104 protein-coding genes, 3 pseudogenes and 1 riboswitch (1 of these 108 only partly in view) are annotated in these 114667 nt (G+C 70.5%); of the genes and pseudogenes, 71 read left to right on the top strand and 36 right to left on the bottom strand.

The window, feature by feature from the left end; genetic code table 11:
- Positions 1-122: 122 nt before the first annotated feature.
- Positions 123-404 (bottom strand): Lrp/AsnC family transcriptional regulator, encoded by a 282-nt coding sequence (locus ACIBB8_RS01890; protein ID WP_398948423.1) that lies wholly within the window; start codon positions 402-404, stop codon positions 123-125.
- Complete coding sequence (locus ACIBB8_RS01895) at positions 401-1150, bottom strand: rhomboid family intramembrane serine protease (RefSeq protein WP_398948424.1); 750 nt, start codon at positions 1148-1150, stop codon at positions 401-403. The genes ACIBB8_RS01890 and ACIBB8_RS01895 overlap by 4 nt, the downstream gene beginning before the upstream one ends.
- A 163-nt stretch (positions 1151-1313) precedes the next feature.
- Here ACIBB8_RS01895 and ACIBB8_RS01900 point away from each other — a divergent pair, with 163 nt between their 5' ends.
- The 5 genes from ACIBB8_RS01900 (at position 1314) to ACIBB8_RS01920 (ending at position 6941) form a co-directional block, all read left to right on the top strand.
- Complete coding sequence (locus ACIBB8_RS01900) at positions 1314-1556, top strand: hypothetical protein (protein WP_266986548.1); 243 nt, start codon at positions 1314-1316, stop codon at positions 1554-1556.
- Between the two features lie 37 nt (positions 1557-1593).
- Positions 1594-2955, top strand: coding sequence for an NYN domain-containing protein (locus tag ACIBB8_RS01905; RefSeq protein WP_398948425.1), 1362 nt, complete (start codon positions 1594-1596; stop codon positions 2953-2955).
- Between the two features lie 285 nt (positions 2956-3240).
- Positions 3241-4269 (top strand): NlpC/P60 family protein, encoded by a 1029-nt coding sequence (locus ACIBB8_RS01910; RefSeq protein WP_398948426.1) that lies wholly within the window; start codon positions 3241-3243, stop codon positions 4267-4269.
- Positions 4270-4499: 230 nt separating this feature from the next.
- Positions 4500-5531, top strand: a complete 1032-nt coding sequence (locus tag ACIBB8_RS01915) for an NlpC/P60 family protein (protein ID WP_398948427.1) — start codon at positions 4500-4502, stop codon at positions 5529-5531.
- A 168-nt stretch (positions 5532-5699) separates the two neighbouring features.
- Positions 5700-6941 carry a hypothetical protein gene (locus tag ACIBB8_RS01920; protein WP_398948428.1) on the top strand — a complete coding sequence of 414 codons (1242 nt, stop codon included), beginning with the start codon at positions 5700-5702 and terminating at the stop codon, positions 6939-6941.
- Here ACIBB8_RS01920 and ACIBB8_RS01925 read toward each other — a convergent pair.
- Entirely contained in the window at positions 6898-8184 is a 1287-nt protein-coding gene (locus ACIBB8_RS01925; RefSeq protein ID WP_398948429.1) for a glycosyltransferase 87 family protein, read from the bottom strand. The genes ACIBB8_RS01920 and ACIBB8_RS01925 overlap by 44 nt on opposite strands.
- Positions 8185-8282: 98 nt before the next feature.
- Between ACIBB8_RS01925 and ACIBB8_RS01930 the strand changes: the two genes are divergently transcribed.
- A complete protein-coding gene (locus tag ACIBB8_RS01930) occupies positions 8283-9425 on the top strand; it encodes a glycosyltransferase family 4 protein (protein ID WP_398948430.1) in 1143 nt (380 codons plus the stop codon).
- Between the two features lie 68 nt (positions 9426-9493).
- On the opposite strand, the gene ACIBB8_RS01935 is transcribed toward ACIBB8_RS01930, so the two are convergent.
- Positions 9494-11290: an AMP-dependent synthetase/ligase gene (locus ACIBB8_RS01935; RefSeq protein ID WP_398948431.1), complete on the bottom strand. Its 1797-nt coding sequence runs from the start codon at positions 11288-11290 to the stop codon at positions 9494-9496.
- A 281-nt stretch (positions 11291-11571) separates the two neighbouring features.
- Between ACIBB8_RS01935 and ACIBB8_RS01940 the strand changes: the two genes are divergently transcribed.
- From ACIBB8_RS01940 to ACIBB8_RS01965, 6 genes are all read left to right on the top strand, one after another.
- Positions 11572-12378, top strand: a complete 807-nt coding sequence (locus tag ACIBB8_RS01940) for a metallophosphoesterase (RefSeq protein ID WP_398948432.1) — start codon at positions 11572-11574, stop codon at positions 12376-12378.
- Positions 12379-12483: 105 nt separating this feature from the next.
- Positions 12484-12933, top strand: a complete 450-nt coding sequence (locus ACIBB8_RS01945; RefSeq protein WP_398948433.1) for an SRPBCC family protein — start codon at positions 12484-12486, stop codon at positions 12931-12933.
- A gap of 4 nt (positions 12934-12937) precedes the next feature.
- The gene (locus tag ACIBB8_RS01950) at positions 12938-14275 is read left to right on the top strand and encodes an ArsA family ATPase (protein ID WP_398948434.1); all 1338 of its coding nucleotides are present in this window, start codon (positions 12938-12940) and stop codon (positions 14273-14275) included.
- A 106-nt stretch (positions 14276-14381) separates the two neighbouring features.
- Positions 14382-14840: a DUF5304 domain-containing protein gene (locus tag ACIBB8_RS01955; protein ID WP_398948435.1), complete on the top strand. Its 459-nt coding sequence runs from the start codon at positions 14382-14384 to the stop codon at positions 14838-14840.
- 75 nt (positions 14841-14915) lie between these two features.
- Complete coding sequence (locus ACIBB8_RS01960) at positions 14916-15857, top strand: ROK family glucokinase (protein WP_398948437.1); 942 nt, start codon at positions 14916-14918, stop codon at positions 15855-15857.
- A gap of 80 nt (positions 15858-15937) precedes the next feature.
- Complete coding sequence (locus ACIBB8_RS01965) at positions 15938-16723, top strand: endonuclease/exonuclease/phosphatase family protein (RefSeq protein WP_398948438.1); 786 nt, start codon at positions 15938-15940, stop codon at positions 16721-16723.
- 219 nt (positions 16724-16942) lie between these two features.
- On the opposite strand, the gene ACIBB8_RS01970 is transcribed toward ACIBB8_RS01965, so the two are convergent.
- The gene (locus ACIBB8_RS01970) at positions 16943-17596 is read right to left on the bottom strand and encodes a hypothetical protein (RefSeq protein WP_398948439.1); all 654 of its coding nucleotides are present in this window, start codon (positions 17594-17596) and stop codon (positions 16943-16945) included.
- Positions 17589-18368, bottom strand: a complete 780-nt coding sequence (locus tag ACIBB8_RS01975; protein ID WP_398948440.1) for an alpha/beta hydrolase — start codon at positions 18366-18368, stop codon at positions 17589-17591. Before ACIBB8_RS01975 ends, ACIBB8_RS01970 begins: the two co-directional genes overlap by 8 nt.
- A 393-nt stretch (positions 18369-18761) precedes the next feature.
- On the opposite strand from ACIBB8_RS01975, the gene ACIBB8_RS01980 reads away from it, so the two are divergent.
- The 5 genes and pseudogenes from ACIBB8_RS01980 to ACIBB8_RS02000 all read left to right on the top strand — a co-directional run bounded on the left by ACIBB8_RS01980 (position 18762) and on the right by ACIBB8_RS02000 (position 22961).
- Positions 18762-19505, top strand: coding sequence for a lysophospholipid acyltransferase family protein (locus tag ACIBB8_RS01980; protein WP_366135045.1), 744 nt, complete (start codon positions 18762-18764; stop codon positions 19503-19505).
- Positions 19506-19557: 52 nt separating this feature from the next.
- Complete coding sequence (macS, locus tag ACIBB8_RS01985; protein WP_398948441.1) at positions 19558-20790, top strand: MacS family sensor histidine kinase; 1233 nt, start codon at positions 19558-19560, stop codon at positions 20788-20790.
- Positions 20787-21485 carry a response regulator gene (locus tag ACIBB8_RS01990; protein ID WP_398948442.1) on the top strand — a complete coding sequence of 233 codons (699 nt, stop codon included), beginning with the start codon at positions 20787-20789 and terminating at the stop codon, positions 21483-21485. Before macS ends, ACIBB8_RS01990 begins: the two co-directional genes overlap by 4 nt.
- A gap of 171 nt (positions 21486-21656) precedes the next feature.
- Positions 21657-21866, top strand: a pseudogene (locus tag ACIBB8_RS01995) (6-phosphofructokinase); the annotation flags it as partial.
- A 90-nt stretch (positions 21867-21956) separates the two neighbouring features.
- Positions 21957-22961 carry a 2-hydroxyacid dehydrogenase gene (locus tag ACIBB8_RS02000; protein ID WP_398948443.1) on the top strand — a complete coding sequence of 335 codons (1005 nt, stop codon included), beginning with the start codon at positions 21957-21959 and terminating at the stop codon, positions 22959-22961.
- A 243-nt stretch (positions 22962-23204) separates the two neighbouring features.
- Here ACIBB8_RS02000 and ACIBB8_RS02005 read toward each other — a convergent pair whose 3' ends face one another.
- Together ACIBB8_RS02005 and ACIBB8_RS02010 are read right to left on the bottom strand one after the other, a co-directional pair.
- A complete protein-coding gene (locus ACIBB8_RS02005; protein WP_398948444.1) occupies positions 23205-25091 on the bottom strand; it encodes an anthranilate synthase family protein in 1887 nt (628 codons plus the stop codon).
- Between the two features lie 94 nt (positions 25092-25185).
- Positions 25186-25242: a trp operon leader peptide gene (locus tag ACIBB8_RS02010; protein ID WP_107063558.1), complete on the bottom strand. Its 57-nt coding sequence runs from the start codon at positions 25240-25242 to the stop codon at positions 25186-25188.
- A 102-nt stretch (positions 25243-25344) separates the two neighbouring features.
- Between ACIBB8_RS02010 and ACIBB8_RS02015 the strand changes: the two genes are divergently transcribed.
- Positions 25345-26691, top strand: a complete 1347-nt coding sequence (locus ACIBB8_RS02015; protein WP_398948445.1) for a class II 3-deoxy-7-phosphoheptulonate synthase — start codon at positions 25345-25347, stop codon at positions 26689-26691.
- 169 nt (positions 26692-26860) lie between these two features.
- A complete protein-coding gene (locus ACIBB8_RS02020; protein ID WP_398948715.1) occupies positions 26861-27193 on the top strand; it encodes a bacterioferritin-associated ferredoxin in 333 nt (110 codons plus the stop codon).
- A gap of 47 nt (positions 27194-27240) precedes the next feature.
- On the opposite strand, the gene bfr is transcribed toward ACIBB8_RS02020, so the two are convergent.
- Positions 27241-27720 carry a bacterioferritin gene (bfr, locus tag ACIBB8_RS02025; RefSeq protein ID WP_266986592.1) on the bottom strand — a complete coding sequence of 160 codons (480 nt, stop codon included), beginning with the start codon at positions 27718-27720 and terminating at the stop codon, positions 27241-27243.
- Positions 27721-27874: 154 nt separating this feature from the next.
- On the opposite strand from bfr, the gene ACIBB8_RS02030 reads away from it, so the two are divergent.
- The gene (locus tag ACIBB8_RS02030; RefSeq protein ID WP_398948446.1) at positions 27875-28507 is read left to right on the top strand and encodes a sulfite oxidase-like oxidoreductase; all 633 of its coding nucleotides are present in this window, start codon (positions 27875-27877) and stop codon (positions 28505-28507) included.
- Between the two features lie 28 nt (positions 28508-28535).
- Here ACIBB8_RS02030 and ACIBB8_RS02035 read toward each other — a convergent pair whose 3' ends face one another.
- The 6 genes from ACIBB8_RS02035 to thiO all read right to left on the bottom strand — a co-directional run bounded on the left by ACIBB8_RS02035 (position 28536) and on the right by thiO (position 34301).
- Positions 28536-29096 carry a DUF4396 domain-containing protein gene (locus ACIBB8_RS02035; protein WP_398948447.1) on the bottom strand — a complete coding sequence of 187 codons (561 nt, stop codon included), beginning with the start codon at positions 29094-29096 and terminating at the stop codon, positions 28536-28538.
- A gap of 85 nt (positions 29097-29181) precedes the next feature.
- Positions 29182-30039, bottom strand: a complete 858-nt coding sequence (locus ACIBB8_RS02040; protein WP_398948448.1) for a deoxyribonuclease IV — start codon at positions 30037-30039, stop codon at positions 29182-29184.
- A 6-nt stretch (positions 30040-30045) separates the two neighbouring features.
- Positions 30046-31956, bottom strand: coding sequence for a Stk1 family PASTA domain-containing Ser/Thr kinase (gene pknB / locus ACIBB8_RS02045; protein WP_398948449.1), 1911 nt, complete (start codon positions 31954-31956; stop codon positions 30046-30048).
- A 124-nt stretch (positions 31957-32080) separates the two neighbouring features.
- On the bottom strand, positions 32081-32875 hold the full coding sequence (locus ACIBB8_RS02050; protein ID WP_398948451.1) for a thiazole synthase: 795 nt from the start codon (positions 32873-32875) through the stop codon (positions 32081-32083).
- A 2-nt stretch (positions 32876-32877) separates the two neighbouring features.
- Positions 32878-33096 (bottom strand): sulfur carrier protein ThiS, encoded by a 219-nt coding sequence (thiS, locus tag ACIBB8_RS02055; RefSeq protein ID WP_398948452.1) that lies wholly within the window; start codon positions 33094-33096, stop codon positions 32878-32880.
- Positions 33093-34301, bottom strand: a complete 1209-nt coding sequence (gene thiO, locus ACIBB8_RS02060; RefSeq protein WP_398948453.1) for a glycine oxidase ThiO — start codon at positions 34299-34301, stop codon at positions 33093-33095. Before thiO ends, thiS begins: the two co-directional genes overlap by 4 nt.
- Positions 34299-34411, bottom strand: a riboswitch (TPP riboswitch). It overlaps the preceding gene by 3 nt.
- A 112-nt stretch (positions 34412-34523) precedes the next feature.
- Between thiO and ACIBB8_RS02065 the strand changes: the two genes are divergently transcribed.
- The 7 genes from ACIBB8_RS02065 to ACIBB8_RS02095 all read left to right on the top strand — a co-directional run bounded on the left by ACIBB8_RS02065 (position 34524) and on the right by ACIBB8_RS02095 (position 41455).
- Positions 34524-34865 carry a hypothetical protein gene (locus ACIBB8_RS02065; RefSeq protein WP_398948454.1) on the top strand — a complete coding sequence of 114 codons (342 nt, stop codon included), beginning with the start codon at positions 34524-34526 and terminating at the stop codon, positions 34863-34865.
- A 28-nt stretch (positions 34866-34893) separates the two neighbouring features.
- Positions 34894-36147, top strand: a complete 1254-nt coding sequence (locus ACIBB8_RS02070; RefSeq protein ID WP_398948455.1) for an NAD(P)/FAD-dependent oxidoreductase — start codon at positions 34894-34896, stop codon at positions 36145-36147.
- Between the two features lie 318 nt (positions 36148-36465).
- The gene (locus tag ACIBB8_RS02075) at positions 36466-38214 is read left to right on the top strand and encodes a peptide-N4-asparagine amidase (protein ID WP_398948456.1); all 1749 of its coding nucleotides are present in this window, start codon (positions 36466-36468) and stop codon (positions 38212-38214) included.
- 42 nt (positions 38215-38256) lie between these two features.
- Positions 38257-38622 carry an Rv2175c family DNA-binding protein gene (locus ACIBB8_RS02080; protein WP_398948457.1) on the top strand — a complete coding sequence of 122 codons (366 nt, stop codon included), beginning with the start codon at positions 38257-38259 and terminating at the stop codon, positions 38620-38622.
- A 127-nt stretch (positions 38623-38749) separates the two neighbouring features.
- Positions 38750-39403, top strand: coding sequence for a thiamine phosphate synthase (gene thiE, locus ACIBB8_RS02085; RefSeq protein ID WP_398948459.1), 654 nt, complete (start codon positions 38750-38752; stop codon positions 39401-39403).
- Positions 39404-39566: 163 nt separating this feature from the next.
- Positions 39567-40484 carry a methylenetetrahydrofolate reductase [NAD(P)H] gene (metF, locus tag ACIBB8_RS02090; protein WP_398948460.1) on the top strand — a complete coding sequence of 306 codons (918 nt, stop codon included), beginning with the start codon at positions 39567-39569 and terminating at the stop codon, positions 40482-40484.
- A 50-nt stretch (positions 40485-40534) separates the two neighbouring features.
- Positions 40535-41455 carry a hypothetical protein gene (locus ACIBB8_RS02095; protein ID WP_398948462.1) on the top strand — a complete coding sequence of 307 codons (921 nt, stop codon included), beginning with the start codon at positions 40535-40537 and terminating at the stop codon, positions 41453-41455.
- 108 nt (positions 41456-41563) lie between these two features.
- Here the strand turns inward: ACIBB8_RS02095 and ACIBB8_RS02100 are convergent, their stop codons facing one another.
- The 5 genes from ACIBB8_RS02100 to ACIBB8_RS02120 all read right to left on the bottom strand — a co-directional run bounded on the left by ACIBB8_RS02100 (position 41564) and on the right by ACIBB8_RS02120 (position 47745).
- Positions 41564-43084 (bottom strand): phytoene desaturase family protein, encoded by a 1521-nt coding sequence (locus tag ACIBB8_RS02100; protein ID WP_398948463.1) that lies wholly within the window; start codon positions 43082-43084, stop codon positions 41564-41566.
- A gap of 31 nt (positions 43085-43115) precedes the next feature.
- Positions 43116-43745, bottom strand: coding sequence for a DUF4126 domain-containing protein (locus ACIBB8_RS02105; RefSeq protein ID WP_398948464.1), 630 nt, complete (start codon positions 43743-43745; stop codon positions 43116-43118).
- A 499-nt stretch (positions 43746-44244) separates the two neighbouring features.
- Positions 44245-44856, bottom strand: a complete 612-nt coding sequence (locus tag ACIBB8_RS02110; protein ID WP_398948465.1) for a TetR/AcrR family transcriptional regulator — start codon at positions 44854-44856, stop codon at positions 44245-44247.
- Positions 44857-44885: 29 nt separating this feature from the next.
- A complete protein-coding gene (locus tag ACIBB8_RS02115; RefSeq protein WP_398948466.1) occupies positions 44886-46973 on the bottom strand; it encodes a YhgE/Pip family protein in 2088 nt (695 codons plus the stop codon).
- Complete coding sequence (locus ACIBB8_RS02120) at positions 46945-47745, bottom strand: ATP-binding cassette domain-containing protein (protein ID WP_398948467.1); 801 nt, start codon at positions 47743-47745, stop codon at positions 46945-46947. The genes ACIBB8_RS02115 and ACIBB8_RS02120 overlap by 29 nt, the downstream gene beginning before the upstream one ends.
- Positions 47746-47910: 165 nt before the next feature.
- On the opposite strand from ACIBB8_RS02120, the gene ACIBB8_RS02125 reads away from it, so the two are divergent.
- The 3 genes from ACIBB8_RS02125 to ACIBB8_RS02135 all read left to right on the top strand — a co-directional run bounded on the left by ACIBB8_RS02125 (position 47911) and on the right by ACIBB8_RS02135 (position 50042).
- A complete protein-coding gene (locus ACIBB8_RS02125) occupies positions 47911-48465 on the top strand; it encodes an SAV_6107 family HEPN domain-containing protein (RefSeq protein WP_398948468.1) in 555 nt (184 codons plus the stop codon).
- Positions 48466-48567: 102 nt separating this feature from the next.
- Positions 48568-49326, top strand: coding sequence for a methyltransferase (locus tag ACIBB8_RS02130; RefSeq protein WP_366692380.1), 759 nt, complete (start codon positions 48568-48570; stop codon positions 49324-49326).
- Positions 49327-49649: 323 nt separating this feature from the next.
- Positions 49650-50042 carry a DUF3040 domain-containing protein gene (locus ACIBB8_RS02135; protein WP_398948469.1) on the top strand — a complete coding sequence of 131 codons (393 nt, stop codon included), beginning with the start codon at positions 49650-49652 and terminating at the stop codon, positions 50040-50042.
- A gap of 430 nt (positions 50043-50472) precedes the next feature.
- Here the strand turns inward: ACIBB8_RS02135 and ACIBB8_RS02140 are convergent, their stop codons facing one another.
- The 4 genes from ACIBB8_RS02140 to ACIBB8_RS02155 form a co-directional block, all read right to left on the bottom strand.
- Complete coding sequence (locus ACIBB8_RS02140; RefSeq protein WP_398948470.1) at positions 50473-52884, bottom strand: DUF3488 and DUF4129 domain-containing transglutaminase family protein; 2412 nt, start codon at positions 52882-52884, stop codon at positions 50473-50475.
- Positions 52885-52894: 10 nt separating this feature from the next.
- A complete protein-coding gene (locus ACIBB8_RS02145) occupies positions 52895-54271 on the bottom strand; it encodes a DUF58 domain-containing protein (protein ID WP_398948471.1) in 1377 nt (458 codons plus the stop codon).
- Positions 54271-55323: an AAA family ATPase gene (locus ACIBB8_RS02150; protein ID WP_398948472.1), complete on the bottom strand. Its 1053-nt coding sequence runs from the start codon at positions 55321-55323 to the stop codon at positions 54271-54273. Before ACIBB8_RS02150 ends, ACIBB8_RS02145 begins: the two co-directional genes overlap by 1 nt.
- A 240-nt stretch (positions 55324-55563) precedes the next feature.
- On the bottom strand, positions 55564-56127 hold the full coding sequence (locus ACIBB8_RS02155) for a beta-class carbonic anhydrase (protein ID WP_398948473.1): 564 nt from the start codon (positions 56125-56127) through the stop codon (positions 55564-55566).
- Positions 56128-56509: 382 nt separating this feature from the next.
- Between ACIBB8_RS02155 and rsmH the strand changes: the two genes are divergently transcribed.
- From rsmH to ACIBB8_RS02235, 16 genes are all read left to right on the top strand, one after another.
- Positions 56510-57475 carry a 16S rRNA (cytosine(1402)-N(4))-methyltransferase RsmH gene (gene rsmH / locus ACIBB8_RS02160; protein WP_398948474.1) on the top strand — a complete coding sequence of 322 codons (966 nt, stop codon included), beginning with the start codon at positions 56510-56512 and terminating at the stop codon, positions 57473-57475.
- A 49-nt stretch (positions 57476-57524) separates the two neighbouring features.
- The gene (locus ACIBB8_RS02165) at positions 57525-58115 is read left to right on the top strand and encodes a septum formation initiator family protein (protein WP_398948475.1); all 591 of its coding nucleotides are present in this window, start codon (positions 57525-57527) and stop codon (positions 58113-58115) included.
- A gap of 4 nt (positions 58116-58119) precedes the next feature.
- Complete coding sequence (locus ACIBB8_RS02170; RefSeq protein ID WP_398948476.1) at positions 58120-60120, top strand: peptidoglycan D,D-transpeptidase FtsI family protein; 2001 nt, start codon at positions 58120-58122, stop codon at positions 60118-60120.
- A gap of 18 nt (positions 60121-60138) precedes the next feature.
- Complete coding sequence (locus tag ACIBB8_RS02175; protein ID WP_398948477.1) at positions 60139-61866, top strand: UDP-N-acetylmuramoyl-L-alanyl-D-glutamate--2,6-diaminopimelate ligase; 1728 nt, start codon at positions 60139-60141, stop codon at positions 61864-61866.
- A 4-nt stretch (positions 61867-61870) separates the two neighbouring features.
- Positions 61871-63277 carry a UDP-N-acetylmuramoyl-tripeptide--D-alanyl-D-alanine ligase gene (gene murF, locus ACIBB8_RS02180; RefSeq protein ID WP_398948478.1) on the top strand — a complete coding sequence of 469 codons (1407 nt, stop codon included), beginning with the start codon at positions 61871-61873 and terminating at the stop codon, positions 63275-63277.
- A complete protein-coding gene (gene mraY, locus ACIBB8_RS02185; protein ID WP_366690736.1) occupies positions 63274-64344 on the top strand; it encodes a phospho-N-acetylmuramoyl-pentapeptide-transferase in 1071 nt (356 codons plus the stop codon). The genes murF and mraY overlap by 4 nt, the downstream gene beginning before the upstream one ends.
- Entirely contained in the window at positions 64341-65759 is a 1419-nt protein-coding gene (murD, locus tag ACIBB8_RS02190; RefSeq protein ID WP_398948479.1) for a UDP-N-acetylmuramoyl-L-alanine--D-glutamate ligase, read from the top strand. Before mraY ends, murD begins: the two co-directional genes overlap by 4 nt.
- A gap of 113 nt (positions 65760-65872) precedes the next feature.
- Positions 65873-67294 carry a putative lipid II flippase FtsW gene (gene ftsW, locus ACIBB8_RS02195; protein WP_398948480.1) on the top strand — a complete coding sequence of 474 codons (1422 nt, stop codon included), beginning with the start codon at positions 65873-65875 and terminating at the stop codon, positions 67292-67294.
- Between the two features lie 6 nt (positions 67295-67300).
- Positions 67301-68395, top strand: a complete 1095-nt coding sequence (gene murG, locus ACIBB8_RS02200; RefSeq protein WP_366690739.1) for an undecaprenyldiphospho-muramoylpentapeptide beta-N-acetylglucosaminyltransferase — start codon at positions 67301-67303, stop codon at positions 68393-68395.
- A gap of 50 nt (positions 68396-68445) precedes the next feature.
- Positions 68446-69234: a cell division protein FtsQ/DivIB gene (locus tag ACIBB8_RS02205; RefSeq protein WP_398948481.1), complete on the top strand. Its 789-nt coding sequence runs from the start codon at positions 68446-68448 to the stop codon at positions 69232-69234.
- A 275-nt stretch (positions 69235-69509) separates the two neighbouring features.
- Positions 69510-70724, top strand: coding sequence for a cell division protein FtsZ (gene ftsZ, locus ACIBB8_RS02210; RefSeq protein ID WP_398948483.1), 1215 nt, complete (start codon positions 69510-69512; stop codon positions 70722-70724).
- On the top strand, positions 70721-71470 hold the full coding sequence (gene pgeF, locus ACIBB8_RS02215) for a peptidoglycan editing factor PgeF (RefSeq protein ID WP_398948485.1): 750 nt from the start codon (positions 70721-70723) through the stop codon (positions 71468-71470). Before ftsZ ends, pgeF begins: the two co-directional genes overlap by 4 nt.
- Positions 71471-71476: 6 nt before the next feature.
- Positions 71477-72196 (top strand): YggS family pyridoxal phosphate-dependent enzyme, encoded by a 720-nt coding sequence (locus tag ACIBB8_RS02220; protein ID WP_398948486.1) that lies wholly within the window; start codon positions 71477-71479, stop codon positions 72194-72196.
- Positions 72197-72321: 125 nt separating this feature from the next.
- Positions 72322-72939, top strand: coding sequence for a cell division protein SepF (locus ACIBB8_RS02225; RefSeq protein ID WP_030972886.1), 618 nt, complete (start codon positions 72322-72324; stop codon positions 72937-72939).
- A gap of 70 nt (positions 72940-73009) precedes the next feature.
- The gene (locus ACIBB8_RS02230; protein ID WP_037697102.1) at positions 73010-73294 is read left to right on the top strand and encodes a YggT family protein; all 285 of its coding nucleotides are present in this window, start codon (positions 73010-73012) and stop codon (positions 73292-73294) included.
- Positions 73295-73343: 49 nt separating this feature from the next.
- Positions 73344-74486: a DivIVA domain-containing protein gene (locus ACIBB8_RS02235; protein WP_398948489.1), complete on the top strand. Its 1143-nt coding sequence runs from the start codon at positions 73344-73346 to the stop codon at positions 74484-74486.
- Between the two features lie 288 nt (positions 74487-74774).
- Here ACIBB8_RS02235 and ileS read toward each other — a convergent pair whose 3' ends face one another.
- Complete coding sequence (gene ileS / locus ACIBB8_RS02240) at positions 74775-77933, bottom strand: isoleucine--tRNA ligase (RefSeq protein ID WP_398948492.1); 3159 nt, start codon at positions 77931-77933, stop codon at positions 74775-74777.
- A gap of 537 nt (positions 77934-78470) precedes the next feature.
- Between ileS and ACIBB8_RS02245 the strand changes: the two genes are divergently transcribed.
- From ACIBB8_RS02245 to ACIBB8_RS02270, 6 genes are all read left to right on the top strand, one after another.
- A complete protein-coding gene (locus ACIBB8_RS02245; RefSeq protein ID WP_398948493.1) occupies positions 78471-79331 on the top strand; it encodes a TraR/DksA C4-type zinc finger protein in 861 nt (286 codons plus the stop codon).
- Positions 79332-79389: 58 nt separating this feature from the next.
- On the top strand, positions 79390-80010 hold the full coding sequence (lspA, locus tag ACIBB8_RS02250; protein ID WP_398948495.1) for a signal peptidase II: 621 nt from the start codon (positions 79390-79392) through the stop codon (positions 80008-80010).
- Between the two features lie 23 nt (positions 80011-80033).
- A complete protein-coding gene (locus tag ACIBB8_RS02255; RefSeq protein WP_398948496.1) occupies positions 80034-80975 on the top strand; it encodes an RluA family pseudouridine synthase in 942 nt (313 codons plus the stop codon).
- Positions 80975-81451 carry a GNAT family N-acetyltransferase gene (locus ACIBB8_RS02260; RefSeq protein ID WP_398948717.1) on the top strand — a complete coding sequence of 159 codons (477 nt, stop codon included), beginning with the start codon at positions 80975-80977 and terminating at the stop codon, positions 81449-81451. Before ACIBB8_RS02255 ends, ACIBB8_RS02260 begins: the two co-directional genes overlap by 1 nt.
- A 391-nt stretch (positions 81452-81842) precedes the next feature.
- A complete protein-coding gene (locus tag ACIBB8_RS02265) occupies positions 81843-83429 on the top strand; it encodes a Na+/H+ antiporter (RefSeq protein ID WP_398948497.1) in 1587 nt (528 codons plus the stop codon).
- A 202-nt stretch (positions 83430-83631) separates the two neighbouring features.
- Positions 83632-84210 carry a dienelactone hydrolase family protein gene (locus tag ACIBB8_RS02270; RefSeq protein WP_398948498.1) on the top strand — a complete coding sequence of 193 codons (579 nt, stop codon included), beginning with the start codon at positions 83632-83634 and terminating at the stop codon, positions 84208-84210.
- Positions 84211-84268: 58 nt separating this feature from the next.
- On the opposite strand, the gene ACIBB8_RS02275 is transcribed toward ACIBB8_RS02270, so the two are convergent.
- From ACIBB8_RS02275 to ACIBB8_RS02295, 5 genes and pseudogenes are all read right to left on the bottom strand, one after another.
- The gene (locus tag ACIBB8_RS02275; RefSeq protein ID WP_398948500.1) at positions 84269-85252 is read right to left on the bottom strand and encodes a zinc metalloprotease; all 984 of its coding nucleotides are present in this window, start codon (positions 85250-85252) and stop codon (positions 84269-84271) included.
- Positions 85253-85538: 286 nt separating this feature from the next.
- Positions 85539-87232 (bottom strand): annotated as a pseudogene (locus ACIBB8_RS02280) (alkaline phosphatase D family protein).
- Positions 87233-87317: 85 nt separating this feature from the next.
- Positions 87318-88133, bottom strand: coding sequence for a DsbA family protein (locus ACIBB8_RS02285; RefSeq protein WP_398948501.1), 816 nt, complete (start codon positions 88131-88133; stop codon positions 87318-87320).
- A 45-nt stretch (positions 88134-88178) separates the two neighbouring features.
- A complete protein-coding gene (locus tag ACIBB8_RS02290; RefSeq protein WP_398948502.1) occupies positions 88179-88910 on the bottom strand; it encodes a hypothetical protein in 732 nt (243 codons plus the stop codon).
- 133 nt (positions 88911-89043) lie between these two features.
- On the bottom strand, positions 89044-90369 hold the full coding sequence (locus tag ACIBB8_RS02295) for a DUF2252 domain-containing protein (RefSeq protein WP_398948503.1): 1326 nt from the start codon (positions 90367-90369) through the stop codon (positions 89044-89046).
- Positions 90370-90581: 212 nt separating this feature from the next.
- Between ACIBB8_RS02295 and dnaE the strand changes: the two genes are divergently transcribed.
- Positions 90582-94118, top strand: coding sequence for a DNA polymerase III subunit alpha (gene dnaE, locus ACIBB8_RS02300; protein ID WP_398948505.1), 3537 nt, complete (start codon positions 90582-90584; stop codon positions 94116-94118).
- Positions 94119-94207: 89 nt separating this feature from the next.
- On the opposite strand, the gene ACIBB8_RS02305 is transcribed toward dnaE, so the two are convergent.
- Complete coding sequence (locus tag ACIBB8_RS02305; protein WP_398948507.1) at positions 94208-94387, bottom strand: hypothetical protein; 180 nt, start codon at positions 94385-94387, stop codon at positions 94208-94210.
- A gap of 223 nt (positions 94388-94610) precedes the next feature.
- Here ACIBB8_RS02305 and ACIBB8_RS02310 point away from each other — a divergent pair, with 223 nt between their 5' ends.
- The 4 genes from ACIBB8_RS02310 to ACIBB8_RS02325 all read left to right on the top strand — a co-directional run bounded on the left by ACIBB8_RS02310 (position 94611) and on the right by ACIBB8_RS02325 (position 98603).
- Complete coding sequence (locus tag ACIBB8_RS02310) at positions 94611-95864, top strand: NYN domain-containing protein (protein ID WP_398948508.1); 1254 nt, start codon at positions 94611-94613, stop codon at positions 95862-95864.
- A 94-nt stretch (positions 95865-95958) separates the two neighbouring features.
- Positions 95959-96933, top strand: a complete 975-nt coding sequence (locus tag ACIBB8_RS02315; RefSeq protein WP_398948718.1) for an ABC transporter ATP-binding protein — start codon at positions 95959-95961, stop codon at positions 96931-96933.
- 19 nt (positions 96934-96952) lie between these two features.
- Complete coding sequence (locus ACIBB8_RS02320) at positions 96953-97846, top strand: ABC transporter permease (protein ID WP_398948510.1); 894 nt, start codon at positions 96953-96955, stop codon at positions 97844-97846.
- A 34-nt stretch (positions 97847-97880) separates the two neighbouring features.
- The gene (locus tag ACIBB8_RS02325) at positions 97881-98603 is read left to right on the top strand and encodes an ABC transporter permease (RefSeq protein ID WP_398948511.1); all 723 of its coding nucleotides are present in this window, start codon (positions 97881-97883) and stop codon (positions 98601-98603) included.
- Between the two features lie 214 nt (positions 98604-98817).
- Here the strand turns inward: ACIBB8_RS02325 and ybaK are convergent, their stop codons facing one another.
- The 4 genes from ybaK to ACIBB8_RS02345 form a co-directional block, all read right to left on the bottom strand.
- Complete coding sequence (gene ybaK / locus ACIBB8_RS02330; RefSeq protein WP_398948512.1) at positions 98818-99327, bottom strand: Cys-tRNA(Pro) deacylase; 510 nt, start codon at positions 99325-99327, stop codon at positions 98818-98820.
- 17 nt (positions 99328-99344) lie between these two features.
- Positions 99345-100094, bottom strand: coding sequence for an LON peptidase substrate-binding domain-containing protein (locus ACIBB8_RS02335; RefSeq protein ID WP_398948513.1), 750 nt, complete (start codon positions 100092-100094; stop codon positions 99345-99347).
- A gap of 5 nt (positions 100095-100099) precedes the next feature.
- The gene (locus tag ACIBB8_RS02340; protein ID WP_398948514.1) at positions 100100-101137 is read right to left on the bottom strand and encodes a hypothetical protein; all 1038 of its coding nucleotides are present in this window, start codon (positions 101135-101137) and stop codon (positions 100100-100102) included.
- 231 nt (positions 101138-101368) lie between these two features.
- Complete coding sequence (locus ACIBB8_RS02345; protein WP_398948515.1) at positions 101369-102970, bottom strand: oxidoreductase; 1602 nt, start codon at positions 102968-102970, stop codon at positions 101369-101371.
- A gap of 169 nt (positions 102971-103139) precedes the next feature.
- Between ACIBB8_RS02345 and hisD the strand changes: the two are divergent.
- The 10 genes and pseudogenes from hisD to ACIBB8_RS02395 form a co-directional block, all read left to right on the top strand.
- Positions 103140-104438 (top strand): annotated as a pseudogene (gene hisD, locus ACIBB8_RS02350) (histidinol dehydrogenase); the annotation flags it as partial.
- Between the two features lie 155 nt (positions 104439-104593).
- Positions 104594-105715, top strand: coding sequence for a histidinol-phosphate transaminase (locus ACIBB8_RS02355; protein ID WP_398948517.1), 1122 nt, complete (start codon positions 104594-104596; stop codon positions 105713-105715).
- The gene (hisB, locus tag ACIBB8_RS02360) at positions 105712-106308 is read left to right on the top strand and encodes an imidazoleglycerol-phosphate dehydratase HisB (RefSeq protein WP_277325685.1); all 597 of its coding nucleotides are present in this window, start codon (positions 105712-105714) and stop codon (positions 106306-106308) included. Before ACIBB8_RS02355 ends, hisB begins: the two co-directional genes overlap by 4 nt.
- A complete protein-coding gene (locus tag ACIBB8_RS02365; protein WP_358857998.1) occupies positions 106305-106472 on the top strand; it encodes a hypothetical protein in 168 nt (55 codons plus the stop codon). Before hisB ends, ACIBB8_RS02365 begins: the two co-directional genes overlap by 4 nt.
- An 11-nt stretch (positions 106473-106483) precedes the next feature.
- Positions 106484-107125, top strand: a complete 642-nt coding sequence (gene hisH / locus ACIBB8_RS02370; protein WP_366137612.1) for an imidazole glycerol phosphate synthase subunit HisH — start codon at positions 106484-106486, stop codon at positions 107123-107125.
- Positions 107125-107853: a bifunctional 1-(5-phosphoribosyl)-5-((5-phosphoribosylamino)methylideneamino)imidazole-4-carboxamide isomerase/phosphoribosylanthranilate isomerase PriA gene (gene priA / locus ACIBB8_RS02375; RefSeq protein WP_366690767.1), complete on the top strand. Its 729-nt coding sequence runs from the start codon at positions 107125-107127 to the stop codon at positions 107851-107853. Before hisH ends, priA begins: the two co-directional genes overlap by 1 nt.
- Positions 107850-108248 carry a RidA family protein gene (locus tag ACIBB8_RS02380; RefSeq protein WP_398948520.1) on the top strand — a complete coding sequence of 133 codons (399 nt, stop codon included), beginning with the start codon at positions 107850-107852 and terminating at the stop codon, positions 108246-108248. The genes priA and ACIBB8_RS02380 overlap by 4 nt, the downstream gene beginning before the upstream one ends.
- Positions 108245-109000: an imidazole glycerol phosphate synthase subunit HisF gene (gene hisF / locus ACIBB8_RS02385; RefSeq protein WP_366690769.1), complete on the top strand. Its 756-nt coding sequence runs from the start codon at positions 108245-108247 to the stop codon at positions 108998-109000. The genes ACIBB8_RS02380 and hisF overlap by 4 nt, the downstream gene beginning before the upstream one ends.
- Positions 109001-109169: 169 nt before the next feature.
- Positions 109170-109757, top strand: coding sequence for an ArsR/SmtB family transcription factor (locus ACIBB8_RS02390; protein WP_398948522.1), 588 nt, complete (start codon positions 109170-109172; stop codon positions 109755-109757).
- Positions 109758-109783: 26 nt separating this feature from the next.
- Positions 109784-111028, top strand: a complete 1245-nt coding sequence (locus tag ACIBB8_RS02395) for an MFS transporter (RefSeq protein WP_398948524.1) — start codon at positions 109784-109786, stop codon at positions 111026-111028.
- A gap of 16 nt (positions 111029-111044) precedes the next feature.
- Here ACIBB8_RS02395 and ACIBB8_RS02400 read toward each other — a convergent pair whose 3' ends face one another.
- Entirely contained in the window at positions 111045-111677 is a 633-nt protein-coding gene (locus ACIBB8_RS02400; RefSeq protein ID WP_398948526.1) for a TIGR03085 family metal-binding protein, read from the bottom strand.
- 99 nt (positions 111678-111776) lie between these two features.
- Here ACIBB8_RS02400 and hisI point away from each other — a divergent pair, with 99 nt between their 5' ends.
- The 4 genes from hisI to ACIBB8_RS02420 all read left to right on the top strand — a co-directional run.
- On the top strand, positions 111777-112145 hold the full coding sequence (hisI, locus tag ACIBB8_RS02405; protein ID WP_398948719.1) for a phosphoribosyl-AMP cyclohydrolase: 369 nt from the start codon (positions 111777-111779) through the stop codon (positions 112143-112145).
- An 11-nt stretch (positions 112146-112156) separates the two neighbouring features.
- Positions 112157-113644, top strand: a complete 1488-nt coding sequence (locus ACIBB8_RS02410; RefSeq protein WP_398948528.1) for an anthranilate synthase component I — start codon at positions 112157-112159, stop codon at positions 113642-113644.
- Positions 113645-113658: 14 nt separating this feature from the next.
- Positions 113659-114312, top strand: a complete 654-nt coding sequence (locus tag ACIBB8_RS02415; RefSeq protein WP_398948529.1) for a TIGR02234 family membrane protein — start codon at positions 113659-113661, stop codon at positions 114310-114312.
- Positions 114313-114656: 344 nt separating this feature from the next.
- A protein-coding gene (locus ACIBB8_RS02420; protein WP_398948531.1) for an HGxxPAAW family protein crosses the window boundary here: on the top strand, positions 114657-114667 show its start. The gene runs 241 nt beyond the window's last position; only the first 11 of its 252 coding nucleotides appear in the window; the start codon lies at positions 114657-114659; the stop codon falls past the right edge of the window.

Raw genomic sequence — 114667 nt, forward strand, 5'->3', positions numbered from 1 at the left:
TTACCCCCCCGCGCCCGCCGGGTGGCCCCCGCCCGGGGGCCCCGCCAACACCCCCCGCCCCCCACCCCCGCGGGCGGGGCCGGCCCCCCCGGCCCCGCCCCCGCCCGAAGTGCGACGCGAACCTACGCGTCGAGACCGATGGCGAAGGCCGCCTCCAGGTCGTGCTGCGAGTACGTACGGAACGCGACATGGGTGTCGGTGCCCTCGACGCCCGGGATCTTGCTGATCCGGCCGGGGATGACGTCCGCGAGGTCGTCGTGCCTGGACACCCGGACCATGGCGATCAGGTCGTACGTACCGGTGACCGAGAAGACCTCGCTGACATTGTCCAGCGCGGCGATGGCCTCGGCGATCTCCGGAATCCGGTCCACGCTGGTTTTGATGAGCACGATCGCGGTGATCACGGCTGGCTTTCTCCCTCGGTGGCCGCGGCTGGAGCCTTCACTCTAGCCCCACCGCGGTAGCGTCCCCAGGCGTAGAGGAAGCCGCAGACGAAGCCGACCACATGGGCGAGATACGCCACCCCGGGACCGCTGCCCGCGCCCTGCGCCGCCATCCACTGCAGCGCGAACCAGAAGATCAGCACGATCCAGGCGGGAAAGCGCAGCGGAAGGAAGAGCAGGAACGGGAAGAGGCTGGTCACCCGCGCCCTGGGGAACAGGTAGAGGAACGCCCCGAGCACCGCGGAGATCGCTCCTGATGCGCCGACGAGGGTCTGGTCGGAGTTCGCGTGCGCCGCCGCGTACGCCAGCAGTGCGAGATAGCCGCAGCCGAGGTAGAAGAAGACGAATTCGGCACGGCCCATCCGCTCCTCGGCCATCGCCCCGAACACGTACAGGAAGAGCATGTTGCCGAGCAGATGAAGCCAGCTGCCGTGCACGAACAGTGCGGTCAGCGGGGTGAGCAGGGCCTGCGCGGAGCCCGCCCACAGCTCGCTCGGGATCACCCCCCAGCGTTCGAAGTACCCGGCCTGGGCGGCGAGCAGGGTGTCGGCGGTGCCGTAGGTGGAGTTGAAGCCGGAAAGCGGGCTGATCAGGAAGACGGCGCAGCACAGGGCGATGAGCGCATACGTCACCTGCGCACCGGCCGCCGTGGCGGCGCGCAGGAGCCTGCCGGTCACTCCGTCTCTCGCGGCCCGCCGATCGATCATGCACAGAGCATGACGCAAGGTGACGGAACGGGGCAGACCGCCTCGCCGTGTCTAGGGGTATGTGCAAGGCCGTAGGGTTACAGGAGGAGATCCGCAGTTCGACGGCGCACCGCGAGATCCCGTGCGGGAAGCAGCACGACGCTCGACGAAAGAGGACGCAACGATGACGACGGTTCCCCAGCCGACCGACGGGACCCGCTGGCGCTGCACGCTCTGCGGAAATCTCACCCGCTTCGACGTGACCCGCACCTCCAAGGTCGTCGAATACGTCCATCTCGACCTGGCCGGTGAGTCGACCGTCGAGGAACGCGAGGTGGTCAGTGAGACCATCGAGTCGGTCCGCTGCCGCTGGTGCAACGCGGTGGACCAGATCGAACTAGTCGACAGGCCGGGTGCCGACTCCTGACGGGGCCGTGCGGACAGACATTTTGGGGTGACGGATCGTGGAGCAGCCCGATAGCGGCGCCGAGCCGGCCGATGGAGCCGGCGACGCCGTCGAGGCGCTCGACCGCCCGCTGCCCGAAGGTGTACGGCGACGGGTCGTCGCGCTGGTCTCCGACGCGTTCGGCGGCCTGACCGTCACCGAACTCCCGGCCCAGCTCAGGCAGTACGCCCGCTTCACCCCGACCCGGCGCGCCAAGTTCGCCGGGAACGCGATGGCGGCCGCCCTGGAGAGCGACACCCTGTTCCGCCAGCGCATCGGCGAACGGCTCCGGGAATCCCAGCCGGAGCTGGCCGCTGCCGTGGAGGCCGGGTCGCCGCCGGCCGCTGCCGATCCCGTCGATGTGGCCGCGGCAGCCTATGTGCTGCGCCCGGTCGGCTGGGTGAAACTGGTCGCCGCAGCCGGCGAGGAGGTCCACCGCGCCGACGCCGAGCGGGCCGACGAGGAGAGCCGGCGCGAGCTGGAACGGCTGCGCGAGGAGCTCGCCCAGGCCCGGGCCCAGACGAAGAGCGAGACCGAACGGCTCCGCGCCGAACTCGACGCGGCACGCAAGGAAGCCGATTCGCTGCAGCGCAAACTGCGGTCCGCCCTCAACGAGGTCAAGCGCGGCGAGGCCGCGGTGCGCCGGGGCAAGGCCGAGGCCGACGCGCTGCGGGCCGAGGCGGCCGCCCGGATCTCCGCCGCCGAGAGCGAGACCCGGCGGCTGCGGGCCCGGCTCGGTGAGGCGGAGGCGTCCGTCGAGGCGAGCCGCAGGGCCTCCAGGGAGGGGCGTTCGGTCGAGGACATGCGGCTGCGGCTGCTCCTCGACACGGTGCTCGACGCGGCCCGGGGGCTGCGCCGCGAACTGGCCCTGCCGCCCTCCTCGATCCGCCCCGCGGACGGTGTCGACGCGGTCGAGCCCGGCGCGATGACGCCCAAGGACATTGCCGCCAGGGCTCTTTCGGAGACCGATCCGGCCCTGCTCGACCAGTTGCTCGCGCTGCCGCAGGCGCATCTGATCGTGGACGGCTACAACGTCACCAAGACCGGCTATCCGCAGCTCCCGCTGGAGAAGCAGCGGCTGCGGCTGCTGGGCGGTCTCGCGGTGCTCGCCGCGCAGTCCGGCGCCGAGATGACCTGTGTCTTCGACGGGGCCGAACTGGCCGCTCCGGTGCTGCTCGCACCTCCGCGCGGGGTGCGTGTGCTGTTCAGCAAGCCGGGCGTGACCGCCGACGAACTCATTCGCCAGCTCGCCCGCGCCGAACCGCCGGGCAGGCCCGTCGTGGTGGTCTCCACCGACCGTGAAGTGGCGGACGGCGTGGCGAAGGCCGGGGCCAGGCCCGTTGCGTCCGTCTTGCTCCTGAAGCGGCTTTCGCGCGTCTGACGCGCCTTGTGGCCACTTGTCGGAAATCAGGGAACGTACCGTCAGGTCGCCGCTACACCCTGTGTGATGAGAGTAAAGAAGTACCTGTTGAGGCGAGATTTTTCTTGCGAGGATTTGAACTGATCACAAGATGGTCACTAGGGTCGGGCTTCGAACCTTCGCACGGTTGATCACCCATCCGGGGTGGCGGCGAAGGAACCGCCGAGTCCGTGACGTGCACGGAGCCGGGGATTCATTCCCCCCACAGCCCGGTAGGCGGCTCTGAGGAAGAAGGAGCTCGCCTTCGTGGCGTCCCACCGTCGTCCCAAGCAGCCGAGCCGCGCCCGTGTGACCGTGCTCACCGCGACCGCCGCCGCGGCCGTGGCCCTGACCTCCCAGGCCGCCCACGCCGACCCCAAGCCGACCAAGAGTGAGGTCAAGGCGAAGGTCGACAAGCTCTACCACGAGGCGGAGAAGGCCTCCGAGAAGTACAACGGGGCCCAGGAGCAGCAGAAGAAGCTCGAAAAGCAGGTCGGGGCACTGCAGGACAAGGTGGCCCGCGGTCAGGAGGAGCTCAACAGGCTCCGCAGCGGCCTCGGTTCGCTCGCCGCCGCGCAGTACCGCTCCGGTGGCATCGACCCGTCCGTGCAGCTCTTCCTCGCCTCGGACCCGGACACCTTTCTCGACGAGGCCTCGGCCCTGGATCAGTTGACGGCCAAGCAGGCCGACTCGCTGGAGAAGATCCAGGAGAAGCAGCGGGCCCTCGCGCAGCAGCGCAAGGAGGCCCAGGACAAGCTGGGCGACATCGCGGACGTCCGCAAGACGCTCGGTGAGAACAAGAAGAAGTTCCAGGGCAAGCTCGCCGAGGCGCAGCGCCTGCTCAACACCCTGACCGCCGCCGAGCGCGAGAAGATGGCCCAGGCCGACCAGCGCGCCAGCCGCGCCGCCAGCGACCGGGTCAACCTGGGCAACGAGGTTCCCGCTTCCGCCCGCGGCGCCGCCGCCCTGAATGCCGCCGCCAGCCAGATCGGCAAGCCGTACTTCCGCGGCGGCACCGGCCCCAACTCCTACGACTGCTCGGGCCTGACCCAGTGGGCCTACGCCCAGGCCGGTGTCCACATCAGCCGCGTCACGTACACCCAGATCAACGACGGCGTGCAGATAGGCCGCAGCGCCCTCAAGCCGGGCGACCTCGTCTTCTTCAACAGCACGTCGCACGTGGCTCTGTATGCGGGCAACAACACCGTTGTGCACGCCCCGTACCCGGGCGCGGTGGTTCGTTACGAGTCGATGAACACCATCGGCAGCTTCCAGTTCGGCGTGCGCGTCGGCTGACGACGCCCGAACGGGCGAATTACCGCGCCCCGCACAGACGGCCCGCCCCGCCGGAGACCACAGGTCACCGGCGGGGCGCCGTCGTATCTGACCTGCACCCATCCGCCACGGCCGTTCGTGCACTCCGTAGTCGTCCGACTACTGTCTGTCTGCTGTGCGGCTCCCGTCCGTCGGTCCGCCCGTCCCGGGTGGCAGGGGGCCGCGTACAGCGGAAGGGAGTGCGGCGTCCTGTGGTGTCCCATCGCCGTTCCACACAGCCCGGCGTCAACCGGAGCGTCCGGGTCACAGTCCTGTCCGCGGCCGCGGCGACCGCCGCCGCCACGCTCGGGGCGGCAGCCGCGCACGCCGACCCGAAGGGCACGTCCCGGACCGCCGGGGCCGAGATCGACCGGCTGTACCGCGAGGCCGAGCGCGCCACCGAGCAGTACAACAAGGCGGTGGAGGACGCCGACCGGCTGCGGGGCGAGCTGAACCGGGCCCAGGAACGGGCGGCCCTCGGTCAGGAACGGATCAACCGGATGCGCATGGCGATCGGTTCGGCCGCCGCCGCGCAGTACCGCTCCGGTGGCATCGACCCCTCGCTCGCCCTGCTGCTCTCCGCCGATCCGGACAGCTACCTCGACCGGGCAGCCACCCTGGACCGGCTGAACGCCCGTCAGACCACCGCCCTGCACGAACTCCAGCACGCCCGACGCGGCCTCGCGCAGGTTCGTGCGGAGGCCGCCCGCTCGCTCGCCTGCCTGGAGCGCGACAAGGCAGCCGCCGCCCGCCACAAACGGACCGTCGAGGGCAAGCTCCGGCAGGCCCGGCAGCTGCTGGCCTCGCTGCCCGCCGCGGACCGGGCGGCCTTCGATCACGCCTCGCGCTCCGGCCGCGATACCTCGTTCTCCGCCCTGGCCGGTCTGCCTGCCGGCTCGTCCCGGGCGGCGGCCGCCGTCATGGCCGTCCGCCGGGCCGTCGGACTCCCGTACATCTGGGGAGCCAACGGACCCGCCGGATTCGACTGCTCCGGGCTGATGCAGTGGGCGTACGCCCAGGCCGGTGTCAGCCTGCCGCGCACCTCGCAGACGCAGCGGTACGCCGGCCACATGGTGCCGCTCTCCGAGGCCCGCCCCGGCGATCTGGTCGCCTACCGCTCGGACGCCAGCCATATCGGGATGTACGTGGGCAACGGGCAGGTGATCCACGCCCCGCACCCGGGTGCTCCGGTCCGCTACGACCCGGTCGGCATGATGCCGGTCTCCTCGGTGACCCGCGTCTGAGAGCCTGTCGGGTGACCTTCGATCGGAAAACGGACGCGCTCTGGTGCGTGCGATTCCAAGGCGCTGGAAGGTCCTAGGGCCTTTCGGCAACGCGGGAAGCGTGCGTGCCAGGGCGTGGCCGCCCGATCAGAGGTCACCCGACAGGCTCTGACCCGTACCCTCGGTCGGGTGGCTGATCAGGGGCGCACCGCAGGGCGGGGACATGACGGGCGGCGGCGCGCGGCGGGCGCGGCGGTCGCCGGACTGCTGTTCGCGTCCGCCTGCACGGCTCCCGCCACCCCCGACCCCACCGTCCGGGCCATCAGTGCCACCCTGGACCGCCGCGCCGCCGCCGTCCTGGACCACGACCCGGACGGCTTCCTCGCCACACTCGCCCCCGGGGCCACCGGACTGCGGACGGCCCAGCGCCGCGAGCTGGCCCATCTTGCCGACGTGCCGCTGAGCTCATGGGCGTACAAGGTGACGGACGTGCGCAGGCGCGGAGCCGGCCGGGCCACCGCCGACGTCGAGTTGCGCTACCGGATCGCTGGTTACGACAGTGCTCCGGTCACCTCGGACCGGGTGCTTGACCTGGAGCGGGACCCGGCGGACGGCCGCTGGTACATCACTGCGGACCGGGCCGGCCGGGACGGCGGCCCGCAGCTGTGGCAGCAGGGCGACGTCCAGGTCGTACGGGGCAGGCGAAGTCTCGTCCTCGGTGTGGGGCGGACAACGGCGGAGCTCCGCGCGATCGCGGGTACCGCGGACCGTGCGGTGCCCGCCGTCTCCGCCGCCTGGCCGGAGCGCTGGGCCGGCCGCGTGGTGGTCCTCGTACCGGAGACGGTCGACGACATGGCCGGGCTGCTGGGGTCACCGGCGGCGAACTACCGGGGCATAGCGGCCGTCACCACCGGGGAGACCGGCGGCCGGGCGCCTGCGGACCGGGTGATCGTCAACCCTCAGGCGTACGCGACGCTCGGCACGTTCGGTCAGCGGATCGTCCTCACCCACGAGACCGCCCATGTCGCCACCCGCGCCCGCACCTCCGCGTCCACCCCGACCTGGCTCTCCGAGGGCTTCGCCGACTGGGCGGCCTACCGTGCCGAGCACCGGACCGCCGAGCAGGCCGCACCCGAACTGGCCGACGCGGTCCGGCGCGGTGAGCTGCCCGCCGAACTGCCCGCCGACGAGGAGTTCGGGTTCGCGGGAGACTCCGGGCGCCTCGCGAGGGCGTACGAGGGCGGCTGGCTGGCGTGCGCACTCGTCGCCGACCACTGGGGCGAGCAGAAACTCTTCGCCTTCTACCGGGCCGTCGGGGGGCACTCAGGGCGGGACGGAGCGGTGGAGCAGGCGATGCAGGACGTGCTCGGCACGACGCCGCAGGAGTTCACGGCGCGCTGGCGGGAGTATCTGCGGTCCCGTCTCGGCTGACCCGCCCCGCCGGAGCGGACGACCGGACCGGCAGCCCGCGCCGGTCCCGGCGGACCGGCGCGGGCACCGTCTCCTTCCACAGCCGCCGGGACGCGACCAGGGCCGCTGCGACCAGCAGACCGTTGCGTACGAACATCAGCGTCACGCCCTGCGCGTCGCTGGTCACCACGTGGATGAACCCGAGCGGGAACTCCAGCTGGGTGACGCCCGTCGCGACCAGCACCAGAACGGCCGGAAGTCCCATCAGGCTGGACCGGAAGACCACACAGACCGCCGCGAGACCGACCAGCCACAGCATGTACTGGGGGCTGATCACCCGGCTCGTGGTCGTGAACAGCAGCACCGCCGTGAACGCCGCGTCGGCCGGTGTGCTCACCCCGAAGTCACGGGCCAGCAGCCGCCACACCACCAGCCAGCCGAACGCGGCGATGCTCAGCCCCAGCGCCAGCGTGCTCACCAGCGGCACATGCGGGCCCAGGAACTCCAGCGACCCGTAGTTCAGCTCCACCCGGCCCTGCCAGCCGAACTGCCGCGCCACATGGAAGACCAGCGCCCCCAGCGACTCGACCTCGGTGCCGCGGTCGCGCTGGAACCCGAGAAAGGCCAGCGCTCCCGGCAACGCGGCGGTGCACACCAGCAGCAGCCCGGCCGCCGTCACCGCCGCCGCCGTCCAGGAGCGGCGGGTCGACTCCCCGCGCGCGGTCCCGGCCAGCAGCAGCACCGGCCACACCTTCAGCAGCGCGCCGAAGGCGGCCAGCGCCCCCAGCACCCGCGGATGCCGTACCCCCGCCAGCAGCGCCGCCACCGCGACCGCCGTCACCATCACGTCGTACCGCGCGTACGCGGTCGTGCCGAGCAGGGGCACCCCCGCCACCCACACCCAGCCGCCTGCGGTCCGCCTGCCGGTACCGCGGCCCGCGTACAGCAGCAGGCCGAGCACCAGCGCGTCGCAGAGGCAGGCGAGGACGAAGAAGGCAGAGGCGTAGTCCAGGAACGGCAGCAGGGCGGGGGAGAGGATGGCGAGCGCCGCAGCGGGCGGGTACTGCCAGGTGACATCGTCCAGCGGATACGTGCCGCTCTTCAGCACCTCGGACCAGCCGTGGTAGATCACCGAGACGTCGCTCGTCACGTCAGGGCCCGGCAACGTGACGACTTTGAAGACGCAGAGCAGCAACGCGGCCCTGGTGAGCGTCCACACCGCGACGGGTGCGAGAAATCTGCCGGTGCCGCCTGCTGCTGTCATGCCCGCGCCCATCCCCTTCGCCAGTGGCTCCGAGCCATGATGCACGGCCTGACGGGGGGCGAGCCATCAAGCCGGGCTGTTCGGTACTGTCGGCGGCGATGGACAAGACCCTGATCGTGACCAACGACTTTCCGCCCCGACCTGGCGGTATCCAGGCATTCCTGCACAATATGGCACTCCGCCTGGACCCCGGCCGGCTCGTCGTCTACGCCTCCACCTGGAAGCGGAGTCCCGAGGGTGTCGCGGCCACCGCCGCCTTCGACGCCGAGCAGCCGTTCACCGTCGTCCGTGACCCTACGACGATGCTGCTGCCGACCCCGCGGGTGACCCGGCGCGCGGTCCAGCTGCTGCGCGAACACGACTGCGCCTCCGTCTGGTTCGGGGCCGCGGCCCCCCTCGGGCTGATGGCACCGGCACTGCGGAGGGCGGGTGCCCGGCGACTGGTCGCCACCACCCACGGGCACGAGGCCGGCTGGGCCCAGCTTCCCGCGTCCCGCCAACTGCTGCGCCGGATAGGCGAGGGCACGGACACGATCACGTACCTCGGCGAGTACACCCGCTCCCGGATCGCCGGCGCGCTCACTCCCGAGGCCGCCGGCCGCATGGTCCAACTGCCGCCCGGCGTCGACGAGAAGACCTTCCGCCCGGACTCGGGCGGGGACCGCATCCGGGCCCGGCTCGGACTCTCGGACCGGCCCGTCGTCGTCTGTGTGTCGCGGCTGGTGCCCCGCAAGGGCCAGGACACCCTGATCCTCGCGATGCCCGCGATTCTGGCACGGGAGCCGGACGCCGTCCTGCTGATCGTCGGGGGCGGACCGTACGCCAAGGAGCTGGAGAAGCTGGCCGCGGAGACCGGCGTCACCGACTCGGTGCGGTTCACCGGGCCGGTGCCCTGGGAGGAGCTGCCCGCCCACTTCGGCGCGGGCGACGTCTTCGCGATGCCGTGCCGCACCCGTCGCGGCGGCCTCGACGTCGAGGGGCTCGGCATCGTCTACCTGGAGGCGTCCGCCACCGGACTGCCGGTGGTGGCGGGCGACTCGGGCGGCGCCCCCGACGCCGTTCTCGACGGCGAGACCGGCTGGGTGGTGCGGGGCGGCTCCGTCGAGGAGACCGCCGACCGCGTCGCCACCCTGCTCGGCGACCCCGAACTGTGCCGGCGGATGGGGGAGCGGGGCCGGGCCTGGGTCGAGGAGAAGTGGCGCTGGGACCTGCTTGCGGAGCATCTCAAGGCGCTGCTCTGACGACACGGGGGAGGGGCCCGCACGACCTGTCGCGCGAGCCCCTCCCCCGTACACCTGCATCCGCGGGGTCAGCCGTGGTAGATCGACTCCACCTCGTCCGCGAAGTCCTTCGCCACCACGTTCCGCTTCAGCTTCAGCGAGGGCGTGATGTGGCCGGCCTCCTCGGTGAACTGCGAGGCCAGGATGCGGAACTTGCGTACCGACTCCGCCTTGGACACCGCCGCGTTGCCGTCGTCCACCGCCCGCTGCACCTCGGCCAGCAGCTCCGGGTCCTCGCGCAGCGACGCCACCGTCGAGCCGGCCGGCTTGCCGTGCTCCTCGGCCCAGCGGCCCAGGAACTCCTCGTCCAGGGTGATCAGCGCACCGACGAACGGCCGCCCGTCGCCGACCACCATGCACTCCGCGACCAGGGCGTGCCCGCGGATCCGGTCCTCGATCACTGCGGGAGCGACGTTCTTGCCGCCCGCCGTGACAATGATCTCCTTCTTGCGGCCGGTGATCGTCAGATAGCCGTCCTCGTCGAGGGTGCCGATGTCGCCTGTGTGGAACCAGCCGTCGGCCAGCGCGTCGGCCGTCGCCGCCTCGTTGTTCCAGTAGCTCGCGAACAGATGCTCGCCGTGCAGCAGCACCTCGCCGTCGTCGGCGATCCGGACGACCGAGCCGGGCAGCGGCTGGCCGACCGTACCGATCTTCTGCCGGTCCCACGGGTTGAACGCGGTGGCCGCGCACGTCTCCGTGAGGCCGTAGCCCTCCAGCACCGTGAAGCCGATGCCGCGGTAGAAGTGCCCGAGCCGCTCGCCCAGCGGCGCACCGCCCGAGATCGCGTACTCGCCGCGGCCGCCGAGCACGGCGCGCAGCTTGCTGTACACCAGCCGGTCGAAGATCTTGTGCTTGAACTTCAGGCCCATGGACGGGCCCTGAGGGGTGCCGAGCGCGCGGCTGTAGGCGATCGCCGTGTTCGCGGCCCTGTCGAAGATCTTGCCCTTGCCGTCGGCCTGCGCCTTGGCACGCGCCGAGTTGTAGACCTTCTCGAAGACCCGCGGCACACCGAGGATGAGCGTCGGCCGGAACGCGGCCAGCTCATCGGTGAGGTTCCTGATGTCCGGTACGCAGCCGAGCCGGATCGGGGCCATCACCGCGGCCACCTCGACCAGCCGGCCGAAGACATGGGCCGCGGGCAGGAAGAGCAGTACGGAGCACTCGCCGGTACGGAAGAGGGGCTTCAGCCGCTCCACCACGTTGCCGCACTCGGCGAAGAAGCTGCGGTGCGTGAGCACACAGCCCTTGGGGCGGCCGGTGGTGCCCGAGGTGTAGACAATGGTGGCCGGGTCGTCGGCCTTGGCGCTCGCCGTCCGCAGGTCCAGGGTCTCGTCCGAGACGTCCTCGCCGATCGCGGACAGCTGCCGGACCGCGTCGTCCTCGATCTGCCAGATGCCCTTCAGGGAAGGCAGATCCGCCTGGACCGAGACCACGGAGGCCCGGTGTGCCTCGGACTCCACGATGCACAGGGCGGCACCGGAGTCACTGAGGATCCACTGGATCTGTTCGGGCGAGCTGGTCTCGTACACCGGGACGGTGACCGCGCCCGCGCTCCAGATCGCGAAGTCGAGCAGTACCCACTCGTAGCGGGTGCGGGAGAGCAGGGCCACCCGGTCGCCCGCTTCGACGCCCGCGGCAATCAGGCCCTTGGCGGCAGCCCTGACCTCGGCCAGGAACTGGGTGGCGGTGACATCGGTCCACACGCCTGCCACCTTGCGGCTCATCACCGCCGCGTCAGGATGCTGCGCGGCATTGCGGCGGATGAGATCCGTCAGGTTGCCGTCCGAGGGGACCTCGTACAGGGCCGGAAGGCTGAACTCGCGCAAGACTGCTGCTCCTCATCGGGCTCCGGTGCCACGGCTCTGTGCGACGCACCGGCTGCGGTCCAAGACTGGCAGGGTGCTCAGTGAGGTGAGCACGACTGGACTGCCCGGACGTTACCCACCAGTACTCGATTCCGGATAGGGGGTTCCGGCCAGATGTCTTATGCGTCACACATATCGGTGATCCTCGCGCGCACAGTAGTGCACCCGGGTGACAAGCATGAAGTATTCGCAGGTCCGGCGGGCTCTACCCAGGCTGTCGGCGGCGCCCTAGGGTGATCGTCATGCCAGCCGGAGCGAACAGCCGCGAGGGTGCAACCGCACGCCGTACCCGGATCCATGTGGTCAGCGACGTGCACGGGAACACCGAAGCCCTGGCCCGGGCCGGGGACGGCGCCGACGCCCTCGTCTGCCTGGGCGACCTGGTGCTCTTCCTCGACTACGCCGACCACTCGCGCGGCATCTTTCCCGAACTCTTCGGCGTGGAGAACGCCGACCGGATCGTCGAGCTGCGCACCGCCCGCCGCTACGAGGAGGCCCGTGACTTCGGCCGCCGTCTCTGGGCGGGCCTGGACCGCGATGCCGCTATCGTCGGTGCGGTGCGCCATCAGTACGCCGAAATGTTCGCGGCCTTCCCCACACCGACGTATGCCACGTACGGCAATGTCGATATCCCTGATCTCTGGCCCGAATACGCCCGCCCCGGCACCACCGTCCTGGACGGCGAACGCGTCGAGATCGGCGGACGCGTCTTCGGCTTCGTCGGCGGCGGGCTCCGAACCCCGATGCGCACCCCTTACGAGATCAGCGACGAGGAGTACGCTGCCAAGATCGAGGCGGTCGGCGAGGTGGACGTCCTGTGCACGCACATTCCGCCCGACGTACCGGAGCTGACCTACGACACGGTGGCGCGCCGGTTCGAGCGCGGCAGCAGGGCGCTCCTCGACGCGATCCGCCGGACCCGCCCCCGGTACGCCGTCTTCGGCCACGTCCACCAGCCGCTGGTCCGCCGGATGCGGATCGGCGCCACCGAATGCGTCAACGTCGGTCACTTCGCCTCGACCGGCCGGCCCTGGGCCCTGGAGTGGTGACCACACGGCCCTGACCCTGGGACGACGCGCTCCCCGCACGCGATAGCCTTCTGGCGGCAGGCCTCTGCCGACCGACCGGTACACCGCACTGGAGGAGCCACAGCGATGGCTGAACACACCAGCTCGACCATCACGATCGAGGCGGCACCGGCCGACGTCATGGGCGTCATCGCCGACTTCGACCGGTACCCGGAGTGGACCGGTGAGGTCAAGGAGGCCGAGGTCCTCGCCAAGGACGAGCAGGGCCGCGCCGAGAAGGTCCGGCTGGTCCTCGACGCCGGTGCGATCAAGGACGACCACACGCTCGCCTACACCTGGACCGCAGACCACGAGGTCAGCTGGACCCTGGTCAAGTCCCAGATGCTGCGCGCCATCGACGGCTCCTACGCCCTGGCCCCTCTCGGCGACGGCAGCCGCACCGAGGTCACCTACCGGCTGACCGTCGACGTCAAGATCCCGATGCTCGGCATGATCAAGCGCAAGGCGGAGAAGGTCATCATCGACCGCGCACTGGCCGGTCTGAAGAAGCGCGTCGAGTCACTCCCGCGAGGCTGACCGCATGCGTACGGTCCTCGTCACCGGCCCCGGCGGCGCCGGCCGTACCACTGTTGCGGCGGCGACCGCACTGGCCGCGGCCCGCCGAGGCCGCCGCACCCTGCTGCTCTCCGCCGACGCCATACCCGGTTTCCCCACCGGCACGGAACCCACCGAGGTCACCGAAGGACTCCGGTTCGCCCGCATCGACTCCGGCGAACACTTCCGTACCGAACTTCTCGCCCTCCAGGACCAGGCGTCCTCCGTACTCGGCCTGCTCGGCGGGAACCGGCTCGACGGCGAGGAGCTGACCGAACTCCCGGGCAGCACCCAGCTCGCCCTGCTGCACACCCTGCGCCGGGCCGCCCGGGGCGACTGGTCGCGCGACGGCTACGACACCCTCGTCGTCGACCTGCCCCCGCTGCGCGAAGCCCTCGCCGTACTCGCCCTGCCCGAACAGCTGCGCCGCTATCTGCGTCGCCTGCTGCCTCCGGAGCGCCAGGCCGCCCGCGCCCTGCGCCCGATGCTCGCCCAGCTCGCCGGAGTCCCGATGCCCGCCCAGTGGCTGTACGAGACCGCCGCCCGCCGGGACGCCGAGCTCGCCTCCGTCCAGACCCTGGTCGAGGACCGTGGCACCACGGTCCGCCTCGTCGCCGAACCGGGACCCGCCGCCGAGGACGCCCTGCACACCGCCCGAACCGGACTCGCCCTGCACGGGCTGCGCGTCGACACGCTCACCGTCAACCGGGTGCTGCCCAGGCATTCCTCCGACCCCTGGTTCGCCGATCTCGCCGCCCAACAGGAAAAATGCATCGGCCACTGGTACGAGGAGTGGGTGCCGGCCGCGTCCCTGTGCGAGGTGCCCCATCTCGGCCGGGACCCGCAGGGGCTCGACGACCTCACCCTCCTCGACACCTCGTCGAGCTGCACCACCTTCGAGGCGGCGGGCACCGGCGGCGGGCTCTTCGAGGGGGACGGGCTCGCCGTGGAGCTGGACGACCGGCCGGGCGGACGCGCCCAGGACCCCTGGTGGGTCGAGGACCCGAACGCCCCCGACAGCCACGACGAGCTGCGGGAACCGCTCCGTGGCCGACCGGACGCGACCGTCCCGCCGCGGCCGGCCGCCGGTGAGGACGGCGACGGGGTTCTGGTCTGGTGCCTGCCGCTGCCGGGAGCCGTCAAGGAGGACCTGCAGCTGGTCCGGCGCGGCGACGAACTGCTCCTGACCGTCGGCCCGTTCCACCGGATCGTGCCGCTGGAGTCCGGACTGCGCCGCTGCACCGTCTCCGGCGCCGCGCTGACGGACGGTGTGCTGCGGGTCCGGTTCACGCCGGATCCCGCACTGTGGCCGCGTACCTCCTGAACGGCGTACCACCGTTCGGGTAACGTCGGTAGTACGCGTCCCGTATACGGCGGTGGACCACACCTCCGCACGCGCGACGTCCGCAACCACGTCGCAGGAGTCCGCCATGAGCGAAGCCACCGATCGTCCCGCCGACGACGACGCGTGGGCCAAGGCCTGCGCCGAGGACCTGGAAGCCGAGAAGGCCCGCCGCCGCGCCGAGTACGGCCCGCCGACCGGTTCCGCGGCCGAGGAGCTCCGCAAGTTGATCGACGCCGTGGCCGACAAGGTCGCCTCCCTCCAGTCACCGCTGTTCGGCGTCGCCGCCCAGGGGGCCGTACAGCAGGTGATCAAGCAGGCGAAGGCCGCCGTCGAGCCCGTCATCGAACGCAATCCGGACGTCTTCGGCCACATCGCCGCGGCCGGCAGCGAACTCCTCGCCGCCTACCGCTCCGCCGTCGAAGGCCAGGAACGCCGCTGGACCCAGGGCGCCGCCGACCCCGGCGGCGCCTCCAAGAAGGCCGGCGACCCCACCGACCCGCGCGACGACGACAGCGGGCCGGGCGAACACATCGACCTGGACTGACCGGCACCGATAGGGCGGGAAGCGGGGCTCGGGTACGGTTGGCCATAGCGGGGCTCGACCGAAACTGAGGGATTTATGGGACTCACCATCGGCGTCGATATCGGCGGCACGAAGATCGCGGCTGGAGTGGTCGACGAAGAGGGCCGGATCCTCTCGATGTTCAAGGTGCCGACCCCCCCGACGGCTGAAGGCATCGTGGACGCGATCGCGGCGGCGGTGTCCGGCGCCAGCGAGGGACACGAGGTCGAGGCGGTCGGCATCGGCGCTGCCGGATACGTCGACGACAAGCGTGCCACTGTGCTGTTCGCGCCGAACATCAACTGGCGGCACGAGCCACTGAAGGACAAGGTCGAGCAGCGCGTCGGCCTCCCCGTCGTCGTCGAGAACGACGCCAACGCGGCGGCCTGGGGCGAATACCGCTTCGGTGCAGGCCAGGGCCACGACGACGTCATCTGCATCACGCTCGGCACCGGCCTCGGCGGTGGCATCATCATCGGCAACAAACTGCGCCGCGGACGCTTCGGTGTGGCCGCCGAATTCGGCCACATCCGGGTCGTCCCGGACGGGCTGCTCTGCGGCTGCGGCAGTCAGGGCTGTTGGGAGCAGTACGCATCCGGGCGCGCGCTCGTCCGGTACGCGAAGCAGCGTGCCAACGCCACCCCGGAGAACGCCGCGCTCCTTCTCGCCCTGGGCGACGGCACGGTGGACGGTATCGAGGGCAAGCACATCAGCGCGGCCGCCCGGCAGGGCGACCCGGTGGCGATCGACTCGTTCCGCGAGCTGGCCCGCTGGGCCGGCGCCGGACTCGCCGACCTCGCCTCGCTCTTCGACCCGTCCGCGTTCATCGTCGGCGGCGGCGTCTCGGACGAGGGCGATCTCGTCCTCGACCCGATCCGCAAGTCGTTCCGGCGCTGGCTGATCGGCGGCGAATGGCGGCCGCACGCCCAGGTGCTCGCGGCCCAACTGGGTGGCAAGGCAGGCCTGGTGGGCGCTGCCGACCTGGCCCGCCAGGGCTGAGCCCACCACGTCACGGACAACACCGGACGCCCGTCGCGCCCTCACCGGGAGCGGCGGGCGTCCGTCGTATGGTGAGCCGTATGGCTATGACAGAGCTGCCCGACTCCCGTACCGAGCCGGACGGTTCGGCCGTCATCAGAGTGCTCAGCTACAACATCCGGTCGATGCGCGACGACCGTGAGGCGCTGGCCCGCGTCATCCGCGCCTGCGCACCCGATCTGGTCTTCATCCAGGAGGCCCCGCGCTTTTTCCGCTGGCGCAAGCGCGCCGCCTGGCTCGCCGCCCACACCGACCTGGTGGTCCTCTCCGGCGGCGCCACCGCCGCCGGGCCGCTGCTCCTGTGCTCGCTGCGCGCCACCGTGGAGCGCACGGAGGACCTGCTGCTGCCGCGCACCCCCGGACTGCACCGGAGAGGCTTCGCCACGGCGGTGGTACGGATCGCGGGCACCCGGATCGGCCTGCTGAGCTGCCATCTGAGCCTGCGTCACGAGGAGCGCGTGGTCCAGGCGGACCTACTGCTCGACCGGCTGGACGCCATGGCGGTCGAGCACGTCATCGTGGCCGGCGACCTCAACGACGCACCGGAGGGGAAAGCCTTCCAGCTGCTGGCCGGGCGGCTCCAGGACGGCCGGTCCGTCCGGCCGTGGGGTGGCGAGCTCACCTTCCCGGCCCACGATCCGCGCCTGCGCATCGACGCGGTCTTTGCGAGCAGAGGCATCGAAGTCCTCGGCTGCGGAGTCCCGTCGGGCCTGCCCGGCGTCACGGAACAGGACCTGCGCGCGGCCACCGACCATCTGCCGGTACTGGCCGCGCTCAGGGTGCCCGCTCTGTCCTCGCCCACGACCGGACACCCTCGGCCGGCCTGATCCGGGGGAGCCGGCTCAGAGCCTGTCGGGTGACCTTCGACCGGAGTGCGGACGCGGCGTGGTGCGTGCGATCGCAAGGCGCCGGAAGGTTCTCGGACGGGTCTCCCCTGCTCGAACGAAGCTGAGAGCTCGGGGAAGGAGCTACCAGGGCATTTCGGCAACGCCGGAAGCGTGCGTGCCACGCCGTGGCCACCCGATCAGAGGTCGCCCGACAGGCTCTCAGACCACCGCGCCGCGCCCGGGGTCGTCGTCATCCTCGTCGTCGTGCTGCATCCGCGCGACCAGGGTGACGAAGCCGCCCAGGAAACCGCCTATGCAGACCGTGGTGAGCCACCAGGTCATCTCCCACTGCAACAGCACGGCGAGCAGCATCAGCACCGGTCCGCCGACGACCGCGAGCCAGGCGAACTTCGCCGTGACATCGGCCTCCGGCAGCGGAGGCGGCTCCGGCGGGACGAAGTGTCCCTCGTCGCTGTCGTCCGCATCGTCGCTGTCCGTCGGCTCCGCCACCTCGTAGTCGCGGGGACCGCGGACACCGGGGGCGAAGAGGACCGAGCTGCCGAGCGGCTTCTCCGGCGGCTTCTTCTTGTTGGTGCCCTTGTCCGGCTCCAGTATGTTGCGATCGCCGTCCTCCAGGAGCGCGAGGTCCTCGATCGACTTGAACGGCTTGGCGCCCGGCGGGTCCGGCGGCTCCTCGCCGTAGCCCGCGACGATCGCCTCCCAGGCGGCGTCCTCGTCGAGCGCGTCACCCTGGCTCGGACCCCCGGGTGCGTGTGGCGCAGCCGCGCCGTCCTCGGGCACGTCCGTTCCCTCGGCGGGGCGCGGTTCGCGCTCCCCCTCGCTGCCCGCGCGCTCCGCGTCGTGCTCAGCCACCTGACGTGCTCCCCTTCTTCCCGACGCTCGGAGCGAGGCGGCCGATGAACGAGTAGCTCTCGTCGAAGATCCGCTCCGCATCGTGGTCCAACGTCGCCACGTGGTAGCTCTGTTCCAGCAGGATCTCCTCGACATCCGTGGACGACACCCGGCTGAGGATCCGGGCCGAGTCCGCCGGCGGCACCACATGGTCCCGCGGGCTGTGCAGCAGCAGGAGCGGCTGGGTGACCTGCGGCAACTCCGCGTCGACCAGCCGGAAGAAATTCCGCAGGGAGTGAGCCGCGTGCAGCGGCACCCGGTCGTAGCCGATCTCGGTGGAGCCTTCCCGGGCGATGTCGTTCGCCACGCCCTTCGTGGACGGCAGCAGATGCCGGACGACCGGCAGTGCGTACGCCGCCAGGCCATGCACCTTGTTGCCCGGATTGACGAGTACCAGACCGCTGATCGCGTCCCCGTGCTTCGCCGCCAGCCGCAACGACAGCGCACCGCCCATGGACAGCCCGAAGACGAAGACCTGACGGCATCGCTCCGACAGGGCCCGCAGCTCCCGGTCCACCTCCGCGTACCAGTCCTGCCAGCCCGTGACCTGCATGTCCTCCCAGCGGGTGCCGTGCCCGGGCAGCAGCGGCAGCGCGACCGTGAGTCCCCGCTCCGCGAGATATTCGGCCCAGGGGCGCAGCGACTGAGGCGAACCGGTGAATCCGTGACAGAGGAGGACGCCGACCTCTCCGCCCTCGTGGCGGAACGGCTCGGCTCCAGGAAGGACCGGCACCGGGGTCTCCTGTTCGTGAGGCTCGAAAGGGAGCGAAAGGGAAAGGGGGAGTGCAAGAAGGATTACGGCCTGGTGCACGATAGCGAGCGGGCTCCCGGCGTCATGCGACTCCGCCTCCGGCGTTGTCGTCGGTCGACGACTCCCCCATAGCCCTCAGGCATGGGGGACCCCCTTCGCGTCGCCTCCCTCCTCCGCCTTGGATTCGAAGCCGCATGACGCCGCTCGCTGATCCACTCTCTGTCGTGCACCAGGCCGTTACCTCACCGTACGCGACGGGACTGACACCGACCAGGGCCGTCACCGGTCACAGCCGTGCTTCGGCCCGTGCCGGGCAGGAACGGTGGCAGCACCACGGGTTAAGGTCAGTGCGACAGCACACAGGAGGCACCCGAGTTGATCTACGGCGCAATGAAGTTCTCCATCGGCGGGTCATTGAAGCTCGCCTTCAGGCCGTGGGTGGAGGGCCTGGAGAACATCCCCGCTCAGGGGCCGGCGATACTCGCGAGCAACCACCTCTCGTTCTCCGACTCCTTCTTCCTGCCGGCCGTACTGGACCGCAAGGTCACCTTCATCGCGAAATCCGAGTACTTCACCGCGCCCGGCGTGAAGGGCAAGCTGACCGCTGCCTTCTTCAAGGGCGTCGGCCAGCTCCCGGTGGACCGGTCCGGTGCCCGCGGTGCCGGTGAGGCGGCGATCAAGGCCGGCATAGAGGTCATCGAGAGCGGCGGGCTCTTCGGCATCTACCCGGAGGGCACCCGGTCGCCCGACGGCCGCCTGTACCGCGGCAAGCCCGGCGGTCTCGCCCGGGTGGCGCTTGCCACCGGAGCACCCGTCATCCCCGTGGCGATGATCGACACGGAGAAGATCCAGCCGCCCGGTCAGGTGATCCCCAAGCTGATGCGCCCGGGCATCAGGATCGGGAAGCCGCTCGACTTCAGCCGCTACCACGGCATGGAGGGCGACCGCTTCATTCTCCGCTCGGTCACCGACGAGGTGATGTACGAGATCATGAAGCTCTCGGGGCAGGAGTACGTCGACATCTACGCGACCGCAGCCAAGCGCCAGATCGCGGACGAGGCGAAGCGCCGCGCGGAGGAAGAGAAGCACGCGGGCAGAAAGTCCGGCACGGAAGGGTGACGGAACAGCCGGCGCGTCACCGCGTCGGCGTCCGTCCGGGGGGTGGGGGGACATGGCCAAGCGCGAGCGGGTCGTACGGATGTCGGTCGAACAGCCGCTGTGGCGCGCGCTGACCGCGTACCGGCTTCTGACAATGGTCTACGCGATCCTGCTGGCCACTTTCGGCCGGGACAAGTACGAGCGGCCCTGGGTGGCCATCGCCTTCCTGGCCGTCATGGCGGTCTGGACGCTCGCCACCCTCCCGAAGGTCGCGAACGCCACGAGCTGCACCAAGCGGTTCCTCGGCGCCGACCTCGCCCTGGCTCTGGTCGGCATCCTCCTCACCCCGCTCGCCGACTTCGACGCCCAGCACCTCGACGGTCCGACCCTGCCGTCCATCTGGACCGCGGGCTCCGTCCTGGCGTTCGCGATCAAGGGCGGCTGGCGGTGGGCGGCGCTGGCCTCCACCTTCGTCGCCATCGTCAACATCATCGAGCGCGGCGAACCCAGCCGGGACACCTTCCACAACGTGCTGCTGGTCTGGGTCGCCTCCATCGCCGTCGGGTACGTCATCGAGGTCGCCCGCGCCAGTGAGCGCACTCTCGCCCGCGCGCTGGAGATCGAGGCGGCGACCCGGGAGCGGGAGCGCCTGGCCCGTGACATCCACGACAGCGTGCTCCAGGTCCTCGCCATGGTGCAGCGGCGCGGCACGGCACTGGGTGGCGAGGCCGCCGAGCTGGGCCGGATGGCAGGGGAGCAGGAAGTCGCCCTGCGCACCCTCGTCTCCAGCGGTCTGGTGCCCGCCATCCGGGTCTCGGAGGACACTTCCGAGGGCGCGGTGGTCCGTACGGTCGAGGTCGACGACCGGGAGGACGGCCCGTCCGGTTCGGCCGACTGCGATCTGCGCGCCCTGCTGGCCCCGCGCGTCGGCTCCCGGGTCAGCTTCGCGGAGCCCGGTGCTCCGGTTCTGCTCGCCCCGGCGGCGGCGAAGGAACTCGCGGCGGCTGTCAGTGCCGCCCTGGACAATGTCAGGGTGCACGCCGGCCAGGACGCCCAGGCGTGGATCCTCGTCGAGGACTGGCCGGACGAGGTGATCGTCACGGTCCGGGACGACGGCCCCGGCATCCCCGAGGGGCGGCTGGCCCAGGCCGAGGGGGAAGGCCGGCTGGGGGTCGCCCTGTCGATCCGGGGGCGGCTGCGCGACCTGGGTGGCACAGCAGAGTTGATTTCTGTCCCCGGCCAGGGCACCGAGGTCGAGTTGAAGGTTCCGAAGGTTTCACGGGGGAAGGCAGGATCCGGCCGATGAGCACGGAGAACACCGCAGGCGCCGAGAGCGCGCAGCGGACCATCAGGGTGATGGTCGTCGACGACCATCCGATGTGGCGCGATGCCGTCGCCCGTGACCTCGCCGAGTCCGGCTTCGACGTGGTGGCGACCGCGGGTGACGGACCGCAGGCCGTGCGCCGGGCAAGGGCCGCCACCCCCGACGTCCTGGTCCTCGACCTGAACCTGCCGGGGATGCCCGGCGTCCAGGTCTGCAAGGAACTCGTCGGCTCTCGCCCAGGCCTGCGGGTCCTGGTGCTCTCGGCGAGCGGTGAGCACGCCGACGTACTGGAGGCGGTGAAGTCCGGCGCCACCGGCTATCTGCTCAAGTCGGCCAGTACGCAGGAGCTGACCGAGGCCGTGCGGAGCACCGCCGTCGGCGACCCGGTCTTCACCCCGGGGCTTGCCGGACTGGTGCTCGGCGAGTACCGCAGGCTGGCATCCGAGCCCGTGCCCGTCGCGTCGGACGAGCCGAAGGCACCGCAGCTGACAGACCGGGAGACCGAGGTGCTGCGGCTGGTCGCCAAGGGGCTCTCGTACAAACAGATCGCCGAGCGGCTGGTCATCTCGCATCGCACCGTCCAGAACCACGTCCAGAACACCCTGGGCAAGCTCCAGTTGCACAACCGGGTGGAGCTCGTGCGGTATGCGATCGAGCGCGGCCTCGACGACGCCTGAACTCGGCGGCGTTCGAGCCCGACGGTGCCTGCGGTGAACGACGTCTGTGATCAACTGCGCCTTGCTGCGGGGATATTGACCCTCCGGCCCATCCCGAAGTGGCCTGGATCACTATGGGCGTGGTCACCGGCGAGCTCACTTCGGCGACGGGATGCTTCCACGCGGGCCGGAGTGCTGACCGGGGACGGCGACTGCCCCGGACTCGACGCGGTCCTCCGCGCCATCGTCCGCAAGGGCGTGCAGGAGTACGGCTACGACTTCATCGGCTTCCGGGACGGTCGGCGCGGCCCGCTGGAGCGCGAGACCAATGGGGGTGCCGATCGCCGATGCGACCGCCCGGCTCAAGACGGTCGATCCGGTGCTCTACGCGGAGGTCGGCGTCTTCCTCGGCTGAGTGCGAGCGGCGCACCAGGGACAGGGGCCGTATATTCGCGGCTATCCGGCCCGTGACTCTGTCTTTCTGGAGAAATCGTGGAAATCCTGGCATTCGGTGTGCAGTCCGACGAGAAGCCGCTGATCGAGAAGGCCTTCGCCGGACAGCACGAGGTCCGCTGCCTGGACGTATTCCTCAACAAGGACACCGCCCCCATCGCGGCGGGCTACGAGATCATCTCCACCAGCGTCAACGCCGACCTGGGCAGTGGCGTTCTGCAGACGCTCGCCGCGGGCGGCACGCAGATGATCGCCCAGCGCTCCACGGGCTTCAACAACATCGACCTCGACGTCGCCGAACGTCTCGCCCTGCGGGTCGCCCGCGTCTCGTACTACTCGCCGTACTCGGTCGCCGAATTCGCCTGGACGCTCGCCATGGCGGTCAACCGCCGCATCATCCGCGCCACGAGACGCACCCGCGACTTCGACTTCCGGCTCGACGGTCTCCTCGGCCGGGACATGCGCGGCCGCACGGTCGGCGTGATCGGCACGGGCAAGATCGGCGAGGCCTTCACCCGTATCGCCCATGGCTTCGGGATGAAGCTGCTCGGCTGGGACGTGGTCGAGAACCCCGCCTGCACCGAACTCGGCATGACCTACGTCGAGAAGGAACAGCTCCTCGCCGAGTCCGACCTGATCAGTCTCCATGTCCCGCTGGTGCCCGCGACCCACCACATCATCGGCAGGGACGCCCTGGCCGCGATGAAGGACGACGCCATCCTGATCAACTCCAGCCGTGGCGGACTGGTGGACACCTCGGCCCTGGTCACCGCATTGCGGGCGGGCCGCTTCACGGGCGTCGGACTCGATGTGTACGAGGCGGAGGCCGGGCTCTTCTTCCTCGACAAGTCCCTGGAGGTCGTCGACGACGACACCCTGGCCCGGCTCGTCACCTTCCCGAACGTCATCGTCACCTCGCACCAGGCGTACTACACGGAGGACGCCGTGACGCAGATCATCGACGCCACCGTGCAAAACGTCGCCGACTACCTGGCCCGCCGCCGCAGCGACAACGTCCTCGTCCCCAGGCTTCCTCAGGACTAGGAGGGCACTGAAGATCTTGGCCGGGCTCCCGACGCCTTGCACGCACATCTGCGGCGTTGCCAAAACGGCCTGATAGCTCCGCTATGAGGCCGCTTCGGCGCCTTGCAGCTGCACGCACCAGACGCCGCTCGCTGATCCGGCCAAGATCTTCAGCACCCTCCTGGGAGGGTGCAGACATTGCCGGTCACGGCGCTGGAGCCCCGGACTCCCCGGCGGATTCCGGAGCCCCGTCCGCGTCCGCGGTCAGCCGGGCACGGGCAGCCCTGCCAGCAGCTCGGTGACGATCGACGCGCCGCGCAGCGTCAGCACGGACTCCGGGTGGAACTGCACCGACGCGAACCCGCCCCCGCGCAGCGCGTGCAGTTCCCCGGTGGCCGCGTCCCGGCTCACCTCGATGGAGTGCGCGGCCAGCTCGGCGACCGTCTCGTCATCGCAGCGTGCGGTGAAGCTGTTGTAGAAACCGACCGTCTCCGGGCGCCCGAACAGCTCGATCCGGGTCTGCGCGCCCTGGTACGGCACAGTCTTGCGGACGATCTCCAGACCCAGCTCCGCCGCGATCAGTTCATGCCCCAGGCACACCCCCAGCAGCCCGTGCCGGTGCTCCCGGACCAGCTCCGCGGCGAACTCGCGCAGCAGCCGCATCTTCGGATCGCCGGTGTCCGCCGGATCCCCGGGGCCGGGGCCCAGCACGACCGGGCCCGTGTGCGCCCGTACGGTCTCCCGCAGCCCCGGCTCGTCGTAGCGGTGCACCGACACCTCAAGACCCGAGGCGCGCAGCAGATGCGCCAGCATCGCGGTGAAGGTGTCCTCCCCGTCGATCACCAGCGCATGGCCGGAGAACTCCTGCGTGCGCTCCTGCATCCGCAGCCAGAACGTTGCGAGCCCGTCCCGCCGGGCGTCCAGGGCGGCTCGCACCCGAGGGTCGCCGGCCAGTCGCGGACGCGTCTCCTCCGTCCGAGGCCGTCCCGGCCGCACGCCCAGTGCGGTCAGTACCCCCGCCGCCTTCGCGTGGGTCTCGGCGACCTCGCTGTCCGGATCGGAGTGGCGTACGAGCGTCGCCCCGACCGGCACCCGCAGCCGTCCGTCGGCCGCGATGTCGGCGGTTCGGATCAGGATCGGCGAGTCCAGGGTCTGTGCCCCGCCCGGCTCCTGCCGCAGCAGGGCCAGCGCGCCCGCGTAGTAGCCGCGGCCGCCGGGCTCGTACCGCTCGATGACCCGGCACGCGTTCTGCACGGGCGAGCCGGTGACGGTCGCGGCGAACATGGTCTCCTTCAGCACCTCCCGCACATCCAGCGAGGAGCGCCCGCGCAGCTCGTACTCGGTGTGCGCGAGATGCGTCATCTCCTTGAGCCGCGGCCCGATCACCACGCCGCCCATGTCGCCGACGGTGCACATCATCTTCAGTTCCTCGTCGACCACCATGGAGAGCTCCTCGGTCTCCTTGCGGTCGCCGAGGAAGGTCAGCAGGCTCTCGGCGGTCGGCCCTTCGGCGGGGTAGCGGTACGTTCCGCTGATCGGGTTCATCACGACCGTCCCGCCGGACATCCGCACATGCACCTCCGGGCTGGCGCCGACCAGCGTCCGCTCCCCGGTGTCCACGACGAACGTCCAGTACGCACCCCGCTCACCGGCCAGCAGCCGACGGAACAGGGCCAGCGCGTCGGACCGCCCGAACCCCGGGATGTCGCCCTGGAAGGTCCGCCGGATGACGAAGTTCGCGCCCTCGCCCTTCCCGATCTCGTCCTCGATGACCCGTCGGACGACGTCGGCGTACTCCTCGTCGGGGACGTCGAAGGCGCCGCCCTCGACCCGTACGTCATGATGGGGCAGCGCGGCGAGCACCTCGTCCAGCGGAAGCTCGTACGTTTCGTCCGCGACCAGCACGGACAGCGGCGTCCCGTCGTCGCGCACGTCGAATCCGCGCTCGGCGATCTGCCGGAACGGCACCAGGGCGAGCGAGGGCTGCGGTCCGACCGGGAGACCGGCGAGCCGGCCGGCCTCCCGGACCCGGCCGATCAGCACCTCGACGATGTCGTGGTCGTGACCAGGAGTCCGCCTGCGCAGCAGCGCGAACGGCGGGCAGTCGTCCCGGACCAGCCGGGCGAGGACGGGTGCGGTGCGATGAGGCATGGGGTGGTGTTCCTTCCGGATGGAGGAACGGCCCCGAAACGCAGAGAAGGCCGCCCCTCGGGCGGCCTTCGCGTGGTCTGTCGCGCGCGATGAATCAGTGGGCCGCCGGATGAGCGGTCCACCACCAGTTCTGGTGCGTCTGCGCGAACATGTCCGAACCCTATCGGACGCCCGGTTCCTCCGGGCGCGCGTCTCAACTGTTGAGCGTGCGGATGGATGCCCCCCTCGACCCCGTAATGTTGTGGTTGTGACCGTGAACGCCAATACCTCCGTCGCCGGTGGCAACACCTGGCGAGACCTTCCCGCGGCGCAGCAGCCCGAGTACCCCGATGCCGAGGCTCTGCGCGATGTACTCGCGGACCTCGCGTCGTATCCGCCGCTCGTCTTCGCGGGCGAGTGCGACCAGCTGCGCGCCCGCTTGGGAGCCGTCGCCAAGGGCGAGGCGTTCCTGCTGCAGGGCGGCGACTGCGCCGAGGCCTTCGACGCCGTGTCGGCCGACCACATCCGGGCCAAGCTGAAGACGCTGCTCCAGATGAGCGCCGTCCTTACCTACGCGGCCTCCGTGCCCGTCGTCAAGGTGGGCCGGATCGCAGGCCAGTACTCCAAGCCGCGCTCCAAGTCGACCGAGACCCGCGACGGCGTGACCCTGCCGACCTACCGCGGTGACTCCGTCAACGGCTTCGCCTTCACCGAGAAGGCCCGCGTCCCGGACCCGGACCGGCTGAAGCAGATGTACCACGCGTCCGCTTCCACGCTGAACCTGGTCCGCGCCTTCACCACCGGCGGTTACGCCGACCTGCGCCAGGTCCACGCCTGGAACCAGGACTTCGTGAAGTCGTCCCCGTCCGGTCAGCGTTACGAGGCGCTGGCCCGCGAGATCGACAACGCGCTGAACTTCATGAAGGCGTGCGGCACGGACCCGGCCGAGTTCAAGGCGGTCGAGTTCTACTCCTCGCACGAGGGGCTGCTGCTGGACTACGAGTCGGCGCTGACCCGCGTCGACTCGCGCACCGGTGAGCTGTACGACACCTCCGGTCACATGGTCTGGATCGGTGAGCGCACCCGCCAGATGGACGGCGCGCACATCGAGTTCGCCTCGAAGATCCGTAACCCCATCGGCATCAAGCTCGGCCCGACGACCACCGTCGACGAGGCGCTCGGATACATCGACCGCCTCGACCCGGACCGCGAGCCCGGCCGGCTGACCTTCATCGTCCGGATGGGCGCCGACAAGGTCCGCGACAAGCTCCCCGCGCTGGTCGAGAAGGTCACCGCCTCCGGTGCGGTCGTCGCCTGGGTCACCGACCCGATGCACGGCAACACCTTCGAGGCGGCCTCCGGCCACAAGACCCGTCGCTTCGACGACGTCCTGGACGAGGTCAAGGGCTTCTTCGAGGTGCACAAGGGCCTCGGCACGCACCCGGGCGGTATCCACGTCGAGCTCACCGGTGACGACGTCACCGAGTGCGTCGGCGGCGGCCACGAGATCTTCGTGGACGACCTGCACCAGCGCTACGAGACCGCTTGCGACCCGCGGCTCAACCGCAGCCAGTCGCTGGACCTGGCGTTCCTGGTCGCCGAGATGTACCGGGACCAGTAGCCGTCACGGCAGGTAGCGCGCGTACGACTGTGGGGCACGGATCGATGTGATCCGTGCCCCACAGGGCATTCCGGGACTTTTACCGGTACTGGGCGCCGGGTAAGGTTAGGTAAGCCTCACCGTTCAGCGGGGTGGCATCCATGACCCATCCTGCCGGGAGGTGAACCGCATGTACGTCTGCTCGTGTTTCGGCATTACGGAGCAGCAGGTCAAGGAACATGCGGACGCCGGGGCGTGCACCCCCCGCCAGATAGCCAACGCCTGCAAGGCGGGCACCGACTGCGGTGGCTGTGTCCGCCGGATTCAGGCGATGCTCGGTCGCGGTGCGTGCGTGCGCCGGGAACTGCTGGGCGAGAAGCAGGCCCCCGGTGACGCCCCCGGGCAGACCCTCTCGACCGCACCGGGTGCGGCCCCCCGCATCGGTCCGGGCATCGCCCCCGGACGGATCCCGGGCATCGGTCCCGGTCCGGTCCCGGGCATCCGGCTCCCCGACGCGGCCTGAACCCGGCTCTCCCGGACCCGCCGTCCCGGGCAGGGCTGTTCCCTGGCTCAGCTGTCAGGCTGTTCGATCTGCTGCGCGATGTAGAGCGGCTCGCCGAGCTTCTCGATCAGTTCCAGCTGGGTGTCGAGGTAGTCGATGTGATGCTCCTCGTCCTCCAGGATCGATTCAAAGATATTTGCGGACGTGATGTCGCCCTTCCCGCGCATCAACTCGATACCGCGCTTGAGCCGGTCGATCGCCTCCACCTCGACCTGGCGGTCGGCCTGGAACATCTCGGTGACCGTCTGGCCCACGCGTACATGGAAGAGCCGTTGGTAGTTGGGGAGTCCATCGAGGAAGAGGATGCGGTCCGTCAGGGTCTCGGCGTGCTTCATCTCGTCGAACGACTCGGACCGGGTGTACTTCGCGAGCTTCGTCCAGCCGAAGTTGTCCTGCATCTTTGCGTGCAGGAAGTACTGATTGATGGCAGTCAATTCGGCGGTCAGCTGTTCGTTCAGGAACTCGAGGACCTCGGGGTCGCCCTGCATCGCAGAGGCTCCTTCCAACCGGTGAACTGGGCACGTTGGCCGCATCCTCGCACCGCACCCCCCAGTCGTCCAGTAAGTGCATGCTTAGTACGAGTTGCCCGAATAGTCGCGACCCTGGTCATGACCACCCCTGCCTGTCTGTCACCATGGAGGCATGGGTCAGCCGGAAAGCCGGGAATACCGCGAATCAGAGCAGTCCGAGCTTCCGCCGGGTCAGCGACTGCAGCGCGGTTGGCCGGTTACCCACTACGGGCCCGTTCCCAAGTTCAAGCCCGATCGCTGGGAGTTCCGGGTCTTCGGAGCCACCGTGGACGGCGAGAAGCACTGCTGGAACCACCAGGAGTTCTCGGCCCTGCCGTTCTCCTCGGTCGTCGCCGATCTGCACTGCGTGACGAAATTCAGCATGCTCGGGGCCGAATGGGGCGGGGTCCTCGCCCGTACGATTCTGGAACTCGCGCCACCCGCGCCCCAGGTCACGCATGTGATGGTCTGGGCGGAGTACGGATTCAGCTCGAACTTGCGGCTCGCCGACTTCACCTCGGACCGCACGCTTTTCGCCACCCACAAGGGCGGTGAGCTGCTCACCGCGGAGCATGGCTTCCCGCTGCGCCTCGTCGTGCCGCACTTGTACGCCTGGAAGGGGCCCAAGTGGGTCCGGGGCGTCGAGTACATGACGGCCGATCGCCGGGGCTTCTGGGAGGAGCGCGGCTACCACAACATCGGCGACCCGTGGCGCGAGCAGCGCTACTCCTACCAGGAAGAGCCCGGGGAAGGCCCCGAGCTCTGACCTGGCGGTCCCGGTGCGGGGGAGGTCGTCAGTGGTGGTACTGGTGTACCACCGCGTGGCCCTTGCCGCGGCCGATCATCCACTTGTTGACCGGTGTGGTGGCGACGAAGGCGACGGCCAGCGACAGTGCGAGCGTTCCCCAGAACAGCGCGTCGGCGAGCTGTGCGTCCATGGCGCCCGGCCACAGGACGATCACGCCGTTGTCGATCAGTTCCATCACCGCGATGGAGAGGGTGTCGGCGGCCAGGGCGACCCGGAATGCCGTACGGAAGTCGACGCCGGCCTTCAGGATCGAGCGCAGCGTCAGCGTGTAGCCGAAGAAGAATGCCAGGACGATCGCGAGGACCATCGTCCCCGTGTTGCCCCAGCCGAGCGCTGTGCCGATCACCATGCCGAGGATCTCACCGATGGCGCATCCGGTGAGGCAGTGCAGTGTGGCGCGCGCGGCCATGGCCCAGTCGACCGGGCCGGGGGAGTGCGCAGTGTGGCCGGCGTGAGCCGAGTGGTCGGCGTGGCTGCTGCCGTTGTGGCCCTGTCCGTGGTGCTCGTGGTGCTGCTGATGCTCTCCGTCGCGCGTGTCGTGCTGCATGGCGATCCCCCAATGCCGGTAGCGGTTCCTGTCGACAACAGGAACCATATACCCCCGAGGGGTATTCCGCCATTGAGTTTCGCGGTCAGCCGCGGTCGCGCAGCCCCTTCAGTCGCGCCACATCCGCCGCATGGCCTTCCTTGCCGCCCGGCGTCTCGATGATCAGTGGTACTCCAGCCGTCGCCGGATGGGCGAACAGCTCCCGGAACGGCTCCTCGCCGATGTGTCCGGCGCCGATGTTCTCGTGCCGGTCCTTGTTGGCTCCCACCACGTCCTTGGAGTCATTGGCGTGTATCAGCTTCAGCCGCCCCTCGCCGACCGTGTCCACCAGCAGGTCCAGGGTCTGCTTCATGCCCGCGGGGCCCGCCAGATCGTGCCCCGCCGCGTAGATGTGGCAGGTGTCGAGACAGATACCGAGCTTGGGGTGGGCGTCGAGAGCGTCGAAATACGGGCCGAAGTCCCAGGCCCGCGAGCAGAGCGAGAATCCCTGTCCGGCGGTCGACTCCAGCAGCAGATACGGGTCGTCGTCATGGGTCAGTTCGTCGAGGAGCGGCCTCATGTGCGTCCGTACCTGCGCCAGAGCCTCCGCGCGCGGCCGGCCGCCGGTCGCCGAGCCGGTGTGCACCACGACGCCCAGGGCGCCGATCTCACGGGCCCGGCGCAGGGAGTGGCGCAGCGAGTCCACGGACTTCTCCACGGTGGCCTCGGTGTGCGAGCCGAAATTGATCAGGTACGGGGCGTGGACATAGACCGGTATCGACTCGGCGGCACACTCGGCGCGGAACTGTTCGTCCTGTGCCGGGTTCCCAGCGGGCGTGGCCCAGCCGCGCGGATTGGCGACGAAGACCTGGACGGTCTCCGCCCCCATCTCGCGGGCGTAGGGCAGGCCGACCTTCGCGAGGCCGCCGGCCACGGGGACATGGCCGCCGACGGGGTTGCGCATATGGATCTAAAGCCCCTTGGTCTTGATGGTGATGGTGCTGCCCTCGGGGGCCTGCTTGCCGCCGTCCACGGACTGACTGGCGATCTTGTCGCTGAAGGAGAGGAACGGGCGGTCGACCTTGACCTCGAAGCCCGCCTGCTTCAGCAGCCTCGTCGCCTCGTCGACGTCCTTGCCGGTGACGTCCGGCACGTCGATCATCCGCGGGCCCTTGGAGACCGTGAGCGTGATGGTGTCGCCCTCGGCGACCTGGGCACCCTGGCCCGGGGACTGGTGCGCGATGTCGCCCTCGGCCTCGGGAGAGTTGACGCGGCCGGGCAGCACCTTGGCCTTCAGCCCTTCCTCGTCCAGTGCGGCGGTGGCGTCCTGGACCGACAGCCCGGTGACATCGGGGACATCGACCGGGCTGCCCTTGCTGACGACCAGGGCGACCGCGGAGTCGGGGTGGCGCTCGGCGCCCGCCCCGGGATCCGTACGGATCACGTCGCCCCGGCCGAACTCCGTGCTGAACTCCCTGGTGACCATGCCGGGCACCAGCCCGTTCTTCTTCAGTGCCTGCCTGGCCTCGGCCAGCGCGAGGCCCTCGACGGCGGGCACCTTCACGATCTCCGGGCCGCGCGACACGGTGATCGTCACCGAGCCGTTGCCCCGGATCCGGGCGCCGGACTTCGGATCGCTGTCGATGACCCTGCCGCGCTCGACGCTGTCGCTGTAGGCACGCTTGACGCTTTTCAGCTCCAGCCCGGAGTCGGAGAGCCGCTGCCCGGCCTCCTTCTCGGTCTGGCCGAGCAGGGAGGGCACCCGGGTGAACTGTCCCGAGTTGATGTACCAGACACCGGCACCGGCCCCGAGTACCAGCAGCACGGCGACGATCGCGGCAAGCATTCCGCGCCGCGGCCCGCGTCGGGCCTGCCGGTCCTGCTCGGGCGGCAGCGGCGGGGGCATCTCGAGCCGGCTGGTGTGGTGGGCCGTGCCCTGACCGTCCGGGAGTACCCGGGGGATCACACTCGTGCGGTCCTCGGCGACATCGTGCACCTCGGCGAGGGACTGCGGCGGTACAGCGTCCAGTTGTTCATCGGTGAGCGCGGCGCGCGCGGTGCGGGCCTCGGCCAACAGGGCCACCGCGTCGAACGGGCGGACCTCGGGGTCACGGGCGGTGGCGCTCGCGACCAGGCGGTCCAGCTCGGCCGCGAGCCCGGGGACGACGGCCGACGGGGCCGGGACGTCCTCATTGAGGTGCTGGTAGATGACCTGAGCGGGGGAGTCGCCGGTGTGCGGCTTGGCGCCCGTCAGCATCTCGTACAGCACGACACCGCAGGCGTACACATCGGCGCGGGTGTCCGCCGTGCCGTGCTCGATCTGCTCGGGGGCGAGGTAGGAGACGGTGCCCAGGACGGATCCGGTGGTGTTCGTGACGGCGCCCACAGCCCGCACGAGACCGAAATCCGCGACCTTCACCCGGCCGTCGTCCCCTATCAGGACGTTCTCCGGCTTCATGTCGCGGTGCACGAACCCCGCCCGGTGTGCGGCACCGAGTGCGGCGAGTACCGGCTCCAGGATGTCCAGGGCGGCCCGCGGCTGCAGGGCGCCGCGCTCGCGCAGGATGTCGCGCAGCGTGCAGCCCGCGACATACTCCATCGCCAGGTAGACGTACGCCCCCTGGGCGCCCTGGTCGAAGACCGCGACCACATTGGGGTGGGCGAGCCTGGCCACCGACTTGGCCTCGCGGATGAAGCGCTCGACGAACGAGGCGTCGGTCGCGAGCGCCGGGTGCATCACCTTGAGGGCGAGCACCCGGTCGAGCCGGGTGTCCATGGCCCGGTAGACCGTGGCCATCCCGCCCACGGCGATGCGGGCATCGACGCGGTAACGGCCGTCGAGCAGCTGCCCGACAAGGGGGTCCTGGAGGGTCTTATCCACGCAGCCGAGTCTACGAGTCACCGTGGACACGACCGACGGGCCGGGGCGATCCCGGGTCCGTACTGCAGCCGAGCCGTGACAGGGACATGCGCATCAGCGGCGTACGGACCCGGCGGACGCGCGCTCAGAACGCCGGCCGCTCCGGGTCCAGCACCGCCCGCCCCTCCACCGGTGAGGAGGCCTCGGCGAAGTGGCGCCGCGGGATCCGGCCCGCGCGGTACGCCAGCCGTCCCCCGTCCACCGCGTGCCGCATCGCCGCCGCCATCAGCCCGGGCTCCTGCGCCCGGGTCACCGCCGACGCCAGCATCACCGCCGCGCAGCCCAGCTCCATCGCGAGGGCCGCGTCCGAGGCGGTCCCGGCGCCCGCGTCGAGAATGACCGGCACCCGGGCCTGCTCGACGATCAGCTGGAAGTTGTGCGGATTACGGATGCCGAGCCCGGAGCCGATGGGGGAGCCGAGCGGCATGATCGCCGCGCATCCCACGTCCTCCAGTTTCCGGGCGAGCACCGGGTCGTCGCTGGTGTACGGCAGGACGGTGAACCCGTCGTCCACCAGGGTCTCCGCGGCGTCCAGCAGCTCGATCGGGTCGGGCAGCAGAGTCCGCTCGTCGGCCACGACCTCCAGCTTGATCCAGTCGGTGCCCAGCGCCTCGCGGGCCAGCCGGGCGGTCAGCACGGCCTCGCCCGCGGTGAAGCAGCCCGCCGTGTTCGGCAGGACGCGGATCGAGAGGCGTTCGAGAACGGAGAGGACCGAGCCCTGCACGGTCGGGTCGAGGCGGCGCATCGCGACGGTGGTCAGCTCGGTGCCGGACGCTGTCAGGGAGCGTTCGAGCACGTCGAGACTGGGCGCCCCGCCCGTTCCCATGATCAGCCGGGAGCCGAACGTGGTGCCGCCGAGGGTGAAGAGATCGTCGGACATGGTCAGCCTCCCTGGACCGCGGTGAGGACCTCGATCCGGTCGCCGTCGGCGAGGGCGGCGGCCGACCAGCGGCTGCGCGGGACGACGGTCTCGTTGAGGGCCGCGGCGACCCCGGAGGGCGCCGCCGTGAGAGTCGCCACAAGGGTCTCCAGGGTGGTGCCCGCGGCGATCGAACGGGGATCGCCGTTCACGGAGACGGTGAGCGGGAGGGAGTCGGTCATGCGGGCTGCTCCTGACGTACGGAGGCGGAGGGCGGTACGGCGGCGGGTGCGAATCGTCCGGGGGCGAAGGGGCGGGCCACGGCGGGCAGCTCGCCGGTGGTCAGCAACTCGGCCATGGCGTCACCCGTGACGGGGGTGAGCAGTACGCCGTTGCGGTGATGGCCGGTGGCGAGGTGGAGGCCGGGCAGGGCGGTGCGGCCGAGCAGCGGGGCGTTGTCGGGGGAGGCGGGGCGAAGGCCGGCCCGGGTCTCGGTGAGCGGCAGTTCGGTGATGCCGGGCACCAGCTCGTGGGCGTCGCGCAGCAACTCGTACACCCCGCCCGCCGTGACGGTGGTGTCCCAGCCCATTTCCTCGCTGGTCGCGCCGACGACGAGCTCGCCGTTCTCGCGCGGGACGAGATAGACATGGCTGCCCCGGACCACGGCCCGCACGGTGCGGGTGAGGAACGGCGCGTAAGCGGCGGGCACGGTCAGCCGGAGCACCTGTCCCTTCACGGGCCGCACCGGGGGGACGACCTCGTCCGGCAGCCCGGCGAGCCGCCCGCTGAGGCTGCCCGAGGCGAGTACGACCTGGTCGGCGGCCAGCTCCGTACCGGCCGTGAGTACGGCTCCGGTGGCCCGGTCCCGTGCCACCCCGAGGCGTTCCGCCCAGTCGCGGTGGAAGACCACCCCGGCCCGTTCGCAGGCCGTCAACAGAGCGGCGGCCAGTCGACGGGGGTCGACCTGGTGGTCGCCGTCGACCCGTAGACCGCCGCGCACGCCCGGCGCCAGCATGGGCTCCAGCCGGCGGCACTCACGGCCGGTGAGCCACTCCGACTCGAGCCCCGAACGCTGCTGCAGCGCGTGCAGCTCCCGCAGATGGGCGCGGTCGTCGGAGTCCAGGGCGACCGCCAGGGTGCCGCAGGCGCGGAAGCCGATGTCCTGGCCGCTCGCCGCCTCCAGTTCGGCCGCGAAGGCCGGGTAGCGCGCGGCGGACGCGGCATTGAGTTCGAGCAGCATCTGCTCGCCGTAGTGGAGTTCGGTGACGGCGGCGAGCATCCCGGCCGCGACCTGGGCGGCCCCGCCGCCCGGTTCGGGGTCGACGACCGCGGTGCGCAGACCGCGCTGTGCAGCCCGCCAGGCGGTCACCAGACCGATGATCCCGCCCCCGATGACGAGGACGTCGGATCCTTGTGCGGATACGGATGTGTTCCCGGAAGAACGCATGGGCGTCCAGCCCCTCCCTTCGCCGGCATGACCCGGATCAGGTGCGTACGGTCGGAGGCCGCCCAGCCTCCCTCTCAGCCCGGTGCGTCCGGGCTCCCGCGAGTGTCTTACGGTGGCCACCCTAGTGCCCCTCCCGGCAGGTTTTGCCCCGTCGCGTCGGGCGAACATGGCCGGTCACGGCACTGGACCCCGTCCCCCGGACCCGATAAAGGAGCAGCAGCCATGGCCCGTTCGCTCGATGGACTCGTCCTCTCGCCGGTCGCCGACCAGGCGCCGGGCCAGGTCGGCACCCGTACCCGCTTCACGTACCACGAGGAGGACGGCCGGATCTGGGCCGAGTACGCGGGCGGCGACGTGGTCCGGGGCCATCTCGTCGGCACCAGGACCGCCGATCGACTCGACTTCCGGTACGTCCAGTTGAAGCAGGACGGAACGACGTCCTCCGGACACTGCCTCTCCACCGTCGTCGACCTCGCCGACGGCCGGGTGCGGCTGGACGAGCGGTGGGAGTGGGAGTCGCAGGAGGGCAGCGGGACGAGCGTGGTCGAGGAAGTGCCTAGCTGACTGACCGTCAGGTGTTTAAGGTGGACGGGTGAGCGAGCAGCAGACTGAGCAGCTGGACCGGCGGACCGAGCGCCGCATCGTCATCGTCGGTGCGGGCATGGCCGGTGTGCAGACCGCGGTGGCCCTGCGGGAACAGGGCTTCACCGGCCCGGTCACCCTGATCGGTGCCGAACCCCACCAGCCCTACGACCGGCCGCCACTGTCCAAGGCGGTACTGCTCGGCGAGGCCGAGGACTCCGCCTTCGACATCGACTTCGAGGCGCTCGACATCGAGCTGCAACTGGGCCGCGACGTGACCGGCCTCCGGTCCGAGGCGCATGAACTGGACACCCCGACGGGTTCCGTCCCGTACGACGTCCTGGTCATCGCCACCGGCGCCGAACCGGTCGAGCTGCCGGGCTCCGAGGGTGTGCGCGGCGTCCATCTGCTGCGCACCCTCGACGACGCCGCACGGCTGCGGCCGGTCCTCGGCGAGCAGCACACCGTCGTGGTCGTCGGCGCCGGATGGATCGGCGCGGAGTTCGCCACCGCGGCCCGCGCCGCGGGCTGCGAGGTCACCGTCGTCGAGGCCGCCGACCGGCCGCTCGCGGGCGTCCTGCCCGCCGAGGTCGCCGCTCCGATGGCCCGCTGGTACGGGGAGAGCGGCGCGGAACTCCTCACCGGCGCCCCGGTGGCCCGCATCGAGCCCGGCCGGGTGGTCCTCGCCGACGGCCGCGCACTCGCGGCAGGAGCGGTGGTCGTCGGGATCGGTGCCCGGCCCGCCACCGCCTGGCTGGCCGGCTCCGGCATCGCGCTCGGACCGGACGGATCGGTGACCGCCGACGAAGCGCTGCGGACCTCGCTGCCCGATGTGTACGCCGTCGGGGACTGTGCCTCCTTCCCCTCCGCGCGATACGGCACGCGCCTCCTCGTCCACCACTGGGACAACGCCGTCCAGGGGCCGCGGACCGCCGCCGCCAACATCATCGGCGCCGGCTCCCGCGGGGCGCCGCAGCCGCTTACGTACGACCCCGTGCCGTACTTCTGGTCCGAGCAGTTCGACCGGTTCGTGCAGTACGCGGGCCATCACGGGGGCGCCGACACCCTGCTGTGGCGCGGCGACCCGGACGGTCCCGCCTGGTCGGTGCTCTGGCTGCGGGACGGCGTGCTGGTCGCCGTCCTCGCCGTCGGCCGGCCGCGCGACCTGGCCCAGGGGCGCAAGCTCATCGAGGCGGGGGCGCGGCTCGATGAGGCGCTGGCGGCCGATCCCTCCGTGCCGCTGAAATCGACGGTACGTCAGTAACGGCCTGGTGCACGATAGAGAGTGGATCAGCGAGCGGCGTCATGCGGCTTCGAATCCAAGGCGGAGGAGGGCGGAGACGCGAAGGGGGTCCCCCCCCCCATGCCTTAGGGCTCTGGGGGAGTCGTCGACTGACGATAACGCCGGAGGCGGAGTCGCATGACGCCGGGAGCCCGCTCGCTATCGTGCGCCAGGCCGTAACGGCCGCCCCTGTGAAGGGGCCGGTGTGCAATATCCGTCATGCGGACGCCTCTTGGTCGTGGGTCAAAATTGGTGCAGTGTGCAGCTTTTGGATTACCGACCCTCTTCCAAAGGATGTGCATGTCCCCCTACCGATGGGTCCGCGCCCTGCGCGGAATATCCGTGGCGGCGGCCTCGATCGCCCTCATCGGCGGTGCAGTTGCCGCCCCGGCGTACGCGGGTACCGCCCCTGCCCCCGGCTCCAACCCGGCCGTCGACTACCAGGACCCGGTCGACGCGCTGCCACCGGTCTCCCGCCCGGACACCGAGCACTGCGCGGTGACGGCCGTCGAGCACGACTTCGGTTACACGCTCGGCGGGCCGCCGTACACCACCACGCTCACCCCGCCCGCCCGGTGCAAGGGCCCCTGGAACAAGGTCGTCCTCGACTGGTCGGGCAGCGTGAAGGGGCGTCAGTACGACCGTCTCGCCGCAGTGTTCGTCGGCGGCGCGGAGGTGTTCCGCACCAGCACGGCCGAGCCCGACGACGACGGCATCAGCTGGCACGTCGCCAAGGACATCACCGAGTTCGCGCCCCTCCTCAAGGACCCGCAGAAGCTTCAGCTGGAGCTCGGAAACGTTGTCAACGACACGTACACCGGCGTGTACCACGTGAAGCTGACGATCACGTACTACCGGGCCGACCGGCGCCACCCGGCCGCCACCACGGCCGACCGGATCGTCCCCCTGGGCAACACCGCCTCCACCGCCGCCCCTTGGCTGAGCGTCGGCAAGGGCGGCTCCACCAGCACCGACGTCACCTTCCCGCGCAATCTGACCGGCGCGCGCCTGCAGGTCTACGCACGCGGCGGCGGCTGCGACGAGCAGTGGTTCGACGCGGTCCCCAGCGACCTCGCGGCCACCGCCCCCGACTACCTCTGCGGCGGCGGCCCCTACCGCGAGGTGCAGGTCACGGTGGACGGGCGCCCCGCGGGCCTCGCCCAGCCGTATCCGGTCGTCTACTCCGGCGGCATCGTGCCGACCCTGTGGCGGCCGGTGCCGGCCATCGACCAGTTCCGGACCGAGGCGTACGACATCGACCTCACCCCCTTCGCGGGCGAACTGGCCGACGGCCGGCCGCACGCCATCGGGATCACTCCGTACGGCGCTGCCGACACCTGGATCGTCGACGGTTCGCTCTTCCTCGACACGGACGCGCACGCGTCACGTACGAGCGGCCAGGTGACCGTCAACACGCTCACCGGCACTCCCGCCGTGAAGACCGTTCAGACCCCGCGTGAGGACGGCTCCACCCACGTCTCCGTGTCGACCGGCCGCTCCTGGAAGATCTCGGGCTACGTCCGGACCTCGAAGGGCCGGGTCACCACCACTGTCGAGCAGGAATTCGCGTACACCAACACGGACACGGTCTCCAGGACCGGGCAGCAGCAGACGATGCACCAGCGCGACCACGGCGCCACCACGGTGACGACCAGGACGGGCGGGCGTACCAGCGCACAGCGGCACGCCTGGTCCTACCCCATCGACGTCGACATGGACATCCCGGTCTACGGCGACTACAACAACTACGACCTGAGGGCCGCCGTCACCCAGCGCCGTGTGCTGATCGACACCTCCCGGACGGGCTCCGCGCGCGTGTGGCGCACGGACGCCGTCACGGACGACACCGTGGACTCGACCGGCAACCTCGCCCGCACGGACGGCGTGGTCACCGCCGCGGACGGAGCCTCGGTCGAGAAGTACCGGGGCACCACCGACACCGGGGCCTGCTACTCGCGTGTCCTGGAGTCCGCCCACGGCTGGATCACCAGCGACCAGGAGTCCCGTTGCCGCGTCGCGGACGTGGTTCGCGAGGCCCTGAAGGGATGAGTCCGGGTATCGGCTGTCAGTGCGGGATGGCAGGCTTGTCCTGTGACCGAGATTGACGCAAAGATCGATGCTCTCGTCCCTGCCTGGCTCCACCTTCCCGATATCGCAGAAATGTTCGATATCGAGGTGACGCGCGTGCGGCAGCTGGTCAAGGAAGGCCAGCTCATCGCCGTACGACGTGGTGAGAACCGGGCGCTCCAGGTGCCTGCTGCCTTCATCGACGGCAACAAGGTGGTCAAGGGCCTCTCCGGCACCCTGACGCTCCTGAGGGACGACGGCTTCTCCGACGAAGAGATGCTGGAATGGCTCTTCACCCCTGACCCGACCCTGCCGGGTACCCCCGCACAGGCGCTGAGCGAGAATCGCGGCACGGAGGTGAAGCGTCGCGCCCAGGCGCTCGCCGTCTGACCGGGACGACCGTACGCGCGGTACGGGCCGTGCACCCCTGCGCGGCCCGTACCGCCGCATCGAGCCGCCCCGCCGTACCGCTCCGTCCCATCAGCAGTACCGCTCCGTCCCAAGGGGGAACCGCACCATGCCCACGCCTCGTGCGCTGCTGTCCGACGCCCGGCTCTATCTGTGCACGGACGCCCGCAGACGCGAGGGTGACCTCCCCGAGTTCCTCGACGCCGTGCTCTCCTCCGGCGTCGACATCGTCCAGCTGCGCGACAAGGGCATGGAAGCGGCCGAGGAGCTCGAACACCTCGCTGTCTTCGCCGATGCCTGCCGGCGCCACGGCACGCTCCTCGCGGTGAACGACCGGGCCGATGTCGCCCATGCCGTCGGCTCGGATGTGCTCCACCTCGGCCAGGGGGACCTGCCCGTGCCCGCCGCCCGGGCCATCATCGGAGCGGATGTGGTGATCGGCCGCTCCACACACGCCGAGTCCGAGGTCGACGCGGCCGTCGCCGAGCCCGGCGTGGACTACTTCTGCACCGGCCCCTGCTGGCCCACCCCGACCAAGCCCGGCCGGCACGCCCCGGGCCTCGACCTCGTGCGGTACGCCGCCTCGCTGGGCCGGACGCGCCCGTGGTTCGCCATCGGCGGAATCGACGCGGACAACCTCGACGAGGTGCTGGACGCGGGGGCGCGCAGGGTCGTGGTCGTACGGGCCATCACCGAGGCCGACGACCCGGCCGCGGCCGCCGCCGGGCTCGCGAAGCGGATCAGGGCGCGCGCCGACGTCTGACAAGCACGTCAGGAACGCCGCGAATGCCGCAGGGCATCCAGAACGACCGGGTCCGCCCGGAGACTGCGCGAAGGGTGTCCGAGGGCTGGACAAACCACCAGTCAATTCGGGCAATTGCCGCCGGTCTGGTCGGTGCACCCCCGAGCCCTGGTTAACCTTCAGTATGGCCCTTGGCACTCCTTCTACCAGGACAGATCACGCACCCACTGTGCGTGAGCTTCTCGCGACCGGCAAGACGTCGTATTCGTTCGAGTTCTGGGCACCCAAAACCGAGAAGGGTGAGCGGAATCTCTGGAATGCCCTGCGCCGTGTCGAGGCAGTGGGGCCGAGCTTCGTCTCCGTGACGTACGGCGCCGGCGGTTCCACCCGGGCCGGAACGGTGCGGGCCACCCAGCAGATCGCTGCCGATTCCACGCTCACCCCGGTCGCCCATCTGACCGCCGTCGACCACTCCGTCGCCGAACTCCGCAACATGATCGGGCAGTACGCGGACGCCGGAATCAGGAACATCCTCGCCGTGCGCGGCGACCCGCCGGGCGACCCGATGGGCGAGTGGGTCGAGCACCCGCAGGGTGTGCGGTACGCGGCCGATCTCGTCCGGCTCATCAAGGAATCCGGCGATTTCTGTGTCGGCGTCGCCGCATTTCCCGAGATGCACCCGCGCTCGACCGACTGGGACACCGACATCGAGCATTTCGTGGACAAGTGCCGCGCCGGCGCCGACTATGCGATCACGCAGATGTTCTTCAATCCGGACGACTATTTGCGTATGCGTGACCGAGTGGTTGCTGCGGGTTGCGACACGCCGATCATCCCCGAGGTCATGCCGCTCACCAGCGTCAAGCAGCTGGAGCGGTTTCCGCAGCTCAGCAACGCGTCGTTGCCGTCGTCGCTGAAAGAACGCATCCTCGCCGTCAAGGACGATCCCGCCGCTGTACGCTCCATTGGGATTGAGTTCGCGACGGAGTTCTGCGCGAGGCTGCGCTCCGAGGGTGTGCCCGGACTGCACTTCATCACGCTCAACAACTCGACGGCGACGCTCGAGATCTACGAGAATCTCGGACTGCACAAGCAGTCGTGACCGGCCGTACCCGCCACGACCCGGGGCGGTGGCCGTAGAAGGGGGCGGGCATGGGCTGGACGGTCCTCTACATCGCGTTCGGCATCGTGGCGTTGTGGCTGCTCGGTGAGGTGCTGCTGCAGTACAAGGCGCGCCTTCGCTGGCGCCTGCTCGCCTTCGGCGGCTTCGCCTGTGTGGTCGTCGGCGTACTGATGCCGTCCGTGTTCGTCATCGCCGTCGGCGCGATCGCGTTCGCCACCGGCCAGACGTACGTCACGCTCTCGTTCCGGCGCGGCTTCTCGACCGGCTGGGCCATAGGGGGCAGCCCGGGTGAGAGCCGTCGCCGCCGGTCAGGGGGCAACCGGAGCACCCGCCGGGAGCCGACGCTGGAGGTGTCGGACCTGGAGATGGAGTACGGCCGCTCGGACCAGGACGAGGCGAACAGCCCCGCTCCCGCGAGCGCGGCCGCGGTCTACGAGCCGGAGCCGCTGCCCGACGACACCGGGCAGTACGGCATCTACACCGACCCCCAGCCCGCGCAGCAGTCCCAGCAGTCGCAGCCTCAGTACGCCTCCTACGACCCGCACCCGGACTCCTCCGCGTACACCGCGGCCGCCCAGGACTCGTATGCCGGCCAGGAGAGCTACGGCGGGCAGGGCACCTACGAGAGCCAGGACCCCTACGCCGGGCAATACGACTACGGCACGGGCGCGCAGCAGTATGCCGCGTACTCCGACCCGTACATCGGCACCACCACCGGCTCCCCGCAGTACGGGGCGCAGGACCCGTACGTGGGCCATGACAGCCATGGCGGTCAGCAGCAGTTCGCGGCAGACCCCTACGCCCAGCAGTACGCCTTCGAGACGCCGCCGGGCGGCGTCTGGGTGCCGCAGCAGCGCGAGGGCGAGCAGTACCCGCCGCTGCCACCGGAGCAGCCCGCGCCGTTCCCGAATGGCTACGACACCGGCTACGACGGCCAGTACCGCTACTGACGGGGCGAGCCGCAGCCGTCGGGCGAAGGCCGAACCCGACGGCTGCTGGAGGACGGAGCGGAGACCGGACGCGCCCGGCACCCGCCCCCCTCGGGGTCACCGGGCCCCTCACTGAGAGCCGCGGAAGCCGTCCCCCTCCACGATGAGCCCGGCGACGAGCGCCCCCGACATCCCGGCGTGCGCGAGCCCGCCGCCCGGGTGCGACCAGCCGCCCGCGAGGTAGAGCCCGGGCAACCGGGTGCGGTTGCTCGGATGCAGATACGCGCCCCCGGCCCCGGCCAGCGCGGGCGCGGGCACCGAACCGCCCTCGGCGCCGGTGTCGGCCGCGCTCTCCACGGGCGTCCGCACCTTGGTGTGGAGCACCCGCTCCCGTATCCCGGGAACGGCTGCGCCGGCCGCCTCGATCAGCGTGGCGGCGTACCGCTCGCGCAGCGCACCGTCCGTCCAGTCCACCGCGCCGTGTGGGGCGACCGTCGCCGTGAGCGTCACTGCCTCGTGCGCGTCGTCGGGGCGGGTCGTGGGGTCGTCGGGGCGGATCACCGTCACCGTGGGACCTGCGGCGAGCCGGCCGCCGAACACCGCCTCGCGCTCCGCCGCGCCGTCCGCGCCGTGCACCACCGTCCGGTGCACCGCGTCCGTGGGCCGGGCGCCGCGCAGCGACAGCAGGACCTGGAACCGGCCCGGCGCCGCCGTCCCGCCGCCCGGGCGTGGCTGAGCCGTCACATCATCGCTCTGCCAGAGCCTCTGACCCGGTATCAGACCCGGGTGCGGCCAGGCGCCCAGCACCACATGGTCGGCCTCCATGACCGTGCCCGCGGCCAGCTCGACGCCCGCTGCCCGGCCGCCCCTCTCCACGACCCGGGCCACCTCGGTGCTGAAGACGAACTCCACCTTCCGGGCCAGGCACCGCTCGTACACCGCCTGCGCCAGCGCCCGGATTCCGCCCGCCACGTACCAGCTGCCGAACGTCTCCTCCATGTACGGCAGAAGGGCCGCGCTCGCCGGCGCGCGCAGCGGATCGAGGCCGTACGACAACGCGTATCCGTCGAGGAGAGCGGCCAGCCGGGGGTCCGTCAGCTCCCAGGAGCCGACCTCCGCGACCGTGCCCGCCAGACGGGCCGAGCGCAGCAGCCGGCGCTGCCGGAGTGCCGGGTACGGATCGCGGCCCAGCACCTTCCAGTCGGGGCGCAACGGCTCCTCGAGCAGCGGCCGCCGGGACCGGTCCCAGGCATCGCGGGCCCGGTCCAGGAACCCGCCCCAGCTGCCGCCCGCACCGGCCCCCAGCGCACTGTCCAGGGCGGCGACCACCCCGGCGCGCGAGGCGTTCGGCAGCGAGACCGCCGTGCCGTCGGCGAAGAGATGGCGGCTCGCCGGATCGACCTGCGTCATCGTGACGCACCGCTCCAGCGGCTCCTTGCCGGTCTTCACGAACAGGTCGCGGTAGACGGCCGGCAGATGCAGCAGCGAGGGGCCGGTGTCGAACACGAAGCCGTCGTGGGCATACTGGCCGACCGAGCCGCCGAAGGTCTCCGACCGCTCGTACACCGTCACCCGGTTGCCTGCCACGGCCAGCCGGGCGGCCGCCGCCATCGCGCCCATCCCGGCGCCGATCACCGCAATACGTGCCATGTCAGTGACCTTAGCGGCCGGTACCGACAGCTCAGCCGGAAGGCCAGTGCGAACGAGGCTCCGATCCCGTCCCGGCCAGGTGTTTCCCCTCCCGCCGCTGCGCTCTGCGGCGCAGGAACCGGCGGATGCGGGAGGCCAGGAAGATCAGTATCACCAGACCGAGGAGGAGCAGGGTCGCGGCGATGACCGCCGCCGCCACCGGATGGAATATCGCGAACGTGATGATCCCGGCGACGCCGAGGTCCTCGGCCGTGCTCACCGCGATATTGCTGAACGGCTCGGGGGAGGTGTTCACCGCCATCCTGGTGCCCGCCTTGACCAGATGGCTCATCAGCGCCGTGGAACCGCCGACGGCCCCGGCCGCGAGCTCCGGCAGCGAACCGCTCTCTCCGGCCAGCAGCGCTGCCACGACGGCCCCGGCGACCGGCCTGACGACGGTGTGTACCGAGTCCCAGACCGAGTCCACGTACGGGATCCTGTCCGCGACCGTCTCGCACAGGAAGAGCACGGCGGCCACCACGAGCACATCGGTGCGCTGCAGCGACGCGGGCACCTCGTCGCTGACTCCGGTCGCGCCGAAGATGCCGAGCAACAGGACCACCGCATAGGCGTTGATCCCGCTCGCCCAGCCACTTGTGAACACCAGGGGGAGTACGGACACGGACGCGATCGTAACCAGGAGCGTGCCGCTCCGGGTGGGGTCCGGTGCACAGCTCTGAGTATCCGTACCTAGTCGGCGAGATGAGTAGGTACGCGGATGGGCTCCCACCTGTGCAGACGGAAGAGTGGGGAGCACGGAAGGGGCGCAGCGCCGGTACCGCCGACACGGGGCGGCGGAACGGGTGCCGCACTCCTTCCGGAGCGGGGGCGCACGGGGTGCGCAACGGAGGGCCGCAGACCGCGGGGGAAGGCTCTTCGGCAGTACAGGAAGCGCCGGGGGGGGGGGGGGGGGGGGGGGGGGGGGGGGGGGGCCCGCGGGCCGGCCGGGGGGGGGGGGGGGGGCCGCGGGGGGGGGGGGGGCGCCCCGCGCCCCCCCCCCGGCCCCCCCCCCCCGGCCCCCCGCCCCCCCCCCCCCCGCCGCGCGCCCCCGCCCCCCCCCCCCCCCCCCCCCCCCCCCCCGCCGCTTTCGCGTGTGCGGACATCGCCGCGGGGAGGGTGTGTCAGCGCCCGCTGACCCGGCCGTGCAGCAGTAGCGACAGCGCCGAGTGCACATCGTCCATGGGCCGCTCCGGCTGGAAAGCCTTCCAGTCCAGGGCCGCCACCAGGACCATGCCGACCAGCGCGGCCGCGGTCAGCGGGATGTCGATCTCCTGGCTGAGCTCACCGTTGGCGACGCCCTCGCGCAGCACGTCCTCGACCACGGCGACCGCCTCCTGACGTACCACCAGGAGGGTCGCCTGCCAGGCACGGTTGGTACGCCACAACTCGGCGACGTACAGCTGGGTGAAGGCCGGATAGCGGTCGATGAAGGTCAGACCGGCCCTGATCATCGCGTCCAGGGCATCGACCCGGGTGCCGCCGCGCGCCGCCGTCTCCTCGGCCGCGGACCGCAGCGAAGCGGTCAGCAGTCCGACGCCGTGCCGCAGCAGTTCCTCGAAGAGTTCGGTCTTGCTCTTGAAGTTGTAGTAGACCGTGCCCTTGGCGACCCCGGCGCGCTCGGCGATCTCGTCGACCGTGGTCGTCGAGAAGCCTTTCTCGGCGATGAGAGTGACGGCCGCCTCGTAGAGCTTCTGCCGGGTGGCCTGGCGGCGCGTGCTGCTACTGCTTTCCATGCGCTCGATTCTCACAGGTCCGGGCGCGCTCACAGGCTCAGCTCCGGATGCAGCCGGTCCAGCGTCCACACCTGCTTGCGCCGGGCGGAAACCGCGGTCAGGGCCAGCGCCCCCGCAGTGAACGCCAGCAGCACGACGCAGTCCTGCCAGACCGGGCCCAGCCCGCCGCCCGTGATCAGCCGGCGCAGGCTCTCGACGATGTAACTCATCGGCAGGTACGGGTGGATCGCAGCGAAGAAGCCGGGGCTGGTCTGGACGGGGTACGTGCCCCCGGCCGAGGTCAGCTGCAGCATCAGCACCGCGAGCACGAGGATCCGCCCCGCCGCACCGAACCGGGCGTTCAGCCACTGCACGATCGCACCGAAGCAGCAGGTCACGAGGGCGAGGAAGCCGATCGTCCCGGCGGCATGGGCCATCTGCAGCCCCAGCCCCCAGTGCAGTACGGACATCAGGGCGGCCACCTGCAGCAGACCGATCGCGGCCACCGGCAGCCATCCGGCGAAGGCAATGCGCCAGGCGGAGGCCCCCGCGGCGAGCGCCCGCCGGTTGAGCGGCTGGATCAGCATGTAGGCCACCATCGCGCCGACCCAGAGGGAGAGCGGAATGAAGTAGGGCGCGAATCCGGTGCCGTAGTTGGCGGCCTTGTGCATGGACTGGGAGGCGAGCTTGACCGGATCGGCCATGACGTCGGTGCGCCGGTCACGGTCCTGCTTGTCGTAGTCCGGGATCTTGCCGGCCCCGTCGTTCAGTCCCTGGGCGAGCGTGGCGGAGCCGTCGCTCAGCCGGATCAGCCCGCCGTCCAGGTCGGTTGCGCCGGTCTTCAGCCTGCCGACGGCGGTGTTCAGATCGGCAGACCCGGTCTTGGCCGTGGCGAGACCTGTGTGCAGTTCGTCCGCGCCGCTGGCGACCTTGTGGGCGCCGGTGTTGAGTGCGTTGATCTTCGCGACGGCGGACTTCAGGTCCTCGTCCAGGTGCGGGGAGCGCTCGGCGAGGGCGTCAGCCTGCTTCTGCAGAGTGGTGAGCTGCCCGCGCAGCTTCTTCAGGTCTCCGGTCTGGTCCTTCGCCAGGACGTTCACATCGTCGGCGACTTTCGCGACATCGGCGGCCGCTGTCGTGGCGCGCTTCAGCGGGGGACAGGCGGTGGGATCGGGGGGCAGCTGCTCCGTGCAGCGGGTGCGGTAGACGTCGGCCAGATCGTCGGAGGCCTTGTGGGCGGCGGTCGCCGCGGTGGGCGCCGCCTTCACCAGCACGTCGAGGTTGTCCCGTACGGTCTGCGAGGAATCGGCGACCAGCCGGGCGGTGTCACCGATCGACTTGCCGTTGTCCTTCAGGAACGGGCGGACGTCGGCAGCCACGCCGTCGACCTTGTCGGCGAGGAGCTGGGTGCCCTCGGCGACCTGCCGGGAGCCGGTTTTGAGGTCTCCCGCGCCCTTGTTCAGTTTGACGATCCCGCTCTCCAGGTGCCCGCTGCCCGCCTTGGCGCCCTTCAGCCCGTCCGCGAGGTCCTTCGAGCCCTTCTTGGCCTTGCTGATGCCGCCCTTCAGATCGTCGGCGCCCTTGGCCGCCTCGGCCGTCGCGTCGTGGAGGTCGGAGAAGGAGATGAAGATCTGGTCCAGGAATTCACGCGAGGCGTTGGTCGAGGCGGCGGTGCGGACCTCGGAGAACACCGTCCGGGAGATCTGCCCGACGATGTAGTTGTTGGCGTCGTTCGTCCGGACCTGGAGAGCGCCGGTCTCGGGGGAGTCACCCGAACTGGACGCGATCCGCTTGCTGAAATCCGACGGCATGGTCAGCGAGAGGTAGTACGTACCGTCCTCGACGCCCCGGCCGGCCTCGGCGGAGCTCACCTCGTGCCACTCGAAGACCTTGGAGTCGAGCAGCTCGGCGGTGATCTCGTCACCCGCCTCGATGCGCTTGCCGGCCGCGGTGGCGCCCGTGTCGTTGTTGACCAGCGCGACGGGGATCTTGTCGAGGCGGCTGTACGGGTCCCAGAAGGACCACAGGTACAGGGCGCCGTAGAGCAGGGGCAGCAGCACGAGCGCGACGAGTGCGGCGCGGGGCAGCTTCCCCCTGCCGAAACGCTTCAGCTCAAGCGCGGCAAGTCTCGGCGATCGCATCGGCCGTCCCTTCCTCGGTCGCCGTCGCCGCAGGGGCGTCGGTGGTCTCTGTGGTGTCGGTGGTGTCCGTGGCCCCGGCGCTGTCCGTACGCACGGTGATCGCGCCCTCGGGAGCCTGGCTGCAGACGGCGATCACGGTCGTCCCGCCGGCGGCGACGGAGCGCAGCATTTTCCAGGCCTCGGCGCGTTCGGCGTCGGAGAGCTTGAGATCGGTGTCGTCCACGGCGAGCAGCCGCGGGTGGCCGATCAGCGCGAGGGCGACGGACAGCCGCAGCGCCTCCAGCCGTTCCAGATCGCGTACGGAGGTCCGCTCGGCCTTGGGCAGGGTCGTGGGGTCGAGTCCGGCGGCGTCCAGCGCGGCGTCGATCCGGGCCCGGGCCGTGGCGGCGCGCTCGGCGCGCGGGCGGAGCAGGGCGCGCAGCGAGCCGTCGAAGCGGCGCTGCAGGAGGGCCCGCTCGCACAGGTGCTCGGAGACGGTGAGCGCCTGGTCGAGCTCGCTGACCCCGGGGACCGGGCCGAGGGCGCTGATCCTGCGTACGGCGGCCATCTGGCGCGGCAGGCGCAGACCGCCGATCTCCGCACGGCCCTCGGAGGGGCGCATCCGGCCGGTGAGGGCGAGCAGCAGACAGGTGCGGCCGGAGCCGGACGGGCCCTCGATCGCGACCAGTGCGCCGGGCCCGGCGTCGATCCGCACGCTCCGGAAGGCCCAGCCGCGCGGTCCTTTGAGCCCGAAGTCCTTGGCGGTGACAGCTGCCCCGTGCGGGCTGTCCACAGACTCTCCTCTTTTAGACTGACCGGTCAGTGCAAAAAAATAGCCCGAACTTGCGATCGAAGCAAAAGTGCAGGTCAGGGGCCAATTAGGGCCGATTGTCAGTGGTGACCCCCACGATGGATACACACGGCCACGGAGCCGTCACACGACGACAGGAGGTTCGTCATGGCCAACTCGTCCGCAGCAGCCGCCTCTCGGCGCCGCGCAGGCGGCCCTGCCCCCTCACCGACCGGCCCCGCCCCGTCCTCCCCATCGAGCGGTCCGGCGAACGACGTCCACCCCGTGCTGCGCCGCGCCACGGCGCCGCCCGCAGCCCTCGATCTGCTCACCCAGGCCCGCATCGGCCTCGACGAGGCCGCCGTGCTCACCGTGCCGAACGAGCGCTATGCCACGGCCCACCTCGCGGCCCTGCGCACTGCTGCCGCCGTGCTCGCCGCTCGGGGACGGCCCGAGACCACCAGGCGGCGGCGGGAAAGGATCCGCAGCGCCTGGGAGGTCCTCCCGGAGATCGCCCCGGAGCTCACCGAATGGAGCGCCCTGTTCGCCTCGGGGGCCCGCCGCCGGGCCCGCGCGGAAGCGGGCATACCGGGGGCGGCCAGCAGCCGTGACGCCGACGATCTGCTGCGCGACGCGGCCATGTTCCTGCGCCTCGTCGAGCGGCTGCTGGTGCTCCAGCCGACACTCCCACAGGCCCGGAGGGAGCGGCCCGACGCGGGATGACGGCGGCGGTGGCCCGAGGCAATAGGGTGGACAGCACCTGCATCACCTGCACTGTTCACGCTCCGCCGTCAGCGGCGGCACCGTGCCGAGGAGTCATCTGCCGTGTCGGACCAGCTGCGCCCCCGCGCCTCCCTCCGTACCGCCGTGGTCTGGGAGGTCCTGAAGGACGCCCTCGACCGCCAGGTCAAGGCGACCGGCCGGGACGCCCTGGACGTCCTGGACACCGGCGGCGGCACCGGCAACTTCGCCGTGCCGGTCGCCCGGCTCGGCCACAAGGTCACCGTCGTCGACCCCAGCCCCAACGCGCTCTTCGCGCTGGAGCGCCGCGCCGCCGAGGCCGGGGTCGCCGACCGTGTCCGCGGCGTCCAGGGCGACATCCTCGGTCTGTTCGAGGTGGTCGAGCGCGGTGGATACGACGCGGTGCTCTGCCATGGAGTCCTGGAGTACGTCGACGACCCCGCCGAGGGAGTACGGAACGCGGTCGACGCGCTCCGCCGGTCCGGTGCGCTCAGCCTGCTCGCCGCCGGACTCGGCGGCGCCGTGCTGGCCCGGGCGCTCGCCGGACATTTCACCGAGGCCCGGCGGGCGCTCACCGACCCGGCGGGCCGCTGGGGCGAGGGCGACCCGGTGCCCCGGCGGTACACCGCGGAGCAGCTCACCGAGCTGGTCTCCGCAGCGGGCGTCGAGGTCGGCGCGGTCCACGGTGTCCGGGTCTTCGCCGACCTCGTACCGGGCGTCCTGGTGGACACCGAACCCGGTGCGATGGATGCACTGCTCAAGCTGGAGAGCGCCGTCGCGGAACTGCCGGCCTTCCAGTCGGTCGCGACCCAGCTGCACGTTCTGGGCACCAAGGGTGCCTGAGAGCCTGTCGGGCGACCTCTGATCGGGCGGACGTCACCCGGCAGACTCCGAGGGGCGGCCGCAGCGCGGCTGATCAGCAACGCAGCCGCAGACGGAGTACGCCCCAGGACGCCCGATCGGGGGCCGCGCCACGTATGATCGGGGGACACCATCCGGCATGACGGATCGGAGGTTGGGGAATCTACGCCTCAACAGCTGAGCCGTCGTGGCGGCCCGGACTGGCTGATTGGCGATGCGGGCGGGTTTCACGGGGGTGATTCCCTGCCTATCCTGGAAGGGCCGCATACCGGCCGCCCCCCGCGGCCGACGACGAGGAGGACTCCGTGCCGCTCTCGGAGCACGAGCAGCGAATGCTCGAGCAGATGGAGCGAGCGCTGTACGCCGAAGATCCCAAGTTCGCGACAGCGCTCGAGGGAAGCGGGCTGCGTACATACACCCGACGACGGGTCTACCAGGCGGTCGCAGGCTTCCTGGTGGGTATCGCGCTCCTCATGGCCGGAATGGTCGCCCAGCAGATCTGGATCAGCGTGGTGGGATTCCTCGTCATGCTGGGCTGCGCGGTCCTTGCGGTCACTGGGTGGCGCAAGGCGCCCAAGCCCGGCGAGCAACAGGCAGCCGGCGGCGGGAGCGAGCGCCGACGGCCCAAGCAACGCCGAACGGTGATGAACCGGATCGAGCAGCGGTGGCAGCGACGCCGCGACGAGCAGGGCCAGTAACGCTTCGGAACACCGATGGGTGAGGGGGCGGCCGCAGAAATGCGGCCGCCCCCTCACCCATGTCCGCACCAGTTCCGTGACCGCTCACGGGGTGTCCTCGAACGCCGCACGGCCCGCGGTCGCCGGACGGGCTTGGGTAATCGAGCCCGTCGAAGGGAGCCCCCCTCATGCCCTGAGGCCCTTGAGGCTAACGGCCTGGTGCACGATAGAGAGTGGATCAGCGAGCGGCGTCATGCGGCTTCGGCTCCAAGGCGGAGGAGGGAGGCGACGCGAAGGGGGTCCCCCCATGCCTGAGGGCTCTGGGGGAGTCGTCGACTGACGACAACGCCGGAGGCGGAGTCGCATGACGCCGGGAGCCCGCTCGCTATCGTGCACCAGGCCGTAAGGGGGGCTCCAGGGCACGGCGCAGCCAGAGGCCGCGCGCCATGCCTCAGCTCTGCTGCCGGGACGGCCACCGCGGCCAACCGCCCCACCGCGCAGCCCACCTGCCGGCGACAGCCGATCGGCGTTCCGCGAGCGCGTCCATCACCCGAATGGCCGATCGCGGTGCCATGACCGCCCGGATCCGGGTGAAGCGGTCGGCGGAGATCCGCAAGCTGTTCCGCACCGCCTCCACGTCCTCGGTGAGCCCGGCGCCCGCCCGGGGCTGCGGGGCGTAGAGCACCTGCTCCACCGCCCCCGCCACCCGGTGCACCGCGGCCGCCGCCTCCGTGTCGAGCTGTCCCAGCCGGACCACCCGGGCCGCAGTCTTCCGCGGGGTCTGTGAGTCGTCCGGTTCGACGCCGTGGTCCCACGCCGAATCGATGATCTCCAGCCAGGCCGCCAGCGTTCTGGCCGTCACATCGGCCGGCGTGCGCCCGGCGGACGACGCCAGCCTCCGCTTACGCACCCGTACCCGCCACAGCATCGGCAGCAATGGCAGCGTGACGACCACCAGCGCGGCCAGAGCCACCCAGGCAACGGTGTTCGTCGGGGTCCCCGAGTCCGTGGGACCCGCGGCGGTCGACGCCGCCGCGTTGCCGCAATCGCCCTGCTTGCGCAGCTGCGCCGGGCAGCTCTCCGAGGCGGACGGTGCGGCGGTCGGCGCCGCCGAGGCGCCCTGCTCCGGCAGACTCGGGTCGGCCGCGCTGCCCGCAGGAGCGTCCTGACGGGTATAGCCGGGCGCGTTGCCACGCGTTGGGGTCGGTTCGAACCGGGTCCATCCGACACCCTCGAAATACAGCTCGGGCCAGGCGTGCGCATCGCGCAGCCCCACCGACACCGCGCCGTTCGACTGCACCGTGCCGGGAGTGAAGCCCACCGCGACGCGGGCCGGAATGCCCAGCGTCCGCGCCATCGCAGCCATCGTGAACGAGAAGTGGACGCAGAAGCCCCTCTTCGCCTTCAGGAACCGGCCGATCGCGGCCGAGCCGCTGCCGGAGGTCACCGTGGTGTCGTAGCTGAAGCCGCCCTCCGAGGCGAAGTAGTTCTGCAGCTTGACCGCTCGCTCGTAGTTGTTGGCGGCGCCCTTCGTCAGCCGGTCCGCCGTCTTCTTGACCACTTCCGGCAGCGAGCCCGGCACCTTGGTGTACTCCCGCAGCACCTCGGAGGGTGCGTCGGGAGCCGCGGCGAGCTGGTCCGCGGTCGGCTCCACGACGAGGCTCGACACCTCGTAACGCGCGCCGCCGGTCGTCTGGCCGCGGTCGCCCACGAGGGTGCGCCCCGCGGGTTCGTACCGCCAGTGCCCGCCGATCTCCACCTCGGTCGCGGGGTAGGGGAGCGGCAGATAGCTCTGCTGGTAGGAGCGGGAGGAAGAGATGTTCGACCGGATCTCCGTGACAGCGACATCCGGACTCAGGCCGTCCGGCCCCGGGATCCGCTTCGGCACGTCCGTCAGGCCGCGCCGGGAGGCCCGCCACTCGCTCCCGTTGAACTGGTCCAGGGCCAGGATCCGCAGATAGAAGTCCTGCGGGTTCCGGGAGTTGGTGCGGTACGACATCACCTCCCGGTTTTCCGGCTGGTTCAGATTGTTCTGCAGCGAGACCAGCGGGTTCACCGCTGAGATCGTGCCGCCGCCGCCACCCTTGCCGTTCCCGCTGCCGGTCCCCGCGAGGAACCCGCCGTCGAGAGCGGGCAGGGCCGCCGGTACGGCCAGTGCGATGCCCAGCGCCAGTGCACCGATCCGCCGCCCGGTGCGGACCGGGGCGAGCGCCCGGCCGCCCCACACGTCGAGGCCGGCCGCCGCGCCGCTCGGTGACCGTCCCGCGCCACCGAAGACCCGTCCCCACTGGGAGATCCGGTCCCGGCCCTCGGCCAGCAGGAGCAGCAGATAGCCGCAGGCGGCGAGCAGGAACCAGAGCCAGCCCGCGCCGCCGCCGCCGGACAGCCCCGCGGCGACCGAGTAGAGCGCCAGGAGCGGCAGCCCGGCCGGGGCCGCGCTGCGAAACGTCACCGCGAGGGTGTCCACGGCCAGACCGATCAGCAGTACACCGCCGACCAGCATCAGCCGGATGCCCGCCGTCGCGGGCGCCGGGATGGCGTACTGCCCCACATCGTCCGCGCCCGCCCGCAGCAGGTCCGCCAGGTGCCGTACGGCCTCGGGGCCCGGCAGGAAGCCGACCACGGCCTGCTCCCGTGCGAACACCGTGGTCAGCAGCACCAGGGTGACCAGGAACTGTGCCGTGACGATCAGCAGCCGCGGGAGCGGCACCCGGCGGGCGAGCACGCCCACCCCGCTCTGGAACGCCAGCATGACCGCGGCCTGCAGGATCCATCCGGTCGGGTCGACCAGCGGCAGCATCGAACCCGCCGCCAACAGCGTCGCCGCAAAGGCGCACAGCGCCAGCCGACCGCGACCGCTCATGACCGTCCCCTCATGACCATCCACCGGTGAAACCTGTCGTGCCGCCCGACAGCGCGGACTGCGTCACGGAGCTCTGCTGTCCCGCCTGCTGCCACAGCCGGGCGAGATCCGCCCCCGGCCCCACCGCGACCGCTGTCCAGCCCGACTCGCGCAGCAGTCGCAGGCGCTCCTCGGACGCCGCGAGCTCCGCGTCGGACGCGCTGCCGTGCATCCAGGCGGCACTGTCCAGGACGAACGCGATGGCGCCGCCGCTGCGCTGCCGCATGCGGGCAGCCACCGCCGCCTGCTCGTCGTCCACATCGCCGAGGAACGCGACCAGCAGCCCCTCGTTGCCGCCGCGCAGTACGTCGTACGCACGCGACAGACCGCCTCCGTCGGAGTGGTCGACAACCGCGAGGGCGTCCATCATCAGTCCTGCGGAATCGGCGGACTCCTGGGTCGATCCGGCGAAGCCGCCTTCGCCCTCGCCCGGCACCGAACTGCCGTCGTCGGTCAGCAGCCGCACCGCGAAGCCCTGCTCCAGCATGTGCACCAGTGCGGACGCCGCCCCCGACACCGCCCACTCGAAGGGCGAGTCGGGCCCGGTCCCCTGATAGGCGATCCGCCGGGTGTCCAGCAGCACGGTGCACCTGGCCCGCTGGGGCTGCTCCTCGCGGCGCACCATCAGCTCGCCGTAGCGCGCGGTGGAGCGCCAATGGACCCGGCGCAGGTCGTCGCCGTGCCGGTAGCCGCGCGGAATCACGTCGTCCTCACCGGCCAGGGCGAGTGAGCGCTGCCGCCCCTCGCCGTACCCGGACGCCTCGCCCGACAGCCGCATCGGCGGCAGCGGCTGGGTCCGCGGGACGACGACCAGGGTGTCGTAACCGCTGAACGAACGGGTCAGCTCGCACATCCCGAACGGATCGCTCAGCCGCAGCTGCAGCGGCCCGAGCGGATACCGCCCGCGCAGATCCGACCGGACCCGGTAGGACACCTCGCGCCGGCCGCCCGCCTCCACCCGGTCCAGGACGAACCGGGGGCGCGGCCCGAGCACATAGGGCACCCGGTCCTGCAGCATCAGCAGCCCGGTGGGCAGCCGGGACACGTTCTCCATCCGCAGATGCACCCGTGCCTCGGTGCCCGCGGGCACTCGGGACGGGGAGAGCCGCCGGGTGCCCGCGACCTGGTAGCGGGTGCGGAGGAGCACCGTCGCACAGACCAGCGGGAGCACGGTGAGCAGCAGCCCGACCCGAAGCAGATCACCCTGGCCCAGCACATACGCGCAGATCGCGGCCGCGATTCCGGCAGCGAGGAAGGACCGCCCACGCGTGGTCAGCCCGCCCAGCGCGGCCCGAAGACCGCCTTTGCCGTCGCCGTCCTCCATCGAGGCGGACCCCCCGGCCGTCATCACGCCCGCCGCGCGCCGGGCGGCTGCTGCCGGCCGTACACCGGCCGGCCCGGCTGGTGCTGCGGCGCCGGGACCGACGTACCGCCGGCCGCGGTCGGCACCGGCGTCTGCTGGAGGATCTCCAGAATGACCTGCTCCGCGGTGCGGCGGTTCAGCTGGGCCTGCGCGGTGGGCAGCAACCGGTGCGCGAGCACCGGGACGGCCAGCGCCTGCACATCGTCCGGCAGACAGTAGTCCCGCCCGGTCAGCGCCGCGGACGCCTTGGCGGCTCGCAGCAGATGCAGGGTGGCGCGCGGCGAGGCGCCGAGTCTGAGATCCGGGTGGTTGCGGGTCGCGCCGACCAGCTCCACCGCGTACCGCTGCACCGACTCGGCCACATGGACCGTCCGCACGTTTTCGATCAGTTTCACGATGTCGTGGGCGTGCGCCACCGGCTGCAGATCGTCGAGCGGCGAGATCCCGCCATGCACATCGAGCATCTGCAGTTCGGCCTCCGCGCTGGGGTAGCCGATCGATACGCGGGCCATGAACCGGTCGCGCTGGGCCTCGGGCAGCGGATAGGTGCCCTCCATCTCGACCGGGTTCTGGGTGGCCACCACCATGAACGGGTCCGGCAGTCCGTAACTGTGCCCGTCGATGGTGACCTGGCGCTCCTCCATCGACTCCAGCAGAGCGGACTGGGTCTTCGGCGAGGCGCGGTTGATCTCGTCGCCGATCACGATCTGGGCGAAGATCGCGCCCGGCTTGAATTCGAAGTCGCGCCGCTGCTGGTCGAAGATCGACACGCCGGTGATGTCCGAAGGCAGCAGGTCCGGTGTGAACTGGATGCGCCGCACCGAGCAGTCGATCGACCGCGCGAGCGCCTTGGCCAGCATCGTCTTGCCGACCCCGGGGACGTCCTCGATGAGGAGATGCCCCTCCGCAAGCAGCACCGTCAGCGAAAGCCGTACGACCTCAGGCTTGCCTTCGATCACACTCTCCACCGACCTGCGCACCCGCTCCGCTGTGGCGGTCAGATCAGCGAGGCTCGCTCGATCGTCATAGGTCGTCACCCGGCCCTCCTCGGCCCTGCCCCGCGCTCTCAAGGAGCAGGGGGTACCCCATTCACGGGCCGATGCGCAGTAGTTGGCCCGGCCCACCCCGATGTACGGGCACCCTCCGGACAGGTCCGGTGGGTGCCACACCCGCATTCTTGTTGCCGTTACTGCTTCGTGTCACTCGCCTGTGGACAAGTGGACACGAAATGTCAGGCTCCAGGCCCTTTTCGGTGCCCGCCGGACGTGCAATCAGGGTCAGGCGACGGGAAGGATCTCGCGGAGCAAGCCGCTGGTCACGTCGAAGACGAAGCCGCGGACGTCGTCGGTGTGCAGCAGGAACGGCGAGGTGCGGACGCGCTGCATGGACTGCCGCACGTCCTGATCCGCGTCCTTGTACGCCTCCACGGCCCAGACCGGGCGCTGGCCGACCTCCGCCTCCAGCTCCTGCCGGAACTCCTCGGTGATCGATTCGAGGCCGCAGTTGGTGTGGTGAATGAGTATGACACTGCGGGTACCGAGGGCTCGCTGGCTGATGGTGAGCGAGCGGATCACGTCGTCGGTGACCACGCCGCCCGCGTTGCGGATGGTGTGGCAGTCGCCGAGCGCGAGGCCGAGCGCGTCGTGCAGGTCGAGCCGGGCGTCCATGCAGGCGACCACGGCGACCTTCAGCACCGGCCGCGCGTCCATGCCGGGGTCCTCGAACTCGGCCGCGTAACGGATGTTCGCCTCGACCAGGCGGTCGGTGACGGTCCCGCCGGTGCGGGCCTGACGGGCAGCAGACGCGGAGAGCTCGGCGTGGGGGTGCGCGGAAGTCGACATGGATATGACGTTAGCTCGCACCGTTCGCTCCGGCGTGCTGTGAGAGCGGACAAAGAACGTCAATGAGGCTTGTTGTGAGGCAACCCACAAGCCTCACAACGAATAGCTCGACCGGGTGATAGGGAGGGCGGGGCGACGCGCTGCCCCGTTGATTGATCGGGAATCGATCGAATGGCAGGGTGGACTAAAGTGGCCGGAAGATACCGACACCCTGCACATTCCGAAGATTTCCGCTGTGTGCGCGGCGTACGTACGGCCCGGCCCTCTCCCGCTCGCCGGTCGGCTGACGCCACTTCCCCGGCGCCGGTGGACCTCCCCCTTCCGAGCGGGCGGGGACCAGGCCGTACGTGCCGCCACACGGGACCTGAGCCTGAGAGGGCGCATGAGCCAGACCCGACACGTCCCGGTGATGCTCCAGCGATGCCTGGACCTGTTGGCCCCGGCTCTGGAAGCGCCGGGCCCGCAGCAGCCCGTGGTCGTCGACTGCACCCTCGGCCTCGGTGGCCACAGCGAGGCGCTGCTCGCCGCCTTCCCGTCCGCCCGGCTGATCGCGCTGGACCGGGACAAGGAAGCGCTGCGGCTCTCCGGCGAGCGGCTCGCCCCGTACGGCGACCGGGCCACACTGGTGCACGCCGTCTACGACGAACTGCCCGAGGTGCTCGCCCGGCTCGGCATCCCCAAGGTCCAGGGCATCCTGTTCGACCTCGGTGTCTCCTCCATGCAACTGGACGAGGCCGACCGCGGATTCGCGTACGCCCAGGACGCCCCGCTCGACATGCGAATGGACCAGACGACCGGCATCGGCGCGGCCGAGGTGCTCAACACCTATCCGCCCGGCGAACTCGTCCGGATCCTGCGCGCGTACGGCGAGGAGAAGCAGGCCAAGCGGATCGTCTCCGCGATCGTGCGCGAGCGCGAGAAGGAGCCGTTCAGCAACAGTGCCCGGCTCGTCGAACTGATCCGGGACTCGCTGCCGCAGGCCGCCAAGCGCACGGGCGGCAACCCGGCCAAGCGCACCTTCCAGGCACTGCGCATCGAGGTCAACGGCGAGCTCGCCGTCCTGGAGCGGGCGATCCCGGCCGCGGTGCAGTCCCTCGCCGTCGGCGGCCGGATCGCCGTCCTCTCGTACCATTCGCTGGAGGACCGCCTGGTCAAGCAGGTGTTCGCGGCGGGCGCCGCCAACACGGCGCCGCCCGGTCTGCCCGTCGTCCCCGAGCGTTACCAGCCCCGGCTCAAGCTGCTGACCCGCGGCGCGGAACTGCCCACGGAGGAGGAGGTCGCCGAGAACCGGCGAGCCGCCCCCGCCCGGTTGCGCGGCGCCCAGCGGATCCGCGAGGAGGAGCAGTGAGCGCGGCCGGTCCGGCCGGCACGGCACCGGGAGAGCCCGAGGTGGCGCGGTGAGCGGATCGGCCGGACAGCTGAAGGGGCGGGCCGCGCGCCTCGCCCGGCTGATGCCCTCCGGGCCCAGCAACGCGGCGCGTACGCCCTTCGCCCTGCTGGTCGTGCTGCTCCTCGGCGGCGGACTGATCACCCTGCTGCTGCTGAACTCCGCCCTCAACGAAGGTTCGTTCAGGCTGAGCGAACTGAAGAAGCGGACCACCGAGCTCACCGACGAGCAGCAGGCGCTCCAGCACGACGTCGACGGGTACTCGAAGCCCGACGCACTGGAGCGCCGCGCCCGCGAACTGGGCATGGTGCCCGGCGGCAGCCCCGCCTTCCTCGAACCCGACGGCACGGTCCGCGGTGTTCCCTCCGAGGCCACCGCCCCGCCGGCCCCCGCAGCCCCCCGGCAGACCCAGCAGGCGGCATCCCCGCCGTCCGCCGCCGCCTCGTCCACAGCGTCGGCAACCGGCTCGCCGTCGGCGCCGCCCGTGACGAAGTCCAGCACCTCGGCAGCCCCGCCCGCGACGAAGCCCAGCACCTCCGCAGCCCCGCCCGCGCAGCCGCGCACCCCGGTAAACCAGTCCTCGACGAGCCCCGGCAGGTGACGCAGTGCCCTCCAAGGAACCACCGCGCCGCCGGGTCCCCGGCCCCGCGCGTCCCCGCAGCGCAGCAGCCGGCTCCGGCCGCCCCCGGCCCGCCGCCCGCCGCCCCTCGTCCGCAGCGGCCGCGCCCCGCGCAAAGGGCCGCCGCGCTCCGCGCCAGGGATCGGCGCGCCCGCTGCGGCTGGGCAGCCCGCGCCCCCGGCTCCGCCTGGTCAGCCTGGCGCTGACGCTCGTCATGCTGGTGTTCGTCGTGCGGCTCCTGCAGGTGCAGGCCGTCGATGCCAGTGCGTACGCGGCCAAGGCCGACAAGAACCGCTACCTCGAGTACACGGTCGCCGCCGAGCGCGGTGAGATCACCGACCGCAGCGGGATCGCCCTGGCCACCAGCGTCGACGCGTACAACATCACCGCCGACCCCAAGATGTTCACACCCGAGGACAGCAAGGCCCCGGACGCACCGGAGCAGGCCGCGGCCCTCCTCGCACCCGTCCTCGGTGTCGAGGCGGAGGAGCTGGCGAAGAAGCTGTCGAAGCCGAAGAGCCGGTACGTGGTGCTGGCACGCCGCCAGACCCCGCAGGTCTGGAAGCAGATCAAGGACCTCAAGTCCGCTTTCGCCGAGAAGGCGCAGAAGGACAGGGCGAACGGCGGCACCGGGGCCAATGTGCTGGCCGGTGTCTTCCAGGAAGCGACCACCAAGCGGGTCTACCCCAATGGCGCGCTGGCCGCCGGGATACTGGGTTACGTCAACGCCGAGGGCCAGGGTGCGGGCGGCCTCGAGTCACAGCTGGACAAGGAGCTCGCGGGCGAGGACGGCAAGATCAAGTACGCCCAGTCCGGCGGCCGCCGGGTGCCCACCGCGGGTACCAGCGAGGTCCCGGCGGTCGCGGGTTCCGACATCGAGCTGACCATCGACCGGGACATCCAGTGGGCCGCGCAGAAGGCCATCACGGACCAGGTGAAGAAGTCCAGGGCGGACCGCGGCTATGTGATCGTGCAGAACGCGAAGACCGGCGAGGTCCTCGCCATGGCCAACGCCCCGGGATTCGATCCCAACGACCTCTCGCAGGCCGACGCCGCGTCGCTGGGCAACGCGGCGCTGCAGGACGTGTACGAACCGGGCTCCACCAGTAAGGTCATGTCCATGGCCGCCGTGCTGGAGCAGGGGGTGGCCACCCCCGGCACCCATGTCACCGTCCCCAACCGGCTGCACCGCGGCGACCGGCTCTTCAAGGACGACATCGACCACGCCACCTGGTACCTGACGCTCAACGGCGTACTCGCCAAGTCCAGCAACATCGGCACCATCCTGGCCACCGGGCAGCTCGGCAGGACCCAGCCGCAAGCCAACAAGGTCCTCTACTCGTATCTGCGCAAATTCGGCATCGGCAGCCCGACCGGGCTGAACTACCCGGGCGAGACCCCCGGCATCCTCGCCAAGCCGCAGGACTGGTCGACCTCGCAGCAGTACACGATCCCGTTCGGCCAGGGACTCTCGCTCAACGCCATGCAGGCCGCCTCGGTCTACTCGACGATCGCCAACGGCGGCGTCCGGATCCAGCCCACCCTGATCCGCGGAACCAAGGGCGCGGACGGCCGCTTCACCCCCGCTGCCGCCCCCGAACAGACCCGGGTGATCAGCAAGAAGACCGCGAAAACACTCGCGGGCATGCTGGAGTCGGTGGTCGGTGACGAGGAGGGCACCGGCACCAAGGCCCGCATCCCCGGGTACCGGGTCGCGGGCAAGACCGGCACGGCCAACCGGGTCGACCCGGTCCGCGGCGGCTACCACGGCTACACCGCGTCCTTCGCGGGCTTCGCGCCCGCCGACGACCCGCAGATCACCGTCTACTGCGCGATCCAGAACCCCACCAAGGGAAGCTACTTCGGCGGTCAGATCTGCGGTCCCATCTACAAGCAGGTCATGGAGTTCGCACTGAAGACGCTCCAGACCCCACCGTCCGGCAGCGGGTCGGCCCGGCTGCCCGTGTCCTTCAATCCCGGCGAATGAACTCGGGGAAACCAGCCAGTGACAACCATCACCCCCGAACCCGGGAACCGGAACGGGAAACACCTGGGCCCTGCCCCCTCACTTAGCGAGACGCCGGGTGCGCCCGGTACGCTCACCGCCGTGCCCCACGCTGAACAGTCCCAAACCCCCCCGAAGGACGCCCCTGTGACCTACCCGGGAGCGCCCCGCCCGGATCGGCTGCGGCCGACCCCCCTCGGTGAACTGGCAGCCCGGCTGGGAGTCGAGCCGCCGGGACCCGGTGAGGTCACCGGCATCACCCACGACTCGCGGGCGGTACGGCCCGGCGATGTGTACGCGGCGCTGCCCGGCGCCCGGCTGCACGGCGCCGACTTCGTCGCCCAGGCGGCCGGCCTCGGCGCGGCCGCGGTTCTCACCGACCCGGCGGGCGCCGAGCGCGCCGCCGCGACCGGGTTGCCGGTGCTGGTGACCGAGAACCCGCGCGGCCGGATGGGCGAACTCGCCGCCGAGATCTACGGGCGGCCCGGCGCCGGCCTCCTCCAGATCGGGATCACCGGTACGTCCGGGAAGACCACCACCGCGTACCTCGTCGAGGGCGGCTTCCGCGGCGCCGGACGCAGCACCGGCCTGATCGGCACCGTCGAGACGCGGATCGGTGACGAGCGCATCAAGTCCGAGCGCACCACCCCTGAAGCCACCGATCTCCAGGCCCTTTTCGCCGTCATGCGCGAGCGCGGCGTCGACGCGGTCACCATGGAGGTCTCCAGCCACGCCCTGGTACTCGGCCGCGTCGACGGCTGCGTCTTCGACGTCGCCGTCTTCAACAACCTCAGCCCGGAGCACATGGAGTTCCATTCCGGCATGGAGGACTACTTCCAGGCCAAGGCGAAGCTGTTCACCCCGCAGCGGAGCCGGCAGGGCGTCGTCAACTTCGACGACGAGTACGGCCGCAGGCTGGTCACGGAGGCAACCGTCCCGGTCGTCACCTTCTCCGCCGAGGGCCACCCGGACGCCGACTGGCGCGCCGAGGACGTCGCGGTCGGACCGCTGGGGTCCGCCTTCACGGCCGTCGGCCCCAAGGACGAACGGATCACGGCCAGGGCCCCGCTGCCCGGCCCGTTCAATGTCGCCAACACCCTCGCCGCGATCGTCACCCTCGCCGTCGCGGGCGTTGACCCCCAGACCGCGGCCGACGGCGTCGCCGCTGTCCCCGGCGTCCCGGGCCGGCTGGAGCGTGTGGACGCCGGCCAGCCGTACCTCGCGGTCGTCGACTACGCGCACAAGACCGACGCCGTCGAGTCGGTCCTGCGCTCGCTGCGCAAGGTGACCGAGGGCAAGCTGCACATCGTGCTCGGCTGCGGTGGCGACCGCGACACGACGAAGCGCGGCCCGATGGGCGCTGCCGCGGCCCGCCTCGCCGACACCGCCGTACTGACCTCCGACAACCCCCGCTCCGAGGACCCCCTGGCCATCCTCGCCGCGATGCTCTCGGGCGCCGCCGAGGTGCCCGCACACGAGCGCGGTGACGTCCTGGTCGACGCCGACCGGGCCGCCGCCGTCGCCGCCGCGGTCGCCCGCGCCCGGCCCGGCGACACCGTGCTGATCGCCGGCAAGGGGCACGAACAGGGCCAGGACATCCACGGAGTGGTACGCCCCTTCGACGACCGTACGGTGCTGCGCGCGGCCATCGCACGGTCCCTGAGGCACAAGAGCGCCGAGAACGCCCCGGAGCTCGCCCACACCCACGAGAACAACAGTCAGGGATGACCAAGTGATCGCCCTTACCCTCGCCGAGATCGCCGAAATCGTCGGCGGGCAGTCGTACGACATACCGGATCCGGCAGTGACCGTCAGCGGGCCTGTCGTCATCGACTCCCGAGAGGTGCAGCAAGGCAGTCTGTTCGTCGCCTTCGCCGGCGAGCGGGTCGACGGCCACGACTACGCGCAGCGCGCCGTCGAGGCGGGCGCGGCAGCCGTACTCGCCGCCCGTCCCGTCGGTGTTCCGGCGATCGTCGTCGACGACGTCATGGCCGCGCTCGGCACCCTCGCCCGGACCGTCGTCGAACGCCTCGGCACCACTGTCGTCGCCCTCACCGGCTCCGCGGGCAAGACCTCCACCAAGGACCTGATCGCCCAGCTCCTGGAGCGCAAGGGTCCCACCGTCTTCCCCGCGGGCAACCTCAACAACGAGATCGGCCTGCCGCTCACCGCCCTGCGCGCCACCGAGAAGACCGAGCACCTGGTTCTTGAAATGGGTGCCCGCTACATCGGCGACATCCGTTACCTCACCGGCCTGGTCCCGCCGCGGATCGGCCTCGTCCTCAACGTCGGGACCGCACACATCGGTGAGTTCGGCGGCCGCGAGCAGATCGCGATCGCCAAGGGCGAGATGGTTGAGGCGCTCCCGGCGGACGGAGTCGCCGTCCTCAACGCCGACGACCCGCTCGTCCTCGCCATGTCCTCCCGTACGAAGGCCCGTGTTCTGCTCTTCGGTGAAGCCGCGGATGCGGACGTACGGGGAGAGAAGGTCCGTCTCACCGACGACGGCCGCCCCGCTTTCACGCTCCACACACCCACCGGGTGCAGCGATGTGACCATGCGCCTGTACGGTGAGCATCACGTGTCGAACGCGCTCGCCGCGGCCGCCGTCGCCCATGAGTTGGGCCTGCCCGTAGACGAGATCGCCCTTGCGCTCTCCGAGGCGGGCACCCTCTCCCGCTGGCGTATGGAGGTCACCGAGCGTCCGGACGGCGTGACGTTCGTCAATGACGCCTACAACGCGAACCCCGAATCCATGCGAGCAGCGCTGCGCGCGCTGGCCGCCATGGGGAAGGGGCGGCGTACATGGGCGGTGCTCGGCCCCATGGCCGAGCTCGGCGACGCCTCGCTCGCCGAGCACGACGCGGTCGGACGGCTTGCCGTCCGGCTCAACGTCAGCAAGCTCGTCGCGGTCGGGGGCAGAGAAGCCTCCTGGCTGCAACTGGGCGCATACAACGAGGGTTCGTGGGGTGAGGAGTCGGTGCACGTGTCCGACGCACAGGCGGCCGTCGACCTGTTGCGCAGTGAACTGCGCGCGGGAGACGTCGTGCTGGTGAAGGCGTCCCGGTCGGCCGGCCTGGAACGGGTCGTCCAGGCACTGCTGGAGAACTCGACCGAGGGCGAGGTCACCGGCCGATGAGGCAGATCCTCTTCGCGGGGGCCATCGGGCTCTTCCTGACTCTGGTCGGTACCCCGCTGCTCATCAAGCTCCTGGCCCGCAAGGGATACGGGCAGTTCATCCGTGACGACGGCCCGCGCAGCCACGGCAGCAAGAAGGGCACGCCCACCATGGGCGGCATCGCCTTCATCCTGGCCACGCTGATGGCGTACTTCCTGGCGAAGGTGATCACCGGCGAGGAGATGCGCTTCTCCGGTCTGCTGGTCCTCTTCCTGATGACCGGGATGGGCCTCGTCGGGTTTCTCGACGACTACATCAAGATCGTCAAGCAGCGCTCGCTCGGCCTGCGGGCCAAGGCGAAGATGGCCGGCCAGTTGATAGTCGGTATCGCCTTCGCGGTGCTGTCGCTCCAGTTCGCCGACGGCCGTGGCAACACCCCGGCCTCCACCAAGCTGTCGTTCGTCACCGACTTCGGCTGGTCGATCGGACCGGTGCTGTTCGTCGTCTGGGCGCTGTTCATGATTCTCGCCATGTCCAACGGCGTGAACCTGACGGACGGTCTGGACGGCTTGGCCACCGGCGCGTCGGTGATGGTCTTCGGCGCGTACACGTTCATCGGGCTGTGGCAGTTCCAGGAGTCCTGCGCCAACGCGGTCTCCCTGACCAACCCCAACGCCTGCTTCGAGGTACGCGACCCGCTCGACCTCGCGGTCGTCGCCTCCGCGCTGATGGGCGCCTGCTTCGGCTTCCTGTGGTGGAACACCTCGCCTGCCAAGATCTTCATGGGCGACACCGGCTCGCTGGCACTCGGCGGTGCGCTCGCCGGTCTCGCGATCTGCTCCCGCACCGAGTTCCTGATGGCCATCCTCGGCGGCCTCTTCGTGATGATCACCATGTCCGTGGTCATCCAGGTCGGCTCCTTCAAGATGACCGGCAAGCGGGTCTTCCGGATGGCGCCGCTCCAGCATCACTTCGAACTCAAGGGCTGGTCCGAAGTCCTTGTCGTGGTCCGCTTCTGGATCATCCAGGGCATGTGCGTGATCGTCGGACTCGGTCTCTTCTACGCAGGGTGGGCAGCCGCCAAGTGAGCAACCAGGACTGGCAGGGCAAGCACGTCACCGTCGCCGGACTCGGCGTCAGCGGGATCCCCGCTGCCCGTGTCCTGCACGGCCTCGGCGCCGTTGTCACGGTGGTCAACGACGGGGACGACGAGCGTTCCCGTGCGCAGGCCGCAGAGCTGGAGGCGCAAGGAATCACCGTGCGCCTCGGCGACGGGGCGACCCTGCCCGAGTCCACCGAGCTCATCGTCACCACCCCCGGCTGGAAGCCGGACAAGCCGCTCTTCGCAGCAGCCGCCGAGGCGGGCGTCCCGGTCTGGGGCGACGTCGAGCTCGCCTGGCGGCTGCGCGGTCCCGATGCGGCGCCCTGGCTCGCGGTCACCGGCACCAACGGCAAGACCACGACCGTCCGGATGCTCGCCTCGATCCTGGAGGCGGCCGGGCTGCGCACCGCCGCCGTCGGCAACATCGGCGTCTCCCTCCTCGACGCCGTCCTCGGCGAGGAGACCTACGACGTACTCGCCGTCGAGCTCTCCAGCTACCAGCTGCACTGGGCGCCCTCGCTGCGCGCCCACTCCGCGGCCGTTCTCAACCTGGCCCCGGACCACCTCGACTGGCACGGCTCCATGGAGGCGTACGTCGCGGACAAGGGCCGGATCTACGAGGGCAACCGGATCGCCTGCGTCTACAACGCGGCCGATCCGGCCACCGAGGACCTGGTCCGCGGGGCGGACGTCGAGGAGGGCTGCCGCGCCATCGGCTTCACCCTCGGCACCCCGGGCCCGTCCCAGCTGGGCGTCGTCGACGGCATCCTCGTCGACCGCGCCTTCGTGGCCAACCGGCAGAAACAGGCCCAGGAGCTCGCCGAGGTCGCGGACATCAACCCGTCCGCCCCGCACAACATCGCCAACGCCCTGGCGGCTGCGGCACTGGCCCGCGCCTTCGGCGTCGAACCCAGAGCGGTACGGGACGGCCTGCGGGCCTTCCGCCCCGACGCGCACCGCATCGAACACGTCGCGGACGTCGCATCGGTGGCGTACATCGACGACTCCAAGGCCACCAACACCCATGCCGCGGAGGCCTCCCTCGCGGCCTATGACCCGATCGTCTGGATCGCCGGCGGCCTTGCCAAGGGCGCCACGTTCGACGAGCTGGTGACCGGCGCCGCCAAGCGGCTGCGGGGCGTCGTACTGATCGGCCGCGACCGGGCGCTGATCCGCGAAGCCCTCGCGCGACACGCCCCCGAGGTCCCGGTCGTCGACCTCGACCGGACCGACACTGGGGCGATGTCCGAGGCGGTCCGCGAGGCGGCCCGGCTCGCCCGGCCGGGAGACACCGTACTGATGGCCCCGGCCTGCGCTTCGATGGACATGTTCGCCAATTACAACAAGCGGGGCGAGGCATTCGCGGACGCGGTCCGTGCACTCGCCGACGAGAGCGCCTGACGGGCCCGGCCGCCGCGCCGTACTGTCCCGGACAACCGGGTTCGGGCGGCTCCGCCGCACGCCCCGGCCCTCGGCAGCAGCCCCGGGCACGAGCAGTGGAGGGGACAGCGACAATGCCGGCCGACGAGAGCTCCGCCGCGCACGGCAAGGGCCGCCCACGGGGGGCCGCGGGGACCGGCCGGGTGCTCGCCCCACCGGCGCCCGGCGGGCTCGCCAAGCGCGGCAGGCCGGCGGGTACCCGGCAGCCCGCCGTGCCGCGCTCCAGGGGCCGCAGTGGATCCGGCGCCCGCGTCCCCCGCGGCGGCGGTGTGCGGCGGCTGTACGAGCAGGCACGCCGGGCCTGGGACCGCCCGCTGACCGCGTACTACCTGATCCTCGGCGCCGGGCTGCTGATCACCGTGCTCGGGCTGGTGATGGTCTACTCCGCCTCGATGATCAAGGCGCTCGAGCTGTCGAAGCCCGGCACGTACTTCTTCCGCAAGCAGTTCCTCGCCGCCCTCATCGGCTCCGGACTGCTGATCGCGGCTTCCCGGATGCCCGTCAAGCTCCACCGGGCGCTCGCCTACCCGCTGCTCATGGGCACGGTCTTCCTGATGGTGCTGGTCCAGGTGCCGGGGATAGGGATGTCGGTCAACGGCAACCAGAACTGGCTCTACCTGGGCGGCCCCTTCCAGCTCCAGCCCAGTGAGTTCGGCAAGCTCGCCCTGATCCTCTGGGGCGCCGACCTGCTCGCCCGTAAACAGGACAAGCGGCTGCTGACGCAGTGGAAACACATGCTGGTGCCGCTCGTCCCGGTCGCGTTCATGCTCCTCGGGCTGATCATGCTCGGTGGCGACATGGGAACTGCGATCATTCTCACCGCAATCCTGTTCGGACTGCTCTGGCTGGCCGGGGCGCCCACCCGGCTGTTCGGCGGGGTGCTCGCCGTCGCGGGCGTGCTGGCCTTCCTGCTGATCAAGACCAGTCCGAACCGGATGTCCCGGCTCAGTTGCATGGGCGTGAGCGAACCCGGACCCGACGGCTCGTGCTGGCAGGCCGTGCACGGCATCTATGCTCTGGCATCCGGTGGATGGTTCGGATCCGGGCTGGGTGCAAGTGTGGAAAAATGGGGCCAACTGCCTGAACCGCACACCGACTTCATCTTCGCCATCACCGGGGAGGAACTGGGGTTGGCGGGGACGCTGTCGGTGCTCGCCCTCTTCGCGGCTCTAGGCTATGCGGGTATCCGCGTGGCCGGACGCACGGAGGAGCCCTTCGTGAGGTATGCCGCGGGAGGTGTGACCACCTGGATCACGGTTCAGGCCGTGATCAACATCGGTGCGGTGCTCGGCCTGCTGCCGATCGCCGGGGTCCCGCTCCCGCTGTTCTCCTACGGGGGATCGGCCCTGCTGCCGACCATGTTCGCGGTGGGGCTCCTGATCGCGTTCGCGCGTGAGGAGCCCGCCGCGAAGGCGGCCCTGGCCATGCGGAGGCCCGGGGTGAGATGGAAGACGATGAGACGGCGCGGCAAGAAGCGTCCGTCCGGAGAGCGGTGAATTTCGGTGCATGTCGTACTCGCCGGTGGGGGGACCGCCGGCCACATCGAGCCCGCGCTTGCCCTCGCGGATGCCCTGCGCAGGCAGGACCCGAGCGTGGGAATCACTGCCCTCGGCACGGAGCGCGGACTCGAGACCAGGCTCGTACCCGAGCGGGGGTACGAACTGGCGCTGATCCCGGCCGTGCCGCTGCCCCGCAAGCCCACCCCCGAACTGATCACCGTCCCGGGACGGCTGCGCGGCACCATCAAGGCCGCCGAGCAGGTCCTGGAACGCACCAAGGCGGACTGTGTGGTCGGCTTCGGCGGCTATGTCGCCCTGCCCGGCTACCTCGCCGCCAAGCGGGCCGGTGTGCCGATCGTGGTCCACGAGGCCAACGCGCGGCCGGGGCTGGCCAACAAGATCGGTTCGCGGTACGCGCACGGGGTCGCCGTCTCCACCCCTGACAGCAAGCTGCGCGGTGCCCGCTACATCGGCATCCCGCTGCGCCGCACCATCGCCACCCTGGACCGGGCCCGGGTCCGCCCGGAGGCGCGCGCCGCCTTCGGTCTCGACCCCAACCTGCCCACGCTGCTGGTCTCCGGCGGCTCGCAGGGCGCCCGCCATCTCAACGAGGTGGTCCAGCGGGTCGCCCCGCTGCTGCAGCGTTCCGGGATCCAGATCCTGCATGTGGTCGGCCCGAAGAACGAACTGCCGCGCATCGACAACATGCCTGGGATGCCGCCCTACATCCCGGTACCGTACGTGGACCGGATGGATCTCGCGTACGCCGCTGCCGACATGATGCTCTGCCGCGCGGGCGCGATGACCGTCGCCGAACTCTCCGCCGTCGGGCTCCCCGCCGCCTACGTCCCCCTGCCCATCGGCAACGGCGAACAGCGGCTCAATGCCCAGCCGGTGGTCAACGCCGGCGGCGGTCTGCTGGTGGACGACGCGGCTCTCACCCCCGAGTGGGTGCAGGGCAACGTCCTGCCGGTGCTTGCGGATCCGCACCGGTTGTACGAGATGTCCCGCGCCGCCGCCGAGTTCGGCCGCCGGGACGCCGACGATCTGCTCGTCGGCATGGTGTACGAGGCGATTGCCGCACGCCGCAACGCGTGAGGCGGACGGGTCCGGGGGCGGCGCCCCCGGACCCGGCATAAGGAGCGAGCGTGGCCGGACCGACGACCGCCCAGCGCGGTGCAGGGCAGCGGACGGACAACCCGGCCCGCCCGCCGCGCCCCACCGGGCGCAGGCGGCCCAGCCGCAGACTGCTGATCGTGATTGCCGTCGCTGTCCTGCTGCTCGCCTCGGGCGTCGTCTGGGCGCTCTACGGATCGTCCTGGTTCCGGGTGGAACAGGTCAGGACCACCGGTGTCGAGGTGCTGACTCCCGCGGAAGTGGAGTCCGCCGCGGCGGTGCCGATGGGTGCCCCGCTGGTCTCGGTGGACACGGACGCCATGGCCGCCCGGTTGCGCCAGAAGTTGCCTCGTATCGACTCGGTGGATGTCGTACGGTCATGGCCGCACGAAATTGGACTTAAAGTGACCGAACGGCAGCCGGTCCTGTTGGTGAAAAAGGGCGCAAAGTTCATTGAAGTGGACGCAAAAGGCGTCCGCTTCGCCACGGTGGACAAGGCGCCCGGGCGCGTACCGCTGCTGGAATTGACGCCCCATCAGTCAGCTGGTCTGCGCCGCTTCGGCAGTGGCCGGCTGGTGCGGGAGGCGGTCCGGGTCGCGGGCGGACTTCCCCGCGAAGTGGCCAAGGACACCCAGATCGTACGGGTCACCTCGTACGACTCGATCTCCCTGCAACTGACCGGCGGCCGTACGGTGGTCTGGGGCAGCAGCGAGGAGGGGGCGGTGAAGGCAAGAGTTCTCACCGCTCTCATGAAAGCGGCTCCCAAAGCGGGACACTTCGACGTGAGTGCACCCACCGCTCCTGCCGTCTCGGGTGGTTGACGCACATTTGGCCTGGCCAGCACCCTGGTTGGTCAGCGCTACGGGTGATCACATAGGGTGAAAAGAAAAACGGGAGGTTCGGCGTGTTCGTTGAACGTGCGCCACTTGTCGACTTAGTGTCCTGTTCGGAAGAGTCCAAGAAGCAGACACACTGGTAACCCTAAACTTCAACGTTAGGGTTTGGGTCGGCGTCGGACCGTCCCAATCGGCATCCGTCGTCGCGGCGGGACTACCGCGAAGCGACGACACGTAAATCGAGGCGAGAGGCCTTCGACGTGGCAGCACCGCAGAACTACCTCGCAGTCATCAAGGTCATCGGTGTCGGCGGCGGTGGTGTCAATGCCATCAACCGAATGATCGAGGTCGGTCTCAAGGGCGTCGAGTTCATCGCGATCAACACTGATGCGCAAGCCCTGTTGATGAGCGACGCCGACGTCAAGCTCGACGTCGGCCGTGAACTCACCCGTGGCCTCGGCGCCGGGGCGAACCCGGCCGTCGGTCGCAAGGCGGCAGAGGACCACCGTGAGGAGATCGAGGAGGTCCTCAAGGGGGCTGACATGGTCTTCGTCACCGCCGGAGAAGGCGGCGGCACCGGCACCGGCGGCGCACCCGTCGTCGCCAACATCGCGCGCTCGCTCGGCGCCCTGACGATCGGCGTGGTCACCCGCCCGTTCACCTTCGAGGGCCGGCGTCGCGCGAACCAGGCGGAGGACGGCATCGCCGAGCTCCGCGAAGAGGTCGACACCCTCATCGTCATTCCCAACGACAGACTGCTGTCCATCTCGGACCGCCAGGTCAGCGTGCTCGACGCGTTCAAGTCGGCCGACCAGGTACTGCTCTCGGGTGTCCAGGGCATCACCGACCTCATCACCACCCCGGGTCTGATCAACCTCGACTTCGCCGACGTCAAGTCGGTCATGTCCGAGGCCGGATCGGCGCTCATGGGCATCGGCTCGGCCCGCGGCGACGACCGCGCGGTGGCCGCCGCGGAGATGGCGATCTCCTCGCCGCTCCTGGAGGCGTCCATCGACGGCGCCCGTGGTGTCCTGCTCTCCATCTCCGGCGGCAGCGACCTCGGCCTCTTCGAGATCAACGAGGCGGCCCAGCTGGTGAGCGAGGCCGCACACCCCGAGGCGAACATCATCTTCGGTGCGGTCATCGACGACGCCCTGGGAGACGAGGTCCGGGTCACCGTGATCGCAGCGGGCTTCGACGGCGGGCAGCCGCCCGCCCGTCGCGAGAACGTCCTGGGTGCGGGTGCCGGGAAGCGCGAGGAGCCGGCGCCGCCGGTCCGGGCCGCCGAGCCGGTGCGCCAGACGGGCGGGCTCGGTTCCGTCACGCCGCGCGAGGAGCTCCAGGCCCAGGCCGAGTCCGTACCGGTGGCGAAGGAGACCCCGATGTCGCCGGTCTCCACGCCGCACGTCCCGCCGGCCCGCCCCTATCAGGACTCCCAGGCCGAAGAGCTGGATGTCCCGGATTTCTTGAAGTGATAACTCGGCACCACGCAGTGACCCCGGAGTCATCGGGGTATCGCGCTCACTTCGCCTTCACCGACAGGTGGGGCGGGGTGAGCGCCGCTCCGTACGGGGAACTCAACCTGGGCGGCGCGGTCGGCGACGAACCCTCAGCCGTTCTCGCCAACCGGGAGGCGGCTGCCCGGGGTCTCGGTCTCGATCCGGCGCAGGTCGTCTGGATGAACCAGGTGCACGGGCGGGACGTGGCCGTCGTCGACGGACCCTGGGAAGAGAGTGCGCAGGTCCCCGCGGTGGACGCGGTGGTGACCGCGCGACGAGGACTCCCACTCGCCGTTCTCACCGCAGACTGCACCCCCGTACTTCTCGCCGATCCGGTCGCCGGGATCGCGGCGGCGGCGCACGCGGGCCGCCCCGGTCTGGTCGCCGGAGTCGTCCCCGCCGTCGTCGAGGCCATGGTCGGGCTCGGCGCGGACACCTCCCGGATCACCGCGCACACCGGACCGGCCGTCTGCGGACGGTGTTACGAAGTCCCGGCGGAGATGCGGTCCGATGTCGCCGAAGCCGTTCCCGCATCGTGGTCCGAGACGAGCTGGGGGACACCGGCCGTGGACGTCACCGCGGGAGTCCACGCCCAACTCGAGGCCCTGGGGGTGCGCGACCGGCACACGTCACCGGTCTGCACCCTCGAATCGGGCGACCACTTCTCGTACCGCCGCGACCGCACCACCGGGCGGCTCGCCGGATATGTCTGGTTGGACTGATAGGGCATGACGGATCGTAGGACTCAACTCGCCGAGAATCTGGCACAGGTGGAGGAACGCATTGCTTCCGCCTGTGTCGCCGCCGGTCGCACAAGGGAAGAAGTGACCCTCATCGTGGTCACGAAGACCTACCCCGCGAGCGATGTGCGGATCCTGTATGAACTCGGCGTGCGTCATGTCGCGGAGAATCGTGACCAGGACGCCGCACCCAAGGCAGCCGCTTGTGCGGATCTGTCGCTCACATGGCACTTTGTCGGACAACTGCAGACGAATAAGGTTCGTTCTGTTGCGAGTTATGCCGATGTGGTGCAGTCCGTGGACCGGGCGAAGTTGGTCACGGCCCTCTCGGCCGCTGCGGTGCGCGAGGGGCGCGAACTCGGCTGCCTCATCCAGGTCGCACTCGACGCGGAGAGCGGCGAGCGCGGGGCCCGGGGCGGCGTCGCGCCGGACGGGATCGAGGAGTTGGCTGCCGCGGTGGAAGCGGCGCCGGGGCTCCGGCTCGACGGCCTGATGACCGTGGCCCCGCTCTCCGGACCGTACGCGGGACGGCAACGGGCGGCATTCGACCGGCTGATGGAATTCGCATCCCGCCTGCGCGGGAGCCGTCCGGCTGCGAACATGGTCTCTGCGGGAATGAGCGCGGACCTCGAGGAAGCGATTGCGGCCGGAGCGACACATGTACGCGTCGGTACCGCGGTACTCGGAGTCCGACCCGGGCTCCGGTAACGTCGCCAAGCAAGTCGGACCACAGCAGAAAATATGGTCATTCCCGCCGATGGCGGGCAGGCCTGAGTGGATCGCGGGCACTTGGTGACAGATGCCGATCCACCACAGAGCGGAGGACTCAGAGCATGGCCGGCGCGATGCGCAAGATGGCGGTCTACCTCGGCCTCGTGGAGGACGATGGGTACGACGGTCCGGGGTTCGACCCCGACGACGAATTCGAACCCGAGCCGGAGCCGGAGCGCGATCGGCGGAGGCACCAGCCCGCGCATCAGGTGGAGCGGGACCGTGAGCGGGACGAACCGGTACGAGTGGTGCAGCCGCCCGCGCAGCGGGAGCCGGTTCAGATCCCGGCGGAGAGCGTGCGACCCGCCCGGATTGCACCCGTGGCATCCATCACACCTGAACGCCCGAACATGGAGAAGAACGCACCGGTGATCATGCCCAAGGTTGTGTCCGAGCGGGAGCCCTACCGCATCACCACGTTGCACCCCCGGACCTACAACGAGGCCCGTACCATCGGGGAACACTTCCGTGAGGGCACTCCGGTGATCATGAATCTCACGGAGATGGACGATACGGATGCGAAGCGACTTGTCGACTTTGCTGCAGGACTCGTCTTCGGTCTCCATGGCAGCATTGAACGGGTGACGCAGAAGGTGTTCCTGTTGTCGCCTGCTAACGTCGATGTCACGGCGGAGGACAAGGCCCGCATCGCTGAGGGCGGATTCTTCAACCAGAGCTGAGAACACGACACCGGGAACGACCCGGCCGTAAGGCCGGAGCTACGAGAGCCAGGGGAGAGGGAAGCGCGAAATGGGCGTCGCACTGCAGGTTGTCTATATCGCGCTGATGTGTTTCCTCATCGTGCTGATCTTCCGGCTGGTCATGGACTACGTCTTCCAGTTCGCACGTTCATGGCAGCCAGGCAAGCCGATGGTGGTGCTTCTCGAGGCCACCTACACTGTCACCGATCCACCGCTCAAGCTTCTGCGGCGGTTCATTCCGCCGTTGCGTCTCGGGGGCGTGGCACTCGACCTGTCCTTCTTCGTTCTGATGATCATCGTTTACATCCTGATCTCGATCGTGACCAGGCTGTGAGCGATACGGTCTTGCCGACTGCCGACGACTACGTAGAGGTGAAGAAGAGATGCCGCTGACCCCCGAGGACGTGCGGAACAAGCAGTTCACGACCGTCCGCCTCCGAGAAGGCTATGACGAGGACGAGGTCGATGCCTTCCTCGACGAGGTCGAGTCCGAGCTGACCCGCCTGCTCCGTGAGAACGAGGACCTGCGCGCCAAGCTGGCCGCCGCCACGCGTGCCGCTGCGCAGAACCAGCAGCAGCAAGGTATGCGCAAGCCGGAGCCGCAGGATCGTCCCGGTGCACCGGTGCCCGCCGCCATATCGGGTCCGCCGGTCCAGCAGCAGCCCCCGCAGATGGGTCCGCCCCAGCTGCCCGGTGGTGCTCCGCAGCTGCCCGCCGGTCCCAGTGGTCACGGCCCCCAGCAGCACGGCCCCGGCCCGCAGGGCCAGCACGGCCCCGGCCCGATGCAGGGCGGTCCCATGGGTGGCCCGATGGGCGGTCCCATGGGTCACGCGCCGCAGCAGATGCAGCAGATGCAGCAGCCGCAGATGCAGCAGCCGCAGATGCAGCAGCCCGGTCAGGGCCCCGGTGGCGACAGTGCCGCCCGTGTCCTCTCGCTCGCGCAGCAGACCGCCGACCAGGCGATCGCGGAGGCCCGTTCCGAGGCCAACAAGATCGTCGGCGAGGCGCGCAGCCGTGCCGAGGGCCTGGAGCGCGACGCGCGCGCCAAGGCGGACGCGCTGGAGCGGGACGCGCAGGAGAAGCACCGCGTGGCGATGGGCTCGCTGGAGTCGGCCCGCGCGACGCTGGAGCGCAAGGTCGAGGACCTGCGTGGCTTCGAGCGCGAGTACCGGACCCGGCTGAAGTCGTACCTGGAGAGCCAGCTGCGTCAGCTGGAGACCCAGGCCGACGACTCGCTGGCTCCGCCGCGGACTCCGGCGGCCGCTTCGCTGCCGCCGTCGCCCTCGTTGGCTCCGGCCGGTGCGGGCGCCATGGGTCACAACATGGGCAGCAACCACGGTGGTCACAGCAGCCCGCAGATGGGCGGCAACCCGTCCATGGGCGGTGGGCCCTCCTACGGTGGTCAGCAGCAGATGTCGCCGGCGATGACTCAGCCGATGGCACCGGTGCGGCCGCAGGCGCCGCAGCCGATGCAGCAGGCGCCCTCGCCGATGCGCGGGTTCCTGATCGACGAGGACGACAACTGAGCGGGTTGCGCGCGTTGAGCGCGTAGCCGTCGGCAGGCTGAGGGCCGGGCCCCGGGGAAAACCCCGGGGCCCCGGCCCTTTGCCGTGGGCGGGGGTGGGGGAACCTGCGGCGGGCCTGTTCCGCGACCCGTCCCGTCCCGAACTGGGGTGCTACGACCCGGACCCCGCGCCTCAAACGCCGTCGACGCGGGGTATGGGGGGCGGGCCCCCGGCTTCGGGAAGGGACGGCCGGGGGAACAGCGAGAGGCCCGGCCGGAACGTGTCCGGCCGGGCCTCTCGTGGTGTGGGTTACTGCTCCGCTTTGCGGAGGCGGAACGTCAGCGCCAGCCCCTCGTCCTCGAACGGCGTGCCGTACGCCCCGTCCGCCTCGCCCTGCGCGTAGTCCAGCGCCAGCACCTCGTCCGCGATGAGCGGCGCGTGCTCGGTCAGCGCCTCGACCGTCGCGGGGGACGTGGACGTCCAGCGGACGGCGATGCGGTCCGCCACGTCCAGGCCGCTGTTCTTGCGGGCTTCCTGGATCAACCGGATCGCGTCACGGGCCAGGCCCGCACGCCGCAGTTCCGGGGTGATCTCCAGGTCGAGCGCGACCGTCGCGCCCGAGTCGGACGCCACCGACCAGCCTTCGCGCGGCGTCTCGGTGATGATCACCTCGTCGGGGGTGAGGGTGACTGTCTCGCCGTCGACCTCGACCGACGCCGTGCCCTCGCGCAGGGCCAGGGAGAGCGCCGCCGCGTCGGCGTTCGCGACCGCCTTCGCCACCGCCTGGACGCCCTTGCCGAACCGCTTGCCCAGTGCCCGGAAGTTCGCCTTCGCCGTCGTGTCGACCAGCGAGCCGCCGACCTCCGAGAGGGAGGCGAGCGAGGAGACGTTCAGCTCCTCGGTGATCTGGGCGTGCAGCTCGGGGGAGAGCGACTCGAAGCCCGACGCCGCGACCAGGGCGCGGGACAGCGGCTGGCGGGTCTTGACGCCCGATTCTGCGCGCGTGGCGCGGCCGAGCTCGACCAGGCGGCGCACCAGCGCCATCTGCGTGGAGAGCGCCGGGTCGATCGCGGCCAGGTCCGCCTTCGGCCAGGAGGACAGGTGCACCGACTCCGGGGAGTCCGTGGTCACCGGGACGACGAGGTCCTGCCAGACCCGCTCGGTGATGAACGGGGTCAGCGGTGCCATCAGACGCGTGACCGTCTCGATGACCTCGTGCAGCGTGCGCAGCGCCGCCTTGTCGCCCTGCCAGAAGCGGCGGCGGGAGCGGCGCACGTACCAGTTGGACAGGTCGTCCACGAACGCGGACAGGAGCTTGCCGGCGCGCTGGGTGTCGTACCCCTCCAGTGCCTGCGTGACCTGGTCCACCAGCGCGTTCAGCTCGCTGAGCAGCCAGCGGTCAAGGACTGTGCGGTCCGCCGGGGCCGGGTCGGCCGCGGTCGGCGCCCAGCTCGACGTGCGCGCGTACAGCGCCTGGAAGGCGACCGTGTTCCAGTACGTGAGGAGGGTCTTGCGCACGACCTCCTGGATCGTGCCGTGGCCCACGCGCCGCGCCGCCCACGGGGAGCCGCCCGCCGCCATGAACCAGCGGACCGCGTCCGCGCCGTGCTGGTCCATGAGCGGGATCGGCTGGAGGATGTTGCCCAGGTGCTTGGACATCTTCCGGCCGTCCTCGGCGAGGATGTGGCCCAGGCAGACGACGTTCTCGTAGGAGGACTTGTCGAAGACGAGCGTGCCGACGGCCATCAGCGTGTAGAACCAGCCGCGGGTCTGGTCGATCGCCTCGGAGATGAACTGCGCCGGGTAGCGGCTCTCGAACAGCTCCTTGTTCTTGTACGGGTAGCCCCACTGCGCGAACGGCATCGAGCCCGAGTCGTACCAGGCGTCGATGACCTCCGGGACGCGGTACGCCTCCAGTTGGCAGTTCTCGTGCGAGCAGGTGAACGTGATCGCGTCGATGAACGGACGGTGCGGGTCCAGGTCCGACTGATCGGTTCCGGTGAGCTCGGTGAGCTCGGCACGGGAGCCGACGCAGGTGAGGTGGTTGTCCTCGCAGCGCCAGATCGGCAGCGGGGTGCCCCAGTAGCGGTTGCGGGACAGCGCCCAGTCGACGTTGTTGTTCAGCCAGTCACCGAAGCGGCCGTTCTTGACCGAGTCGGGGAACCAGTTGGTCTTCTCGTTCTCTTCGAGGAGCCGGTCCTTGATGGCGGTCGTGCGGATGTACCAGGACGGCTGCGCGTAGTAGAGCAGCGCGGTGTGGCAGCGCCAGCAGTGCGGGTAGCTGTGCTCGTAGGGGACGTGGCGGAAGAGCTTGCCGCGGGCGGCCAGGTCCTCGGTGAGCGCCTCGTCGGCCTTCTTGAAGAAGAGGCCGCCGACCAGCGGCAGGTTCTGCTCGAAGGTGCCGTCGGGGCGGACCGGGTTCACGACCGGCAGGCCGTAGGCGCGGCAGACCTTGAGGTCGTCCTCACCGAAGGCGGGGGACTGGTGGACCAGACCCGTACCGTCCTCGGTCGTCACGTACTCGGCATTGACGACGTAGTGAGCCGGGGCGCTGTCGCTCGGGAAGTCGACGAGGGCGAACGGGCGCTCGTACGTCCAGCGCTCCATCTCGCGGCCGGTGAAGGACTGACCGGTGAGTTCCCAGCCCTCGCCGAGTGCCTTCTCCAGGAGGGGCTGGGCGACGACGAGCTTCTCCTCGCCGTTGCTCGCGACGACGTATGTGACGTCGGGGTGCGCGGCGACGGCGGTGTTGGAGACCAAGGTCCACGGGGTGGTCGTCCAGACCAGCAGCGCGGCCTCGTCGGCCAGCGGGCCGGAGGTGAGCGGGAAGCGCACGAAGACCGAGGGGTCGACGACCGTCTCGTACCCCTGGGCCAGCTCGTGGTCCGAGAGGCCGGTGCCGCAGCGCGGACACCACGGTGCGACGCGGTGGTCCTGGACCAGCAGGTCCTTGTTGAAGATCTCCTTCAGGGACCACCAGACGGAGTCGACGTACGACGGGTCCATCGTGCGGTACGCGTCGTCCAGGTCGACCCAGTAGCCCATCCGGGTCGTGAGCGCGGTGAACGCGTCGGTGTGGCGGGTCACGGACTCGCGGCACTTGGCGTTGAACTCGGCGATGCCGTACGCCTCGATGTCCTTCTTGCCGTTGAAGCCCAGTTCCTTCTCGACCGCGAGCTCGACCGGCAGACCGTGGCAGTCCCAGCCGGCCTTGCGGCCCACGTGGTAGCCCTGCATCGTGCGGAAGCGGGGGAAGACGTCCTTGAAGACGCGGGCCTCGATGTGGTGGGCGCCGGGCATGCCGTTGGCGGTCGGCGGGCCCTCGTAGAAGACCCACTCGGGGCGGCCCTCGGACTGTTCGAGGCTTTTGGCAAAGACCTTGCTCTCGCGCCAGAAGTCGAGCACGGCGTGCTCCAGCGCGGGAAGGTCGACCTGGGCGGGTACCTGTCGGTACTGCGGCGATGTCATGGGCGAGATTCCTCCGGCGGACGTTTTCCACTTCCGTCGGAGGGACGAGAACCGTGCGGCTCCCGCGGTACCACCCTCCTTGGCCCCGGGTGTGCGCCCGTGGCCCCCTCATTGGGGTCGCGATGCCGGTTCTACTTGCCTCGCGGCGTTCTTCCGACGGCTCCGGGTGATCTTCACGACGCGCTCGCCCCCGGGCTTCCACCGTCCCCGGGTCGCTCCTGGCTGCGTACGACGCTACTCGTCCCATCCACGCCTCTCGCTGGCCCCAGTGTACGGGCCCGTACGGGCGACGGCCGACCGGTTTATCCGGGGGTGCGGGCGTGACCCGAATGGCGAGACCGGGCGGGCGGAGTCCCGGCGGGGGAGCGGAGGGCGGATTACCGGGCGGGGAGCTGGGAACAACGGTTTCAGGCGCGCGCTGATCCGGCACGGGGAGAGGCGATTCGGCGGCGTGCCCCGTTGCCGCGGGGCTGGGGTCGATTTATCGTCCCAGCACGATTCGCGTGCAAGATCACAATATGTGAAGGGGCCGCGGCCATGGTGGCGAAGAAGACCGCCGTACAGAAGTCGGCGTCAGCGAGATCCACGGGCGCGGCGGCCGAGGAGACGAACGGAGACACGGGCACGGAGACCGTCCTGGCGCCGGTTCCGGTGAAGGCCGCGGCGAAGAAGACCACGGCGAGAAAGGCTGAGGTGAGGAAGTCCGCGGCGAAGAAGTCCGCGGCACGGAAGACGGCCGCGCACGAGGCGGACGGAGAGCGGACGGCCGACGGTGACACCGGCGGCGGGCACGCGGCACCTGGCACGAAGGCCGCGGCGAGGAAGAACGCGGTCAAGAAGGCGTCGAAGAAGGCCGCTGCGGCGGCCACGGGGGCGGCCGAAGCCGCCGAGCAGACGGGAGCCCACACGGTGGTAGCCAAGAAGAGCGCAGCCCGGACCCGCACATCCGGGAAGGACGCGGCGCCGGTGCCGCCCGCCCGGGTCGCCGCCGCGACGGCGCCCGGGGATCTGGCCGTACGGCCGGGCGAGGACCCCTGGACGCCGGAGGAGGTTGCCGAGGCGCGGGCCGAGCTGACCAGCGAGGTCATGCGGCTCCGCAGCGAGCTGGAGGCGTCGGGTGCGGCGCTCGCCGGGCTGATGCGCGACTCCGGTGACGGGGCCGGTGACGACGAGGCGGACACCGGCACGAAGAACATCACCCGTGAGCACGAGATGGCGCTCGCCGCCAACGCCACGGAGATGCTGGAGCAGACCGAGCGGGCGCTGGCCCGGCTCGACGCGGGGACCTACGGACTGTGCGAGATCTGCGGCAATCCGATCGGCAAGGCGCGGATGCAGGCGTTCCCCCGGGCGACGCTCTGTGTCGAGGACAAACAGAAGCAGGAGCGTCGCGGCTGATTCAGGGAGGCGTGTCGTACCCTCGTCTTCGGTCAGGAACCTAGGTTGAGGGACTCACGTGGCAGAGGCGGAGCGCATCATCGGTACGCCGGACATCCCTGACGCTGAGGGGACCGGGGGCCCCGAGGGCGAGGTGCGGGGTGAGCCCGGGGGCACGGGCGCGGACACGGACCGGGCCGAGACCCCCGGCAAGGGCAAGCGGAAAATCATGGTGCTCTTCGTCGTGGCCGTCTTCGCCTATCTGCTCGACCTGATCAGCAAGATGATCGTGGTCGCGAAGCTGGAGCACCAGCAGCCCATCGAGATCTTCGGCGAGTGGCTGCGCTTCGACGCGATCCGGAACGCGGGCGCCGCCTTCGGCATCGGCGAGGCGTTCACGGTGATCTTCACCGTCATCGCGGCGACGGTGATCGTGGTCATCGCCCGGCTCGCCCGCAAGCTCTACAGCCTGCCGTGGGCGATCGCCCTCGGTCTGCTGCTCGGCGGTGCGCTCGGCAACCTCACCGACCGGATCTTCCGCTCGCCCGGCCTCTTCAAGGGCGCGGTGGTGGACTTCATCGCCCCCGCGCACTTCGCCGTCTTCAATCTCGCGGACTCCGCCATCGTCTGCGGTGGCATCCTGATCGTGATCCTTTCCTTCAAGGGCCTGGACCCCGACGGCACCGTGCACAAGGACTAGCGGCGGCAAGGCATACTCGACTGGTGAGTACGTATCCCGAGGTCCGCACCCTGCCCGTTCCCGACGGTCTGGAAGGCGAGCGTGTCGACGCCGCCATTTCCCGCATGTTCGGCTTCTCCCGTACCAAGGCCGCCGAGCTGGCCGCTGCCGGGAAGGTGCAGGTGGACGGTGCTGTGGTCGGGAAGTCCGAGCGGGTGCAGGGCGGTGCCTGGCTGGAAGTGGAGATGCCGCAGGCACCCGCTCCGGTGCAGATCGTCGCCGAGCCCGTCGAGGGCATGGAGATCGTGCACGACGACGACGACATCGTCGTGATCGTGAAGCCGGTCGGGGTCGCAGCCCACCCGAGTCCCGGCTGGACCGGCACGACGGTCATCGGCGGTCTCGCCGCGGCCGGTTACCGGATCTCGACCTCGGGCGCCGCCGAGCGCCAGGGCATCGTCCACCGCCTCGACGTCGGCACCTCGGGCCTGATGGTCGTCGCCAAGTCCGAGCGGGCCTACACGCTGCTGAAGGGCCAGTTCCGCGACCGGGTCGTCGAGAAGAAGTACCACGCGCTGGTCCAGGGCCACCCGGACCCGATGAGCGGCACCATCGACGCCCCCATCGGGCGCCACCCGACGCACGACTACAAGTGGGCGGTCACGGCCGAGGGCAAGCCCTCCGTGACGCACTACGACCTGATCGAGGCGTACCGGTCCGCGAGCCTCCTCGACATCAAGCTGGAGACGGGCCGTACGCACCAGATCCGGGTGCACATGTCCGCCCACCGCCACCCCTGCGTCGGCGACCTGACGTACGGCGCCGACCCGACGGTGGCCAAGCGCCTCGGGCTGACACGGCAGTGGCTGCACGCGGTCCGGCTCGGCTTCGAGCACCCGTCGGACGGCAACTGGGTGGAGTTCGCCAGCAGCTACCCGGCTGACCTGCAGCAGGCCCTCGACAGGATTGCGGCGGAGAGTCAGTGATCACCGGAGCCCCGGCCCCGTACACCACGCGCACAGCTGTCGATGAGAGCGACCTCGCGGCCTGTTTCCAGGTCCGCAAGGAGGTCTTCGTCGGCGAGCAGAACGTACCCGAGGAGATCGAGTACGACTCCTACGACGCGGACGCTCTGCATGTGATCGCCGTGGCGGCGGACGGTGCGGCGCTCGGCACGGGACGGTTGCTGCATGGCGTGGGCGCGGCCGCCAAGACCGGTGGCGACCTCACCGTCGGCTCGCTCGGACGGCTCGCGGTGACCGGCCGGGCACGCGGTCTCGGGGTCGGCGCGGCGCTGGTCCGGGCCATCGAGGAAGCGGCCCGCGGTATCGGTCTGGCCGCTGTGGACCTGCATGCCCAGACCCATGCGCTCGGCTTCTACGAGCGGCTCGGGTACGTGGCGTACGGCCCCGAGTTCCCGGATGCGGGGATCCCCCACCGGGCGATGCGCCGCAGCCTGTAGACCACACCGGGCGCCGCTCCGGTCGTACGGACCGGAAACGACACCCTCGCGCACGTCTCCGCCGGCCCGGCAGGCCGCAGCGCGTCCAGGTCCCGTTCGACGGCACGGCGCGCGGACCCGCTCCGGGCGACGCGCGCCGTGCGGTGTGATCACCGCCGTGCCGCCGCGCGGCAGGGTGACCGAGATCCGGCCGGGACCGGAGTCCCGCCCGTGCCCGCGCCGTACCTCGATGCGGCCCGTGATCGAGTACTTCAGGGGCAGTGGCGCGCGCCGGGTGGTCAAGAGGGGGAGGGGGAGAGGGTGTTGTCCGCTTTGCGGGCATCGCGTGGCACGCTGGAACCACTCATGACCGACCACCGGGTTCCGCTCGACACGCTCCGGAAGGCACAACGTGGACCAACTGGCACTGCTCCTCCTGCTGTTGCTCGGAGCCGTGGTCACGGTGCCACTGGGGGAACGTCTCGGGTTGCCCGCACCGGTGCTGATGACGCTCGCCGGAGTCGGCATGGCGTTCCTCAGCTTCGTACCGAATGTGGACATCCCGCCGGAGATCATTCTTCCCGCGCTGCTGCCGCCGCTGCTCTACGCCTCCGTGCAGCGCACCTCATGGCGGCAGTTCGCCGCCAACAAACGCCCGATCTTTCTGCTGGCCGTGGCACTCGTCTTTGTGACGACGGCAGCCGTCGCCGCCGTCGCCAACGCGATCGTCCCCGGCCTGCCCCTCGCCGCCGCCGTGGCCCTCGGCGCGCTCGTCGCCCCGCCCGACCCGGTCGCCGCGACCGCCGTCGCGGGATCGCTCGGGCTGCCGCGCAGGCTCGTCTCCATCCTGGAGGGCGAGGGACTGTTCAACGACGTGACCGCGATCGTGCTCTACCACGTGGCGATCGCCGCCGCGGTGAGTGGCACCTTCTCGCTGCCGGAGGCCTTCGGGCTGCTGATCCTCTCCGCCGTGGTCGCCGTGGCGGTCGGTCTCGCGGTGGGCTGGCTGACCATCAAACTCATGGGTCTGCTCGGCGATGCGACGCTCCAGGTCGGGCTGACGCTGCTGGTGCCGTTCGTGAGTTATGTGCTCGCGGAGGAGCTCAAGGGGTCGGGCGTGCTCGCCGTGCTCACCACCGCGCTGTTCCTCGCCGAGCACACCGCCGACGCGGACGACGTGCTGGGCCGGCTCGCCGGCCGCAGCTTCTGGGAGATCGTCGACACGCTCGTCACCGGCGTCGCCTTCGGCCTGATCGGTCTCGAACTGCACAACGTCTTCGGCACGTCGCACGGGCGCGCCTGGGAGATGACCGGCTGGGGCCTGGTGGTGGTCGCGGTCGTCGTCGGCGTACGGCTGCTGTGGCTGCTGCCCGCCACCTGGCTGGCCAAGCGGCTGCACACCCGCCGCGACTACAGCGAGGAGATCCCCACCAGCTGGCGTGAGACCGTCGTGATGTGGTGGGCCGGGATGCGCGGGGTGGCCTCCGTCGCGCTGGCCCTCGCGATCCCGCTGGAGACGGACGACGGGAAACCGTTCCCCGGCTGCGACGAGATCGTCTTCATCGCCTTCGTCGTGATCATGGCGACCCTGGTCGTCCAGGGACTCACCCTGCCGTGGCTGGTACGCAAGCTCGGCGTCCGCGCCGACACGGACGCGGAGGCCGCGCTGGAACGGGACCTTGCGTTCCGTGCCGCGAAGGCTGCGAGGCACCGGCTCCAGGAGATCCAGGAGGCCGAGGAGTTCACGGAGGAGGTGGTGGAGCGGCTGCATCGGCTGGCGTACGACGTGGGGGCGAGGATCAGCCCCGACATGGTCGACGAGGACCGGCGGGAGGCGTACGCGAAGCGCGCCGAGCGGTTGCGGGCGGTCAACCGGGTGCAGCGCGAGATGATGTCCGCCGCCCGGCACGCGGTGCTGTCCGCGCGCAGCGAGTCGGGGACGGACCCGGAGGTGGTCGACCGGGTGCTGAGGCAGCTGGACGTACGCAGCCTGCGCTGACCCGGGCGCCCCCGCGGCCTGTGCTCCGGGCCCGCGTCCCTCAGAGCCTGTCGGGCGACCTCTGATCGAGCGGACGCGGATCACCCGACAGGCTCTCAGCCGCGTCCGGTCCCGAGCGCCACCTCCGCCACCGACCGTGACCAGCGGACGCAGTATGTTCTCCATCCTGTCGTTCGCCATGCCATCGACCGCAGCTGGCACCATGGCTCCCATGAACATCATGCTTTTCCACTCGACGTACGGTCTGCGCCCCGCGGTGCACGCGGCTGCCGCCCGGCTGCGCGGCGCAGGGCACGAGGTGCACGTGCCCGATCTCTTCGACGGGCACACGTTCGAGACCGCCGAGGAAGGCATGGCCTTCAAGGACGAGCTGGGCAAGGACGAGTTGCTCAAGCGCGCCGTCCTGGCCGCAGCCCCCTATTCCGAGCGCGGTCTCGTCTACGCCGGCTTCTCCTTCGGCGCCGCCACCGCTCAGACTCTGGCACTCGGTGACGAGAAGGCGCGCGGGCTGCTGCTCCTTCACGGCACGTCGGACATCGCGGAGAACGCGGAGGTCGACGAGCTACCGGTACAGCTCCATGTCGCCGACCCCGACCCGTTCGAGACGCACGACTGGCTGAACTCCTGGTATCTGCAGATGCAGCGGACCGGCGCCGATGTGGAGATCTACCGGTACCCCGGTGCGGGCCACCTCTTCACGGACCCGGACCTGCCGGACTACGACGCGGCGTCGGCCGATCTGACGTGGAAGGTCGCCCTCGGCTTCCTCGCCACTCTGTAGACGGCCGGAGCCCCGCACACTCTGACGGTGTGCGGGGCCCCTCGTCCGTACGCCGGGATCAGGCGCGGTACGCGGTCCAGCTGTCGCTCATCCGCTGCACCTGGCCCGCGGTGAACTGGTACATGCACGAGTCGTAGGTGTAGTCCATGAAGTTGTGGATCGGGTCGACCCCGGTCTTGTTGGTGCAGGTGTCGCGTCCGGTCGGGCACGCGAACGCGGGGCTCTGCTCGGCCGGCGTGTCGGAGACGTAGTCGCCGTTGCCGTTACAGCCGCCCTGGAACGTGTGGTAGAGCCCCATCCAGTGGCCGACCTCGTGGGTGGCGGTGTCGCCCTCGTTGTAGTTGCTGGCCGAGCCGCCCGGCAGCGAGGTGTCGAGGATGACCACGCCGTCCATGTTCGGGCTGGATTTGTACGAGCTGGGGAAGGTCGCCCAGCCGAGCAGCCCGCCGCCGAGGTTGGCGGTGTAGACGTTGAGCGCGTTCTTGCCGCCCTTGCGCAGCGCCGTCTTCATGTCCTTCTCGGCGGAGGAGCCCGAGGAGAGGTTGTACCAGGTGGCGTTGTCCGTGTAGTCGGTGCCGGCCAGCGAGAACTGGAAGCCGGAGTTGGTGTTGCCGGTGCCCTGGCCGCCGTAGGCCGCGTTCAGCACGTTCATCTGGCCGCTGATGTCGCCGGCGGTGAGCTTGCCGGTGGCGCCGGAGTGGATGACGTGGAAGTAGACCGGGATGGTCGCTCCGGCGGCGAGCGTGGCGCCGCTGGCCCGGCGGTCCGCGAGTCTCGCCTTGAGCTGCGTGTCCATGGCCTTGGCCTGGGCCGCGGTGATTTCGTTGGGGTCGGAGGCGTGCTTGGTGCCCGAAGGACGGGCCTGGCGCGCGGTGGCGTCGGTGCTCGCGCACTTCTCCGCCGAGGCGGAGGCGGTGGACACCTTGGCGGCGGCCGCGCCGGAGGGAGCGGAGAGCGGTGCCAGGGCCAGGGTTCCGGCCAGGACGGCGATGCCGATCGCACGGTGACGTATACGCGGCGATATACGGGCAAGAGTGCGCACGAGTACTCCTCGCTGAAGCGTGGATGAGGGATTTCCTCACCCGCCGCCGGGAGATTACGTGCGCATGTCACAACTTGAGGAGCACTGATCAGGCCCAATCAACCATGGGGCAAATCGGGGAAACGGGAAGAAATAATTCTGTCCGTTCCAGGGTTTGAGACACGGACGTAACGTCGCGCGTTACCCCGACGGGTGGTGTGTCCCCATTGGGTCCAGGGAACACACCACCCGCCGTAGCGACGTAATGCGCCGTCAACATGGCCCGCCTTGGCTGAAACCAGACGTTTCAGCGCACCGGGCGGTCCGCCCGCTCGACCTTCTGGGTGCCACTGAGTGTCCGGTACGAGCGCGTCCACGCGGAACTCGCGTCCCGCTTCGTCTTGTCGGAGACCACGTAGTAGTCCATCTGCGAGCGCTCGGCGGTCACGTCCAGGACGCCGTAGCCGTGCGAGTCCATGTCCACCCATTTCACATGGCGGTTGGCGGCCTTCACCCCCGCGGCCGCGACCACCGAGACCGTCTGCGGTGCGACGTGCAGAATGTCGTCGAGATTGTCCGAGGTCACCGATGTGACCACGAACTCGGTGGCGGCCGAGGCCGAGAGCGGATACGTGGCCGCCTTCACCGGTACGTCATTGGCCCACGCCATGTGGATGTCACCGGTCAGGAAGACCGTGTTGCGGATCGACCGGTCCCGCAGATGCGCGATCAGTTCCTTGCGGTCGTCCGTGTAGCCGTCCCACTGGTCGACATTGACCGCGAGCCCCTCCTTGGGCAGCCCCAGCAACTCCGCGAGCGGCTCCAGCAGATGGGCCGGTACGGAACCGAACGCGACCGGCGAGATCATCACCGACGTGCCGACCAGCTTCCAGGTGGCGTCCGAACCGGCCAGGCCCGCCTTCAACCAGTCCAGTTGCGCCCGGCCGGTGATCGAGCGGTCGGGGTCGTCGACCGAGCCGCTGCCGATCGTCGCCTGCTGGGAGCGGAAGGTCCGCAGATCCAGAAGGTGGAGATCGGCCAGCGTGCCGAAGCGCAGCCGCCGGTAGACGGTGCCCTCGGTGGAGGGGCGGACCGGCATCCACTCGAAGTACGCCTGCTTGGCGCCCGCCACCCGGTCGGTCCAGGCGCCCTCGGTGCCCGGCGTGTGGTTCTCGGCGCCGCCCGACCAGGCGTCGTTGGCGAACTCGTGATCGTCCCAGATTGCGATCACCGGATGCGTGGCGTGCAGGGTCTGCAGATCGGCGTCCGTCTTGTAACGGCCGTGCCGGGTCCGGTAGTCGGCAAGGGTGAGGGTCTCGTGGGCCGGCTCGTGCTGCCGTACGACGTACTTCGCGTCCGGGTAGCCGCCCGACGCGTACTCGTAGATGTAGTCGCCGAGATGGAGGACCGCGTCGAGATCGGCGCGGGCTGCGAGATGGCGGTACGGGGAGAAGTAGCCGGACTCCCAGTTGGCGCAGGACACCACACCGAAGCGCACTCCGGGCGTGGCGGCTTGGGCCGCGGGCGCGGTACGGGTGCGGCCCGTCGGCGAGAGGGTCTCCGTACCGTCGCCCGCCGAGAAGCGGAACCAGTACGCGGTGGCCGGGCTGAGCCCCCGAACATCGGCCTTGACGGTGTGGTCGGACGAAGCCCTCGCGACGGTCGTGCCCCGGGCGACGACCCGGGCGAACTCCTTGTCCTCGGCGACCTCCCAGCGCACCGCCGTGTCGGCGCCACGGCCGGAGCCGGGCACGGCGTCGGGCGTCGGGGTGACGCGGGTCCACAGGAGTATGCCGTCGGGAGGGGGCACCTCCCATGTCCTTGAGGCTATGGGGGAGGGTCGCCGGAGGCGACACCGTGCAGGAAGGCGGGGCCGTCGGCGGCGCGGGCGCTGGTGGCAGTCCCTAACACGGGGGCGGCGACGGCGGTGGCGGCAGCGGCCTTCACCAGGGTGCGGCGGCTGGGCGCGGGAAGGGACGGAGAATTCTGTCGACTGGTCACGAAGGGAAACCCTACTGACCGGTAAGGCGAACGGGCGGGCGAACCAAGAAAGTTCGCCCGCCCGTAAGAAAACCGCTGCCGGTCGTCAGCCCTTGAGTGCCTTGTCGACCGCGGTGTTGAAGTCGGCCACGGTCATCGGGGCGTTCTCGCTGCCCTCGCTGGTGAGCGTCTTGCCGTCCATCTTCAGCGTCGGGGTGCCCCTCACGCCGCTCTTGTCGAACGCCGCCGACATCTTCATCGCCCAGTTGTCGTACGTGCCGTCGTTGACGTCCTTCTGGAACGCCTTGTTGTCCTTCAGCTCGTCCACCGTGTTGGCGATCTTGATCAGGTACGAGTCCTTGGCGAACTTGTCGTCGGTCTCCTCCGGGTGGTACTTCGCGGAGTAGATCGCGTACTTGTAGTCGAGGAACGCCTGCGGGCTGACGTTGAGTGCCGCGCCGAGCGCGCTGAGCGCGTTCTTGGACCCCTCGCCGTTGCTCATGTTGTCGATGAACGTGGCGCCGATGAACTTGACCTTGTACTTGCCGGCGTCGACGTCCTTGTGGATCGTCTCGCCGACGGTCTGCTCGAACTGGCCGCAGATCGGGCAGCGCGGGTCCTCGTACAGTTCGAGGGTCTTCTTGGCGGTCGGCTTGCCGATGACGACGGTCGTGCCGTCGGTGCCCGAGGTGTTCTTCGGCGCGGTGACGTTCTTCGCGTCCTTGGCCGCCTCCCAGTGACCGGGCTTGTTCAGCTGCATCACGGCGTAGCTGACGCCGCCGGCGATCGCCAGCACGGCGACCACCGAGACGCCGACGATCACCTGCTTGCGGATCTTGTCCTTCTTGGCCTGGCGCTCGCGCTCCGCGCGCAGCCGCTCACGGGCGGCTGCCTTGTTGGCCTGGCTGTTGCGCTTGCTCATGGCTGTTTCTCCGTGGTGTGTGGGGTTGTCAGGGACTGTCCGGGCTCAGGCGATGGAGCAGGCCGAGCGCGGCGGTCCCCTCCGTCCCACGGAGTGCACGAGGAGTCGGGCGTGCGCGAGCAGGTGCGAGCGGTACGGGGCGGGCCGGGCGGCACTCCGTACGGAGCGGCGGACCGTACCCGCCACGGCGACCGCGATCAGCAGCGGCCGGAACGCCGTGGCGGCGACCGCCCGCAGCAGACCGGCGAGCGCGGACTCGCCGCGCCGCAGCCACGCCGCGGCCAGCAGACCGACCGATACATGGGCCGCCAGCAGCAGCCACGGCACAGCGGGACCGGGAGAGGCCAGCACGGCGGCGACACCATGTCCGGCACCGGTCACGGAGGCGAACGGGGTGCCGGTCGCGCCGACCCCCCCGAGCTGCGCCCCACCGGTACCGACCTCGCCGCCGCCGCACAGGACATCGACGCCGACCGAACGCAGCGGACCCGCTATCGGGCCGCCCGCCGCTCCGTAACAGAGGTGCTGGCCGGTGGTGAAGACCGTGTCCGCGGCGAGTTCCAGCGGCACCAGCAGCCCGGCGATCGCGCCGAAACCGCGCTCCCGCCCAGCCAGCGCGTACGCCACGGCGAAGACCAGACCGGCCAGCCCGCCGACCACGGTCAGCGGCAGTGGGACCTGGGAGAGCAGCACATGGGACCCAGCGGAGAGCGTCACGACGAGCGCTGTGAAGAGCGCCGCGCGCACGACTCTGAGCTGCGTCCCGGATATGTCCATCGTCCGAGAGTGTGCCATGTGAACCTGTCAGCGCCGCCTAAAGGGGGTGTTTCGCAAGGGGCGTCGTCCGCCCGCCAGGCAGGCGGGACTATTCGAAACACGCCCTGAAGGGGGTGTGGCACCGCGAGGAGACCTACAGCCCCGGGATGCGGCCGTTGCGGAAGAGGTCCACGAAGATCTGGTGGTCGGCCCGCGCCTGAGCCCCGTAGCTGTGCGCGAAGTCCACCAGCAGCCCGGCGAAGCCCTCCTCGTCCGCCGCGATCGCCGCGTCGATCGCCCGCTCCGTGGAGAACGGCACCAGCGAGTGGCCGCTCTCGTCGTCCGCGGCGGAGTGCATCGTCGCCGTCGCCCGGCCGAGGTCGGCGACGACCGCCGCGATCTCGTCGGGCTCGTCGATGTCGGACCAGTCCAGGTCCACCGCGTACGGCGAGACCTCGGCGACCAGCTGACCGGCACCGTCCAGCTCGGTCCACCCCAGCCACGGGTCGGCGTGCGCCTGCAGGGCGCGCTGGGAGATGACCGTGCGGTGCCCCTCGTGCTGGAAGTAGTCGCGCACGGCCGTGTCGGTGATGTGCCGGGAGACCGCCGGGGTCTGTGCCTGCTTGAGATAGATCACCACATCGTTCTCCAGGGCGTCGCTGTTGCCCTCCAGAAGGATGTTGTACGAGGGCAGCCCGGCCGAGCCGATACCGATGCCGCGACGGCCGACGACGTCCTTCACCCGGTACGAGTCGGGGCGGGTCAGGCTCGACTCGGGCAGCGTCTCCAGATAGCCGTCGAACGCCGCCAGCACCTTGTAGCGCGTCGCCGCGTCCAGATCGATCGCGCCGCCGCCGTCCGCGAACCGGCGCTCGAAGTCCCGGATCTCCGTCATCGAGTCGAGCAGCGAGAACCGGGTCAGCGACCGGGCGTCGTGCAGCGCGGCCAGCAGCGGCCCCTCGGCGGTGTCCAGGGTGAACGGGGGCACCTCGTCGTTCTTCGCGCCTGTTGCGAGCGCGTGGATCCGCTCGCGGTAGGCCGCCGCGTAGACCCGGACGAGCTCACTGATCTGGTCGTCGCCCAGCGCCTTCGCGTACCCGATCAGGGCGACGGAGGCGGCGAACCGCTTGAGGTCCCAGGTGAACGGGCCGATGTACGCCTCATCGAAGTCGTTCACATTGAAGATCAGCCGGCCGTTCGCGTCCATGTACGTGCCGAAGTTCTCCGCGTGCAGGTCACCGTGGATCCACACCCGGCCGGTTTGGTCGTCCAGATATGGCCCGCCGTGGCGCTCCCGCTCCAGGTCGTTGTAGAACAGGCACGCCGTGCCCCGGTAGAAGGCGAACGCCGAGCCCGCCATCTTGCGGAACTTGACCCGGAAGGCAGCCGGATCGGCGGCCAGGAGCTGGCCGAAGGCGGTGTCGAAAACCTCGAGAATCTGCTCCCCGCGCTGCGCTGCGCCGGTCTGCGCCTCCGACATTTCTGGGTGCCTCCTGGTACCTGGCGTGCACGGACAAATGGGACGGTCGTCTCCGTCCCCTCAACGCGCGACGGTACCCGGGAGTGCCCCTCGGTTGTCAGACCGGAGACGTAGACTTCCACGCTGTCGCCCCTGTCCGCCCACCCGTCGCCCGACCACCACCCCTCATCGAGGCGCTTCGCGCCGCACCTGTCGCCCCGGAGGCCCGACCCGTGACCAAGCCGCCTTTTACGCACCTTCACGTCCACACCCAGTACTCGCTGCTGGACGGTGCCGCGCGGCTCAAGGACATGTTCGCTGCCTGCAATGAAATGGGCATGTCGCACATCGCGATGACGGACCACGGCAACCTGCACGGGGCGTACGACTTCTTCCACCAGGCGAAGAAGGCCGAGGTGACGCCGATCATCGGCATCGAGGCCTACGTCGCCCCGGAGTCGCGCAAGCACAAGCGGAAGATCCAGTGGGGTCAGCCCCACCAGAAGCGCGACGACGTCTCGGGTTCGGGTGGCTACACCCACAAGACGATCTGGGCGGCGAACAATACCGGTCTGCACAACCTCTTCCGGCTCTCCTCGGACGCGTACGCCGAGGGCTGGCTGCAGAAGTGGCCGCGCATGGACAAGGAGACCATCGCCCAGTGGTCCGAGGGGCTGATCGCGTCCACCGGCTGTCCGTCCGGTGAGGTGCAGACGCGGCTGCGGCTCGGCCAGTTCGACGAGGCGGTCCAGGCGGCCTCCGACTACAAGGACATCTTCGGCGAGGGCAAGTACTTCCTGGAGCTGATGGACCACGGCATCGAGATCGAGCGCCGGGTCCGTGACGGACTCCTCGAAATCGGCAGGAAGCTCGGCATCCCGCCGCTCGTGACGAACGACTCGCACTACACGTACGCCAGCGAGGCCACCGCGCACGACGCGCTGCTCTGCATCCAGACCGGCAAGAACCTCTCCGACCCCGACCGTTTCCGGTTCGACGGCACGGGCTACTACCTCAAGACGACGGACGAGATGTACGGCGTCGACTCCTCCGACGCCTGGCAGCAGGGGTGCGCCAACACCCTGCTGGTCGCCGAGCAGATCGACACCAGCGGGATGTTCGAGAAGCGCGACCTGATGCCGAAGTTCGACATCCCGGACGGCTTCACCGAGGTCACCTGGTTCCAGGAGGAGGTCCGGACCGGCATGAACCGGCGCTTCCCCGGCGGCGTTCCCGAGGACCGGCAGAAGCAGGCCGAGTACGAGATGGACGTCATCATCCAGATGGGGTTCCCGGGGTACTTCCTCGTTGTCGCCGACTTCATCATGTGGGCCAAGAACAACGGCATCGCGGTGGGCCCCGGGCGTGGCTCCGCGGCCGGTTCGATCGTCGCGTACGCGATGGGCATCACCGACCTCGACCCGATCGAGCACGGACTGATCTTCGAGCGGTTCCTCAACCCCGAGCGTGTCTCCATGCCTGATGTCGACATCGACTTCGACGAGCGCCGGCGCGTCGAAGTGATCAGGTACGTGACGGAGAAGTACGGCGCCGACAAGGTCGCCATGATCGGTACGTACGGCAAGATCAAGGCCAAGAACGCGATCAAGGACTCCGCCCGCGTCCTCGGCTATCCGTACGCGATGGGCGACCGGCTCACCAAGGCCATGCCCGCCGACGTCCTCGGCAAGGGCATCGACCTCTCCGGAATCACCGACCCCAAGCACCCGCGGTACAGCGAGGCGGGCGAGATCCGGGGGATGTACGAGAACGAGCCGGACGTCAAGAAGGTCATCGACACCGCCAAGGGTGTCGAGGGGCTGGTCCGGCAGATGGGTGTGCACGCCGCCGGCGTGATCATGTCCAGTGAGCCCATCGTCGACCACGCCCCGGTCTGGGTGCGGCACACCGACGGCGTCACCATCACGCAGTGGGACTACCCGCAGTGCGAGTCGCTCGGCCTGCTGAAGATGGACTTCCTCGGCCTGCGCAACCTCACGATCATGGACGACGCCATCAAGATGGTGAAGGCCAACAAGGGCATCGACCTGGAGATGCTCGCCCTTCCGCTGGACGACCCCAAGACGTACGAGCTGCTCTGCCGTGGTGACACGCTCGGCGTCTTCCAGTTCGACGGCGGTCCGATGCGTTCGCTGCTGCGCCAGATGCAGCCCGACAACTTCGAGGACATTTCCGCCGTCTCGGCCTTGTACCGGCCGGGCCCGATGGGCATGAACTCGCACACGAACTACGCCGAGCGCAAGAACGGCCGCCAGGAGATCACCCCGATCCACCCGGAGCTGGAGGAGCCGCTCAAGGAGACGCTCGGCCTGACCTACGGCCTGATCGTCTACCAGGAGCAGGTGCAGAAGGCCGCGCAGATCATCGCCGGGTACTCGCTCGGCGAGGCCGACATCCTGCGCCGCGTGATGGGCAAGAAGAAGCCCGACGAGCTGGCGAAGAACTTTGTGCTCTTCCAGGCAGGCGCCAAGAAGAACGGCTTCTCCGACGCGGCGATCCAGGCACTGTGGGACGTGCTGGTCCCGTTCGCCGGGTACGCGTTCAACAAGGCGCACTCCTCCGCGTACGGACTGGTCACGTACTGGACCGCGTACCTCAAGGCGAACTACCCCGCCGAGTACATGGCGGCGCTGCTGACCTCGGTCAAGGACGACAAGGACAAGTCCGCGGTCTACCTCAACGAGTGCCGCCGCATGGGCATCAAGGTGCTCCCGCCGAACGTCAACGAGTCCGAGTCGAATTTTGCCGCCCAGGGCGACGACGTCATTCTCTTCGGGCTGACGGCCATCCGTAACGTCGGACAGAACGTCGTCGACTCGATCATCCGGTGCCGCAAGGCGAAGGGAAAGTACAGCAGCTTCCCCGACTTCCTCGACAAGGTCGAGGCGGTGGTCTGCAACAAGCGGACCGTCGAATCACTGATCAAGGCCGGCGCATTCGACGAGATGGGCCACACCCGCAAGGGCCTCGTCGCCCACCACGAGCCGATGATCGACAACGTGGTGCAGGTCAAGCGCAAGGAGGCCGAGGGACAGTTCGACCTCTTCGGCGGCGGCGAGGAGGACAGCGACGAGCCGGGCTTCGGGCTCGACGTCGAGTTCTCCGACATCGAGTGGGAGAAGTCGTACCTGCTGGCCCAGGAGCGCGAAATGCTCGGGCTGTACGTCTCCGACCACCCGCTCTTCGGTATCGAGCACGTGCTGACCGACAAGTCCGACGCGGCGATCTCCCAGCTCACCGGCGGCGAACACGCCGACGGGGCGATCGTCACCATCGGCGGCATCATCTCCGGACTCCAGCGGAAGATGACCAAGCAGGGCAACGCCTGGGCCATCGCCACCGTCGAGGACCTGGCCGGTTCCATCGAGTGCATGTTCTTCCCGGCCACGTACCAGCTGGTGTCCACCCAGCTCGTCGAGGACACCGTCGTCTTCGTCAAGGGACGGCTCGACAAGCGTGAGGACATTCCGCGGCTGGTCGCCATGGAGATGCAGGTCCCCGACCTCTCGTCGACCGGGACCAACGCACCGGTGGTGCTCACCATCCCGACGGTCCGGGTCACCCCGCCGATGGTTGCCCGCCTCGGCGAGGTGCTCAGCAACCACCGCGGCAACACCGAGGTGCGGATCAAGCTCCAGGGCCCCCGCAAGACCACCGTCCTCCGGCTCGACCGGCACCGGGTCCAGCCCGACCCGGCGCTCTTCGGTGACCTGAAGGTGCTGCTCGGCCCGTCCTGCCTGGCCGGCTGAGCGGCCGCCGCAACGCACCAGAGAGGCGCCCCGCGATGCGGGAGCGCCTCTCTCGGCTACCGGCCTGTGGCCGGGCCGGAGTCGGCCGGTCAGTTGTGGCCGAAGCGCCGCTGATGCTTACGGGCAACATCAGCAGGGCTGCCCTGGGCTTGCGACTGGGACTGGGTCTGCGACTCGTAAGCCGTCGACTTCGTCTCCTCCGCGCCGCGCTCCGATATGGACGCGCGGTTCTGCTGGCTGCCCTGCTTGCGGTTCTTGTTCTTGGCCATGGTGTTCCTCCTGTGCGGAATCTCGGGGCCAGGACCGCTGTCAGATTCACATACCGCCATATCCAGCGCATGTTGGATCATTACCGTGCGTAATGAAGGGGTGCCATGCGCCGTTTTCCGCTTCCGCCACGCCGATGATCGAGTTCCGGCCGTCAACCCTCGCGCCGTCGGGCAGACTTCGAGGAAACCCTGAGCAGAACCCATTCCCGAATTCCGGAAGAGGGTGGAACGCGTGGACCGTTGCGTCGTCCTGGTGGACGCCGGCTACTTGCTGGGCGCAGCCGCGAGTCTGCTGGCGGGAGAGCCCGCCCGTTCCCGCATCACCGTCGACCATGCGGCACTGATTCAGGGCCTGCGCGAGCGAGCCGAAGCCGATACGGAGCAGCCGCTGCTGCGGATCTACTGGTTCGACGGTGCCCCCGACCGCGTACCGCAGCCCGAACACCGCAGACTGCGCGTCATGCCGAGGGTGACCGTAAGGCTCGGCGCACTCACACGCAGTGACGGGCGTTGGGCGCAGAAGGGCGTCGACGCCGCCATGCACGCCGAACTCACCGAACTGGCCAGGAACCGCGCCTGCTCCGATGTCGTCCTGGTGACCGGCGACGGCGATCTGCTGCCCGGACTGATGTCCGCGAAGGAACACGGCGTGGCTGTCCATCTCTGGGCCGTGCAGGCCGCCGACGGCGACTACAACCAGTCCGAGGACCTGGTCGCCGAGGCCGACGAACGCCGGGTGCTCGACCGGGCCTGGATCACCCAAGCCGTGCGGGCCAAGGACAACGGCGGCAGCTGCGCCCCGCCCCCCGCACCCCGCCCCGAGATCGCCGCGATCCTCTCCGCGCCGCTGCCCGAGGCGGCGCTCGCCGCCTCCGCCGAACGCGCCTCGGAGGCCCAGGCGGCCGCCGCCCCCAACGGCGCGGCGCCGGCCACCGGCGAGGACACCGCGCAGGCCCCGGCCACGCACGCCGGCAGGGGCGTCCCCACCCCCAAGGATCTGGCGGGCACCCTGCGCGGCCCCGGCACCCCGATCGCCGCCGCGCAGCCCCCGGCGACCGCGACCCTGCGCTGGTCCTCGGACAAGGGCTGGATGGAGCGCGGCGGACCGCTCGGCGAACCCGCCGAGACCGCCTCGCTCCCCACTCTCGCCCAGCTCACCTCCGCCGAGCAGCGCTGGGCGGACCGTGAGGAGGACATCACCACGGTCGGCGGTGACCCGTTCGAGGTGGGTCAGGTCTTCGCCCGGCGCTGGATGGAACGGCTGCCGGACACCGTCCATCTGCAGAAGCTGTCCACCATGTACCCGCGGATCCCACACCGCATCGACGGCGAGCTGCTGCGGTACGCGGCGCGGTTCGGCCTGCTCGCCCACAAGGACGACCAGATCGACGAACACGACCGATACGCGATCCGGGCGGGTTTCTGGCGCGAGATCGACGTACGCGCGGCGGCAGAACACGCCCCCGCGGTGGAGTAGTCCGGCAGCCCGGGCGCAATAAGAGGCATCCGACCCCGTACCCTCGTACCTCGTGAGTACGGGCACAGCACAGGCGCAGACGGCGACCGGGACCGTGTGCGCGGTGCGTGATCTGGTCAAGACCTATCCCGCCGCCCGCGGCCGCCGCGGCACACCCGCCACCCCCGAGGTGCGCGCGACCGACGGGATCAGCCTCGACGTCCGACGCGGTGAGATCTTCGGACTTCTCGGGCCCAACGGCGCGGGCAAGTCCACCCTCGTACGCCAGCTCACCGGGCTGATGCGGCCCGACTCCGGCAGCGTCGAGATGCTCGGGCACGACCTCGTCCGCCACCCCGAGCGGGCCTCCCGGCTGATCGGCTACCTCGGGCAAGAGTCCACGGCCCTCGACGAGCTGACCGTTTCGCTCGCCGCCGAGACCACCGGGCGGCTGCGCGGACTCGCGGTTCCGGAGGCCCGCGCCGGGCGCGACGCCGTACTCGAAGAACTCGGCCTCACCGACATCGCGGCGCGCCCCCTGAAGAAACTCTCCGGCGGGCAGCGGCGGCTCGCCTGCTTCGCCGCCACCCTGGTCGGGGAGCGCCCGGTCCTCATTCTGGACGAGCCGACGACCGGGATGGACCCCGTCGCCCGGCGCGCCGTCTGGGCCGCCGTCGACCGGCGCCGTGCCGAGCACGGTACGACGGTGCTGCTGGTCACCCACAACGTCATCGAGGCCGAGACCGTCCTCGACCGGGTCGCCGTCCTCGAACGCGGCAAGGTCATCGCCTGCGACACGCCCACCGGCCTCAAGGAGCGGGTGGCGGGCGAGATCCGGGTCGAGCTGGTGTGGCGCGACCGCGCGCCGCTGGACGTTCCCGAGGTGGCCGCGCTGCGGGAGTTCGCGCAGGAGTCGGGGCGCCGCTGGGTGCTGCGGCTCGGGCCGGACGAGGCGCGGGCGGCGGTCGCCACGGTGACCGGCGGGGCCGCGTTTGCCGCACTTGACGACTTCACTCTGGCGACGCCGAGTCTCGAGGACGTCTACCTGGCGCTCGGCGGGGACGCTACGCAGGGACTGGTGAAGGCATGACCGCGGCGATCGGGTACGGATGTACGGCCGGGCAGGGACCGAACGGGAGCAGCACCAGGTGACGAGCATTGTTCCTGCGGACGCGGCCGGTGCTCGAACGACGGCCGGAAGCGGCTCTCCCGCCGAGGCCGGGACCGAGGACCGCCTCGGTGGCGCTGTCGCGCCGCTGGCGCCGCGGGCCCGGCTGATTCCCTCGCTCGCGGCCGTCTACCGCGCCCAGCTGTCCCGGGCCAGAGTCGCCCGGATCCCGCTGCTCTTCGTGGCGACCTTCCAGTCCGTCGGGATCATGATCCTGATGCGCGGGGTCGTCGACGGCGGCTCCGAGGCACGGGCCGTCGTCGCCGGATCCAGCGTTCTCGTGGTCGCCTTCGTCGCGCTCAATCTGCTCGCCCAGTACTTCGGGCAGCTACGGGCCGGCGGCGGGCTCGACCACTACGCCACTCTGCCGGTACCGCCCGCCGCCGTGGTGCTCGGTGCGGCGGGGGCGTACGCCTCCTTCACGGTGCCCGGCACGATCGTCACCGCGATCACCGGGAGCGTGCTCTTCCAGCTGCCGATGGCCCATCTGTGGGTGCTCGTCGCCGTCATTCCGCTCGCCGGGGCAGCGCTGTCCGGGCTGGGCGCCGCGCTCGGACTGCTCGCGCCCCGGCAGGAGCTCGCCACACTGCTGGGACAGCTCGGCATGTCGGCGGCGCTCCTGCTGGGGGTGCTGCCGGCCGCCCGGATGCCCGCGCCGATCGGCTGGGCGCGCGATCTGCTGCCCTCGACGTACGGGGTCGAGGCCCTGTCGCGGTCGTTCGACGCGCATCCCGACTGGGCGGTCGTCGTCCTCGATCTTGCCGTCTGCGCCGTCGTCGGTGTGCTCTCACTGGCCGTGGCGACCTGGGCGTACCGCAGGGCAGCGGTCCGGTGAGGCGCGGCACGGGGGCGCCTGGCACGATGGCACGGTGACCGCACCTCTGACACCGCCCGACCAGCCTTCGCCCAATGACCCCTGGCAGACGCCGCCGAAGGGCGGTGGCTCCGGTCCAGGGACTCTCCTGGGGTCTCAGGAGGAGCGCGATCCGCGGGCGGATCTGCGGCGGGCGGCCGTCGTCGCCGTCCTGCTGACGGTGGCCGGCCTCGGGCTCGGACTGCTGTGGCTGTGGCTCTCGCCGCGGGTCCCGCTGATCTCCGACAGCCATGCGGTCTTCCTCAAGGACAGCGAGGGCGAGGAGGCGATCGGCAGCGACGGGACGTTCGTGCTGCTCGCGCTCGCGTTCGGGGCGGTGTCCGCGGCGCTGGCCTTCTGGTTCCACCGACGTGGCGGGATCGCGCTGGTCGTGGGGCTCGCCCTGGGCGGGCTGCTCGGGTCGCTGCTGGCCTGGGGGGTGGGCGTCTGGTTCGGACCGGAACGTGATGTGGTCGCCCATGCGCGGGAGGTCGGCAAGGGCGTGGTGTTCGATGCGCCGCTCGACCTGCATGCGAAGGGTGCGTTGCTGGCCTGGTCGGTGGCGGCGATGGTCGTTCATCTGGCGCTGACCGCGGCGTTCGGGCCGCGGGATCCGGAGCCGGAGTGGGGAGCCTGGGGGGTGCCGGGGGCCGGGCCGGAGGGTGCTGGTTCGGCGGGGCCGTCGTCTCCGTCCTCGCCTTCGCCCTCGTCCTCGCCGTCGCCTCCGACGGAGCCGTAGCGAGCGGGGCGGGGTGGGGCTACGGGAGTAGGGCCGCTGCGCGGGGTCTCATCCCACCCCGCCCCTTCCCGCAGCCGGGGCTCTGCCCCGGACCCCGGTCCGGGGTCGCCGGACGGGCCGGCGGTGACGGCGTTCGCAACCCCAGGTCACTTCCGGCCCGGGAAGCGACCCCGGGCCGCGCATGCCCCTGGGACGGGAAGCGCCCCGGGGCGTGCTACGCCCGGCCGATGGCCGCGAACACCGCCCCCGTCAGCGAAGCCAGATCCGTCGGAGCCAGTTCCACCTCCAGGCCGCGGCGGCCCGCCGATACGCAGATCGTCTCGTGGGACTGCGCCGACTGGTCCAGCACCGTCGGCAGCCGCTTCCGCTGGCCCAGGGGGGAGATGCCGCCCCGTACATAGCCCGTCGTGCGTTCCGCCGCCGCCGGGTCCGCCATCGAGGCCCGCTTGCCGCCGACCGCCGCTGCCAGGGCCTTCAGGTCCAGGGAGCCGGCCACCGGGACGACCGCCACGGTCAGGGTGCCGTCCACGTCGGCCACCAGGGTTTTGAAGACCCGGTCGGGGGAGACGCCCAGCGCTTCCGCAGCCTCCTCACCGTACGAGGGGGAGGCCGGGTCGTGCTCGTAGGCGTGGGTCGTGAAAGGGGTTCCCGCCGCGGCCAGGGCGACCGTCGCCGGGGTGCCGCCGGAGCCGGACTGCTGGTGCTTCTTCGGCTTCTTTGCCACGGGGCAGGGTCCTCGCATCAGTTGGGGTGGGTCGGCGCCCTGGTCAGGTCGACTGCGGGCAGGGACGGCAGGTGCCGGAGGACGGCCGTCTCGGAGCGCAGGAGTATCAGCTCCTCGCGCAGGCGCGTCGCCGTGTCCGGGGCCTGCAGCAGTCGCTGTTTCGACGGGATGTCGAGGACCGCAGCGGCGGCCACCAGGTACGAGACGACGGACGGGTCGTCCGGCAGTTCCGCGCCCGTGGTCAGGGAACGCTCGCTCGCTCCGGCCAGTCGCTTCTGGTAGCTGCGGAATGCCCGCAGTACGCCCTCGGCGAGCGCACCCGCCTCGTCGCCGGCTTCCTCGTCGAGTTCTTCGACCTCGGCCGTCAGGTAGGGGCCGCTCGCGTCGACCGAGAGCAGCTTGACCCGGGTGGTGCCGGTCGTCAGGACCTCGAAGCTGCCGTCCGCGCGTTCCCGGATCTTTGCCGCGTCCGCGACACAGCCGACCCGGTGGAACGTCTGGATCGGATCGGGGCCGAAGCCGTCCGCGGGACCGCGCCCGGTGGCGGAGGGCACCGTGGTGGCGTTCGGCATTCCGGCAGCGGTGGGAGCGATCTCGCGGCCGTCGCGGATCGCCACGACGACGAAGCGGCGCGGTTCGTCCTCATCGGTCTTCAGCAACTCGCGCATCATGGCGCGATACCGCTCCTCGAAGACGTTGAGCGGCAGCACGAGGCCGGGGAACAGCACCGCGTTCAGCGGGAAGAGGGGCAGACGAGCGGTGGTCACAACGGTCAAGCGTAATGGCCGCGCGACCCGCTGTGGTCGGCCCGGTACCGCAAAGGCATCCCGGATGCCACCTGGAGGCGTACCCCGTCCCGCGCGTCCAGGAACTGGCCGAGCGGATCGTCGGAGACGGGCGACCACGGGAACGACGTCGCATGGGGTCCGATCAGCCGGAACTGTTCCAGCGCCTCGTCCCAGCGACCCCGGGCGACCAGTACGTACGCCAGCAGATTGCGGACCTCGGCCGGCCATGGATCACCCGGCTCGTACGTGGCGGACAGCGCGATCGCCAGATCCGCGGCCCGGTCGATCCGCGCCTCCAGCATCGATGTGGTCCGTGCCTCGGTGCCGACGCTCAGCAGCGCGAACGCGGCCCGCACCGGCAGCGCCTGCACCAGCGAGCTGGGCAGCGAGTCCTCGGCGGCCTGTTCGGCGAAGTCGAAGCACTCGCGGTGCGAGCCGAACCAGGCGGCGGAGAGGTACTGCAGGGCCGCGACATGGCAGCCGTAGTGGTGCGAGGAGCGCCGGACGGCCTGCTCCCACAGCGCCTCGAAGGCGGTGTGCGGGGCATGTGTGCCCCGGGCGTGGTCGAGCGCGAGCCGCCAGGGCACCGGGTCGCGCGGAGCGCTCTCGGCCGCCGCGGTGATCAGTGGTGCCACGTCGCGCAGCTGCTCGGCGCGGGCCGGCGACTCCCAGGCCCGCCGGACCGCCAGTTCGGCCTTGACGAGCAGTGCGTCCGGGTCGTGCGGGGCGGCGGCGAGCCAGTCGGTCAGCCAGCTGTCGCGGTGGCGGGCGAAGGTGACGAGCCGGCCGAGGTAACGGTCGCGGTTCTCCCATTCGGAGGCGTCCCGGGTGGTGGCGAGGAGCTTGGCGGCCGGCTCGTACTCCCCGAGGGCGGCGGCGACGAGCGCGGGGGAGAGCCGCTCGTCGGGGGCGTCGAGCAGCACCTCATCGTCCGCAGGCAGGCCGGCGGACAGCTGTGGCGCGTGCCGGATCATGCGCGCGGTACGGAGCAGGGCGCGAAGGAATGACATGGTGCAGATCATTGAAAAGCGCTGGTCGAGGCGGCGCCAGAGGGGCACTGTGAAGCTTTGGTGCCGAGTGCCCGGGTTGCCCTGAGTGAGGTCAATAAAGGGTAAAGGATGGGGTGGAATCCGGCTTGATTATTTTGCTCCGGTGATGGTGTCCGTGCTGGCCGGCCGGGGGAGACCGGTCGTCGGAACGTCCGCCGGGCCCTTGTCTGCGGACCGAGGGCGGCCCGTCCCGGCCGTACCCGGTCAGCCGCGGCGCAGCAGCCGGGACGCGCCCGCCGCCACCGTCGTGGCCAATATCCACCCCAGCAGCACCAGCGCGGCCGCCGCCCACTGCCAGCCGCCCTCCATCCGCCAGTACCCGTCCTGCCCGAGGTTGATCACGGGAACCAGCAGATCCAGCGCGTACAGCGCCGCGTTCCACTCCGGGTGCTCGTCCCGCTTGATCGCTGCCGGCTCGTACTGCGAGAAGGCCACCGTCCCGGCCGCCCACAGCACCGCCATCCACACCGCGGCCCGCCCGGGCCGGTAGCCGTACGCCACCGTCCAGTCCTGCAGGATCCCCCACAGCTTCGCGGCGGGCGGCAGCGTCTCGCGCCGGCGCCGCTGCTTGGCGAGCAGCACCTCGCGGGCGTCCGCGTCCTCCCCGCAGTTGCGCAGCACCGTCGCCAGCCGTTCGTACGGCTCCGGTAGGTATTCGGGGGTCGCCGCCGCCAGCCACTCCAGGCGCCGGGAGAGCGGGAAGTGCCCGTACGGGACGAGGTTCTCGTAGACGAAACCGCCCATCGCGAGCCCGCCCGGCCCCGGCCAGCTGGTCGACACGTCGATCAGCGTGACGACCTTCGCGCCGTTGAGTACGACCCGGCCCTCCTCCGGGCGCTCCGCGTTGAACCGCAGCTCCGGGGTGACGATCCGGCGCAGCGACAGTTCCTCGCCGGGCGCCAGCACGAACCTGGCCTTGTGCAGGTCGACCGCGTCACCGAACCGCCCGTCGTCCAGCCGTACCCCGCCGCGGCACTCGAAGACCTGCGCCCGGGTGCCGTGCGCCGGGGCCTGGGCCATGACAAGGCCGTACGGGGGAGTGGTGCCCAGGTTCCCCGTGTCGACGCTGACCCACGCCTCGGCCATGTACAACGTCCGCTCCACCGTCAGCTGCGGAGCGTTCAGTGCGCGCCGGCCACGCCCCGCCCGCAGCCGGCTGCCGCGCAGACTCAGCGAACCGCCGACCTTCGCACCACGTAGACTCAGCTCGCCACGTGTCTCGACCATCTCCGCCTGCAGGTCCTGCGCGACCGTCAGACCGTCCCCGGCGAGCGCCTGGCCCTGCCGGTCGGCCCCGAGCTCGATCTGGTTCAGCAGCAGGTCGGTACCGATATGGGCGTCGGTGAGCCGCATCCCGCGCTCGATCCGGCAGCGTGGCAGATGCAGATCGCCCTCGGTGCGCAGCCGTGCCGCCTCCAGCCGCGGCATCGCGCAGCCGACCATCCGCAACGTCGTGAAGTGACACTCCGGCAGTACCACCTCCTCCTCGAAGCGGCAGCCCGTCAGCTCCACGTACGGAGCGACACGTCCGCCCGCGAGATCGAGGGTCCCGGTGATCCGTATGCCCCGGAGCTTCAGCGCGGCGACCCGTCCCGGCCGGGCGGGCGGCCCGCTCAGCAGCAGCCGGGCGACCACACGGGCGTCCACACTGCGCTCGGCGCCCCAGGCCGTCGGCGCGAACGGGTCGTCCCGCATCGGGTCGCGGGCGCGCAAATCGTAGGTGCTGCCGTTCCGGAACGCCCGCCACATGCCCAGTTCCGCCACGCCGAGGCTGTCCGGGATCTCGCTGTCCTGCGGTTCGGTCACCGGGGCCCCTTCCGCTTGCAGCTGTTATTCCCTCTGTGTTCCCTCTGGGTGACGGTGTGAACGCCGGCGGTCAGGAGTGGCCGGGAGTAGTCGGCCGTGACGGCCGGGGCACGTATCAGCCAGTGATACGGGCGAACTGCCGTCGGGGGCGGTCTGAGAGAATTGGGGTGTGATCTCTCGAATCGATCTGCGCGGCAATGCCCTCCCCGAGGGCGGCGACCTGCGCGACCTGCTGCCCCGAGCCGAGTTCGACGTGGAAGCCGCACTGGAGACGGTGCGCCCCATCTGCGAGGACGTACGCCATCGTGGCTCAGCGGCAGTGATCGAGTGGGGAGAGAAATTCGACGGCGTACGCGTCGACTCGATCCGGGTCCCGGCCGCGGCTCTCGCCGAGGCGCTGGACCGGCTCGACCCCGCCGTACGGGCCGCCCTGGAGGAGTCGATCCGCCGCGCCCGGCTTGTCCACCATGAGCAGCGCCGCACCACGCACACCACGCAGGTCGTCCCCGGCGGTACCGTCACGGAGAAGTGGGTGCCCGTCGAGCGCGTCGGGCTGTATGTGCCGGGCGGGCGTTCCGTGTACCCGTCCTCCGTGGTCATGAACGTCGTACCGGCGCAGGAGGCGGGTGTCGAGGGCATCGCCGTCGCCTCCCCGCCGCAGAAGGGGTTCGGCGGCCTGCCGCACCCCACCATCCTCGCCGCCTGTGCCCTGCTCGGCGTCGACGAGGTGTACGCCGCCGGTGGCGCCCAGGCCGTTGCGATGTTTGCGTACGGAACGGCCGAATGTCTCCCGGTGAACCTCGTCACCGGTCCCGGCAACATCTATGTCGCTGCCGCCAAGCGCCTCCTCAAGGGCCGCATCGGCATCGACGCCGAGGCCGGACCCACCGAGATCGCGATCCTCGCCGACTCCACCGCCGACCCGGTGCATGTTGCCGCCGACCTGATCAGCCAGGCCGAGCACGACCCGATGGCCGCCGCCGTCCTCGTCACCGACTCCGAGGAACTGGCCGCCGCCACCGAGGCCGAGCTGAAGCCGCAGATCGCCGCGACCAAGCACATCACCGACCGGATCGAGCCCGCACTGGCCGGCCGCCAGTCCGCGATCGTCCTGGTCAACGATCTGGAGGACGGTCTCAAGGTCGTCGACGCGTACGCCGCCGAGCACCTGGAGATCCAGACCGCCGACGCCGCCGCCGTCGCCGACCGGGTCCGCAACGCCGGAGCGGTCTTCGTCGGCCCGTGGGCCCCGGTCTCGCTCGGCGACTACTGCGCCGGCTCCAACCACGTCCTGCCCACCGGTGGCTGTGCCTGCCACTCCTCGGGTCTCTCCGTGCAGTCCTTCCTGCGCGGTATCCACATCGTCGACTACACGCGCGACGCGCTCGCCGAAGTCGCACACCACGTGGTGACCCTCGCCGAGGCGGAGGACCTTCCCGCCCACGGCGCAGCGGTCAAGGCCCGTTTTGCCGGAGGCGAACTGGACGAGCGCAGTGCCGGAGGCGAACCGGACGAGCGCAGTGCCGGAGGCGAACTGGACGAGCGCAGTGCCGGAGGCGAACTGGACGAGCGCAGTGCCGGAGGCGAACTGGACGAGCGCAGTGGCTGGAAGGTTCCGCAGCAGTGACGAACAGCGACACCACCCGTATCGACGACCTGCCGATCCGGGACGAGCTCCGCGGTCAGTCCCCGTACGGCGCGCCCCAGCTCGACGTGGCCGTACGGCTGAACACCAACGAGAACCCGTACCCGCTCCCCGAGGCGCTCGTCGACCGCATCGCCGAGCGTGTCCGCGAGGCAGCCCGCGACCTCAACCGCTACCCCGACCGGGACGCCGTCGAACTCCGTACCGAACTGGCCCGCTACCTCACCCGCACCGCCGGGCACGAGGTCGGTCCCGCCAACGTCTGGGCGGCCAACGGCTCCAACGAGGTGCTGCAGCAGCTGCTGCAGACCTTCGGCGGACCCGGACGCACCGCGATCGGCTTCGAGCCCTCGTACTCGATGCACGCCCTCATCGCGCGCGGCACCGGCACCGGCTGGATCTCCGGGCCGCGCAAGGACGACTTCACGATCGATGTCGAGGCGGCCTGCGAGGCCATCGCCGAGCAGCGGCCGGACGTCGTCTTCATCACCTCGCCCAACAACCCCACGGGCACCGCCGTCGACGCCGCAACCGTCCTCGCGCTGTACGACGCCGCCCAGGCCGCCAGGCCCTCGATGGTCGTCGTCGACGAGGCGTACGGCGAATTCAGCCACCACCCCTCGCTGCTCCCGCTGATCGAGGGCCGGCCCAACCTGGTGCTCTCGCGCACCATGTCGAAGGCGTTCGGCGCCGCCGGTCTGCGGCTCGGCTACCTCGCCGCCGACCCGGCCGTCGTGGATGCCGTCCAGCTGGTGCGGCTGCCGTACCACTTGTCCTCCGTCACCCAGGCCACGGCGCTCGCCGCCCTGGAGCACACCGACACGCTCCTCGGATACGTCGCGCAGCTCAAGAGCGAGCGCGACCGGATCGTCGCCGAACTGCGCGCCCTCGGCTTCGACGTGACGGACTCGGACGCCAACTTCGTCCAGTTCGGTCGCTTCGCCGACAGCCACACCGCCTGGCAGCAGATCCTCGACCGGGGCGTCCTGGTCCGGGACAACGGCGTACCGGGATGGCTGCGGGTCTCCGCAGGAACCCCGGCAGAGAACGACGCGTTCCTCGATGCGGTACGCGAACTCAAGAAGGAGCACGACGGATGAGCCCCCGCGTAGGCCGCGTGGAACGCACCACCAAGGAAACGTCCGTGCTCGTCGAGGTCAACCTCGACGGCACCGGAAAGGTCGACGTGTCGACCGGGGTCGGCTTCTACGACCACATGCTCGACCAGCTCGGCCGCCACGGCCTCTTCGACCTCACGGTCAAGACCGACGGCGACCTGCACATCGACACGCACCACACGATCGAGGACACCGCTCTCGCCCTCGGTGCCGCCTTCAAGCAGGCGCTCGGCGACAAGGTCGGCATCTACCGCTTCGGCAACTGCACCGTCCCGCTGGACGAGTCGCTCGCCCAGGTCACCGTCGACCTCTCCGGCCGCCCTTACCTGGTGCACACCGAGCCGGAGAACATCGCGCCGATGATCGGCTCGTACGACACCACGATGACCCGGCACATCCTGGAGTCGTTCGTTGCCCAGGCGCAGATCGCCCTGCACGTCCACGTCCCGTACGGCCGCAACGCCCACCACATCGTGGAGTGCCAGTTCAAGGCGCTCGCCCGCGCCCTGCGGTACGCCTGTGAGCACGACCCGCGTGCTGCGGGAATTCTTCCTTCCACGAAGGGCGCGCTGTGACCGGCCTCAACACCATTCTGATCGTCCTCGGCCTCTTCCTGGCCGGCGGCGTCTACTCCTTCTCGAAGCAGAAGATGCCCAAGGGCGTCATCGTGCTGCTCGGGATCGCATCCGTGATGAGCCTGGCCGCAGGTGTCATGCGGATTCAGGGACTCTGGGACTGAGGGAGCGACCTGTGAGTGAGAAGAAGAAGGTCGTCGTCTTCGACTACGGCTTCGGCAACGTCCGTTCCGCCGAGCGCGCCCTCGCCCACGTCGGCGCGGACGTCGAGATCACCCGCGACTTCGACCGGGCAATGAACGCCGACGGGCTGCTGGTGCCCGGCGTCGGCGCGTTCTCCGCCTGCATGGAGGGTCTGAAGAAGGCCCGCGGCGAATGGATCATCGGCCGCAGGCTCTCCGGCGGCCGGCCCGTCATGGGCATCTGCGTCGGCATGCAGATCCTCTTCGAGCGTGGCATCGAGCACGGCGTGGAGACGGAGGGCCTCGACGAGTGGCCCGGCACCGTCGCCCCGCTGAAGGCCCCGGTCGTCCCGCACATGGGCTGGAACACCGTGCGGTCCCCCGAGGACTCCGAGCTCTTCGCCGGTCTCGACCCCGAGGCCCGGTTCTACTTCGTGCACTCGTACGCGGTACACGACTGGAGTCTCGAAGTCACGAACGCCAGGATCCGTGCCCCCCGGGTCACCTGGGCCACCCATGGTGAGCCGTTCGTCGCCGCCGTGGAGAACGGCGCCCTGTGGGCCACCCAGTTCCACCCCGAGAAGTCCGGCGATGCCGGCGCCCAGCTGCTGACCAACTGGATCGGAACACTCTGATGTCCACCACGCTTGAGCTTCTCCCCGCCGTCGACGTCCGCGACGGCCAGGCCGTCCGTCTCGTGCACGGGGAGTCCGGCTCGGAGACTTCGTACGGAGACCCCCTGCAGGCCGCCCTCGCCTGGCAGAAGGCGGGCGCCGAGTGGTTGCATCTCGTCGACCTGGACGCCGCGTTCGGCACCGGTGACAACCGGGCGCAGATCGCCGAGGTCGCCCGCTCCATGGACATCAAGGTCGAGCTGTCCGGCGGCATCCGTGACGACGCCTCGCTCGCCGCCGCTCTTGCCACCGGCTGCACCCGGGTCAACCTCGGCACCGCCGCGCTGGAGACCCCCGAGTGGGTCGCCAAGGTCATCGCCGAGCACGGCGACAAGATCGCCGTTGGCCTCGACGTCCGCGGTACGACGCTCCGCGGCCGCGGCTGGACCCGTGACGGCGGCGACCTCTACGAGACCCTCGCTCGCCTCGACTCCGAGGGCTGTGCCCGCTACGTCGTCACCGACATCGCCAAGGACGGCACGCTCCAGGGCCCCAATCTGGAGCTCCTGAAGAACGTCTGCGCCGTCACCGACAAGCCCGTCGTCGCCTCCGGCGGCGTGTCCTCGCTGGACGACCTGCGGGCGATCGCCTCGCTCGTGCCGGACGGTGTCGAGGGCGCGATCGTCGGCAAGGCGCTGTACGCGAAGGCGTTCACCCTCGAAGAGGCGCTGCAGGTGGTCTCCGGATGACCGACTCCGTCAACCGCATCGCCTCCGGCGCCCCCTGGGAGGACAAGTTCGGCTACTCCCGCGCGGTGCAACTGCCGAACGGGCTGGTTCTGGTCGCCGGCTGCACGTCGATCGTCAACGGACAGATCTCCGCGGGAGGCCCGTACGAGCAGGCCGTCGCCTCCTTCAAGGTCGCCTTCGACGCGCTGAAGCAGGTGGGGCTGGGCCGCGAGGACGTCGTCCGTACCCGGATGTACATCACGCACGCCCGGGACGTGGACGAGGTCGGCCGCGCCCACAAGGAGCTGTTCGATGACGTCCGTCCCGCCGCTTCCATGATCATCGTCTCCGGTTTCGTCGACCCCAGCCTGGTCGTCGAAGTCGAGATCGAGGCCTACCGGGAAGGTGCGCAATGAGTCTCGCGGTACGTGTCATCCCGTGCCTGGACGTCGACAACGGCCGGGTCGTCAAGGGTGTCAACTTCCAGAACCTGCGCGACGCGGGTGACCCCGTCGAAATGGCCAAGCTGTACGACGCCGAAGGCGCCGACGAGCTGACCTTCCTCGACATCACCGCGTCCAGCGGCGACCGGGAGACGACCTACGACGTGGTGCGCCGCACCGCGGAGCAGGTCTTCATCCCGCTCACCGTCGGCGGCGGTGTCCGTACCGCCGACGACGTCGACAAACTGCTGCGGGCCGGCGCCGACAAGGTCGGCGTCAACACCGCGGCGATCGCCCGCCCGGACCTCATCCGGGAGATCGCCGAGCGGTTCGGCCGGCAGGTCCTCGTGCTGTCCGTCGACGCCCGGCGTACCCCCGCGGGCACCTTCGAGGTCACCACGCACGGCGGCCGCAAGGGCACCGGCATCGACGCCGTCGAGTGGGCGCACCGGGCCGCCGAGCTGGGCGCGGGCGAGATCCTGCTCAACTCGATGGACGCCGACGGCACGAAGGACGGCTACGACACCGAGATGATCGCGGCGGTCCGCACACACGTCACCGTCCCCGTCATCGCCTCCGGCGGCGCGGGCCGGCTCGCGCACTTCGCGCCGGCCATCGCGGCAGGCGCCGACGCGGTGCTCGCCGCGTCCGTCTTCCACTTCGGCGATCTGCGGATCTCCGAGGTCAAGGACGCGCTGCGGGAGGCCGGGCACCCGGTCCGCTGACCGTAGTACTCCATCGATCGCCGGACGAGCCGTTGTGGCTCGTCCGGCGATCGGCGTTCTGCGCGCTGTCCCCTCACCCGTCGCGGCGGCAGAGCGGCATCCGAGATTCCACAAGTTTTATTGTGCAATAAGAATTGCGCAAATTTTCCTTCCCATCTACGGTGAGGGCATGGCAAGCAATGAATCCCGCCGGATCTCGGACCTGGAGACTCTGAAGGCGTTCGGGCACCCCCTGCGGATGAAGCTCTACCGGGCGCTCTACATCTCCCGTAAGGCCACCGCCTCCCAGCTTGCCGAGCAGGTCGACGAGGCGGTCTCGCTGGTCAGCTACCACCTGCGCAAGCTCGCCGACCACGGTCTGATCGAGGAGGCCGAGCAGCAGGGCAAGGACGGCCGCGAGCGCTGGTGGCAGCCCGCTTCGAAGGGACTGAACGTCCACAACGAGGACTTCAGCGACGCGCCCGAGAAGGTGGCCACGCATGCTGCTGTCGGCCGGCTCTCCTTCGACCAGCACATCGAGCTGTACCGCCGCTACCTCGACTCCGCCCCGAGCTGGCCGCTGGAGTGGCGCAGCGCCGCCTCCAGCTCCGAGCATCTGGCCAGGCTCACCGCCGACGAACTTGCCGCGCTGAACCGTGAGGTGCACGAGGTCATCGACCGGTACGAGGAGGCCGGCCGCGCCCGCGACGAGGCGGGCGACACGGATGGGCGCGAGAACGTGGCCCTGCACCTGTACGGATTCCCGTTCCGGACCTGACCCCGGCGACCCGAAGAGGACGATCCATGACCGTCTCCGTTCCGCCCGCGCACGCCCTCGAACGTCCCGCCCACCGCGACGGCAACGTCCAGCGCTGGCTGGGTGCCTACACCGCGTCAATGATCGGCGACAGCGTCTACTACATGGCGCTCGCCTGGGCGGCAGCCCGTACCGGCAGCCCCTCCCAGGCCGGGATCGTGCTCGCCGTCGGTTCCATACCCCGGGCTCTGCTGATGCTCGGCGGGGGAGTGCTCGCCGATCGGATCGGGCCGCGCCGCGTCGTCATCGGCAGCGACGCCGCCCGCTGCCTGGTCGTCCTGGGCCTGGCCGGGGCGCTGCTGCTCACCTCGCCCGCCCTGTGGATGCTGGTCGCCGTCGCGCTCGTCTTCGGCGTGGTGGACGCCCTCTTCCTGCCCGCCGTCGGCGCTCTGCCGCCCCGGATCACCGCCGCCGGACAGCTGGCCCGGGTCCAGGGTCTGCGCGGACTCGCCTCGCGTGCCGCCAACGTTGTCGGCGCTCCGCTCGGCGGCGCCGCGGTGGCCTTCGGCGGTCCGACGCTCGCCTTCGCCGCGGCCGGGGCGCTCTTCGCCGTCTCGCTGCCACTGCTGCTGTCCCTGCGCGTCGGCCGGCTGCCCGCCGAGGAGGCCGACGGATCGTCCGGCACCGCCTGGCACGACCTGATCGACGGGCTGCGCCACATCCGTCGCCACCCGGTGCTCGGGCCGCTGATGCTCGCCGTGGCCCTCAGCGAGCTGGGCTTCGCCGGGCCGCTCAACCTCGGACTGGTCCTGCTCGCCCGGCAGCGCGACTGGGGCGCCGCCGGCATGGGCTGGATCGTCGCCGCGTTCGGGATCGGCGCCGCCGTGTCGGCCCTGCTGCTCGCCGTGCGCGGCCGGGTGCCACGGGCCGGTCTTGTGATGTGCCTGACGGTGCTGGTCGGTGCGGTCGCCGTCGCGGCCCTGGCCTATGTCCCCTCGGTGGCACTCGCCGCCGCAGTGGCTGTCTGCATCGGGCTCTTCGCCGGGCTCGGCGGCTCCCTGTGCGGCGCCCTGATCCAGACCGTCACCGACCCCGCCTACCTGGGCCGGGTCACCTCGGTCTCGACGCTCTTCACCCACGCGATCGCCCCGCTCAGCTATCCGGTCACGGGCGCGGCCGTCGCCGCCTGGGGGACGGGCCCGGTCTTCGTCACCAGCGCAGTGGTGTGCGCGTCCGGGGCAGTGGCCGGTCTGGCCTTCACCCGGCTGCGCCGCGCGGAACTCCCGCGCTGACCCGGACCCGTACGCGCTACATCCCCAGCTCCGCGGTGTGCAGCCGGGCCACCGCCTCCTTGTCGCCCTCGAGTTCCACCGTCGCCGCGTTCTGCCTGCCGAATGCGAAGAGCAGCAGCTCGCCCGGCTCGCCGGTGACCGTCACCACCGGGGTGCCCTTGTGCGCCACCACCGTCTGGCCGTCCGGGCGGCGCAGCACCAGCCCCACCGGGGACTTGCGGCCCAGCATCCGGGCCGTCCTCTCGGCGCGCGACCACAGCACATCGGCGAAGACCGGGTCCAGCTCCCGCCGCGACCAGTCCGGCTGGGCCCGGCGCACATCCTCCGCGTGGATGTAGAACTCGACGGTGTTGGCTGCTTCGTCGATCTGCTTCAGACCGAACGGGGACATCCGCGGCGGCCCGGTACGGATCAGCTGGATCAGCTCCTCGTACGGCTTGGCCGCGTACTCCGCCTGCACATGTTCGAGGCGGTTCTTCAGCACGTCCAGCAGCAGACCGCCCGCCGCGTCCGGCCGGCGCTCGCGGACCACCACATGGGCGGCCAGATCCCGGGTCGTCCAGCCTTGGCACAGGGTCGGGGCTTCCGGTCCCGCCGCCTCCAACAGGTCGGCGAGCAGAAGTCGTTCACGCTTCGCATGGGTCGACATGCTCGCCAGCGTACGGCCGCCGCACGCGGTCCGCCCAGTGGACGCCGCAGGAAGCCGCTCCCGTGGCCACGGCACAATGGGCGCATGACCAGCGCGCCCATGCCCAGCACTCCGCCGCCGTCCGGGAACCTCGACCCGGCCATCGCCGCCCGCCTCAAGCGCGGCGCCGACGGCCTCGTCCCGGCCATCGCCCAGCAGTACGACACCGGCGAGGTGCTGATGCTCGGCTGGATGGACGACGAGGCCCTGCACCGCACCCTGACCACCGGCCGCTGCACCTACTGGTCGCGCAGCCGCCAGGAGTACTGGGTCAAGGGCGACACCTCGGGCCACATCCAGGTGGTCAAGTCCGTCGCCCTCGACTGCGACGCTGACACCGTCCTCGTCAAGGTCGACCAGACGGGTGCCGCCTGTCACACCGGTGACCGGACCTGTTTCGACGCAGATGTACTCCCGCTGGGGCAGTAGGGTCAGCCGCCATGGATCTCGAGACCTTCCGCAAGCTGGCCGCCGACCGGCGTGTCATCCCCGTCAGCCGCCGACTCCTCGCGGACGGCGACACCCCGGTCGCGCTCTACCGCAAGCTCGCGGGCGAGCGCACCGGCACGTTCCTCCTCGAATCCGCGGAGAACGGCCGCACCTGGTCCCGCTACTCCTTCATCGGCGTCCGCAGCGCCGCCACCCTCACCGTCCGCGACGGGCAGGCGCACTGGCTCGGCACCCCGCCCGTCGGCGTCCCCGTCGACGGTGATCCGCTGGACGCCCTGCGCGCCACCGTCGAGGCCCTGCACACCCCGCGCGACCTGCACTCCGGCATGCCGCCGTTCACCGGCGGCATGGTCGGCTATCTCGGTTACGACATCGTGCGCCGACTGGAGCGGATCGGTGAGCACGGAGGCGACGACCTGCAGCTCCCCGAGCTGACCATGCTCCTCACCTCGGACCTCGCCGTCCTCGACCACTGGGACGGCAGCGTCCTGCTGATCGCCAACGCGATCAACCACAACGACCTGGAGACCGGGGTCGACGAGGCGTACGCCGACGCCGTCGCCCGGCTCGACGCCATGGAGGCGGACCTCTCCCGCCCGGTCGAGAGCACCCCCGCGGCCCTTCCGCCGTCCGAACTCCCGCCGTACACCGCGCTCTGGGGCGGCCAGGCCTTCCAGGACGCCGTCGTCGACGTGAAGGAGCGCATCAGGGCCGGCGAGGCGTTCCAGGTCGTCCCGTCCCAGCGCTTCGAAACCCCGTGCACGGCAAGCGCGTTGGACGTCTACCGGGTGCTGCGCGCGACCAACCCGTCGCCGTACATGTACCTCTTCCGGTTCGACGGCTTCGATGTCGCGGGCTCCAGCCCCGAAGCCCTCGTCAAGGTCGAGGACGGGCGCGCGATGGTCCATCCGATCGCCGGGACCAGGCACCGCGGCGCCACTCCGCAGGAGGACCAGGCGCTCGCCGACGAGCTCCTCGCCGACCCGAAGGAACGCGCCGAGCACCTGATGCTCGTCGACCTCGGCCGCAACGACCTGGGACGGGTCTGTGTGCCTGGCAGTGTCGAGGTCGTCGATTTCATGTCGATCGAGCGGTACTCGCACGTGATGCACATCGTCTCCACGGTCACCGGCCGTGTCGCCGAAGGCCGTACCGCCTTCGACGTCCTGACCGCGTGCTTCCCGGCCGGGACGCTCTCCGGCGCCCCCAAGCCGCGGGCCATGCAGATCATCGAGGAGCTCGAACCCACCCGCCGCGGACTGTACGGAGGCTGCGTCGGCTACCTCGACTTCGCCGGGGACTCCGACACCGCGATCGCGATCCGTACGGCTCTGCTGCGCGACGGCACCGCGTACGTCCAGGCCGGAGCGGGAATCGTCGCCGACTCGGACCCGGTCGCCGAGGACACCGAATGCCGCAACAAGGCCGCCGCGGTCCTGCGCGCCGTGCATACGGCGAACCGCCTCCACGAACGGTGACCCGGTAGGGGATAGTGGGGTACGTGAGTGCTGTCCCCGTACCCCAGCCCCGTGCCCAGGCCGCCACCGCGCCCGACGCCACGGGAAGCCGCCGCAGCCTGGCCGCCGGCCTGTTTCTCGGGGCGGTCGGTGCCGCCGTCGTCCTTCTCGCCTCGGGCCAGACCTGGGCCGAGGGCAAGGCCGCCGTCGGCGGCGGCACCCTGCCTCTGACCGCTGACGGCCAGGACGTCACCGGACTCCCGGCGGCACTCGCCATGGTCGGTCTGGCCGCCCTCGTCGCCGTCTTCGCCGTCCGCAGCGCCGGCCGGCTGCTCGTCGCCGGGCTGCTCGCCCTCAGCGGCCTCGGTGCCGGACTGAGCGCCTACCTCGGCGCCTCCGACAGTGCGGCCCTCGACGAGAAGGCGGCGCAGACCACCGGCGACACCTCCGCCACCATCGACGCCCTCAGCCACACCGCCTGGCCCTACGTCACCGCCGCCGGCGGACTGCTGATCCTCATCGCAGGGCTGCTCGCCCTGCGGTACGGGAAGCTCTGGCCGACCATGTCGGGCCGGTACGAACGCGACGGAACTCCGCGCCCCCGCAAGGCCCCCCGCACCGCCCCGGACCCGGACCGGCCCGAGGACCTGTGGAAGGCCCTGGACCGCGGCGAGGACCCGACGCACTAATGGCCTCCCCCGCGATAGGGAGTGGATCAGCGAGCGGCGTCGTGCGGCTTCGATGGCAAGGCGGAGGAGGGAGTCGACGCGGAGCGTCGGTGACTGACGGCAACGCCGCAAGCGGAGTCGCAGGGCGTCGGGAGCCCACTCCCTATCGCGGAGGAGGCCGTAAGGGACCTCCCGGCGCGAGCGGGGCGTGACCGGGGAACACACCCCGGGTGCGACCCCCAGCACACGCCGTACCCGTGCGTACGGGACAATGGTTCTGAGCTTTCTGCACAGCGGCAGCACACACCAGCTTTGCGTACAGCGATCAGCGATACCCACAGCGCAACACCAACGAGGAGCAACTCATGGCGGGCAG

The organism is Streptomyces sp. NPDC051286 (genome assembly GCF_044455345.1).
GTDB lineage: Bacteria > Actinomycetota > Actinomycetes > Streptomycetales > Streptomycetaceae > Streptomyces.

What these genes read in the sequence shown, in the direction of transcription:
- ACIBB8_RS01895 (WP_398948424.1), bottom strand. Translation starts at nt 1,150, where the DNA reads ATGATCGATCGGCGGGCCGCGAGAGACGGAGTGACCGGCAGGCTCCTG.
- ACIBB8_RS01900 (WP_266986548.1), top strand. Translation starts at nt 1,314, where the DNA reads ATGACGACGGTTCCCCAGCCGACCGACGGGACCCGCTGGCGCTGCACG.
- ACIBB8_RS01925 (WP_398948429.1), bottom strand. Translation starts at nt 8,184, where the DNA reads ATGACAGCAGCAGGCGGCACCGGCAGATTTCTCGCACCCGTCGCGGTG.
- ACIBB8_RS01930 (WP_398948430.1), top strand. Translation starts at nt 8,283, where the DNA reads ATGGACAAGACCCTGATCGTGACCAACGACTTTCCGCCCCGACCTGGC.
- ACIBB8_RS01940 (WP_398948432.1), top strand. Translation starts at nt 11,572, where the DNA reads ATGCCAGCCGGAGCGAACAGCCGCGAGGGTGCAACCGCACGCCGTACC.
- ACIBB8_RS01945 (WP_398948433.1), top strand. Translation starts at nt 12,484, where the DNA reads ATGGCTGAACACACCAGCTCGACCATCACGATCGAGGCGGCACCGGCC.
- ACIBB8_RS01950 (WP_398948434.1), top strand. Translation starts at nt 12,938, where the DNA reads ATGCGTACGGTCCTCGTCACCGGCCCCGGCGGCGCCGGCCGTACCACT.
- ACIBB8_RS01955 (WP_398948435.1), top strand. Translation starts at nt 14,382, where the DNA reads ATGAGCGAAGCCACCGATCGTCCCGCCGACGACGACGCGTGGGCCAAG.
- ACIBB8_RS01960 (WP_398948437.1), top strand. Translation starts at nt 14,916, where the DNA reads ATGGGACTCACCATCGGCGTCGATATCGGCGGCACGAAGATCGCGGCT.
- ACIBB8_RS01965 (WP_398948438.1), top strand. Translation starts at nt 15,938, where the DNA reads ATGGCTATGACAGAGCTGCCCGACTCCCGTACCGAGCCGGACGGTTCG.
- macS (WP_398948441.1), top strand. Translation starts at nt 19,558, where the DNA reads ATGGCCAAGCGCGAGCGGGTCGTACGGATGTCGGTCGAACAGCCGCTG.
- ACIBB8_RS01990 (WP_398948442.1), top strand. Translation starts at nt 20,787, where the DNA reads ATGAGCACGGAGAACACCGCAGGCGCCGAGAGCGCGCAGCGGACCATC.
- ACIBB8_RS02005 (WP_398948444.1), bottom strand. Translation starts at nt 25,091, where the DNA reads ATGCCTCATCGCACCGCACCCGTCCTCGCCCGGCTGGTCCGGGACGAC.
- ACIBB8_RS02020 (WP_398948715.1), top strand. Translation starts at nt 26,861, where the DNA reads ATGTACGTCTGCTCGTGTTTCGGCATTACGGAGCAGCAGGTCAAGGAA.
- bfr (WP_266986592.1), bottom strand. Translation starts at nt 27,720, where the DNA reads ATGCAGGGCGACCCCGAGGTCCTCGAGTTCCTGAACGAACAGCTGACC.
- ACIBB8_RS02030 (WP_398948446.1), top strand. Translation starts at nt 27,875, where the DNA reads ATGGGTCAGCCGGAAAGCCGGGAATACCGCGAATCAGAGCAGTCCGAG.
- ACIBB8_RS02035 (WP_398948447.1), bottom strand. Translation starts at nt 29,096, where the DNA reads ATGCAGCACGACACGCGCGACGGAGAGCATCAGCAGCACCACGAGCAC.
- ACIBB8_RS02040 (WP_398948448.1), bottom strand. Translation starts at nt 30,039, where the DNA reads ATGCGCAACCCCGTCGGCGGCCATGTCCCCGTGGCCGGCGGCCTCGCG.
- ACIBB8_RS02050 (WP_398948451.1), bottom strand. Translation starts at nt 32,875, where the DNA reads ATGTCCGACGATCTCTTCACCCTCGGCGGCACCACGTTCGGCTCCCGG.
- thiS (WP_398948452.1), bottom strand. Translation starts at nt 33,096, where the DNA reads ATGACCGACTCCCTCCCGCTCACCGTCTCCGTGAACGGCGATCCCCGT.
- thiO (WP_398948453.1), bottom strand. Translation starts at nt 34,301, where the DNA reads ATGCGTTCTTCCGGGAACACATCCGTATCCGCACAAGGATCCGACGTC.
- ACIBB8_RS02065 (WP_398948454.1), top strand. Translation starts at nt 34,524, where the DNA reads ATGGCCCGTTCGCTCGATGGACTCGTCCTCTCGCCGGTCGCCGACCAG.
- ACIBB8_RS02075 (WP_398948456.1), top strand. Translation starts at nt 36,466, where the DNA reads ATGTCCCCCTACCGATGGGTCCGCGCCCTGCGCGGAATATCCGTGGCG.
- thiE (WP_398948459.1), top strand. Translation starts at nt 38,750, where the DNA reads ATGCCCACGCCTCGTGCGCTGCTGTCCGACGCCCGGCTCTATCTGTGC.
- metF (WP_398948460.1), top strand. Translation starts at nt 39,567, where the DNA reads ATGGCCCTTGGCACTCCTTCTACCAGGACAGATCACGCACCCACTGTG.
- ACIBB8_RS02095 (WP_398948462.1), top strand. Translation starts at nt 40,535, where the DNA reads ATGGGCTGGACGGTCCTCTACATCGCGTTCGGCATCGTGGCGTTGTGG.
- ACIBB8_RS02100 (WP_398948463.1), bottom strand. Translation starts at nt 43,084, where the DNA reads ATGGCACGTATTGCGGTGATCGGCGCCGGGATGGGCGCGATGGCGGCG.
- ACIBB8_RS02110 (WP_398948465.1), bottom strand. Translation starts at nt 44,856, where the DNA reads ATGGAAAGCAGTAGCAGCACGCGCCGCCAGGCCACCCGGCAGAAGCTC.
- ACIBB8_RS02115 (WP_398948466.1), bottom strand. Translation starts at nt 46,973, where the DNA reads ATGCGATCGCCGAGACTTGCCGCGCTTGAGCTGAAGCGTTTCGGCAGG.
- ACIBB8_RS02125 (WP_398948468.1), top strand. Translation starts at nt 47,911, where the DNA reads ATGGCCAACTCGTCCGCAGCAGCCGCCTCTCGGCGCCGCGCAGGCGGC.
- ACIBB8_RS02140 (WP_398948470.1), bottom strand. Translation starts at nt 52,884, where the DNA reads ATGAGCGGTCGCGGTCGGCTGGCGCTGTGCGCCTTTGCGGCGACGCTG.
- ACIBB8_RS02145 (WP_398948471.1), bottom strand. Translation starts at nt 54,271, where the DNA reads ATGACGGCCGGGGGGTCCGCCTCGATGGAGGACGGCGACGGCAAAGGC.
- ACIBB8_RS02155 (WP_398948473.1), bottom strand. Translation starts at nt 56,127, where the DNA reads ATGTCGACTTCCGCGCACCCCCACGCCGAGCTCTCCGCGTCTGCTGCC.
- rsmH (WP_398948474.1), top strand. Translation starts at nt 56,510, where the DNA reads ATGAGCCAGACCCGACACGTCCCGGTGATGCTCCAGCGATGCCTGGAC.
- mraY (WP_366690736.1), top strand. Translation starts at nt 63,274, where the DNA reads ATGAGGCAGATCCTCTTCGCGGGGGCCATCGGGCTCTTCCTGACTCTG.
- ftsW (WP_398948480.1), top strand. Translation starts at nt 65,873, where the DNA reads ATGCCGGCCGACGAGAGCTCCGCCGCGCACGGCAAGGGCCGCCCACGG.
- ACIBB8_RS02220 (WP_398948486.1), top strand. Translation starts at nt 71,477, where the DNA reads ATGACGGATCGTAGGACTCAACTCGCCGAGAATCTGGCACAGGTGGAG.
- ACIBB8_RS02225 (WP_030972886.1), top strand. Translation starts at nt 72,322, where the DNA reads ATGGCCGGCGCGATGCGCAAGATGGCGGTCTACCTCGGCCTCGTGGAG.
- ACIBB8_RS02230 (WP_037697102.1), top strand. Translation starts at nt 73,010, where the DNA reads ATGGGCGTCGCACTGCAGGTTGTCTATATCGCGCTGATGTGTTTCCTC.
- ACIBB8_RS02235 (WP_398948489.1), top strand. Translation starts at nt 73,344, where the DNA reads ATGCCGCTGACCCCCGAGGACGTGCGGAACAAGCAGTTCACGACCGTC.
- ileS (WP_398948492.1), bottom strand. Translation starts at nt 77,933, where the DNA reads ATGACATCGCCGCAGTACCGACAGGTACCCGCCCAGGTCGACCTTCCC.
- ACIBB8_RS02245 (WP_398948493.1), top strand. Translation starts at nt 78,471, where the DNA reads ATGGTGGCGAAGAAGACCGCCGTACAGAAGTCGGCGTCAGCGAGATCC.
- ACIBB8_RS02270 (WP_398948498.1), top strand. Translation starts at nt 83,632, where the DNA reads ATGGCTCCCATGAACATCATGCTTTTCCACTCGACGTACGGTCTGCGC.
- ACIBB8_RS02285 (WP_398948501.1), bottom strand. Translation starts at nt 88,133, where the DNA reads ATGAGCAAGCGCAACAGCCAGGCCAACAAGGCAGCCGCCCGTGAGCGG.
- ACIBB8_RS02290 (WP_398948502.1), bottom strand. Translation starts at nt 88,910, where the DNA reads ATGGACATATCCGGGACGCAGCTCAGAGTCGTGCGCGCGGCGCTCTTC.
- ACIBB8_RS02295 (WP_398948503.1), bottom strand. Translation starts at nt 90,369, where the DNA reads ATGTCGGAGGCGCAGACCGGCGCAGCGCAGCGCGGGGAGCAGATTCTC.
- ACIBB8_RS02305 (WP_398948507.1), bottom strand. Translation starts at nt 94,387, where the DNA reads ATGGCCAAGAACAAGAACCGCAAGCAGGGCAGCCAGCAGAACCGCGCG.
- ACIBB8_RS02320 (WP_398948510.1), top strand. Translation starts at nt 96,953, where the DNA reads ATGTACGGCCGGGCAGGGACCGAACGGGAGCAGCACCAGGTGACGAGC.
- ACIBB8_RS02340 (WP_398948514.1), bottom strand. Translation starts at nt 101,137, where the DNA reads ATGATCTGCACCATGTCATTCCTTCGCGCCCTGCTCCGTACCGCGCGC.
- hisB (WP_277325685.1), top strand. Translation starts at nt 105,712, where the DNA reads ATGAGCCCCCGCGTAGGCCGCGTGGAACGCACCACCAAGGAAACGTCC.
- priA (WP_366690767.1), top strand. Translation starts at nt 107,125, where the DNA reads ATGTCCACCACGCTTGAGCTTCTCCCCGCCGTCGACGTCCGCGACGGC.
- ACIBB8_RS02380 (WP_398948520.1), top strand. Translation starts at nt 107,850, where the DNA reads ATGACCGACTCCGTCAACCGCATCGCCTCCGGCGCCCCCTGGGAGGAC.
- hisF (WP_366690769.1), top strand. Translation starts at nt 108,245, where the DNA reads ATGAGTCTCGCGGTACGTGTCATCCCGTGCCTGGACGTCGACAACGGC.
- ACIBB8_RS02390 (WP_398948522.1), top strand. Translation starts at nt 109,170, where the DNA reads ATGGCAAGCAATGAATCCCGCCGGATCTCGGACCTGGAGACTCTGAAG.
- ACIBB8_RS02395 (WP_398948524.1), top strand. Translation starts at nt 109,784, where the DNA reads ATGACCGTCTCCGTTCCGCCCGCGCACGCCCTCGAACGTCCCGCCCAC.
- ACIBB8_RS02400 (WP_398948526.1), bottom strand. Translation starts at nt 111,677, where the DNA reads ATGTCGACCCATGCGAAGCGTGAACGACTTCTGCTCGCCGACCTGTTG.
- hisI (WP_398948719.1), top strand. Translation starts at nt 111,777, where the DNA reads ATGCCCAGCACTCCGCCGCCGTCCGGGAACCTCGACCCGGCCATCGCC.
- ACIBB8_RS02410 (WP_398948528.1), top strand. Translation starts at nt 112,157, where the DNA reads ATGGATCTCGAGACCTTCCGCAAGCTGGCCGCCGACCGGCGTGTCATC.